Raw genomic sequence first — 106,761 nt, 5'->3', positions numbered from 1 at the left:
AAGTACACGAGAGTATGAAAACCCCTTCAAGGGGTAAGCCAAAGAGACAATGACCCTTTAGCTTGAACAAAGAGAAAGCGGCGTCATTTAGGCGCGGTCGGTAACATGCCCTTATAGGGCTAGAGCAAACCACCCGCTATGCGGGTGGTTATGATTTAACGATTTGCTGCTTTCATACGTAATGCCTGTTTTTCTGCACCACTGATAAAAGCAGTTTCCAGCCCATTTATCTGAGCCTGACGAATTTGAGCAATAGATAAACCCGCGGCAGGGGCGGCAATTTCATATTCATGGCGGATGTCGATGCCTTCAACGGCTGGATCATCGGTATTAATGGAAGCAAGAATATCTTTTTCCAGGAATTGTTTGAGTGGATGGTCCAATAAAGAATTGACGGTGCTGGTTTGAAGGTTTGAGGTTAAACAGGTTTCAATACCAATACGGTTTTCAACCAAATAATCCATCAATACGGGATCAGTAATGGCTTTTACCCCATGACCAATACGCGTGGCTCCTAATTCCCTAATGGCTTGCCAAATACTTTCAGCGCTAGCGGCTTCGCCGGCATGGATAGTTATATGCCATCCAGCATCACGGGCTTTGGTAAAATGAGATTGGAAAAGATGGCCGGGAAAACCTAACTCGTCACCCGCGAGATCCAATGCAGTAATATGTTGCTGGTGAGCTAGCAGGCTAGTTAATTCCTGAGTACAGGCTTGTTCACCAAAAGTTCTGCTTAAAATTCCAATAAGACGGATGTCGATATCGTTATTTTGACGGGCAGAACGGATACCATCAATAATTGCCTCAACGACCCCTTCAACCGGCAATTTGTGGTTCATCGCCATGTAATAAGGGGAAAAACGTAATTCAGCATAGTCGAGCCCAGTATTGATGGCATCTTCAACATTTTCAATAGCAATACGACGACAAGCGTCCAAATCAGCTAGTACTGCCACTCCCCAATCAAGTTTTTGTAAAAAACTGACTAAGCTCGGTTCATTTTCAATAATTTGTACGTGGGGGAGTAGTGATTCCAGATCATTTGCTGGAAGCTGAATATTATGCTGGTTGGCAAGATCTAAGATAGTCTCCGGCCGGATATTTCCATCGAGATGGCGGTGTAAATCTGTCAGTGGGAGTTTTATGTCAATCACGTTCAGGTCCTTTTTTATATAAAAATGCCAGTCACATGCGTTGACTGGCAATTTAACAAAACGTTTATCGGCGCGTTTTATTGCGCAGGTTGCACAGTACCTTCTGCTTTCACTTTTCCACTGTCGTGGGTGTCGCCTTCTGGCACTATTTGTTCTGGTGCTTCATCATCAGAAGGGTCGGATAAATTGTATTCAGACATGAATTGATGTAAGGGCATTTTCTTACCATTCATTTCTACATTACCGTCTGCATAGTTAAACTTAATGCTGATAGCATCTTTATCAACCGTGGCAATTTTAAACAGTTGTCCTAGTTGTTCAAACTGTTTTATCTGTTGCTCAGCATTCTGTTCAGCCTTTGCTTTATCCATGCCATTCATTATCATTGACTGAGTGGAAAACTCAATCATCATAGGTCTTGGTAATGTGACATTCAGAGACATGTTCTGAATTAAGGTGCGAATAGCTTCCTCTGTTTTCATTGAAGACAAGCTACTTTTATCTTTTGGTAAGTCCTTCAAACTCACTTGGTAATTAATGGTGCTTTCACCTTTGGTATTCTTCCAGGTCAATGGATCAATACCAAATTGTGGATTGTTTTTCAGCAAAATAGGCAGGTTAGACAATACCGCGTCAATAATAGCTGTATCTACCGCATCGGAAGAGATATCATCAGAAGAGAGTGATTTGGCTGTGGCATCATTGTAAGCTTGAGTAAACTTACGCATGGCTTCACCATCCAGACGATCGGCAGTAATTGCAAACTGACCAGAACCAAAATCAATATTTTTCAGTTTAAGTCCATCCAAACTATAAGTGATTTTTCCTTTCAGATTAGTTTCATCTTCACCGATATTTGAATCTATTTTAACGCCGGAAAGCATCATATCTTCATTGCCGATGCCTTTTAGGCTGATTTGCTGAATTTTGATGCTTTGATCGCCAATATAGATATCAAATTTGCCTTTTTTATTGTCTAGGTTTAAATCAATACCTTTGACAAGGAAATTTTCGTCATTTTTATTGATGGTTAACTGGTCGCTCTTGATTGCCAGTGATATCTTTTTCAGATCACGGCTGAGATCGGAAGTCAGTTTGGCACCGGAAAAATTGAATTTAGCCCCATTTTTTTCAAAATCGACAGGAATGATATCAACATCAGAAATAACAGAACCACTATAACTGACACGAGAATCAGAAGTGAACAGCGATTTTCCTTTAGTGATTTCAAACAGGGGTTTTAAAGATTCATTATTTTCCAGTTCGGAATGAACGGAAGCCATACTCGGAATTAAGGTTAATTTTTTCACTTGTGCAAGTGGGAAAGGGCCGTGATCAATCACAGATTTAATTGAAATTTCTTCACCGGGTTTGATTTCTGCGTTTTTAACGCCGTCTTTAACTGTCAGAACAAGACGGACATCAGAACTGAACACGCCACGGCGGAAATCTTTACTCTGTAGCATCAGACCTGTTTCAGGGAAGGCTTTTTTCATCTCAGCATTGGCGTGGGAAATAGATTGATCTATACGTTGTTCAATCTGTTTACCTGTATACCATGAAGCTCCAGTCCAGGCTGCTCCCAAGGCAACAATAATGCCTACTGCCACTAACGATTTTTTCATAATGCAAATCCGTCCTTTTAATGCATATTTTGCAGGTAATATGCATTCTCTCGATATAAAAATGGCCGTTAACACAGCTTGGAGTGTAAGTAGTGCTTAACAGCGCCTGTGAATAAGTTTTAGGCCCAGGTTGGTATTATTAATTAAAAACCCGGGCGGTAAAACCATCACCGTGAATTATCACAGCCTTTTCGGCAGCAGATATGAATACTGACTCACCTGGGAAAATTCTCAATTGGTGTTCGCCAGATTGTATAACTGTTTGACCTTCAACACAAAAAACAATCGATGCTGAATTGTTATCAAGCGTAATTGACTGTTCCGATAGAGAATAAATAGAAAATGCAAAATCATCCACTGGAATAGGGAAATTTTTAGCTGTTTTTTCCTGTCTTGGTAGCATAAATAAGGTGTTTATTGGTTTTGAAATAAAGTCAAGGTTTGCCATTAGCTCAGGAATATCAATATATTTGTTGGTTAAGCCCGCTCGTAGGACATTATCTGAGTTTGCCATCACTTCAAGAGCAACGCCTTCCAGATAAGCGTGAGGCGTGCGGGCGCATAGAAACATGGCTTGACCGGGTTCAAGTTCGATGACATTAAGTAAAAGTGGAATAAATAGGCCATTATCGTCAGGGTAAAATGCCGTCATTTTTTTGATGGAATCCCAAGGTTCTCCGAGCCGACTATTCAATGCTGATTTCAATACGCCAAGAGCTAACTGCTTTTGTTTGCCACTCATATTCAGTAATTGGGAAAATAAGCAGGCAAGATTCTGTTCATTTGGTGTCTGAATAAAGAACGGAATTTTGGGATGGGCCGCAGTAATAAATTTCAGTAATTGCGCGATTTCGGTTAATGGACGGAACCCATTCATTGCCCGGAAAGGGGTAAGGGCATAAACCAATTCGGGTTTATGGTTATCATCTTTGTAATTTCTTTCCGGGGAATCCAACGGAATAGCGGCGATATTCTCTTTGGCAAACCCCTCTTCTGCGGATTTTTTATCAGGATGAACCTGAATTGAGAGAGGTTGAGCCGCGCATAATACCTTAAATAGGAAAGGCAAACGGTGAAATCTATCTGAAACTTTTTTCCCCAAATATTTTTCCGGATCACTGGCTATTAATTCATTTAAGGCAATGGGTTTTCCCGTTTCTGGATTGACGACAAGTGAACTGCTTTTAGGATGGGCGCCCATCCATAATTCAGCCATTGGCAGATTATCTGGATTTTCAACACCATAAATATCCATCAGGGCGGTTTTGCTTCCCCATGAATAGCGCTGGATCTGATTTATCATCTTCAACATGGCCGTTACTCTCTTTTTAAAAAAATCAATCTATTTCCTTTCTACCACAATACGATAAATACGACTTGGTTGGCATAATCAGGAACTAATATGTGGCATGATAACAGAATGCTAATTAGTTTATCTGCAAAGACTGATTATACCCTATGGATTTTAAGATGCTTCGCGACGGCAAGGGAGCGAATCCCCGGGAGCATAGGTAACTATGTGACGGGGGTGAGCGAGTGCAGCCAACAAAGAGGCAACTTGAAAGATGACGGGTATATGCATATTCGATTATTCTGTGTGTTAAGGAGAGATAGTAATGGCAGCCACTCGCATTGAAAAAGACTCAATGGGGCCCATCGAAGTACCTGCTGACCAATTGTGGGGAGCGCAAACTCAACGTTCACTTGAGCATTTTCGCATTTCGCAGGAGAAAATGCCGGTTGCATTAATTCATGCTCTGGCATTGACCAAACAGGCTGCGGCCAGTGTCAATATGGATTTGGGTCTTCTGCCGCAAGAACGTGGTGAAGCAATTATTGCTGCTGCGAAAGAGGTGCTGGAAGGTAAACATCCGACAGAATTTCCTCTTGCTATCTGGCAGACCGGTTCTGGAACACAAAGTAACATGAACATGAACGAAGTGTTGGCGAACCGTGGTAGTGAGATCCTTGGCGGGGTGAGGGGGAGTGAACGCCTTATCCATCCTAACGATGATGTAAATAAAAGTCAGAGTTCTAACGACGTTTTCCCAACAGCAATGCATGTTGCTGCGGTTATCGCGCTGCGTGAGCACCTTATTCCTGAGCTGAAAATATTACAAAAAACATTGGCTGATAAAGCTGAAGCTTATAAGGATATCGTTAAAATTGGTCGTACACACTTGCAGGATGCGACGCCATTGACCCTTGGTCAGGAAATTTCTGGTTGGGCGGCAATGTTAACGCATAACCTGAAACACATTGAAGACAGTATCCCCCATGTTTGTGAACTAGCGCTAGGGGGAACTGCGGTTGGCACCGGTTTAAATACTCATCCTGAATATGCTGTTCGTGTTGCTAAGAAATTGGCTGAACTGACCAACCATCCGTTTGTTACTGCACCAAATAAATTTGAAGCCTTGGCGACTTGTGATGCTCTGGTTCATTCTCATGGGGCATTAAAAGGTCTGGCAGCATCCATGATGAAAATTGCAAACGATGTTCGTTGGTTGGCTTCCGGCCCTCGCTGTGGTATCGGTGAAATTTCAATTCCTGAAAATGAACCGGGTAGTTCAATCATGCCAGGTAAAGTTAACCCAACTCAGTGTGAAGCGGTGACAATGCTTTGTGCTCAGGTGATGGGTAATGATGTTGCTATTAATATTGGTGGTGCATCTGGCAACTTTGAGCTGAATGTGTTCCGTCCAATGGTGATTAATAACTTCCTGCAATCTGTTCGCTTGCTGGCGGATGGTATGCGTAGTTTCAATGAACATTGTGCAGTTGGTATCGAACCTAACCGTGATCGCATTACTCAGTTGCTGAATGAATCTTTGATGCTGGTAACAGCGCTGAATACACATATCGGTTATGACAAAGCCGCAGAAATTGCTAAGAAAGCCCATAAAGAAGGGCTGACATTGAAACAATCGGCGATGAAACTGGGTTATCTGACAGACGCAGAGTTTGATGAGTGGGTTCGTCCGGAAGATATGGTTGGCAGCTTGAAGTAATTGTTGTTTAGCCATGAAAAACTGACCGGAGACGAGAGCTCCGGTTAGTAGAATGTACGGAATCTTCTGTATAGCTATTAGTTACACAACTGCTATAATGACTGCCTACCAATTTGCTACACAGGTGATTTATGAGAACACAACCTAAAGAAACCCCGATCAACATCCGGGCGAAAGCCTTTCAGCGGGAGCTTATTGACCATGCAGCAAACCTGCACTCAAAGACCCGAACTGATTTCATCTTGGATGCTGCCTGCCGCGCAGCCGAAGAGGCCATACTCGATCAGCGCCACTTTTTCGTTAACGACGAAAAATATCATGCGTTCATGCAGATGCTGGAGCAACCGCTTTCTGATAAATGAGAACGCCCGAACGTTCTATACGCGTCTTGGCTTTGCCCAGTCATCGTTGGAGCCATACACGCTGATGCTTCCATTAGGTAAACAGGATTAATTGCACTAAATCTCACGATATAAATGTAGCCTTGGAATAATCAACTCCAGTGGTTTGGCTTTGGGTTTATAACGATGGACTATGGCATTGGCATCATAGTTAGCAAGTCTACCTATCTTTGGTTGGTTATCGCCATAATTAACACAAAATGCAATTATTGGCAGGGGACAAGCATACTGCACCTGTTTTTGTTGTTCCGCATACCAGACTCGTGCAATGGGCTGCACTTTCACCGGACGTTTGATTTTTAAAGCCACATCATTAGGTAATTTTTTTATGTCGATAATTTCTTTGGCGACTAATGTTGCCCACTGTTCACGAGAATAGGGGGAAACTGCTCGTCCAGCGTTATAGCTTTTCTCTAAACGTTGTAGAATTTGATCTTTTGTGACTTTATTGATGATATTTTTATTTGCCCAACCAAAGCGAACTGAATCGGGATTGATAAGGGGAGTGATGGTTCTGTAAGCGTTTAAAGTTATCAAACCATGTAACTGACTGTGAACAAACTCAAACCGTTGTTCTTTATCCACTCCTGATTGCACAGTTACGATATGTTCAAGTTCTGCTTTCAACTTATTAATTTCCTCAATCAAAAGTAAAGCAGAGCGATATTGTTGTTGGTTCACAGAAAAACATAATACACCGGGAAGACGAACGGCAGCTTTACTGCTGATATTTTGGTTGTTGTGATATATAAATAGCTTCTGGTAATGATTTAACCCTATGTTTAGTGCGTCATTACCCGTCTTTTCATTAACAATTATTTTCGTTACTGGCTCATGTTCACTGCCTTTTTCTACATCAGGCAGAATAAACACATGAGCGGCTAACAAAGAATAGCTATTTAATTGTTCATCCAGTTGTTTCAACTTACTCTCTTGTCTTTGAAAACAACTATTCAAATCTTCAATTGATAAATATTTACTCATTTGAATAACACGATTAGTTACAACATACTTTTTATTATAAAACAAAAGGAGCAAACATCAAACTCAAATATGTCGTATGTATATTCATACCACCTATAAAGCTTGAAGCCAACAATGTGGTCAGGAATGTCACTGAATGATACCACTGAGAAAAAATACAAAATATCAATGCATTGAACGTTACAGCGAACAAGACTGTTTGGTGGAAATGTCCATTTCAGCAGCACAAAAACAATGCCCGGGGATGGGGTGAAGACGGATTTTACTGTCACCTTTGTGCTTGCTATACGCCACACAAAGCCATTGAATATTAAAATTCAAATAAACAATAAAAGTTATAATATCCTTGTGTCGAAATTCATGGTTGGATTGTAGATGTCATTTATTATGATATTTTATAAGGAACATATTATGAATTTTTTAGATATTTATATATCAGGATACTGATGTTTATTATTGAGCTTCATTAAAAAGACACAATATCTACCTAAATGAATGTGAATACCACATAAACTAACGAAGAATGATTATGGGAATACTCACAGGCAACGATACTCCGATCCCAGGAAAATCCTATATTATTCATCCATATCCAGCAGGTAATTACGCGACTGCTGTAACGGTGGCTAGTAAGTTTCATGCAGCGCCGGGGAGTGTGTCATTGGCAATATGGGAGAGCACTACACCACACCAAAAATTTGAGTGCGTCTGGGAAGGAAAGAGGGGAGGCTACCTTGGCTTTATTTGCCGGGCATCCCCTGTAACTGAAGATACTCAGAGACTTTACCACGACATGGGGCTTCACCGAGTGGTTCTGACCTCTAAATTCAGCACTTAACTGCTGGATTTGTGACCCGAACATACTTGTTCGGGTTATCTCATCGGTGCCCACGAATATTAGGGAGGTTTAAGCATAATCTGTTTTTGTTCTGATTGTGTTAATTATATGTGAATTAATTTAATCTATAAGGAAGGATGATGAGACGAAAAACGGGGTTTTTCTTTGATGAACATTGTTTTTGGCATAGTACTGGCATGCATATAACGACTTTACCTGTCGGTGGTTGGGTTCAACCTACTTCTGGAACTGCACATGCTGAATCGCCGGAAACAAAAAGGCGGCTAAAAAATTTGATGGATGTATCAGGCTTGAGCCACTCTTTGCACCTTTCTTCGGCATCTCTTATTGATGAGCATATACTACGTAAAATTCATCCGGAAGAGTACCTGAAGCGGTTTAAGCAAGTCAGTGATAATGGTGGAGGAATGCTTGGTATAGAAGCCTCTTTGGGACCGGGAAGCTATGAAATTGCTAAACTTTCAGCCAGCCTTGCTTGTGCGGCAGTGGAAGCAGTGCTTAGCGGTGAGCTTGATAATGCTTACAGCCTTTCTCGACCACCAGGTCATCACTGTTTACCTGATAAGCCCATGGGATTTTGTTTTCTAGCAAATATCCCATTGGCAATTGAACAGGCAAAAGCACGTTTTGATTTAAAACGAGTTGCGGTCATTGATTGGGATGTTCATCACGGTAATGGTACTCAGCATATTTATTGGGAGCGTTCTGATGTTTTGACCATCTCAATACATCAGGATGGTTGCTTCCCTCCAGGATACAGCGGTGAAGATGATATTGGGGAAGGTGAAGGAATAGGTTATAACCTGAATATCCCATTACTTGCTGGAGCCGGACATAATAGCTATATCTATGCAATGACACAGATAATACTTCCTGCGCTTGAACGTTTTAAACCGGAACTGATTATTGTTGCCTGTGGCTATGATGCGAATGCGGTGGATCCTTTGGCAAGGATGCAGCTCCATAGTGAAAGTTTTCGGGAGATGACCCAGCTAGTGCAACAGGCAGCAGATAGTTTATGCGACGGAAAACTAGTCGTTATTCATGAAGGCGGGTATGCGGAGTCTTATGTACCATTCTGTGGATTGGCTGTACTTGAACAAATGAGCGGCATTCGTACGGAAGTCAAAGATCCAATGTTAGATTCTATACGCTTGCAGCAGCCAAAAGCTAAGTTTGAGTTATTTCAACAACAACAGCTTGATAAACTTAAAGAAAAATTCGGTCTTTGAGCTTTGTTGCGTAGGTTTGTTCCACATAGTTTGGGAGCAAACCTATATTAATTGAGTTCAATAGATGGAACAAGAAGTTCGATAAACAGGAACAGCATCATGCTGTTCCCGATAATAGTTATTTTATAATCAAGCAGGGCTAATTGTTGTGTCAATTACTTGGTAAAATGCATTTAGGGTATCTGAGATTGTCCAAACACCCAGTATAACATGATAGCCTTGATAACCCTCTGGTAAGGTACATTTATTAATAACTCTGCTGCCCGGCATTTTTTCCTGATAATCCTCAAAGCAGAAAGGTGTATTATTAAATTGCTCTCTGGTTAAAGGTTTATTGGGGTCCCAATTAGGTTTAGTAATAAAATATTCCCAACTTGAGGTTTTGTGTTGAATCATAATTTCCCACTGAAACTCAATATCACCGGCAGTAATAGGAATTTTTTTCCAACGATCTTCGGTTTGAACATCCAATGAGCCAAAATGACCAATGCCAGCGCTAGCAATATGGCCATCTTCCGGACCAGTTTGCGGAAAGCCTTTCTTAGCTTCAAGAGATTGAGGCTCATACTTAACTAACCCACAATCCGTATTTTGTTCATTTCCCTGTGCAGAACAAAGGAATGCACGACTTCCTGGACTATCAATATAACCATGAGCCCATGCGCTATTAAATAAAGCTGTAATTATCGTAGCGGCTAAAGTCATCACTTTCACTTTATGTTTATACATAATAGTGTCCTCCATTTTACAGGATAATTTATACCCGTTATCTTTCAAGTTGCCTCTTTGTTGGCTGCACTCACTCACCCCGGTCTCATCGTTATCTATGCTCCCGGGGATTCGCTCCCTTGCCGTCGCGATACATCTTGAAATCCATTGGGTATACCTACGACAAATAAAGCCCCAGGACTTAGCTATCAATTCTAGATAAATATAATATGATTATCCATTTCATAAATTAATTAATAATCTAATTATATTAAGTTATTGAAGTTTTGTTTAAAATATGCCTGTCACTGTTTTTTGTAATATAAAACGATATGATTTTCCTAATTTATTCGATATGGTTCATATAATAGGCAGTTGATGTGTCTTAGGGAACACCCGCTATCTTAAAAATACTTATTTATAGTTATGGCGATATATTTACATAATAATATTCCTATTCAGATTTTTTAAATAAAAAATTATCGATATAAAGTAATGAAAACAATTGATGAAAATATTAAATCATCTCATATTACGGTTTAAAACAACCAACCTGTCCAAAACCGTAATATCTACTTAAATACTACAATAATATTCTACTAATGTTTAATAACATAAAGATCTTTTGTCGACACAAAACCCAATGGGCTCATATAATACCCACCAATATAAGGCTTAACTAATCTGACGCCGATATAGTAATAAACAGGAATTGCTGGTACATCTTTTGCCAAAATATCTTCTGCTTGCTGAAAATATTTTCGATCATTCGTTGCTTTAGCTTTATTTATCAAATCATCATAAGTATGATTGCTATATAAGAATGTATTATTAGAACTATCAGTAACAAAATTATTTAAAAACGAGGCAGGATTATCGTAATCAGCGATCCGTGCATATCTCACCATCTCAAAATTACCTTGATGAATAACATCCAACATAGCTTTTCGTTCTTGGTTCTGCAAAATAATATCTACATCCAGACTTTTTTTCCACATTGAAGTCGCCGCAATAGCAATCCGTTTATGCTCTTCTGATGTATTATAAAGAAGTTTAAATTTCAATGGATTATCTTTATTATAACCCGCTTCATTTAATAATTTTCTAGCTTTCTCAATTCTTGCTTGTTGTGTCCATGATGCATAATCAGGTTGCCCTAAATTCATTCCTCCAGTATTTGGTGGGGTATGATTATAAGCAGGTTCTTGGCCTTGCCCCAAAACTTTATTCGCTATAATTTCTTTATCTAAAGCCAAATTTAATGCCTGTCTGACTCTGAAATCATTAAAAGGTGCTTTTTTATTATTAAAATCATAATAATAAACACCTAATGCTGGTGTGATACGAACTTGATTACCTAATTTTGCCTTTAAGGATTTAAATAAAATCGACGGGATATTCTTGGTGATATCAATTTCTCCGGCTAAATAACGATTGATATCTGCCGTTTCTGATGCTATTGGAAGGTAAGTAACTTTATTAATAACAGTATGAGCACTATCCCAATATTGTGAATTCCTGATGCCCACAACTTTCTCATTAACAACCCATTCGGATAACTTAAATGGCCCACTACTGACAAATACATCGGAATGAGTCCATTTTTCGCCATACTTTTCAACCGCTTTTTGGCTTATAGGTACCATAACAGGGTAGGCCAACATCTGTAAAAAATAGGATACGGGTTGTTCTAACGTCACTTCCAAAGTTAAATTATCCAGTGCTTTTACACCTAATTCATCGGTTTTTTTCTTGCCTGTAACAATATCTTTGGCATTGACTACATGCATGTTTCCAAGATAACTGCCATACGGAGAGGCAATTTTGGGATCAACTAAACGTCGCCAGCTAAAAACCACATCATGGGCAGTAATAGGGGAGCCATCAGACCACTTTATTCCTTTTCTTAGATGAAATAACCACACTTTATTATCTTTGGCTTCCCAACTGACCGCTAAATCAGGGTTGATTTTTCCATCACTGCCCGCTCTGATTAATCCACTAAAAAAATCATGAATAATATTAAATTCAACATCGTTTTCAACTTTATGAACATCAAGAGACACAGGTTCTGAACCATTATTGCGAACGATATCTTGATTAACTGACAATAATGTACCTGCTGGAATAATTGCGGCATGAGATAATGCCAGATTGCCAAATATAATACCTGTGAATAAGGATATATTCCTTAATGTTTTATTCATCGTTTGTTCTCCAAGAGGATCTCATTTTGGGAGTATCTATTTCAGGGAAGTCAATTTTTTGATAATTAAGGTTTTTATATAATTTTGCAAACCAAACCTCAGAATGTTTATGACTATTTAAGATATTAAGTTAAAATTACGTGATTCTATTGAATACCCTATTTTGAATGTAAGAGGTATAACTATAATTAAGTATTAGCATAAAATACTTAGCGCTACTTCATCAATATCATGAAATTTAAGCAATATACCCAATGGATTTCAATATGGATCGCGACGGCAAGGGAGCGAATCCCCGGGAGCATAGATAACGATGTGACCGGGGTGAGTGAGTGTAGCCAACAAAGAGGTAACTTGAAAGATGACGGGTATAAATCTAAATAACATTCAACGGATGAGATGCAATGTGGAAGCTAATATGAAACATAAAAAAATAAGTGATAAAGCCGATGAACAGAATAATGACCTGAGGGCCAGCCGTCGTCGTTTTATTCAAGCGAGTGCGGCGCTTATATCTATTCCCTTTGTTACTACCCGCCAAACAACCGCCGGCGAGAAAACAGACCACAGCTCACTACCGATTAATGTTATTGATACAAGTGAAACGAAAGTCATACCCACCTGTAGTACATTTGATTGTGGAGGAAGATGCGATATCCGAGCTCATGTCCGAGAAGGCGTTATCACCCGCATAACCACCAGACCTGATCATGAACTTGATGAAGCAATGCCGATCATGCAAGCTTGCGTCCGCGGTAAGGGCTATCGCAAATTTGTTTATCATCCTGATCGTTTAAAATATCCGATGAAACGCGTTGGTAAGCGGGGAGAAGGAAAATTTGAACGAATCTCCTGGGATGAGGCGACAACCATTATTGCGGATAAGCTAAAAAGCATGACTGAGAAATATGGCCCAGCTTGCCGCTATGTTAGCGTTAATACCGCGATAATTGGCGGTGTATCATCAGGCGATAAAATGTTACGTCGTTTACTCAATATTACCGGCGGACATTTACAATATTACCATTCCGTGAGTATGGGCAATACCGCGGCAGCTACGCCCTATACCTACGGTGTGGCAACTTCGGGTAGCACACTGGATACCTTAGAAGATACCCCGTTGGTGATCCTTTGGGGCCATAATCCGGCTGAAACTATTTTTGGTCACACCAATCACTATTTCCAGAAGATGAAAAAAAACGGCACCAAATTTATTGTTGTCGATCCCCGTTATTCTGATTCTGCTTCCTCGTTGGCTGACCAATGGATTCCTTTGCTGCCAACAACTGATAACGCATTAATGGATGCAATGATGTATGTGATTGTCAGTGAAAATTTGCACGATAAAGGGTTTATTGATCGCTATACGATTGGTTTTGATGAAAACAATATGCCGGATGGCGTTCCTGCCAATGAATCTTTGGTTGCTTATCTGACAGGCGCTAAAGATGGCATTGCAAAAACACCGGCATGGGCTGAAAAAATCACTAAAGTGCCGGCAAATATCATTCGTCAATTTGCCCGCGAATATGCCAGCACGAAACCCGCGGCTCTGATTCAGGGATGGGGGCCACAACGTCATATCTGTGGTGAACGTGTTGCACGTGGTTCAACAATTTTAGCCACAATAACCGGTAATGTGGGTAAAAAAGGGGGATGGGCTGCCGGTTTCGGTAGTGTTGCGGGTAATAAATATCTCTACGGACTTGATCTTGGTAAAAACCCGGTAAAAGAAAAAATCTCTGTAATGAACTGGGTCCAAGCAGCCGATGATGCCAGTAAAGTTACTCCGGCAGATGGTTTAGTTGGTGCAGATAAGCTGAATACCAATATCCGTATGCTATTCTCACTGGCCGGTAATTACCTTGCAAATCAAAACCCGGATGTTAATCAGGCAGTAAAAATATTAGCAGATGAATCTAAAATTGAATTTATTGTCTCCAGTGATCTTTATCTAACACCAAGCGCCCGATACGCAGATATTTTATTGCCGGAAACCAGTTTTATGGAACGCTGGAATATCGCCTATCCTTGGGGCACCGGCAGCTATTTCATTTTGTCATCAAAATTGATTGAACCTGAATTCGAACGGCGTTCTGATTATGAATGGATACGTGAAGTGGCCGCAAAACTGGGAGTTGAACAGGAATTCAGCCAAGGTCGTGACGAAAAAGCGTGGATAGCTCATATTATGGAATCTAATCGTCAAGCTATGCCAAAAGAAAATTTACCTACTTTTGAGGAATTACAACGGACAAACAAACATCTTTTCAAAATACCGCCTTATGTCGCTTTTGAAAAAAATATTCGTGACCTAGAAAATCATCCATTTCCAACACCCTCAGGAAAAATAGAGATATTTTCTAAGCGTCTATACGACATGCAACATCCTGAGATCCCTGCATTGTCACATTATGTACCTGCATTCGAAGGGCCGGAGGATAAATTAACTGAAAAATATCCGTTGCAATTAATTACCTGGAAAGGGAAAAACCGCTCTAATTCAACCCAATATTCAAATCCTTGGTTAAAGGAAGTACAAACCCAGAAGTTATGGATTAATCCATTGGATGCGCAAAAACGCAAAATTAAACAAGGGGATTTAGTTCGGGTATTTAATGATCGCGGTGTTTCTATGATCCCGGCGGAGGTAACTCAACGTATTATCCCCGGCGTGGTGGCAATGCCGACCGGCGCATGGTGGCAACCGGATAAAAATGGTGTTGATTGGGGAGGTTGTGTCAATGTGCTGACATCATCTCGTAAAACCCCGCTTGCACACGGAAACTCTCATCAAACATTATTGGTTGAGGTCAATAAAGCATGAGTGAATGTATATTCATGTTTTTTGTATCAAATGTTGAGCACCTGGCGCTCCGCGAAATGTTTTACGCCATTCGCCGGGACTGACTCCCAGTCTCTGCCTGAATATTTGGCGGAAAGTCGTCGCGGACTGAAAGCCAGACAAACAAGCTATCTGTTCAATGGAGCTTTCTGTACTTTCAAGTAATTCCAGACTGCGTTTTAAGCGTTCACCAGTGATCCAGTTTACGATAGTCATGCCCGTGGCTGCATGAAAGTTTCGCGTCAGCGTTCGTCGACTCATAGAAGCAAAACGACTTAATGTGTCGATATCATGCGGCTTATCCAGATTTTGCGACAGGTAATCAAGCAGCATATTTATTCGATTATCAGACGTTCTTCGGGGGAGTCGTTGTTCCCTGTACTGCGCCTGCCCTCCATCACGGTGAGGAGGAACAATCATCCGTCGGGCAATCTTATTAGCCGTGTGGTAGCCAAGACGCTGACGGATAACATACAGACAACAGTCAAGCGCAGCGGCTGTACCGGCTGAGGTTATTATTCTTTCATCCTCAATATAAAGAACATTAGTATCCAGATTGACTGATGGAAAAAGTATCTGAAAGTCTTTTTCTGCCTCCCAGTGTGTAGCTGCCTTTCGTCCTTCCAATAGTCCGGCATAAGCCAGCACAGCAGTTCCAAGGCAAAGCCCAATGAGCTGTGCTCCATTATTCCAGGCCTGAAGCAGTGCTTGTAACAATGGTTCTGGAGGACGTTCATGGATATTCTTCCAGAACGGAACAATAACAATATCAGCCTGCGTCAGAGCATCAAGACCGTATTCCGCCTTCACGGCAGTTCCTTCTGATGACCAGATAACTCCCGGTTTTTCAGCACAAATCTTGCGTGTAAACAGAGGGTCCCCCTCCAGTATATTGCCGAACAGAATCAGTGGGATGGAAACATGAAATGTGCTAAACCTCTCGGTGATCAGAATGGCAACTGTGATAGAGGACATATTTTGCTTCCCAGGCTGATGGGCAAATTAAAAAGTGACTGATTCACCATCTTCAGGAGCTGAAATAAATTTCTGAACCTGATTATCATGGGCGTACGCCAGCAGTTCCTGTCGGGTCAGCAAACAGTGGTTAACCGCTTCCATATGTGTTGCCACAATGTGTGCTTCAGGCAATATTCGATGTACTTTCAGGATATCTTCTTTACCGAATATAATAGGGCCGAATCCGAGAACGTGCGCCCAGCCAGTGTTCATGATAACAACGGCAGGATTAAATTTGCGCATATTATCCGCCACAGTGCCAATCCAGATGGAGTCGCCTATGAGATACAGCGTCTTTTCGTCCGGATGCTGAAAGACCACACCACAGACATCTCCAAGGAGTGCCGCCATCTGAGGGTTAGCGTAAGCCTCATCAGTTCCATGCTGACAAATGGTTTTAATAAGAGAAATGTCACCCAACTTACTGCTGTCAGACAAAACAGCGAGGTTCGTGAACCCCTGAGAACGAAGAATATTTTCGTCATTTTCATTCTGAACATAAATCAGCTTATCTTTGGGGATTAAGGCCACTGCTGCTGCATCCCAGTGGTCGAGATGCGTATGGGTGACAATAATAGCGTCCACATCCAGTAACGTATCCATATCTAAGGGCAGTTCCACTATTGGGATACGAAGCTCTGAGCAGGCTGTACCTGCAAAACCTGGATACGCATCTTTTTTAGCCAGCATTGGGTCGATAAGGAATTTTTTACCCGCAAAAGTAATAAGTTGTGTAGCATTACGTACCTGAGTAATTTTCATCTAAATAGCTCCAGTGTTCTGTTAATAGCAGGAAGAGGCAGTCCACCTGACCTGATAAGGTCACTATAGTTGAAACAGGCCAGCAAAACCGTCAGATTAAGGTCAAATTGCATTGATATCGGGCCAATCAATCATTTTCGAGCTGTTTTTTCATTTCAACTTACCCAGGACCCCGAATAGCCGCGAATCTTTTCTTTCAGTCAAAAAAATTCTCGATCATGCTCACAGATCGGCATATTTTCCTGAACAGGAGTGTCGAAAGTTACATCTATATATCTAATTACTCTTTATTTTTGTTTTTTAGTTGAAAAATTAACATCCACATAACAATTGAACATATTAAGTTATAGGTTATATTTTATGTTATCTAATCCATCAGGAGGTAACCATGGCGATACCAACGCTCAGGCATTTCATTAATAGTCGGTATGTTGAATCTAAAGGTTCCGAATATTTTGACCTAGTAAGCCCGATCACAGGTGAAATCTATGCGCGTTCTCCTAACGCGACTGTAGCGGATGTTGATGAAGCTTATGCATCGGCTAAAGAGGCATTCAAGATCTGGGGGCGCAGCACACCGTCAGCACGTCAGCAGGCGTTGCTGGCATTAGCCGATGCGGTGGAAAAAAACTCTGAACGTCTGATCGAAGCGCAAAGCCGCAATACAGGGCAGCTCAAGCATCTGATTGCCTCTGAGGAAGTTGCGACGTCAGTGGATCATATCCGTTTCTTCGCTGGCGCCGCCCGTTTTCTGGAAGGTAAAGCGACTGCTGAATATCTTCCTGATATGACGACCAGCATCCGGCGCGAACCCCTGGGTGTGGTGGGGCAAGTTACACCGTGGAATTACCCGCTGATGATGGCAGTATGGAAGATAGCGCCTGCGCTGGCAGCGGGTAATACCGTGGTACTCAAACCGAGCGATACTACGCCGGAAAGTACTCTGTTGCTGGCTGAACTGGCCGCTCCGTTCTTCCCTACAGGTGCATTCAACGTGGTGTTGGGTAATGCCAGCGCGGGTGCTCTGGTCGTTTCACACAAAACGCCAGCCATGGTTTCCATCACGGGTTCCGTGCGCGCAGGTTTGCAGGTTGCCTCTTCGGCGGCGGCTAATCTCACCAGAGCACATTTGGAGCTAGGTGGCAAAGCGCCAGTGGTTGTTTTCGCCGATGCAGATATGGACAAAGCGGTGCAGACCATTGCTACCGCGGGGTATTTCAATGCGGGTCAGGATTGTACGGCAGCCTCGCGTGTGCTGGTGCATGAATCTGTTTACGATACCTTCGTCGCCAAACTGGTGACGGCAGCTAAAGCTATCCGCTTTGGCTATCCGGAAGATGAAGAGGCGCTGTATGGGCCGCTCAATAATGTTCGTCAGCTGGAACAGGTCAAAGGGTTCATTGCACGTTTACCCGCGCATGCCTGTATCGAAACCGGAGGCCGTCAGGCCGAACGTTCGGGTTATTACTTTGAACCTACGGTAATTACCGGTCTGGAACAGCACGACGAAGCAATCCAGACCGAGATTTTCGGCCCGGTTATCACGGTGCAGAAGTTCCACGATGAACAGGATGCCATAGAGAAAGCTAACGACGTGAAATACGGACTAGCCTCCAGTGTCTGGACCCGCGACCATGGCCGAGCATTGCGCCTGTCACGTGAACTCGATTTCGGTACCGTCTGGATTAACACCCATATTCCTCTTACGGCAGAAGCGCCGCACGGCGGCTTCAAGAATTCCGGATATGGTAAAGATCTGTCGGCTTATGGCTTCGACGAATATACGCGTATCAAACACGTGATGAGTTCCAACGACTGACACAGGACATCCGTAATGATTCAGAATAGATCTCCACGCGACTTGGTGTCGCGTGCGCACCACGAGCTGTTTACTAACCGTGATGTAGGGGCACTTGAGCGTTATTTTGCGCCACATTTCATCGAACATTCCCCGTTGGTCAAAGATGGTCTTGCCGGATTACGTGAGCTGGTTTGGACACATCCTGAACTGCACCACGAAACGTATCGTGTATTGCAAGATGGTGATCTGGTCGCCATCCACGGTCGTTTTACGGGATTAGACGACTGGCCGTTGGTTGGTTTCGATCTGTACCGGGTTGCCAGCGGCTTAATCGTAGAGCACTGGGACGGCTTGGTGCCGCAGGCTGCACCCAACGTCAGTGGCCGGACTCAGTTAGACGGCCCGACTGAAGCAGGCGATGACCATGACCGAGAGAAGAATCGCGAGCTGGTGGTCAACTTTTTTACACGTACCCTGATCGAGGGTCACTACGAAGAGTTTGGAAACTATACTAATGGTGAATTGTTTCGCCAGCACAGCCCCGATATTCCCGATGGTACGGCGGCACTCATCTCGTTTCTTAAGCAACTCAGGAATGAAGGGCAGGGGCTGCATTACACTAAAATTCACCGTACGGTAGCCGATGGGCAGTTTGTTCTGACCCATTCGGAGGGAAGTATCGTCGGAGCGCGTCACAGCTACTTCGAGCTATGGCGCATTGAAAACGGCAAAGTGGCTGAACTTTGGGATGCTATCACCCCGGTACCGGAGGATGCGAAAGCGCTGCATCGCCACGGTATTTTTTAGCGTTGATCGATACCCGGCGCGAAGCTTGTGGTCGCGCCGCAACCGGATGCCCATACACAGGAAGATATGCTGGTTTCGACGCTGGATCGGTTACTTCTACCAGCTCTGGGAGCTATTCACATCGGGTGTTTGTCTGTTGAAGCTCGCTTATTTCAGATTGCTGTTCGGCCCGCTGGTTAGCGACGTTTACCGTGTTCCCGCTGACCATGATACTCACAAGAGGGGATAACAATGCACTGGTATTTAAATGTATTAAAGAACTATGCATGTTTCAAAGGGCGAGCCAGGCGTAAGGAATTCTGGTATTTCTTTTTGTTCCAGATATTGGCTGTATTTATTATCTCTTTCCTTGAAAGCTACTTTGCCGTTGCCAATCCTGAAATTTATATGGGCTGGTTCAGCGCTGTCTATCTGCTGCTCACGTTTTTGCCCGCGCTAGCAGTGAATGCCCGCCGCCTGCACGACATCAACTGTAGCGCTTGGTGGTTACTGTTGCATTTCATACCGTTTATCGGCACTGTTATTCTGCTGATTCTAGCCGGTCTGAAAGGGAACTCTGGCAGCAATAAATACAGCTCAGATAGCCGGACTCACTCATAGGGAAACTCTCCAGACCAAGCCAGCAGGTGATTTCAAGATCATGACAGGAGTGTTGAAATGACAATGAATAGAAGAGACTTTATTTCTACCGTCGCGACGCTCGCGGGGGCAGGAGTGCTTTCATCCGTACTTCCCAACTTATCCCTGCTCGCCCAGACCTTAACCGCAGCCGATGCTCCGGCCGTCAATGTTGATAAGCTCCGGCCTACACTATTGGAGGATGCACAGCATAGAGCCAGCCGGTTGGGGCTGGATCCGCGCATCTGGAGCTGGCATAAAGACGCTGCTGCTGGCGCCATGCCAGCCAATTATTATGAAGCTTCTTTGGCTGATTGGCCAACTTTTGGAAGCCTGCCTGAAGACCAGAATTGCGAAGTTGTGGTTATCGGCGGTGGGTTGCTGGGTGCTTCCACGGCATTACATCTTGCTGAAGCGGGAGTGGACGTGATTCTGGTTGAAAAGGATAACATTGGTTCAGGCGCTTCTGGCCGCAACGGGGGACAGATAACCCCTGGGCTCGCACGCTGGGAAGCTAAAACCATACTGGAAAAACTTTCATTCGATGAGGCTAAACGCTTATGGCGTTTTGCCTCTGTTGAAGCGATGAATCTCGTGGATGAACTCCGTGAGCGTTATAGTTTCGAATGTGACCGCAAATATGGTCATATCACTGTTGCGGTGCGCGCAGGTCACATGGGGCCGCTGGTGGCTAATGCCGATGCCCGGCGTCAACTGGGAGACACGGCGATGAAGGTTATCGGACCGCACGAATTGCAGGAAAGGTATGTGCGCTCGAACATCTACCATGGAGCAAATATCGACAGTATCGGTGGGCAGGTTCATCCTCTGGCACTGTTGCGTGGCCTGGTTTATGGTTTCGCCAGACTGGGTGGGCGAATCTATGACAGCACGAAAGTGAAGGGCATCAGGCAGGATGCTGGTGGTACAGTCGTAGAAACTGAGCGGGGGGTTATCAGGGCAAGTAAAGCTGTGGTGTTGGGTGTGCATGTCTCCACGGGTGAGTTTATCTCCGGCCCTTCCACCACAGTGCCTTTTTTCTCCTACGTGGCGGTAACGCCGCCGTTGCCAGTGGATGTCAAAGATCTGATCCCGTCGAATCTGCCGGTCTACGATACACAGTTACAGGTTGACTACTATCGTGCAGTGCGCAACAACCGCCTGCTGTTCGGTGGGCAGGGTACTGGCAATTCTTGGTCACCGCGTGATGTGAACAACTATCTGCTTGAGCGTATCAGAACCGTGTTCCCGCAGTTGGAAAAAGCCGAACTAGAATATTCTTGGGGCGGGATTAGCGATCTGACCCTAAACGGTGCCACCGATGCCCGTAAGAGCGGCGACAGAGTACCCGTGTATATGGTACATGGCTGGAGTGGTCATGGAGTGGCGCAGACGGTGCGCATTGGCAAAGCTATCAGCGACGATCTTACCGGACGCAACGACGACTTTACCATGCTTACCTCCATTAACCACACGAGTATCCCGCTGGGTTCCTATCTCTCTCCGGTAGCCATTCCGTTGGCTAAAGGTATTCTGGGAGTGATAAGCACGCTTAATCCGGCAGACATAGTTTCGTTCTGAGCAACGGGGCGTAGGGTTTCGGGAGCCAAATGAGGAACATCAAATGGACCGTATGCTAGAAGGTAAGGTTGTTATTGTCACTGGCGGCGCAAGTGGCATCGGAGCAGGCATTGCTTTAGCTGCGGCGCGTCATGGCGCAGCAACCGTAATTATTGGCGATATCACTGATCAACCTAGAGAGGGCGGAACACCAGTGCTCCAGCGTCTTAATTCGCTTGGTACAAAAGCCATATTCCACCGATGTGATGTTACCTCACGGAGCAATATGGACGCATTGGTCGATGTCGCTACACCGTTCGGCGGTGTTGATTTGATGGCTTGCAATGCAGGAATTGCATTAGCTACCGATGGCCCACAGATTAGTGCAGATGATTTTCACAAGCTGCTTACGGTCAACTTGGATGGCGTTCTATTTGGCGCACAGGCTGCTGCTGAACAGATGATAAAACTAGGTAAACGCGGAAGTATTGTGGCAACGTCAAGTATGGGGTCCATTAGAACAGGACAACTTACAACCGCCTATTCCACTAGCAAAGCTGGCGTGAATATGATGGTGGCTGCACTGGCCGATGCCTTCGGGCCGTCAGGTATTCGTGTTAATGCAGTCTGCCCAGGTCTGATCAATACAGCACTTCCTCTTTCCTCGCCGGAAGTGGCGAAAATGTTTGATGGGTTACGGGAAAGGATGCCTCTCCGAAGATTGGGAGAGCCGGAAGAGGTAGGAAATGCGGTCGTATGGTTAGGATCGGATCTCGCATCGTTTATAACCGGCGTATCACTGCTAGTCGATGGCGGACAAACGGTAGTACTGTGAGAACACGCATTTTTGAGCAGTTGATATATTCCAAAGGAGGGTAGGGTAAAATGGCTGTTTTTTAATTATATGCTGGAATTTTTTATATAGAATCAACAGAACCGAACATTTTCGCCAATTTTATCAATTGAGCAATTTCATCATTGGAGGCGCCATTTCTGAGGATATCCAGTACCATCGTGGATTCAGCCAGATCGATACCAAGATTAAATGTCTTGATTTTACGCAAGAAAAAGCCGCACTTTTTTACACCACTGACTGGACCTAAATTAGCCAGTATTTCTGGGACACCTTTTAAATATCCTTTATTGCTAGTTTTTTTATTTACTGAAAACTGAAATACAGGATATAAATTCTCTATTCCCCAATTTAATACAATGAGTTTATGATTTTCACCATACTTATTTACTGTCGGGCGGGTCACTCCTAATATATCAGCAACCTTACTGGACTTATAAACACCACCATATTCCCCAAGATAGGCAAGAAAAGCGTTTCTAGTTTCGATAAATTCTTCGTGTTCCTTCTTTTCCGGTGTGATATTTGCCACTATTTCAATGTAGTTAGCTCGTGCTTTGACTTCTGTCCAAAATTCATCATCAGAGAGGGTTAATAACTGGGAAATACTTTCTGAATCTTTATTTTTAAGGACATTAATAAAATGATCAGCAAGATTGATGATGCGTGCTTTGACCAGTTCAGACTGATCAAATCCGCTTTTCAGTTTTGCTGTCCGGTCATTGGGTTGTTTTGCTGATGTTTCCATTAGCACCTCAATGGTATTTTACAATTTTGAAAATTAGCTTATAGGAAATTGTAAGATAGGAAAGCTTTTTCACCAATCTCTTTTTAAACCGTCATATTAGTTGGTGATGTGGTTCAATTCTTCTAACTCAGTACGGTTTTCCTTTTACCACTTTGATATTTCTATACGAAAACATACTCTATGGGAAAAAGCATAATAATTTAATCAATTCCAGACTGAAAACAACTCGCAGGTAAATTATAGTTGACTTGGGCAAGGTTACAACTGATCCTTAAAATGCCAAGTTATCTGGCAAAATGGAAAAACCGGTTTAAATCTCACTTATCATATTAAACATAACCCAATAAAAAGGATCGTCAAAAGAAATAAGAGGTATATATGCATAGCCAAATTAATTCATTGCCCCAATATATGTTAGCGATCAGCATTATCAAGCCCGGAGGCCCGGAGAAATTGCATCTGGTTCAGGTTCCGCTGCCGCGGCCAGGAAAAGGCTACTTGTTGGTAAAAGTAGCTGCGGCAGGTGTTAATCGGCCTGATATATTTCAGAGAATGGGTTCTTATCCACCACCCCCTGATGCATCACCATTACCGGGTTTGGAGATTGCAGGAGAGGTGGTTGCCAAAGGTGAAGGTTGTGAACGCTGGAACCTTGGTGATAAAGTTTGTGCCCTTGTTGCCGGAGGCGGTTATGCCGAGTATTGTCTGGTACATGACTCCATTGCCTTACCCATCTATAGCTTGGATTTTGTTCAGGCAGCCGCATTGCCAGAAAACTTTTTTACCGTCTGGGCTAATGTTTTTCAGACTGGCAAACTGAAACAAGGAGAAAATTTGCTGATTCATGGTGGTACTTCTGGGATAGGCAGTGTCACAATTATGTTAGCAAAAGCCTTTGGCGCCAAAGTTATTACTACCGTCGGCTCTGATGAGAAAGCTAAAGTTGCACACAGTTTAGGTGCTGACTTTGTTATTAATTACCATAAAGAAGATTTTGTTGATCGAGTATTGAAAATCACAGCTAATCATGGGGTTGATATGGTTGTTGATTTAATCGGTGGTGATTATGTCAATAAAAACTATAAGGTTGCTGCTAAATTCGGGAGAATTATTCAGATTGGTATGATGAAAGGAGACCCTGAAAATCTTAATCTGATGCCCTTAATGCGAAAACGTCTGACTCACACAGGTTCTACATTACGTTCTCGCAGTGTAGAGGAAAAAGCGGAGATAGCCAGGGAATTGGAAAAACAGGTCTGGCCATTATTGAAATCAGGAAAAGTCAGTCCACTAATTTGTAAAGTATTTGATCTGAAAGATGCTGCTGATGCGCATCGAATGATGGAAGCCGGTGATGTTATCGGCAAGGTTATGCTGGTAAATGTATCATCTTAATAGTACTTCTGCTTAAATCAGGGCTATTTTAACTTGTAGCCCTGCATTCTATCTATCAACCTCTTCATGTTAGAATAAACACTTATATTTAATAAGGTTAATGACCAATAAATCTCTATTTTTTGATTGGTTTTTATTCGTTCTTTGTCCTTGCGCACAAAATTAGAATTTATATTTAACGTCATTGTTAATATTTTAACAAATATAGTCTATATCTATTAACAAATGATCGTTTATAGATATGTTAATGATTAATCTATTACACCTGATGGATTTTTCTGAATATCTAGAATAATGAGGTATGACCAACTATTGATAAGTTAGGTGGCATACAATTTTCTGTCTGCCTATCAGAGGATGATAGTGATTTCATTAACAAATAAAGAATTTCAGAATCTCTCTGTTGCTGACAGCCGTTTTTGTTAGTTGGAAAAGGGTATGTGATTATGACCAAACAGTTTACTTCGCACTTAAACATTGATGCGTTGTTTTTAGGCCCTAAATCAGAAAATGCAGTTTTTTTTAGAGAAATGATGGAATATGCCGTAAGTGAGCACATGCACTGGCGTTCTGATTTTCACCCAGAAGATCCCGCCTTAGTAACCTCAGTTGATCGTTACGCACCTGATTATAGAGAAACCCTTTATCGGACAGAGGGTATTCTGAACCAGCTATCTGCCAAACTGAAAAACACCTCTGTTCCCTGGTTTTCTCCTCGTTATATGGGGCATATGAATGCCGATACCTTGATGGTTTCCAATCTCGCTTATGTTATGGCTATGATGTACAACCCGAACAATTGTGCCCACGAGTCATCACCGACAACAACGGAGCTAGAAATTGAAGCAGGGCTAGATTTATGTCAGATGTTTGGTTATGACCCTCGCCGAGCTTGGGGACATATCACATCGGGAGGAACTGTCGCCAATTATGAAGGGCTATGGGTTGCGCGTAATTTAAAAACCATTCCTCTTGCCATTGCACAGCACCCGCAATCCAGGGATTTGGTTGCAAATAAATCAGAACAACAACTGTTGAATATATCGCCATCAGACATTCTGGATTTAACGGATGAATTAAAAAAGCGGGGCATTTTCGAAGAAGTTCGTGAACTTTCTTGCCGTGGTGTTGGGATAAAACAGGGAATGTTTGGCAAAGTCTTGGTGCCACAGTCGAAACATTATTCATGGATGAAAGCAATGGATGTTCTAGGGATTGGTCAACAGCATATTGTGCCATTGCCGGTCGATGCAAATTATCGTACCGATGTTGAAAAAATGCGTGAAATTACGTTCAGTCTGATAGAGCAGGGAGAACCTATTCTCGCTATGGTAACCGTAGTTGGAACTACGGAAGTGGGTGCCATTGATCGAGTTGATGAAGTTATTGCGTTGCGTAAAGAGTGTGAAGAGCGTTATGGCGTCTCATTTTATGTGCATATTGATGCTGCTTATGCAGGTTATGCCAGCGCAATGTTCCTTAACGAGCGGGGAGAGTTTATGGAATATGATGAACTTATCCGCCGTTATCGTGAATTGGCAATCATTCCGGAAGATATTATTTGGCCTAAACCTGAAATTTATCAAAGTTTCCGGGCCATGTGTCAGGCTGATTCAATCACCGTAGATCCTCACAAAGTTGGATTTATTCAATATGCAGCCGGTGCAATATGTATGAAAGATAGGCGTATTATTGACCTAATTTCCTACCGTGCAGCTTATGTTTTTGAAGATGTTGATACTCAACAGGATCAAGCCGTTAACCGGCGTGTCGTGCTCGGTGCATCTATTATGGAGGGATCTAAAGCCGGAGCTATCGCCGCCGCAATTTGGGCTGCGCATCGATTGGTTCCACTTAATATCAGTGGCTACGGAAAAGTCATTGCTGCCGGTATTGTGACGGCCAATTGGATGGTTAAAAAACTTTTAACCACAGAACCTTTGGTTGTTGATAAACGCCGGTTTGAAATTCATGCCATGCCGAATCCTGATTTCCATATGGTCAATTTTACTTTTAAAGAGCAAGGAAATGATGACTTAATGCATCATAACCGTCTTAATAAACGGATGTACGAACTTTGTTCATATGCCTCTGGACGCACTTACACCAATGATTTTTTGACTTCTTCCACCTCTCTTAATTATGAAGAGTATGGTGATACTCCCTGGCATTATGTTGAACGTTGCGGTTTTGCCCAAGAAGAATGGCAGAAAGTCCACAGTTTATATGTCTTACGTGCTGCTGTGATGACTCACTGTTTACATAATGCTGACGATTTTGACGAGTATTGGGAAAGGCTCCAGAAAATTTTTATTCAAAAACTGACTCAAATTGTTGATGAAGAAGAAAAAAAGAAAGTAGCCTGATTTTCTATTATTAAATATTTGCTGTTAATTCGAAGGGAAAAAACGTGAAGAACCGTACTTTTGGCAGTACTTTTATCATAGCAGGAACAACCATCGGCGCTGGTATGTTGGCCATGCCATTAGCAACCGCCGGTGTAGGATTTGGCGTAAGTTTGATCATGTTGGTTGGCTTGTGGGTTTTGATGAGTTACACCGCGTTATTGCTGGTTGAAACTTACCAATATGAATCCCCTGATACGGGATTAGGGACACTTGCTCAACGTTATCTTGGCAACAGTGGCAAAATGTTAGCCGGTCTCAGCATGATGTTTCTAATGTATGCATTAACATCAGCCTATATTAGTGGCGCCGGGGAATTACTGACAGTCAGCCTCAACAAATGGCTGAATCTATCTCTTCCTGCCTCAATAGGTGTTATCCTGTTTACAGTGATTGGCGGAGGAATTGTTTGTATTGGCACCAGTTCAGTAGATATGGTTAATCGGGTTATTTTCAGTGCAAAAATTATTTTCTTAGTATTGATGTTGGGGATGATGATGCCATATGTTCAGCATATTAACTTACTGACCATGCCATTAGAACAAGGATTAATACTATCTTCAATTCCTGTGATATTCACATCGTTTGGTTTTCACGGTAGTGTTCCCAGTATTGTGAAATATATGGATGGCGATATTCGTCGACTCCGCTGGGTGTTTATCATCGGCAGCGCAATTCCGCTATTTGCTTATATTCTCTGGCAATTGGCGACACTCGGAAGTATTAATTCCAGCACATTCGTCGATATCTTAGCTGAAAACGCAGGGTTGAATGGCTTATTACACAGCATTCGCGAAGTTGTTGCTTCACCGAAAACTGAGCTTGCAGTACAAATGTTTGCCAACCTGGCGCTCGCAACCTCATTCCTCGGTGTCACACTTGGCTTGTTTGATTTTCTGGGTGATCTGTTTAAACGCAAAAATAGCGTAGCCGGGCGTATGCAAACTGGTTTGTTAACTTTCGTTCCGCCGTTGATTTTCGCGCTATTTTACCCAAAAGGATTTGTGATGGCGTTGGGATATGCCGCGATCGCGCTATCAATTTTGGCGTTAGTATTGCCTAGTCTCCTGGCCTATAAATCCCGTCAACAAAATGAACGTCGATATCGGGTACCTGGCGGTAAACCTGTACTCTTGCTGGTATTTACCTGCGGTATTGCAGTAATAGCAATCCAGATTGGCATAGTGAGTGGAATGTTGCCGGAAGTAGGGTAAACATTCACAGCAAAAAAACTCAGGTCCCGGTCATGTTACAGATAAGCATTTTAAAAACAGAATAAAGAAAAATTAAAAGTTATGATAACTCTCTCTGTTAACCCTGTAAAAAACTAATATTGATTATAAGGAGTTAAATCATGGCGAAAGAATTATTTACTGCCACAGTAAAATCTGTAGCTGGATTGAAAGTTGAATGTACATCAAGAGATTTCTCCTTTTATTTAGATGAACCTCGTCATTTAGGTGGTACTGATCAGGGGATGAATCCAGTTGAAGCTTTACTCTGTTCTCTTGGGGCCTGTAAATGTATCGTAGCAAAGGCTTTTGCTAAACTGCACAAAATTAACTTAATTGATATTCACGTTGATCTGGAAGGTGAGCTTGATACTGATGGTTTCACTGGTAGAAATAAACAAGCGAAATTAGGTTTCTCCAAAATAGTGACAAAATTTCATATTAAAGCTGATAATAGTGAAGAAGAAATTCATGCCTTTGTCGACTTTATTAATAGAACCTGCCCGGTTCATGATACTATCGAAAATGCACCAAGTTTTGTCACTGAAATATATTGTGAATAATCGGCATGTGTTGAAATAATTCAACAAAGTAAAAGTTATTTAAGTTAATTTAAAAATCCCTCTACTTTCCAGTAGAGGGATTCGTCATAAAGTTAGGTAAATCAATGTTTATCTATCTCTTTATCCCATTGATAACAGCATAAGAAATAATTACTATTGTTTAGTGACGTAAACTGTAGTTATATTACAACTTACATTTTCTATACCAACTTTAATATTTAAACCCTGTGCATAAGCCTGGCTTAATAGCTTGTTAATGTTTTCAGCGCTTGATCCTGACCAAATATAACCTGGTTTTCCACAGTTACCAGCTAAGCTTCCGTTGAATGTATAAAAATAATGTGCAGGATTGTTCCAATCAGCTTTAATTTCTGCGACTCTGACAATGCCACTATTCGTTTCCGCAGAGAATGCAGGGGCGCTAATCATACCAACGAGAATAAATAACATAGATATCAATTTTTTCATAAATAACTCCTGATTAATAATAAAGAAACTTTAGTGTGTTTGGAGTGTAAATTATGAAAACAATATTTGCATTGGTTTTGTGTCACTATAAAAGGTGTTCTGTCTGATAAATAATATCTGGATATTTCCTCATTAAAATTAATGCTATATTTCTTATGAGAAATATCTTTTTATAAAGAATAAGATAACAATAATGATATAAACGGGATTGCTTGAATTAATAAAAAACCCTCTACAATCGTGAACTATATGTAATTAATCATTACCATTTATGAGCAAATAATTTTTCGAAGTCGCATTTATGGATTACTTGAAGAGAACACCGTCCGATTTTTTCGATCTGAAAATTTATTATATAATCTCAATCACCAATATCTCCATGCCGAGACACTCAATATAATATTTTGTTTTTATTGGTTTATTCTCCTTTGCCGAATAAAATATAATTCTTGCAATAATGTAGATATGAAACCATAACATGCAATCATTATTGTTAGTTTATATGGCATCGACTTTAATAAATGAAGTTTTTGACAGTCACTTCGGTTAATAACTTTTTTAAATTAAAAGTATATGTTTCAGGAGCATCCCATTACACTATTAGATAGTTAATATACATATTGTTATTCTATTAAAGGGTTTCATCGATATTATGAATAAATCATCGTTCAATTCAGAGTCAAAATTAAAATCTTGTTTAGCCATAGGAGATACAGGAGTATCTGATAACCTTTTAGCAATACTTAAAAGCAATTGTGGCAATTACCCGTCATCAGTAAAAAAATTCATAGAACTTCTTAAATATATTCAAAATAATAATATTCATACGAAATCATTTAATGAATTAGTTGCGCTTCATGAACTTGTAGCTCCACATGATTGCGCTGTAGTTTCTATGCTATCAATTCATTTTAATTTAGCCATCGGAACTATCACTAACTTAGGAGTGCAAACTCCATATGTGGAAGATCTTTACCAAAAACTTTGTTCAGGTCGTGCCATTGGAGTATATCTGGCGACTGAGCTAGCTCACGGGAATGATCTAATCGCAATCGAAACACAGGCTAATTATCTGCCGGAAAAAGGCGTATTCATGTTGAATTCACCTGGCCCAAATGCATATAAATTTATGCCTAATACCATGCCTTGTGAATTACCTAAAGTGGCTGTAATTTTAGCTCAGTTAAATGTATCAGGAAAGAAATATGGTATTTTCCCATTTATTCTTCCTCTATCTGCAAATGGAAAATTAACTCCTGGAGTTAAAATTGCATTATACTTAAAAGAATTAACAAGAAAAGTTTCAGCTATATTATCAGAATCAGTTAAAAACTTTAAGTTTTCAGATGAACTACTTATTGAAATCATTACTAGCAAGTCCCTGTGCACATGGCGTACACAAGAAATATTAATTAATTGTCGTGAGCGTTGCGGCGCACAAGGATTATTTTCTGTTAACAAGATATCCCCTTATTTAATATCTAATTTTGGTACGATTACTTCGGAAGGTGATAACCTTGTATTATCACTAAAAGCCGGAGGGATGATCATTCTCAATAAGATGAAAGAAATAGACAAAACATTTTTCCAACATAACCTATTTCCCATTTTAAATAATTATATGAACTTTTTATATAAAAAACTAAATGGATTAATAGTGAGTAACAATAAAAAAATAAATTTAGATATGCTTAATAAACATAGTAGGGATTTTCTAGAACTAAGCCAAACATATGCCGTTTTATCCGTGGTGACGACAACTATTGATACATATCATGATAATAATAATGATGATCTTGGTATGATCATCGAAGGTTATCTTCTCGACTGGATTCATCGTAGCATGAGCAATCTCCTGAGAAGTGAAGTGATCAATTTACAAGAATCTAAAAAAATAGACGAGAGACGCATTGAGTATATACGTCAGCATGCAGATAGAATAAATAATTATATTTCCAGTTTTGGCGTGGATAAAATTGGAATCGAGACACCAATATCAAGTAATGATTATATTTCCTGGTATGCAGATAATCACCATCAGTTAAAAAACAATTAACCATAGGCATGGGAAAACAAGCAGAAATGCGGGGTGAGCGAGTGCAGCCAACAAAGAGGCAACTTAAAAGATAACGGGTATAAAATATGTTGTACATTGATTGCGGATATTATAACTTTGGCAATGAATGGCGATGACTAACTGATAAGATAGAGAAACAGATTGTGGCAAAGAAAGAAAAACGGCCTCACCATGACGCGTTATTCAAGCATTTTTTAACGCAGCCCGAAACGGCCAGGGAATTCTTATCCCTTTATCTGCCCGAAGAAATCCAGTTGTTGTGTGATTTAGCCACATTGAAACTGGAGCCGGGCAGTTTTGTGGATGAGCATTTACGTCAACTGCACAGTGATGTGCTGTATTCGGTTGAAACGGCCCGGGGGCAAGGTTATATCTATTGCCTGATTGAACATCAATCCACCCCTGACCCATTGATGGCCTGGCGGCTGATGTATTATGCCATGTTAGCCATGGCGGCTCACCTGAAAAAAGGCCATACTGAACTCCCTTTGGTGGCGCCTCTGCTGTTTTATCATGGTGAGGTTCGGCCGTATCCTTACTCAAACCGGTGGCTGGATTGTTTTACGCTCCCTGAACAGGCTGCTCGCTTATACCGCCAGGCGTTTCCGTTGGTGGACGTCAGTGTGCTCAGCGATGAAGAGATCCTGACACATAAAGGGGTTGCCCTGATGGAGCTGGTGCAAAAACACATCCGCTGCCGGGATATGCAGGAATGGCTCCTCCAATTGGTGGAACTGTTGAATGCAGGGTATAATACAACCGAGCAGCGCAATGTGGTGTTACGCTATATTTTACTGAATGGACATACGCTGGATCTCTCACACTTTGTCCATCAACTGATTGAACAATCTCCGGAGCATGAAACGATGTTGATGACTATTGCAGAACAGCTTGAACAAAAAGGGCGCGAGCAAGGTATCAAGCAAGGTATTGAGCAAGGTATTGAGCAAGGTATTGAGCAAGGTATTGAGCGAGGTATTGAGCAAGGCCGAGAGGAAGGCCGAGAGGAAGGTAAACTGGAAACGGCTCGTGCTTTATTACGGCATGGCGTGAGTTTGGACATTATTGCCACCAGTACCGGACTGAGCCGGGATAAAATTGGTGCATTAAAGCATTAAATTAATCTTCTGTTTCATAGCAAAATGCCGATATTCAAGATCGGCATTTTTGTTATTAAACTCAGGTGGTCAGTAACTCAATATTATGTTTCAGATCCATTTTTCTCCTCAGCTAATTTATCAGGCACTTCTTTAGCAAACTAATTATCACTATCAGCACTTTTTAGTACCTGATCAATAATTTGTTTATGATCACCAATCCATATTTCTGTCATGAGTGTATACGATTAAAGGGGCATAAAAGGGGTTGATATCGTACTATTTATATGAGACAACTTCATTCGAGATCCAACCGCAGTGACGAAATTCATTTTCACTGTCCGGTCAGCGATCTTCATACGGACATGATTTGCATGGAATCAGGATGATGACTCATCATATAGACCAAACTGCCAATAAAAGTAAAAGACTCTCTGCCTTAACGGATGCGAAGCAATTCGCCCTGTATGCGCTTCCTGATTTTGATGAATGCCTACAGTTGGAATTTCTGTCGCTGTCAGCAAGAGAACTGGAGCCCACTACAAACCGGTCGGGTTTGTATTCCCAAATTTACTGTGTCCTGCAAAGCGGTTATTTCAAAGTTAAACACGCTTTTTTCTGTTTCGCCAAATGTCCGGACACTACGCTATCGAAATGCCTGCGTCCGTTCCAGCTGACATTCGATACTGATAAAAAACCAGTCGGTCTACATGTTATTTTTAGAAGGATAAAAGTAAATGTCTTATATTCAATCGCATTTGAAGGGAGGGTGTTGGTTTACCCTCGGTGACAGTATAACTGAAAGAGGGTGGTATCAACCAATAGTGACTAAACATTTAGATCTAAAAGAATGGAAAAACTACGGAATAGGAGGAACATGCATAGCCCAAAAAGATAAAAATGACAATTCAGCCATGTGCTTAAGATATGAAAAAATGGCAAGCAATCCAGATATTATTACAATATGGGGAGGGGTAAATGATTTTGGATTTGATTTTGGCTCCAATGGAGGAGTGGAAATAGGTGATTATAAAGACAAAACCCCTTTAACATTTATTGGCGGCATGAAATTATTAATGACTGGAATTACAAAAAAATACCCATCAACGAGAATAGGGTTTATTATAACAACGCCAATATCAGTACAAAGAGGCATGAACAGTAAAAACGCCAAAGGGTATTACTTGTCTGACTATTGCAGCGTTTGTCGGGAAATTTGCGAAAAATACTCCTTCCCATATCTGGATTTGTTAAAACAATCTGGATTCAATGAAGGAAATATCGATATTATGACCAGCAATAGCTTGGGCACAGTGTCCGATGGTTTGCATCCATCAAAACTAGGTATGACCAGGCTTGCCCCAAAAATTTCAAACTTCATTTTATCTATTTAAGAGACAAAAAATGAGAATATTAACCATAGATTTATTAAAGATCGTTTCTATATTTTTCGTTGTAATTTCTCACGTTACTTTATTTTTCTTGTTGCGCAATGATAATGACGTGGTTTTGTATTTTCTTAGGCAGGCCGGTCAGTTGGGGGTCTCGTTGTTTTTTATGTGCAGTGGCTATTTCTTACTAAACAACAAGCATGAAAAGCAGGTGGATTACATCATTAATAAATCAAAAGGGATATTAACTGTATTGTTGTTTTGGCTTATATTTTATTATCTGTATGACACATATTTTATCAGTAAATTTACAACAGTGCCTGATATTGATTTTTTAAATTATGTTAATGTTAGTATAACCACATCAGATGCTACCCATTTATGGTTTATATTTGCAATTGTCTCTCTCTATATATTAACACCACTAATGCGTAACACATTTAATGAAACAAATGCAAAGGGGATTAAGAAAATACTCGTTATAATGCTTATAATTTCTAATCTTACATTGCTGAATGCACTAACAGATTACAAATTCTCTTTTTCCCTAATCCCATTCAATATTTTGTTTCCGTTCCAATCTGAGGGTTTGATTAGTTTCTTGATAGGTGGATATATAGGGCTAACGAAACCTAAAATAAAGGCTTTTTCCTGTAAACATATAATACTTCTGGTGTTTTTTATTATATCATTGATATCTTTATCAATCATTTCATCCAAGACGGGGATGACTTTCTTTTATGGGAAGTTTTATAATGTATTCCTTCAAGCTTCTTCGGTGTGCCTGTTTTTATTCTTGGTTAATTTGAATGTCAGAGAAATACCATTCTTAATAGATGACATTAGCAAGAATATACTAGGAATATATCTTGTTCACAATATTTTTGTTATTGAAATCCATAACGAATTTATCCATAATTTCTTATTAAAAAAATTTAATTATATAAATGTATATGTTTACATAATAGCCTATTCTTTGCTGGCTTTTATCCTGTCATATATATTATGCGTTTTGTTACGGAAATCAAAAATAACCTCAAAAATTATAACCATCTAACATTATTGTCAGGGAGAGCCGGTTTCTCCTAGCTATATTTTCTTGTTAGTAAAGTGTATTAGCTAAATGGAAGGCGTTTTACAATTATCACAGACCACAACAGTGGTTTGAAAGGTAAAACGCCTTATGAAACTCCCGTTGAAAAAATGAGAGCTTAAAAATGTTCTGTCAATCAAAGCCAGAGATCACACATCATATATTTTTATAATGAGTTCCAACACTATGAATCGTCATTGTACTGTCAGTATTATTTAGATTGAAGGTTACCCTGTCTTTTTGGCTTAGCCTCACACTATATAAATTATTCGGCAGTTTTTCCAAGTTACTGCCGCTTGCTGTACCAATACTTTTTGCTGCTGTCAGTGGATCGTTCCCCTTTTGCACCTCTTTTATAAATGAGCTATACTTTTGTTTTGCAGCACCTTCCATATTAGTAAATCCATTCCTGGATTTGTTATTTTTAAGTTCTTGCAAACTAACTCTCCATTTAGGCGGTTCTGTTGGGCTGGCCAAGTAACCTATTCTGCCATCAGGTAATTTCTGCGGTGGTCGAAAGAAAGGTTTAGAAAGCTTTTTTCTCTCAATATAATTCTCTAATGATTTAGACTCTAACCCATTGTAAAAGTTTTTTGAAAAAATCCTCCTTCCTAGTGAAGTTACAGCAGATAAGATAAATAATAAATCAATTAATTTAAAAAATCTTGCGGTATTTGATTGTTGATTTTCCTCCAGTGGAATTTCCTGTGCAGCAAAAAAATATAGTGCTAATAATTTATCGTCATCTGAATAAGCACTCAATGGTTTATTTTCAAGATCAGGAATATTCCAAATGTTTTGAGGATATTCACCTTCAAAATCCAGTTCATTCTTGTAAAAACCATCTGCCATATCTTTAGAAATTTGATCACCATTTTCACCTAATAGTGCAGATGAAAGATTAGACATATATTCTTGATAAATTCTTTCAGCAGTCTCTTTATTCTTATAATAGTCACCAGGAAGATGAGATACATCATGAATACCACTTACAGCTAAAGCGTACGCTAATATTATTTTCTTAGCTCGATATTCAATTCCATGTGATGCAGTATAACCCTCATCTGTTTGCTTAAAGTTTAGTACACGTATTATATCTCCTGCTATTTGCGTTTCAACGGGTGGATATCCACTTCTATCATCAGGTGTTAATTGTATTAGACTAGAAGCTGTTGCAGATTTTATATCCATTATATTTCTCCATCATGTTAGTGTTTATTGAACTATGAATCTTCTGGCAGAGAGCGCCTAAATTTATCGCTACCAATATAAATTTAAGCTTTAAATATAGGGTTTTCTCTGTCTTTTTAATCATTAATTTCAATATAAAATTACTTTACATGAGAATTATTAGCAAGCTTTTATTTTCACATCTTATGTTGATATTTTTCTATTTAAATCATTATGTTAAGATTAGTTAAATAAATAATGGAATAAGTGAAAGAAAAAAGATAACGCACTAAAGCCAAACGAACTTGGAGAATAGGATAACTTTATGTTAACAAAACGTTTTTAAATGGTCACGGCAGGTTGTATAAGTGTAAAATAAACATTAAACATGACAGGGAATAAGGCGCTTATTCTTTTAACCCTTGGCTGACCTAATTACCGATAAAAAGGTGGTTTTCGATTACCGAAAAAGGGAAACAAAAGTAATAAGAGAAAGTTAATCATATGAAAAAATGATTAACCTGTAAAACGATTATCATTTACAAGATTTTATATTCTTTTAATTAAACTAACATATACCCTATGGATTTCAAGATGCATCGCGACGGCAAGGGAGCGAATCCCCGGGAGCATAGATAACGATGAGACCGGGGTGAGTAAGTGCAGCCAACAAAGAGGCAACTTGAAAGATGACGGGTAATAGGTTTTCAATACACCACAAAGTGTAATATCTCAAGCCCTACGGCGCGATATAACTAGCTTATCCTTAGGACGGTCCACCCAATCGGAGGGATTATTGTTGAAGTTATCCGCAAGCAGATAAGACGGCGTTTTAGCTAACCAATCAGAAAGTGAAATATCTTGGTAGATACCGTTATCTAATACAACCAGTACTTTAAGGTCATCGTTGCCAATATTTTCGATATAGTGACCAAATCCCTGAAGAACGTAACCGACGTCGGTCGGCCCATATTTTGCAGTTTGTGCGTGTCCATGAGAACTAAACACGGTCATACGTCCTTTACCTGAAATGTAGTATTGCCACTCGTTGGCATTAGGATGCCAATGTAGCTCACGTACTGCGCCAGGTTTGATGATCTCGATGAGACCAGTGATAGTTGTAGAAATGGGAAATTCCTTCGATGATGCCCGATAAATACTCCCAGAGTCGTTCTCGAAGAAAGGTTTATTTTTCAAGAGCTCATAACGGTGGGTGAGTGGAGCATCGTTCAATCCGCCATCGTCAGCAGGTAGGGGAAGTTTTGGCGGGATAGCTCCACCGACAATGTAAGCTTCACCCTGTTTGATTTTAGAAAAAACGGATGCTGGCATGTTGACACTTTTCTCAAGCACCTCTTTCGGCATATGTGTTATCCAATCAGTGATGCTGAAAGTGCCAAATTCCGAGAAGTGTCCGTCATCAAAAGTCAGAATAAAATGCGCACCATCTTCAAGCGCCTGAATGGAATGACCATGACCTTTGGGAAAATACCATACATCGCCGGGACCAAAATCAGCTACTTCACTTTTGCCCTCCGGATCGATAATGGTAATACGTGCGTGCCCTTCAAGCATATATGCCCATTCAGCGGCAACAGCATGCCAATGGAGTTCACGCACGCCACCCGGTTCAAGCATCATATCAACACCCGCAATCCCTTCAGATATCGGGAATTGTTCTATCGTAGCTTCCCGTGCCCATCCATTTTCCAATACCCGTTTTTTACTATCTGTGAATTTATATTTATACAAACTTTTAGTATTTATTGGCTGTTTATTCTTGCCAGTAGTGACTGTATTGTGCTGTTCATCAGCAACAGCGGATTTAATCATACTGCCCATACTAGCCGCCGCCGCGCCAATTGCGGATGCCTTCAAGATATCACGACGAGAAAACATATTTATTGCCTCCAAGTAAAATGGGTACCAGCAAGATATAGTTGCAAGCTGATATCTATTTGTTTGGTTTTTTTAAGTTAATGGTTGTCACGGAAGGAAAAATTAGAGGTGACTAATTAAGCATAGTAGAAAATTAGTCGTCTAGGGAAAATCAGAGACAACTCTGGTTTTCCCTGAAATGTTATTACTTCATTTACTCTTTTTTGCCAGAGCAAGGGCGAACGTATTTCATAATGCAGTCAAGTTTTTCACAAGTTTCCTGCCATTCTCTTTCTGGTTTTGAATCTCTGACCAATCCTGCACCAGCCTGGAGCCAACAGCGCCCTTGATGCTGATAGAGAGAACGTAATACCAGCGCTGCATCCAGTTTGCCTGAGCTATCCAATAACATGACACAACCACTATAAAGCCGGCGTGGTTCATCTTCATAACGTGAAATTGCCTGTAAAGAAGGTTTTTTCGGTATTCCCGAAGCGGTTACGGCCGGGAATAGGGCGATGAACGCATCCCAACGATTTTTGTCTGTTTGTAGTAATCCTTTTACTCGTGATGCCAAATGTTGTACTGAACCTCGTTCACGAATCGCCATAAACTCTGATACACAAAGTGTGTCAGCCTGACAAATCGGTGCCAGTTCCTCTAATGCTAATTTAGCCGAAACAGCATGTTCAGAGATCTCCTTCGGGTCAGAAAGCAAATCTGCTCTCAATCGTTGATCCTGATCTTTATCATGTGTCAATGCTCTGGTACCAGCCAATGGTTGCGTGCTAATCCAGCCTGAACCATCCGCTTCAACTACGGTTTCCGGGCTAAAACCATAAACAGAGAAATCTTCATCACGTAAGAAGAAGGAGCGAGCAGGTGTGTTAGCTTGGCGGCCTAACCAGTAACTGTGTGGCATATCAATATCCGAGCCAAGTTCAACCCGACGTGACAGGATCACTTTTTGATAGTGGCCAGAAGCAATGTCCTTAACCGCATTAGCGACATTATCCTGATAACGTTTCGCGGCGTCTGATGTACTGATAATTTCCATATCTTTTATCCACGGGAAAACAGGTGTACTTAATTGATCAACCCGGCTAATTTTTTCCTTCAATATGGTGAGTTGACTCTCTTCAAGAGTTCGTATCAGAACCTGTCCTGGAGTTATACGAAATTCATGCTGTGGAATAGTGATTTTTATTAATGCTTCGTTTTGCTGTGCTAATGGCAACCCATATGTCATATGGGAGAATTCAAATAAAGTTCTGCCATAAGCCCGCCAATCCTGAATAGGAAGAGCATTGAGCGCCTGTTCAAGTTTTTGACTTAATGTGCTGATATCGTATGGATGACGATTACCTTGTGGATCAATTAATTGTCCCGATGCATCTGCACTAATGGTTGCTGCACAGCCTATCCCCAATGACCACTCACCTTTTGTTTCATAGAGCATATAAGGTTGTGCATCGTCGTCTGAAAGCAAATGTGTGATCAAATCTAACGGAGTGCTGGTAATAACAACAGTTTGTTCATGATATTGCTGCATTGGGCGGCTATGTTCTGCTTGTGCCATCTGTACCAAGCGGCGTTTATCAATTTTTCCCACGGTGGTAAGTGGCCAATATGGGACAAACAACCATTGGTCAGGAATTTTATGACGCTGAACCCCTTTCTGTTGTAGAAATTCCGCTATCTGCATCGGTTCCGGTTGATTGCCGTTGTTAGGTAAACAGGCGCAGGTTCGTTCACCCAACAGTTCATCAGGCACAGAAATGACAACGGCATCATCAATGTCAGGGTGTTGCAGCAGCAAGGTCTCAACTTCTTGGGTCGAAATTTTCTCACCACTGCGGTTAATCTGCTCTTTAATTCTGCCCTCAACGATCAGGTTGCCATCTGAGGTCATACGAACCAGATCGCCGGTGCGATAGAACCCATCGGCGGTGAAAGCCACGGTATTATGCAGCTCTGCACGGTAATATCCCGTAATGGTGTAGGGACCACGTGTAATCAGTTCTCCTACCTCACCGGGTACTACAGGTTGTAAATTGGCATCAACAATTTTGATCTCATCTTCTTCTGATAACGGACGCCCTTGGGTATTAATGATGACCTCGTGGGGATCATCCAATCGGGTATAACAGAGTAATCCTTCCGCTGTACCAAACACCTGCTGCAAAGGCCCAAGGCGTGCTATTACTTGTTCCGCTAGTTCTGGTGTTAACCTGCCACCACCCACTTGCAAACAGCGTAAGGATGAAAGATCGCTTTGTTCCCAGTCGCGAGCCTGTTCCCAGAGCCGAGCCAGAGCCGGTACTAATGCCAGATGGGTCACTTTGTATTGCTCGATTAGCGGCATGGCCTCGTCAAAACTGGCGGTATCACTCAGAAGGACACTTCCGCCTTGGGAAAGGGTACCCAAAATACCTGGGCTTCCTAGTGTGAAGTTATGTGCCACAGGCAGTACGGCTAGATAAACACTTTCTGTATTTACCGTACATAGACGGGCTGACAGCACAAAATCATAGGTATAAGCATCGTGAGTACGGGGAATGAGTTTCGGTGTACCGGTTGTTCCGCCCGAAAGCAGCAATACAGCAATATCACCATAACTTGGGCCGGGAATATTTACCGGTTCATCATCAATGGATGCCAATGCGGTAAATTCTTCCGCTTCTCCATCAACAATAATGTGTTTTAGATCGGGGCAAGATGCCACAATTTCTCGTGCCATTTTTCGGTAGTCAAAATCATGGAAGCAATCGGAGATAATGTAAGCAACCGGGCGTGCAATCTGGCAAAGGGCATGAACATCATGAGTCCGCTGTGTCGGCATTAATAACACCGGATGAGCGCCTAGCCTAAACAGGGCAAAACAGGTAACGACAAAGGAGATACGGTTAGGCAGTTGTACCATAACGTTATCCCCACGACGGATCCCACGACGAAACAATCCGCTGGCCAATCTCTCTGCGGATTGGTGCAATTCACGGTAAGTTAGTTGTTGTTCTTGATAGATCAGCGCTGTTTTATCGCCCCAAATACCAGCCCACCCGGCAAGTTGTTGGTCCAGCGTTTTGCCATTCCAAAGGTAGTCTGGCGTCATAGTAATTGTTTTCCCTAGAATAGAAAAAGGTGCCATTATGCGGACTCCTGTAAACAAACATATTGTATAAATTGTGTAACGTGACGAATAAAATTCTCAGGTTCTTGAGTAATATAAAAATGGTCGCCTACAATCTCCTTGTAGCGATATGAAAGGTGTTGCTCTCCGTCTGCAAGCCATTGTTGCCACTGCTGAACTTCTATCGCAGAAGCCTCTTTATCTTCACTGCCATAAAGCAGTAATGTTGGTGTTTGCAGTTTTACCGCGTCAGTCTGAACGAGCCGGTGATAATGTTCCGTAGCAAGAAAATCAGCCCGTAGCATTGGTAAGAACAGCGCAAGCAAGCCGGGGTCTTCTCGCAAAATCGGGCTACAACCGCCGATATCAATCAATTGTTCAATAAACTCATGATCAGGTAATCCGCTAAGTTGGCGGCGGGATTGAAGATGAGGTGCATGGCACCCCGAAAGCACCAGTGCCTTGGGTGAACAATTTTGTTGTTCAAGACGTTGGCAAGTTTCAAAAGCAACTTGGGCCCCCATACTATGACCGACAAGTATCAGATTCTCTCTCTGTACGGGGGTGAATGACACCATCAGGTCAGAAAGTGATTGCGCCAATGGCGCAATATTGGTAGCTGCCTTTTCCGCCATACGGCTGTCTCGTCCGGGGTAAATCACTAGTGAAACCGCTATATCTGAATTTTCTAGCGTGGCCCAGTGGCGGAATGCACTGGTACTGCCCCCGGCAAAGGGGCAGATTAACAGCGTGTATTTGGGTTTACCGTGAGTCGTCAGGCAAGGACGAATCATCGGGTGTGCAGGGAGTGCCCACGTCATCAACATTCTTCCTTAGTTAACATCAATTTTGCTGGCTCAATCCAAACAGGGGCCGATAAATCCTGAGTAACAGGTTCTCCCATGATACGCAAAATTTGTTGCCATAAACCTGCTAACCGCAGTTGGTAATCGTAAGCAAAAGCAGGTGGGCAGAGGGCACCGTTTAATACAGAACCTAAGGTATTGAGCAGAAATGCCACACCTTTAGCACCATCACATTCAAATGCTGTCATCCAGTTTTTGGTTGCCGGACAAAGAATTTGTGATGTTGCTTGGTGCAGATAGTTATCATCCGGCTGACTGGCATTCAGGTAGAGGCTTTGCTCGTTGTTCAGATGATCAGGTGCATGAAGGACGGGTGTCCAGATGACCGGCCCGTAACTGGCTTCCTGCGTAAGATAACCGACAGGCCAGATCAGCGTCATTTTATGCATGACCAGATTGTGCATATCGGGATCTCTCGGGTCCAGATAGGATTGTACATTTAATGTTACTGTTGTCCCTGCGAAGCTAAGTTCAAAGCAATGAAATGCACAGCTTCGCTGACCGACATAGACTATCTCCATCTGTTCCGGACAGTGACATGCCTGTAACAACAGATCGAGCGCGGAAAATAGCAATTGGCGACTGGTTGTCAGATAACCACTTACCGGACGTTGCTGTGATAAGTGAGTGATTTGCCGCGCTGCATGTAACCAACTTCTTCCAGCATGACATTGGCTATAAAAGCTATTTACCCAAAACATTGCATCATGTTTGTTTGCGGTTAATTGATGTCTTTTAATGGCTTCGGCATCAAGGGGGTGTTCCTGAATGACAGAAATTCCACGCGCCAAAAGTGCCTGAGTGAGCTGATCGCCTTTGCCGCCAATAACCTCCGCCCGTATTACCACGCAGGCAATATCAATATCATCTGGTAGTTCATCCAGTGAGCGGAATAGGGGCACATTAAAATCACAGGCAAGTTGCTGCGAGCGAGCACTGCCCTGTGCCAAAATACCGGCTAATTCCAAACCAGACTGAGGTTGTAAGAACGCATTAAGATATAATTCGCCAAATTTCGAACCGACAATCAGAACCCGCCGTGGCTTTATCATATGTTCTCCTTAACAAGATTAGTGGTTGGTACTGAATTCAAGATATCTTTCAGACAAGTCACCAATGAGCCAACATGTTCATGTTGGAACAAGGTGTAATGATCGCCCGCAAGTTGTGTCACATTGACTGGCCCAAAAGCCTGCCAGCCAAGATCGATTGAGGCGATAGTGGTTGGATCGAGATAATCCATAAAATCAGGTAGTTCCTGTGCTGCCCGTATAAGCCAGAAAGGCTGTGAAGTCTGCGGCGGACAATAGTCAAGCAACGCGTTCAGGTTATGGCGCCACACGTCATAAAGTGCGGTCAGCGAGCTATCAATCTGGGCAGATTGCGGTAAGGCATCGTGCAACGCATTAAGGAAAGTCTTAGTATCAGCAGTGATAACATGATTATTCAGCGTCAAACCAGGGAATTGCCCCTGCAAATCGAGCAAGAAATGACGATGACAAAATGTTTCATTCAGCGTCAAATCGGTGCGCACATTTGGCGCAAAGCTGTCAATCAGGATACATTGAGAAACTCTTTCACCCACCGCACGTAATTGATGAGCCATTTCATAAGCCACCAATCCACCGAACGACCATCCTGCCAAGGCATAAGGTCCTTGTGGCTGGAACGCTCGGATTTGACTGATATAGTCAGCCGCCAACGCTGCCACAGAAGGAGTATCTGTATTTAAATTATCTGGCGAAAATGCCAACCCAATCATGCGTTGGTCACCAAAATTGGCTGCTAAATGACGATACCCCAACAGATGTCCACCAATAGGATGGACGATAAACAGGGCAGGTTGTTCAACGCTTCCCTCATTCAATATCACCCCTTGGCAAGGGTTTTCTGGCTGATGTTCAATGAATTCAGCCAAAGAGTGTACGGTATCGTAAGTTTGTAACAGGCTGAGTGGATATTGACGGTCAAAAGTCTGATTGATTTTCACCATTAACCGTACCGCTGCTAGAGAGTCTCCACCTAACGTAAAGAAACTCTCATGCACACTGATAGCTTGTTGTTCCAATACTGATTGCCAAAGGTTCAACACAGCTTGTTCTATCACACTGCAAGCAACTGATATTGGATTGATATCCTGTGTCGCTTCCTCAACCAAAGCTGCCAACGCGCGTCGGTCAATTTTGCCGTTGTCGGATACAGGGATCGCATCAAGAATGATAAATCGCTGTGGACACATCCAGACGGGCAAGGTCTGTTGCAACCAATGAGGCAGAACCGGTAAAAGTTCTGTAGATAGCGGGGCTTCGTCAGATAAACGCAAACCTGCGACAAGTTGCAATGCACCGGTTGACGTAGTATGTGCAAATGCTAATGCTTGTTGTATATCCGGATGCTCGCATAAGCGATGTTCGATCTCGCCTAACTCAATCCGATAGCCACGAATCTTAATCTGATGATCATTGCGTCCCAGAAACTCAATATTACCGTCTGGCCGCCAACGCCCTAAATCACCAGTGCGGTATAACCGTTCACCGGTTTGAGGATGGGTAATAAAGGCTTGTGCAGTTTTTTCTAAATCAGCCCAGTAGCCTAGCGCTAACCCTTGTCCACCAATATAGAGTTCCCCCGTTACCCAAACCGGGCAGGGGGAAAGCGTTGCATTAAGCACATAGAAAGTCTGATTAGCCAGTGGTTTTCCATATGGAATGCTGCGCCAGTTTGGATCAACTTGAACGATAGGATAGGCAATAGACCAGATTGACGCTTCAGTTGCACCGCCCAAACTAAGAATATTCAGGGCAGGGTGAAGGGCAGATAATCTTTCTGGCAAACTGGTTGGTATCCAATCACCACTCATCAATATCCAGCGCAGATTCTCTAAGGAGTGCGGATAATCTCTGGCGTACTCCTCAAGCAGTTGTACAAATGCCGGAACAGAGTTCCAAACTGTGACTGATTCTTGTTGTAACCACGTTAATAACTTGTCAGGTTGTCGTCTGTCACCAGAAAAAGGAATAACTAGTTTTGCCCCACAACTTAAAGTACCGAACAGATCATAAACTGAAAGATCGAATGTTAATTCTGATATTGCCAGTACGCTATCGTGTTCATTGAGAGCAATGCGTTGGTTAATATCAAGAATGGTATTAACCGCACCTTGATGATCTATCATCACCCCTTTCGGTTTGCCGGTAGAACCTGATGTGAAGATCACATAAGCCAAATCCTCAGGATGGGCAGACAAACGCTGTCCACCGGTATTTTTCGGCAAGCGGTTAAGTAATATTTCATCCAGAGAGATAACCTGTACACCATCAGGCCAACTCAGCTGTTGAGCAAACTTAGGTTGAGTTAATACAATATCAACTTCCCCTGATGCCAATAGCTGATGGATGCGTTGTTGCGGGTAGCTGGCATCAATAGGTAGATAAGCCCGTCCCGCCAATAAAATCGCTATAACCGCGATAATCTGTTCCCAACCTTTTTCCATCACCACGCCAATCAGAGGCGAATGCTGATTTTCTTGTGCTTGTAGATGGGCAGCCAGCGTCAGGCTTTGTGACCACAAAGTGCGGTAATCGATTTGACGATAAACATCGACTACAGCGGTACGTTGTGGGTAGCGATTTACCGCCTGCTCAATTAACGAACAGAGCGTATGGGGCGGAAACACATTCTTTGTCGCATTACTATCTTGGCACAAAATCTGATCACTTACCGGGAGCCACTCTGGAAGTAAGGCGCTCCATTGGTAATCGGGTTCAAGCAGGGAGACGACACTAGCCTGATAATGCGCAAACATGTTTTCTGCAACTTGTGGCTGGAACAGTTGCGGCAAAATTGCCCATTGAATGATAACGCCACCATCTGAACCGGAAATCAGCATACAGTCGAGATAAACATGCGGTGTTTGCGCACCAAAGAGATTCAGCGTTCCCAATCCTGCCGGCCCTTGACCCGCTGTACCGGTTGTATCGTTGAACACAATCGGCATACCGGCGTTTAGATTGTGACGGTGCTGATTTTTCTCTCGGAGTACCAGTTGTCCGTCAAATAGAGCATGTTGCAGATCAGCTAACCACTGTTTCTGTATCCGACTTAGCGCATCACTGAATCCTGTGCTATTGCGTAAATCCACTTCCAACAATGATGTAGTGGACAGATTTCCGACCAGCGTATCGCAATGTTGCGGCATTAACAGTCGGTTGCCATGCAGAACATTGATGGTGAAATGCTCGCTGTTGCTCCATACCGCTAGAATATGGGTGAATAACGTCAGCATAACCTGTGATGGTGAAGCTCGGTATTCTGCTGCACGTTGTTGCAAACGCTGCCATTGTTGCGGACTGATATATCCCGTCAGACATTGTTGATTAAGTTCTTGTGACTGATGATCTTTTAACGGTAACACCGGAGCATCAGGCAGATAAGGTAAGCGATTAAGCCAATATTGCCGGCTTTGTTGCCAGGCTTCCCCCGTTTTCTCATCCTCCAGTGCTTGAATATAGTCACTAATAGTCGCTGCCGGTGGTTCTGGCTGCCAGTTAGGTTCCTGATATCCGCGTTGAAAATCGCGTAGGATTAACGTCAGACTTTTGCCATCAGCAACCAGTAGGTCGATAGTCAAATGCAATAAACATACCCGGTCATCAGTACGATATAGCGTCAAATCAAACAGCGGCCAGTTATCGCTAGGAACACCTTTAGTGCGCAAGATATCGCGGGCATCAGCGAGTTTTGTCTCGCGTTGAGCCGGCGTCATGTTACGACAGTCAATTACCGTCGGGGTATAGCAGGGCACTTCCGGCAGAATATGATATTGCCCATCCTTCACATAACCACGTAATTGCGCATGATGACTCACCACACGGTTCCAAGCTGTGGTAAAACGTGGCAGATCAAGATCGTTGATAGCCAGTTCAGCGTAGAAATGCGCAATACCGTTACCAAATTGGAATAGCTGGCTTTCGCCTAACCAATAGGCATATTGCAACGCAGTAAGTGGAAGCGTCTGCTCCGATGCTGGCTTAGTCTCAAGTGGAACAGCCTGTGTAGCGGGTGTTGTTTCAACTGTTTCAACTATTCGCAAGGTGCGACAAAACTCACTCAACTTAGGATGTTCAAAAAGCTGTTGTAGATTTGCCTGTTCGTAACCTTGTCGACGCAATTGCACCACCATTCGGGTAGCAATTAAGCTGTCACCGCCACTTTGGAAAAAGTCACTGTGGCGCTGTATTGGCTGAGGAAGCAGTGAACACCAGAGCGCGATTACCTGCTGCTCTATATCATGGAGCTGGTTATCCTCTGTTTCCGGTTGTACTGCTTCCGGAATTGATCGCTGTGCTACGCTCTCTTTAGCGGTCATGATCAATGGTAATTGTTCTTGCTGTTGAACATGCAATGAATAAGGCAAAGTGGAAAATTGTGCCGCTATTTCACTGATATTGAGCCGTGCTTGCCGTTCAGCCCGCGCCAGAATCAGTTGTTGATGCAGTTCTGGCCCATCTTGCCCCGGCCATTCCAATGAAACCCGATAGCCGGATTTCTCCAAGCACTTACGCCAGTCCGCAAGCGCCATCAATGCACTATCGCCGCGATCATCACTCCAGGCATTAATGCCTTCAATAAAACCAACACTGGCGAGTTGCATCGCACTTTCGCGTTTCGTCGATTCAATAATCAGCAACCCTCCACCGGTTTTTAGTAACCGTGACAGGCGTTGCAAGGTGTTTCGCAGATGAGTTGCATCATGTAACACGTTAACCGCCATAATCAGGTCATAACCGGATTCAGGATGCTGGCTAAAATCAATACGCTGATTAATATCGAACAGCGCAAATTTTACAGTTTCGCCATAGTGATTAAGCAACTGGCGTGCATCATCCAGAAATAGCGGCGAAACATCGGTAAAGTGATAGCGTTCAATCGATTGTGCATTATGCTCAAGTACCTTCGCTGAGGTTGCTCCAGTTCCTGCACCGACTTCCAGTACAGTGAAATGATCAGATACTTGACTCAATTGCCGGACAATTTCAGCGGCAGTTTGGTTCAGGCATCGTAACGCTGGATTCTCACTATAGAGGCTGGCAGTGGTCTGTTTATCGGCAAACAGCAGTTCCAACGCATTACCTCGCCCGGCAAGCAGGACATCATGTTGCTCGATACATGTTGCAACATAACGGCTAATCGTTTGACACCATACGGCATCGTCCAGTTTTGCTGTAGGAGCAAGAACACGATTAAGCGGTTGCAGACAACGGTATCCATCAGCGGTTTTCTCAATCAATCCTTGGTTGTTTAATAACGCCAACCATTGAGTAAGAAGACGCTGATACTGTGGCGCCAGTTGTACACGTTGTTCAATTTCTGCACGAGTGTGACATTGCTGAGGATAAGTGAACAGATTATGACGCAGTAATGTCTGGCTCAGGCCAAATAACGCTTGCTGCTCAATATGTTGCCAAGAGCGCTCAAATGCCTGTTGTTCAGTTAACTCAGGCAGCGGTAACTGATCGGTGTTTATTGCCAATGGTTCTGGTAGCGATAATGGCAAATTGTCCTCTGCCACCAGCCATAAGTTATAACCTTGCGTGTCGTCCTGACGTGGCTGAATTTCTGCCAACCGTATTTCAGGTTTATCACGCAAATATTGTTCAGCTTGATGCAATTCAGGTTGTTGCGGCCAGAAGTTATAACGGATATGACCGGAAGGGGGAATATGAAGATCATAATGTTCTATGCAGTCAGGCTGATGACAAATTTGCACTAACAGCGCATTATAAGCAGCAAATAGTGCTTCAATAACCCCCGGTGCCAATACATCATCCATGCAGTACCAGTTAAACAGTAAATCACCATCCACTTCCATGACCTGATGATCCAGCCAGACTTGCGGGGTTTGACTCAGAACAAAGACGGGATCACCCAGTAACTGAGTGATGGATTGTTTGATGGCGACGCCTTCTTGTGCCATTCCCAACATGCTGGTGAAAACTACCGGCGTCAGCGGTTGCCTGCTTTGTGATTCACCATTTTGTTGGCGGCCAAGTTCTCGCAACACCTCAACACCATTGACATAGTTGTGGCTCAGTCGTTGCCACAGCAAAGCTTGTGTTTTCTCCATGCTGGCACGCAAGGAGGTTATTTTACGTAAATCAAAATCCATCAACATGACTGAGGTAAAATCACCAATCAGATCTTGAACCTCTGGATGGAAAGGTTGACGGTTAAAGAATGTCAGGTTGAGAGTAAACAACGGATGACGGCTATACCATTCCAGAGTATGAGCAAACAGCGTCAGCAGACCGGCAGAAGGAGTCACGCCCCATTGTTGCCAGCGTTGTTTAAGCATTTGCCAATCAGATTGTGCTAATCGACCTTCATAAGTTGTGAATTGTGGTTGACTACGCTGAGGCAGTTGTGGATTCAGCGGTAATCTTGGCGCCGGAGGCAACGAAGGTAATTGTTCCTGCCAATATGCCCATGATGCCTGCCACTCTTTACTTGCCCGTTGAGCTTGTTCCGCCATCACATAGTCACGGAAAGTAAACACCTGCGGGATCAGTAGTTGCTGGTGGTAAGCGCGTTGCAAATCGTCCATCATGATCCGGAAACTCTGTACGTCAAACTGCAACAGATCCAGATTCATATGTAAGCGACAGCGTGCATTCGGTAGCAGAGAAACAGAAACTTCAAACAACGGCCACTGTTCTGCTGGCGGGACCTGGTAAGAAAGCGTATGACGACGCTGAACCAGCGCCTGTTGGTAAGCGGTTTCATCCAGCATACGCAAATCATCTTGTGATAACACATACCAAGGCGTTTCAGGCAAAATTCTTTGTTGCCCGTCTTCATCCACTACCATGCGCAACATGCCATGACGCTGAATTAAAGCATTCCATGCCTGTTCAAAACGCGGAATATCAAAACCATCCAGTGTCAAATCCCATTCAAATAGGACGTGACACGCGACACCGCCGAAATCAATGGCCTGAGTACGACCAATCCAGTAAGCGTGCTGAATGGGTGTTAACGGGAATGGAGCATGACGTTGGGCGCTGTCAATAATGATCTCAGGCTGAGAACAGGTTACTGGTTGTTCAGGTAATGCGTCGCCAATAAGCCGATTAAGCCCCACTAAAGTCATATTCTGATAAGCCAACTCGGCAGTTAATCTGAAACCAAATTGCTGGTGGATCACCGCATTTAGCTCCAGGAACAATAGGGAATCCAAACCAAGTTGCAGTAAATCCTGTTGCGGTGCCAAACATTCAGGCTGTTCTAATCGTAGCAATGCAGCAATACGTTGACGCAACCAATTAAGCCGTTCTTCACTGTCCTGATACAGCCTGTTATCGACAGAGTGTGAAGGAGCTGGGGTTGCCACTGGATGGATATGAGCAATGTCAGCCTGTAAACGTCGCGAAATATCAGGATGATGCTCATCTAACCGTATTGCCAGATAGCAAGGAGATGCGGTACGCAGAGATTGATTAAAATGCCAAATACCTTCATTGACGCTGAACGGTAACATGCCATCTTGTGCCAATTTTTCCACTAATCGCCGCTCGCGGGCCATACCAACGCCACCCCAAACACCCCAAACCAGTGTTTTTACCATCAACGGACTCGGTGCTGTCAGCGCCAAAGATTCCAGGTAAGCATTGGCAACGGCATAAGCACCTTGCCCTTGGGCACCTAACATTGATGCGGCAGAAGAATGAAGCAACAGATAGTGTGCATTATGTTGCTTAAGAGCAATTTGCAATGCCGATGCACTTAGGGCTTTTATCGATAACATTTGTGACAGACGTTGAGGTTCAAGTTCTGCCAACCGGGTGTGATCAGCGATACCCGCCGCATGAATTGCCCCGGCGATACCATCCTCTTGTGCCAGCGTCTGCACTGCATTTAACAAAGCTGGCGTATCAGTAACATCAACGTTAATCCAGCGGATCTCACATTCAATATTCAGTGATAACTCTTGAACAAAAGCGTCCCAATCCGCATGCTGACGACGAGCAAATACCGCGATTCTACGTGCGCCTTGGGCCAACAACCAACGGATGGAAATCTGACCAATTCCACCCATTCCCCCAGTCACGATATGCCAACCCTGATGAGGAATCGACATCGGCTGTTGAGAAAGCAGTAAGGATTGACGTTGTAAAACGGGTACCGAGAGTTGGTTGCCACGTATTCTCAGCCAACGGTTATGTTCACTTAAATATCCAAGCGCTAATGACAAAGCGTTAGCATCGTTGATATCAGCAATATCAATCGCTTGAATACGACGATGGGGATATTCTTCAACTGCGACACGTAACAATGCCCAGACAGCATATTGAGCTGGATTGATATTCTCTGGTGATAAGGTGGTTTCCGGTTGAGCACCACAGGTGACAACGGTTAATGGTATTTCTTCATCACGTTTTAGTTCGGTAATAACTTGATTGCATAATTCAAGTACATCACTGCCAGTAAGCAGCAATAAGATATTTCCGCTTTCTGGCTGTAAATGAATACCCGCCTGACACCAATGATTAACTATCTCGTCATTCGCAGTTGAAGAACGAAGAATATATGCCGTTGAAGATCTTGGGTTATCTGTGATGTTTATTGTACGCCAGTGTAGGGCATAGTGGGTGTCGGGACACGGTTGTGGTGCGGGAAGCCATGAGTTGGTCGCAGCTTGTGTTGATACAAACTGACGCGGCAGATCGCAACGATCGCTTAACAGGGCAAATAGACGCTCACCCGCATAAATCAAAGCGGGGAAAGCAGTGAGTAAACGTGTCTCTAATAATCTGCGTTTGGCATATGGCAGGGGACGATCAGGACGATACATTTTACTTGTTGTTGGCCCAGAAACTTCCCGGTAATAACCTTGCTGGACGCAATAGGTTAGCAATTGTTCCAACAAAGGGCGCCAACGAGGTTGCAGACGGCCAGCTCGAATAGTGTCGATAGCACTGAAACCTTGTTCAATATCACGCCCATGACATTGATATACCAATGCATCGGTATACAACTCACGTAGTGTTGCAGCATCGGGGTTTTGCTCAATGGCAGGATCGAGCAGAGCATTTACATCAAGTCCAGCATTGATATTGGTTGTGGGCTGCACAGATTTAGTTGCAGGGAAGCGATAATGCTGCTCATCAAATGGATAGAGCGGAGCATGACATTTTCCCCCAGTAAGCGAGAAAAGATGCGGCCAGTCAAGATGCACACCAGCACAGTAAAGTTGCATAAGAGCCGTTTGCTGAGCTGTCTCTGGAGAGCTTTGACGCTGCGCACCAGCAACCCAGATTTCCTGTGGCAGACTGACACGCCGCCCGATGCCTGTTAGTTGTGCATCAGCCCCCATCTCCATAAATAATGCCACCCCTTGCTGGCGGGCAAATTCAACCGCCGGGTAATAGCGTACGGTCTGACGCATATGGTTACGCCAGTAGTCCGGTGAACCTAATTGTTCAGCCGTTGCAATATTGGCTGTCAGGGTAGAAATCAGCGGAATTTCCCCCAATGTAGGTTGCAACTGGCTACAACGCAGAGAAAATGCCTCCAGTACACCATCAAGCATGGCTGAATGTGCTGCACAGGCAACGTTTAGACGTTGGCAACGAATCTGCTGTTGTTCCAGGCGTTGTGCCAAGGTAGCAATTTCCGTCTCTGTACCGGCCCAAACCCAGTGTTGTGGGCCATTGCAAACCGCCAAATCTAATGCCAGCGAATGAACGAACGGAAGTACTTCTTCTTCATTGGCAAAAACCGCCAGCATTGCGCCCCCTTGGGAGCAGCTTTGCATTAGTTTGCCTCGTACCGCAACGAGCGGCATCACCTGTTCAGGTGTGAGAATCCCGGCAACAACGGCAGCGGCAAATTCACCAACCGAGTGCCCCAATACATAATCAGGCTTCAATCCAAGCGCCCGCCAATGTGCCGCCAGTGCAATCTGATGCGCCACAATTGCCGGTTGTGCGTATTCGGTGGTGGCTAATGCGGCATCATGCTCTCCGAACATCACGGCTTTTAATGGCAATGCCAGCTCTGATGCACAGGCTGCACAGCAACGATCCAACATAGCGGAAAAAACAGGAGAGCTGGCATACATTGCTTTTCCCATGCCAGACCATTGGCAACCTTGGCCGCTAAATTGCCAAAGTTGCTTACTTTCGCTATTGATTTGCCCACTGAAAACATTTTGTGTTGGTTTCTTGTTGGCAAAAGCGGATAAATTTGCAGCACTCTGTGACGTTAGCGTCAACGCTAAACGCCAAGGTAATGAAAAATCACGCCCCTGTAATGCGGTCCATGCCAAATCTGCATGATGCTCTGGTGCACCATTGAGTGCAGCCGCATAACGTTGGGCCAATTGACGTAATGAAAATTCAGAAGCAGCGGAAAGCAATAAAGGCGAAGTCTGCGCATGATGGACACGGTGACGACGTAATTCCTCTGGCAATGATTGCACGACGACATGACAGTTAGTACCACCAATACCAAACGAAGAGACGCCTGCGGTACGTAATGCTTGTGTCCAGCGTTGCCCTTGTGTTGCCAGCTTGAATGGACTTTGTTCCAACCGTAAAGCTGGGTTGGGTTGCTGAACATTGATCGTCGGTGGAATATGTCCATGCCAAACAGACAGAACCGCTTTAATCAAGCTAGCAATGCCGGCAGCCGTATCAAGATGGCCCATATTGCTTTTCACTGAGCCAAGATAACAAGGCGGTACCGTCACACTACGGCCAGAAAATATGTTGCGTAACGCGTCAACTTCTATCGGATCGCCAAGAGGCGTTCCTGTGCCATGTGCCTCGATCATACCAACATCATCAACACTGACATCCGCCAGTTGAAGTGCTTCGATAATAACGTTGCGCTGACCGTTAACCGAAGGGGCAGTAAAGCCAACTTTCTCATTGCCATCATTATTAATTGCACTGCCACGTAGCACAGCCATGATGGGATCGCCATCGCGTAGAGCATCACTCAGGCGTTTTAGCGTGACAATACCAACGCCATTGCCACCATAGGTGCCATTTGCTTGGCTATCAAAAGGGCGGCAATGCCCATCAGGGGAGAAGATCATTCCCGGCTGATACAAGTAACCACTTTCTTGCGGGAAAGAAACTGCCACACCACCAGCCAACGCCATGTCACACTCACCGGCACGCAGGTTTTCACAAGCTATATGTACGGCAACCAGTGAACTTGAACACGCTGTTTGTACCGTCAGTGCCGGGCCTTTTAGGTTTAATTTATAAGCGGTACGTGTCGCAAGATAATCTTTATCGTTACTGATTAACGCTTGAAGCCCTTTAACTTTGCCAACATCAGTCATGGAAAATTGTGACCATGAAGGCCAAGTACTGACTCGGCTACTACCAAAAACACCGGTTTTCAACGGGACATGGCGTGGCGCATAACCGGCATGCTCAAGGGCATGCCAGGCAGTCTGGAGAAAAAGACGCTGTTGAGGATCGAGCATCTCCGCTTCCTGACGTGAATAACCAAACAGCGAGGCGTCAAATTGTTCCGCCTTCTCTAATATTGCTGCCCGATTGACAAAATTTTCACTCTCAATAACTTCAGGAGGAATACCTGCATCTAATAATGTTTGACGGGAGAGTGGAACAGTACACTCAACTCCGTGTTGCAGGTTATGCCAGAAAGTATCGCTATCTGGCGCCTGCGGAAAGCGGCAGGCAAGGCCAATCACTGCAATAGGATCGCAATTATCATAGTGAGGTGTTAAATCAGTCATTATGCAGCTCCTTTATGACGTTTTTCCCGTTGTTGCAAACGCTTTTGTTGTTGACGCTGACGAGGGGTAATCGACTGGCGATTTCCGTCGTGGGGAGCCTTCCGGCAGCGCAAACTGAGCGTCTCTGCTGTTGGATAAGCAAATAAATCAGTCACGGCAAGATGATGAAAACCCGCATGTTGTAATTTGCTATGCAATTGAATTAGCTGTAGCGAGCTGGCTCCTGCCTCAAAAAAGTTTTGTTGTGTGTTAATAGGATGATTTGTTATGGACAAGAACAGGCGTTGAATTTCGCTGCATATTTGTGGGTCATATCCCGCTGAACGCAGTGATGGCGCAATGGCAACAGCAGTATTTTCAACCATCACGGATTGCTGCCGCGGCATCAATTGCTCCAGTGCTGCATGCCAACTTTCTGGTTGTGCCGCAAGGGTACGCAACAGCGTCATGTAGCTATTGAACATGTTTTGCAACTGACGCGGTTCAAACAATTCTTCGACAGCATCCCAATTTAGACAAAGTTCATTATCAGATTCATAAACCTGATGATCCAACCAGATTTGTGGCGTTTGGGAAATACCCCAAACGGGTTTCATCCATGATGAATGCGAAAGAAATTGCCCTTGGTGTGTTCCCAATGCACTGGTGAAAACGACCGGCATAATGGCCGCATCGGGGCTACGGCTCTGTGCCAATTCACGCATCACTCTAATTGCTGAAATGTGACGGTGATCCAGATCCTGCCAGAGCTGTTGTTGCAATCTACGGGCACTCGATAACCAATTTTTCTCCGGACGCCAAGCCAGTAATGACAGAGAAGTGAAATCACCCAGAATGTGATTAATATCTTCATGCCAGTGCGGACGATCGAAAAGGGTAAGGTTGAGCGTTAGCTCCGGTTTAGTACTGAATGCAGAAAGAACCGCTGCATAAGCCGCAATTAATAGCGCGGAAGGCGTTATCTGATAAGGCGCTGCATGTTGTTTTAACTGGCTCCATTCATATGCAGATAACCGATCGCTATAGCGCACAAAACGTGGGGATTGAACCTTTTCCGGGGCAATACGCAGTGGCAATTGTGGTGCCAGTGGTAATGTTTTCACTTGCTCCTGCCAATATTGCAGCGAATGCTGGTGCGTCGGCATTTGCTGCTGGCGTAACACACAATCCCGGAATGTCACTTTCAATGGTGGCAATTCATGTTGCTCGTCGAGATAGAGCTGTTCTAATTCGGCCAGCAATATCTGCATGCTCAACCCGTCTAATAGCAGATTATCCAGACTGACAAATAGCCGGGAGATAATTCCATCATCTTGCGCAAGCTGGAAATCGAATACCGGCCAGTTGCCGGCATCTAATACCTGATGTGAAAGCTGTTCACGTAATGTGTCGGCCTGCGTAATATTGGTGAATTGATGTTGTTTGACGGAGAACTGCGGGACATTTTCTAATACCTGTTGCTGCCCATTAACAACCACGGTTCTGAGCATTGGATGACGCTGGATAAGACGATTTAACACCCGATTTAAACGTTGAACATTTAATTGCTCTATCCGGTATTCAATAAAGAAATGCGCACCAACACCACTTAAAGCGAAACCCGGATGGCGCCCGACCAAATAAGCCTGCTGAACTTCCGTGAGTGGGAAAGGGTGGTATTCATTTTGCTCTTTCGGCAGAGCACACGCTGCTGATGAGGTTTCAGCCAGAGGAACCAGCGTAGCCGCAAATGCAGCTAATTGTGGGTTACGGAAAAGATGGCCCAGTTCACCTTTGAAGCCTTGTTGTGTCAGTTCACCAACTAAGCGTGTAGCCAGAAGACTGTCTCCACCAAGTTGGAAAAAGTCACTGTCACGGCCCAGTTGCTCTGTATTGAGCAAGCGTTGCCAAATGTCAACCACGGTTTGTTCAACTGCATTTAACAAAACCACTTCATTCCGGCGTGATGATGTCTCTGTTTTTGTCGCAGACTGTAGTTCTTGCGACAACGCCTTACGATCAATTTTGCCGTTAGGTGTCAGTGGCAGGCGAGGAATGATATGCAAGCGCTGTGGAATCATATATCCCGGCAAATGTTGTGCCAGCACCGATTTAATCTTTTCCCGATCGGGGATGGTGACACTGTCACCTGATTGCATCAATAATACATTAAGGTTACCGATGGTAATTGGCGTTTCAGCCTGTAATGGCAATCGTTGTGGTAATAGCGATAACCACTGTGACGCAGAGCGTAATTGAATACCTTGAGGTGAAAGCAATTCAGTCGTAATCAGGGAAAGAGACGATGCCTGTTGTAACTCCATTGCCAATATCAACGCGCCAGGTTGAGCAAGTGGTACCAATTCCTTGACACAACATGCGGGATCTTCTTCCCGGTGTAATACGTTATTCAGCAGAATAATATCAGCCTGATGTTGCAGCGATTCAGGAACTTGTTCAGGCCAACGTTGTTCAGACCAATATTGTACTGATGCATGAGCATAACCGCTCAGCCGTGTTCGCGCCTGATTGACCAGTGCTTGAGAACGTTCAAAGCCGAGATAACAGAGGTGCTGATCAGTAATATGCTCTGCCAACCACTGCGCACAACGACCGCTGCGAGCATCAAACTCCATCAAAGTCACGGGGCGTTGTAATCGCTGAGAAAGGGCAGTGATGACCTGTTGCAACCCTGCCAACCACTGCTGGGTTTCTGGCAACACAAACAATTGTTGTTCCGGTGCGAATTGCGGATCGTCAAGTAATGCGATCGCCGTCTGTTGCCCGGTAAGAACATCATGTAGCACCGCATGCCAACGTTCCGGGATACCTATCGCCTCATTATCGGATGTAACAGGTAACCATCCGGCCTGATATATATGCTGTGTAGATTCAACCAGTACCTTACATTGGCAAAGATATGCCAACATACGGGCAAACCAGTCATGGTATTCCGGTTGGGGCTGATAACGTTTCAAGCAATCTGTCAATGATTGCGGTGAAGTAAAGGTAATACCGTGACGAGATAGATGTTCCAGCAGGAACATTGCAACTTGAGGTCCACTGTTATCCGTGGTTATTGCGTGCATTGCAGGGAACAGCTCACGATAGCCAGTGGGTAACTGAGGCGCACGATTTACCCGTTGGCATAAAGAATCACCTTCCAATTCAAGGAACGCCACTAGCGACTTCTCTTTTTCGCCACTGGCGAGTGCCACCCCTTTACTGATTCCGATTACCTGATTAAGGGCCGCATCAATTTCTCCCAACTCAATTCGATAACCACCAATTTTTACCTGACTATCACGACGTCCCAGAAATTCAAGCCAGCCCTCAGGATGGTAACAACCCAGATCACCAGTGCGGTACCAGCGTTCCCCTTGATCGACAACAAATTGAGCGGAAGTGCGTTCTTCATCATTAAAGTAGCCTAATGCGACCCCGGCACCACCAATCCAAAGCTCACCGACAACCCAGTCAGGACAATCACGGCCATCTTCACCTACGACACGGTAACGCTGGTTAGCTAAAGGATAGCCATACGGAATGGAGCGCCACTGTGCTTCAACTTCTTTGATAATATATTCGTTTGACCAAATAGCCGCTTCTGTTGCACCACCCATTGCACTCAAAACACCATCAGGATTGAAGGCGCGGTAACGTTCAGGCAGTGACAAGCCAATCCAGTCCCCGGACAACATCACAGTACGAAGTGCTTTCGGCGCATCGACCTCCATGCCTTCGCAATAGGTCAGTAACATATCGAACAGTGCGGGCACACTATTCCACAACGTCACATGATGACGCACGATCAACATTTCCCAGGTTGATGGGTCACGACGCTGTGCTTCATTAATTAATACCAGCGCACCTCCCGCGGTGAGAATACCGAAAATGTCATAAACGGAGAGGTCGAAATGTAGAGCAGAGAGTGCCAATAACCGGTCGCTACTTTGGACCTGATGACGGCGATTGATATCCAAACAGGTATTGAGTGCGCTCTGGTGGCTGATAACGACTCCTTTTGGCATACCGGTTGAACCAGAGGTATAGATGATATAAGCCGGATCAGTAACCGCACGCTTAACCATGTTTGCCAAAGGCGGCCATTGCTCATCCTGATGCCAGGAAACACAGTGTACATCTTGTGACCAGTCATCACTTTGTTTTTCAAAATCAATGTGTTTTTCAAGGTCAATGTGTTGTTCAGGATCAATGATAACGACACGAATTCCAGCACTTTCACAGATAGCACGACGTCGGTTTACTGGCTGATCAACAGGAACCGGTACATAAACGCCGCCGATATAAAGTATCGCCAATACCGCAACAATTTGTCCGACGCCTTTTTCCATGCTAATGGCAACCCGATCTCCCGGTATAACCGACATTTTTTGCAACACGGTTGCTAACCGGCGAGCGGCCAAACTTAATTCACCATAACTGATTTCCTTATTATTAGTCACCAAAGCAACAATATTTGGTGTACGTTCTGCTTGCAAAAACACACCTTCATGCAGAAGGGCATCCGGCAAAGGTTCAGTTGTGTCATTGATCTGATACCGAAGCTGGTATTGCGATTTAGGCATCAGATCCGGTAATTCTTTACTCCACTGTGTGGCGTTTTCCGTTAGATTTCCAATGAACCCCTGATAAGCGGTAAATAAGGTATCCATTAACCCATCAGGGAAGAGTTCATCGTTACTATCCCACTGAATATTCAGCGTGTTTTCATGTTCAAATGCGACGAAATCCAGCCATACCTGAGGTGTTTGTGATATTCCCCAACTTGATTTTCCCAGAACATCACGGGTATTTTCACCATATAAAGGTCGGCCTAAATTGCTGGTAAACACAATTGGCGCACCATATGGATGACTACCGCGTTTTTTAAGTTCACGTAAAACTTCTACACCAGACCAATAGCGGTGTTCGTAAGCTTCGGCAAATGTTGCCTGCGCATCTTTAGCGAGTTGGCAGAACGGCAAATTATCAGCGGGAATATCTAATAGCAGAATATTAGTAAAGTCGGCCAGCAGGTTATCAACTGCGGTGTGCAACGGCGCTCTATCAAACAATGTCAGGTTAAACAACAGGCGGGGGGCATGATTCCAGCGAGATAATAAACCGGCAAATGCGGTCGCCAATGCCATCGTTGGCGTAACACCGTTTTGTTGAGCAAGTTGTTTAAAACGTTGCCAATGTTCAGGAGCCAAGCGGAAACATCTGCGCTGAATGCGGACGTTTTTTATTAGGGAAGGTTCCTTAGTCAGAGGGAGTTGTGGGACAGGGGGAAGGGTATCTAACCGGTTACGCCAGAATATCTCAGCTTCTTGTCGAGCCTGAGCAAATTGCGCCTGATATTGCGCCAAATAGCTGCAAAAATCATAGTCAGAAGGGATAACAGGCAGGTTACGTTTAACAATTAATGCCGCCAGTTCGGTAAAGAACAGGCTAAAACTGGCGGCATCCATGATCAGCAAATCAATATTAGCGTGCAACCGGTGCTGATTCTCACCAAGCAGACTTAGCTGAATATCGAATGTCTCCCCTTGTTCAACCTGTAATACCCGATGGCTTAATTGTTCACGTATACTACTCAGCGCTTGTTGCTGTTCGTCTGCTGTAAAGCTGCGCAGGTCATGAACCGTTAATTTTTTCCAATAAGCATTAGCCATCCCTTGCTGGCGACCATCGGGCAAAAACCGCACTCGTAACATCGGATGTCGCTGAATCAACCTATGAATTGCCGTTTCCAGTTGTTCAGGTTCCAACCCGATACCGTCAAATTCTTGATATAAATGGCAACCCACTCCTCCCAACGTCTGCTCTGGCGAACGCCCAACAAAATAAGCATGTTGTACCGCGGTCAGCGGGAACGGACGAGCATCTGTAATCAGTGGCTGCGCCACATCAGGCTTAAGTGCTGTGTGAGTAACAGGCGCATGACGTTGCAGAAGCTGGCTCCAAGCATACAGTGTGGGTTTTTGATAAAGTTCACGAAGGGTGACGCGATATCCTTGACGCCTCAACTGGTTTAACAATGCCATCATTTGCATTGAGTCCAGCCCTTTGCGAATTAAATCATCATTATCATCCACCAGTGTATTTTTTTGAGTAAACAGGCCAGATATGATCTGACGCAGTGAATCTGGAGAGACAAGATCCGTGTGCATGAAGATATCCTATAAATAATGACGGTTATAAAACGGGGGGTTACACCTTATTTGGCTTATTTGGGTATAGATGCCAGTGCTCCTCTGAGCCGAGATGGTTTTCCCAAAGGGATTGATAAAGTGAACAACGTCCTAACAATTCGTTGTGAGTTCCACTATCACAAAGGGTTCCATGATCCATCACCAATATCTGGTCAGCGCGGGTTATCGTGCTCAGCCGATGAGCGATAACAAAAACCGTTTTATTCTGGGTAAGAGAATCAAACGCCTGTTGTATCAACTGTTCGTTTTCGGGATCGAGAGAAGCCGTCGCTTCGTCGAGGAATAAAACCGGAGATTGCTTTAAGATGGCACGGGCAATGGCAAGGCGCTGACGCTCGCCACCAGACAGCGTACCGCCATCCACCCCTAGCGGTGTATCGTACCCTTGCGGTAATGCCATAATCGTATCGTGAATATTGGCAAGGCGAGCAGCCTGCTCCAGTTCTAACTGGGTTGCACCGGGATCACCCAACCGGAGATTGTTAGCGACGGTATCCTGAAATAGTGCGGTTTCCTGAAATACCATAGTAACGGTGTCATACAGTGCCTGGGTTTGGTAATGATGAATATTATTCCCCCCCAGACGGATTTCTCCCTTATCCAGTTGATAGAAAGAGAGCAGCAGATAAGCCAGTGTGGATTTCCCACTGCCACTGAGCCCGACAATAGCGGTCATACTGCCTTGCGGCGCATAAAATGACACATTTTGGATAGCGGGTTGATTCGTACCTGGATAGCTAAATGAGATGTTATTAACTTCAACATCATATTTGTCTGGCGCGGCTAGTGGCCCGGAAGCTTGCGTTGCAACGGCTTCTATCTCTGCAATATGGGTTTCACCTACTTGCGTTAAGGCCGTAATATTGAGTAAGGGGATGATCCCACGTAGAGGGGTAATCGTGGCAAACAACAACAGAATCGTGATAAGTATTTCTGAGAGTGTTAATGCTTCTGGTGAATTAAAGCGCAGAGCGCCAGCCAGAATGCCAACGACCACGCTGGTATCAATGATGATGTAAAACAGGCTCAGTAGCGGAATACTTCTGAATACCCCGCGGCGGAATGCGACACGTAATTGGTCGATTTCGCGGTCAAAACGCTGTTCTACCGTCGTGGTCGCTGCCGCAGCACGAATAAAGGACATACCTTGGGCGTACTCGACGATAGCTTCGGATACATCAGCCATCATAGTGGCACGCAAGCGCAATATTTCATCCAGTTTTTTACGGATAGCCCCCAAGATGAACATCCCAACCATCAGCACTAATAATGCACTACCGGCAACCACCCAATCGAACCAGAATAAAGCCAGGTAGATGAGAGTCAGCATCATCACCTGACAAGCGATTTGCGGTGTGGTATAGGCTGACTGATTTTCCTGCCATTGCACATCTTCAGATAACGTCAACGCTATTTTTCCAGCACTCAATCCCCGAATAGTGGCGACAGACATACTGACAAGGCGTTGTAGCAGAGAGCGACGAATTTCTATGCCTAAACCATAGGCGGCAATGGTGAGTTTACATAATGCGCGAGCCATAAAAGTAAATCGCAGCAACAGTAAAATAACCAGTAATCCCAAAGTGATAAGCGGCAACATAGGATTGTCACTTTCCCCTAGATGGGTAATAGCCCAAGCAGCAATAGCAAGTTGAGCCATAATCGCAACGGTATCAAACTGTTTATATAACAACCCCTTAAACCAAACTCTTTGCTGTTTTGGTGATAGATGTTGCTGGAGACGATTAAATAGCCCCATGATAATTTGCTCCTGTCCCGGTTTTTTCTCCCCGCCAAGCAGCCCACTGTCTGGCGTATGCACCTTGCTGCGCGACCAGTTCTTCATGGGTTCCTTGTTCGATAATCTGTCCTTTATCTAAAACCATTATTTGATCAAGATGACGGATAGTCGGTAGACGATGGGCAATGACAATCACTGTCTTATTACGGCATAGAGCATTGAGCGCTTGTTGCATCTCTTTTTCACATTCTGGATCGGCATAGGCTGTAGCTTCGTCCAATACAAGGATTGGGACATTTTTCAGAATAGCGGCGGCAACGGCAATACGCTGTTTTTCACCTACCGATAAACTCACGCCACCGTTCAGTACGGTGTCGTAGCCTTGCGGTAATTGCTGAATAAATTGATGTGCTTGCGCTGCGATAGCAGCCGTTTCAACTTCGGCCTGTGAGGCATTAGGACGGGCTAATCGTATGTTATTAGCCACCGTATCGTTGAACAGAAACACACGCTGGAAAACAAAAGAGACGTTATTGCGTAGCGTCGGTTCATCCATATTACGGATATCAACACCGCCAATAGTAACCTGACCATGCTGAGGGTCCCAAAGACGTGCGATAAGACTCGCTACAGTAGATTTACCCGAACCACTGGCACCGACTAAAGCTAATGAACTGCCCGCCGGTATAGAAAATGAAATGTGATTTAATGCATTCTCCTGATTATCCTGGTAGGAGAAACTGACATTGTGCAGAGCGACGCTGTGATCGGCTGGTGTTTGGCTTTGGGTACAAGGCGCCAGTTCAGGTTGATTCATTAACCAACGATAGCGTGTGATCAACGCCTCTTGCTGTTGCAAACGTGTCATCACAGCGAACATAGATGAGGCAATATTGCCGAATGCCATTGCCGCCAAAATAAAGAAAGTGAATTCGAATAAAGTGATCTCTTGTCGGTTCCATAACCAGACCGCCAAAGGGAGGACAAACAGCAGGTTAGCACTGGATAACACGAAAAACCGGCTAGATTTGACCTGCACTTTCTCAACCCAAACATCAATAATCCGAGTCAGGGCAGTAAACGCTTTCTCAGCGCGTTGCAACGCAACCTTGCCGCCTGAATAGGTTTTGACCACAGGAATCGCATTAATAACTTCACCCATTGTTGAAGCAATACGGTTTTGGGCGGCATAAAAACGCTGAGTTGTCGCTTGAACTTTTATCTGAATATAGACGAATAACAGGCAGGCACCCAAAGTTGGCGCGAAGGCTGCGAAGGCTAACCGCCAATCAATGGCTAACATGACACTCAATGCAATCAATGGACCGAATAAGGTAGCAGACATCTCTGGAATGATATGGGCAATGCCATCTTCAAGCTGTTCGACGTCATCTAGCATCATCTTTTTTATTTCAGTGCTGTCGGTCAGCATGAAAAAGCCCAAAGGGACAGACTTCAACTTACTGCTGATATTGCGGCGAACATCAGCTTGCACATCGGCAGCGATCAAATGAGCAAAAAACGTTGAACCACTAAAGGCCAACATAGCGGCAAATGTAAATCCCAATAACATAGCGCCATAATTCAATAGCGTATCATATTGCCCGTCATAGATAGATTGGGTGATGAGCCCGGCAACCGCCGCTGGCAACATTTGCAGGCCGGCGGAAAGAATGGCAAGTGCAATAGCAACGTAACTCAACGTGCGGTATGGGCGCATCAAATACCATAACTCTTTAATAACGCCGGCATCAGCCGCACGCTGCTCTGGCGAACTCTGAACAGAAGTATCATGATTACGCATTCACGCTCTCCTTGTGGAAATTATGGAATTTACGCAATGTCCAGAACAAGGCAATGAAGGTGAAGAGAAGTGCGAGAACGAAAAGGGCAGAATAGCCTGCTTTAGTAACAATCAATCCACCCAACACTGAACAGATAATTGCAATACCCATATCTGCGGATTGCATCAACGCAAAATCCACACCGGACTGAGCACCCGCAGCGAGCGACATCATCTGGGTATACAGCGCAACAAATTTGGCGGCGGTGATTAAGGTGATGAAGACATATGCGGCTGAAAGCAGGGATAACGGCGCTTCTGGTTGCCGGGCAAGCCAGAAGATACAGGCTAATACGATAGATTCAAGCAGCATGACAGACAGTAAAGTCTGGATAGCACCGAATTTACGTACAATGATGCCACCAAGCAGAACACCAGATAATCCAGCTAATGCACCACCACTGGCGGCAATGATACCAAGTTGAGTTAAATCCACACCGCGATCGATCAAAAACGGCGAAAGCATACCAAGTGAAAGGCGCGTACCGATCATACACAGCAATATCAAAACCAGTGCTTGTCTAACCGGTGCCCGACGGAGTGCATTTTTGAGAGAAGGGGCAACCGGGGCTTTTAAAACCGTTGGTGCTTTTTCTACCTGTGTTTCCCGTAAAAATAGGGCAGGCAGTGACATCAATAGAATCACTATGGCTAACACCCCGGCGCCAATGTGCCAACCATACAGCGAAACAAGGTATAGAAACAGACCGCTGCCGATGATAGAACCCAAATAACCGCCGCCAACTTGCATAACATTGCACCAAGGGCGATGTTTTGGTGATAACCGGTCAATAGCGTGGCCATCGGTGGTGGTATCCACCACGGTCAAACAAATGGTGATCAGAAACAGACCGACGATAATCAGCGGCATATGTTCGGCAGGTTTTGCCAGTGACATTGAACAAAAAAGCAAGGTAATTAACAGATTACCGCAAATCATGATACGACGGGGGTTTGTATCCCCCGAACCAGATTTACGATAGCGCTCTATAATAGGCGCCCAAAGGAATTTGAATGCCCAAGGCAGCATCAACAAGTAGAGCAAGCCGATTTTATCCGGGGTTACGCCGTGGCTACGCAAAAACGCTGGCATACTTTGTAACGTTAACATGCCGATAGTACTTTGGAGGGTGTAAACCCCCGCCAAAGTCAACAATAGTAACGATATATGGCGGGGATGGGAGATATTATGCGTCATAGTGAGACACTCACATCCAGCCCAACATTCAAGCCCTTATTGATCATACTGAGCGTATTTGGCCCCACGGTGAAACTGGAGACACGATACTTTTTATCACCCAGATTTTCGCCATAGAGTTTTACATTAACCCCATGTGCCATTTCTAAACTTAATGAAGCGTCATAGAGGGTGTATCCTCCCTGTTCAAGGGTATTCGCTTCATTAAAGTAGCTTTTTGAATAGTAGCGGGCACCGGCATTTAAATAGAGGTTACCGGGTAACAACGTTTGATCAATCAAGTAGTCAAAACTTGCATTGAGCATGACATCTGGCGCATAAGGCAGGCGTTTATCGTTATAACTTATGCCATTCTCTATATCGGTTGCATCAGTGAAGTTTGATTTGCCTACACTTCCCCCGAGAGAAAATTTCAGCCCTTTCATTGGCTTAATTTGGCTACTCAACTCAATGCCTTTGCTCTCTGCTTTACCCACATTGCGTATAAACTGTGCACCGATCGGACCAACATAAATTTGTTTATCTTTCGAACGAATGTAGTAAACAGCGCTGTCTAATGTCACTACGTTATCAAAGAACGAGGTATGCCAGCCAAATTCATAATTATCTGAGGTTTCGGTATCGTAGGGTTTTCTATCATTGGTGGAGTAAACAATGTTATTGAATCCACCGGGTTTGTATCCTTTCGTAGCAGAGAGATAGAAACGGGTATCTGGCGTCAATTGCCAACCCAATGCGGCTTTAGGCGTAAACTCATTGCTGGAAACTTGGTTATCAAAAGCTTCAATTGCTGCCATGCCAGAACGACCCGCATAGTCTATCTGCGATTTTTCATGGGACAAACGGCCACCCAGGGTCAGATCCCACTGAGAAGCAAAGGGCAATTTCACTTCACCAAACAGTGCCAGCGATTTTCCTTTTATTGTGTTAGCCGCATTACCATAATAACCGGGGTAACCACTGGTATGATGTTTATTCTTTTCATCTGAAAACCAACCGCCGAGAACGCTGGTAATTCCATTTGAGAAATTGGAGTTCAAACGCAGCTCTTGCGTGGTGGCATGGTGTTTCTCTTTCCATTTACCACCAATGAAATCACGGTAAATATCGCGATCCTGATAAGAAGTCACACTGGTTAATACACTGTCGCCAAAATCATATTCAGCCTTGAATGCATAACTGTTAACCCGACGGGTTAAATCAGGGATAGGGCCATCATATTCTTTCCGACGAAATTGTTCGTCGTTTAGATAGACTTCTTCATGGGAATCGAGATCTTCATGAGCAAAGCTAAGTTCAGCACTGAACGAAGAATCTTCTGGTGCAAATGTCAGTTGCCCTCGACCAAGCCAGGTTTTGCTGGAATCAATATTTTTATCGCCACGATTTGGTGCATCAATTTGCCCAGGCTCTTTTACCCAACGCAGGCTGGTACTACCATAAAGGAGATCTTCAATAAGCGGTATTGATCCGCTGAAAGAACCACCTTGTTTCAGCTTGGAGTAATTACCGGAAAGGTTAAGCCAAGGGCCTTCTTGCGGTGAACGAGTGATGATATTAATAACACCCGCTTGTGCATTTCCGCCATATAAAGTCCCTTGCGGACCGCGTAATAGTTCTACACGTTCCACGTTGATTAATTCTTGTGTTAGGAATTGGTGATCTTGAGGAACGCCATCGACATAAATTCGAACAGAAGGCGAATAGAAATCCGGTGAACTAATACCGCGAATGGTGGTTGCTGAATAGGTTCTATTACCTCGTGAGCGGATTTGTAAACCAGGGAAAGCGCGCTCAAGATCTTGTACTTGAGTGATACCGGCCTGTACAAGTTCTTCGCCTGTTTTAACTAGAACGCTGCCATCCACTTTATTTAACGCCTCTTCCCGTTTATTGGCCGTCACAATCAAAGCATCTTCTGTCGCGCCAGACGAATGTTCCGCCCATACTACAGGCGAAATTAAACAACATAAAACAGACGCCTTAGCGTATTTTTTTCTCATATAAATAACTCGTTATGCACTGTTTAAATCATGTTTTACAAAAATTAGGTATGGTAAAACAAAAAACATAACGGGAGACTATCGATAGTATTCCATCAGGGCTAACGGAATAGGGACAAAAGTAGCGCATTACGTACTATTGATAATGATTCTTATTAATGATAAATTGCGTGATATTCACAATCCAATATATATATATACAGTAAAAATATAATGGCTATGATATGTAAGTAAAAACTACTATTTTAAGTACGGAAATAATTTTTAACTGGTGTCTGATGCTAATTTTACAGGGGATCTCATGAAGACAATCTATAGCAAAAAATTAGAAGTTTTCACGGCTGACCATTGCAATTGCGTACATTCACATGCAGATAAAAAGAATACAAATACTCCCTTATTGATTGAGGAATTATCTGACGGAATTCACATAAATCGGCTATGCTTTGAACTCAACAAAGATGTCACAGAATATTGTGAAGGACCGCCAACGGTGTCAATCGCGTTTATTTTAAACGGGAGAGGAAAAATGGCGATTGAAAATGGTGATGACTTAGATATTCATCCGGGAATGATGATATTTTTCTATTCACCGAAAATGACGCGAGGCATGAACTTCTTTAGCTGCGGATCATGGCATATACTCGACATTCGTTTTTCATTGAACGAAATTGCAGCTCAGGAATTGCCACCTTTTACTCAATTAGCAGCAGGTTTTGAAAAGAACGCCAGCTACAGTGATGTATTGATGATGGCATGTCCTATCTACCCACCATTTATGCAAATAGTGAACCAAATAGAAGAGTGCCAATTAAGTGGCAATGTAAGAAAGGTTTATTTAAAGGCAAAAGCGTTAGAAATACTCGCTTGTGTGGCGTCTCAAGTTTATGATTGTCAATATAATATGGTCAGCGGGTTACAACGCCGCGCCGTTTATAATGCAATAAAAATAATTAACAGTGATTATCATTACCCTTGGACAATAAAATCATTATCAAGAGCGGTTGGTTTAAATGAACGGAAATTAAAAGAGGGATTTCGTGCGGTTGTTTTTCGCACTTTCCATCAATATCTGGAAAATGTCCGCATGACGACCGCAGAAGATTTATTGAAAAAAGGCATGAGTGTCATTGATGTTTCTACCGCTGTGGGTTACTCCAGTCCAAGCCATTTTTCTAAACGCTTCCGGCAACATTATTTGATCAACCCTAAAGCATGGCAGGCGAAATATGCCGTTGGTCACACTTTATTAACAGAAAATATCGTGGTCGGAAAATAAATGAAAATCTCTGTTTTGCAATGCTGACTATTCAGTTAATTCTAAAAAATATGGCCATTTTGACATAGCCCCTTCATGAATAGGGGTATCGCATGATTTATACCCGTCATCTTTCAAGTTGCCTCTTTGTTGGCTGCACTCGCTCACCCCGGTCACATAGTTCACTATGCTCCCGGGGATTCACTCCCTTGCCGCCGCGATCCATCTTGAAATCCATTGGGTATATATGTTATGCCAGTATTATGTTATCTACCGATAAGCTATCCATGCTGACGCCAACCAGAGTGACTGAGTTTTGCCCGAAGGTAAACACCAGATCATTGTCCACCATAGAAGCATGATCCAGATAATGACTTTTATCACTACTGCCTTCGGTACCCAAAAACACCAGTTTATCCGTCTTGTTGTAACCATAGATGATGTCTTGTCCAAAATCACCGCTGAACAGGAAAGTATTGTTATTACCCTGACTTTTCAGAACATCATTACCTTCACCACCGACGAAGACATTATTGTTGCCGAAACCGATCAACGTATCATCGCCATCCAGACCGAACAACCAGCTACCGGAGGTTTTAGACGTCAGAGTATCATTCCCATCGTTGCCTGTGACTGAATTGGCGTATTTCGTCAATCCATTGCTAGAATACAAACCATCGGCCCTGACTTGAGAATCCACCTGTTTAGTCAGAAACAGCCAGGTACTTTCCTTACTTCTTATAGCCGAGATATCCGTAGCAATGGTGATGCCGCCTTGTGCATCACGCATATACAATGTACCTGCCTGGTCATAAGCTATTTCTGCATTTTTTAGTGACTTCTGTAAATCAAAGGTATTATGGCCTTTCCCGCCGGCAACAATGTTAAATCCGCCATCATCACGGAAGATATCATTGCCGTCGCGTCCTTCCAGATAATCGTTTCCTTTACCACCTTTAATTAGGTCGTTGCCGTCGGTACCGATAATAAAAGTACTACCAGTGTGTTTCTCAGCATTCCGGTTCAAATCCTGCACCCAAGTATTTTCACGGGTGACGTTGGAAAGATTACTGACAACAATAGTAGAGTCTTTATGAGTCAGATCGTAGAACGTTGACTCCATAATACGTTGCATGCCGCTCTGGTAAAATGGCGTCACATGCGAAACCCAGGTTGACGCATTAGCAATGGAGAAGGGCAACACATTCCACCAGTTTGATGCATAGTGATCGTTAAAATTAACAATATTATTTGTCGCAGAATCCCTTGGTGTATCGTGAACTCCCGCAGATGATGAATCAATACTAGTGCCGTTTAATACGCGGAATACGGGATCATTCTCGTATCCCACGTTCAGCACTTTATTACCTTTCTCATACTGTGATGGCGAAGCGAAAGAGATATAGTTCGACTGGGAGTAGAATCCCCCCCATTTCGTATCGCTAGACTCCGCCATACTATTCACAGCTAACCCACCCAAACTATGGCCGCTGACCACAACGTCACTGCCCGTCAAACCGTGAGCTTTGGCATAATTAGCTACATGGTCCAACAGCCGACCGAAAGCGTTTGGCGTGTAGTCATTCGAATAGTCTTTCTTACCTAAAGCGACCAACATATTATTCATAATGTCGCCAAATGTATCGGTAATAATTGACTCTCGGGGACCACTCGTACCGCGAAACGCAATGCCGATAGAAATCAAATTACCATCAGCATCATATTTTCCCATTACCTCTGCCTGAGCAGTGGAATGACTTGATTTTTCGCCGAAAAAAGTACCGCGGGCATCAGTTTTTCCCTGATAACCTAACTCATCAGCACTGATAGTAAACCATCCTGCGTCATTGAGTTTATCTTGTGCCTGTTTTTCTGCGTCCGGATTCCAAGGCAATTTAGGTGTGATGCCCTGCGATGTTGTGCTACCGAGAATTGCAGTCAACAACGTTAATGGCATCCCTAAACCAAAACCATAGTTGTAATACCCCTCGGCAAATCCGCTGCCCAGATTATGATAAGCATACCCGGCGATAGTTTTTGCGTCGGAAAATAACTCTTTGGAAGTAGTGTCATCAAAGTCTTTGTACTGAAAAACACCCATGATGCATATCCTTATTAAGTTAATATAAAGTTAAAAAAGTGTTCTAAAAATATTAACCAGCTAGGTAAGTATAGATTGATGGAGATAATTTAAAGAGTAATTATCTAAAAATTTATAAATTAGTGAGCCATCATGAAAATTTAATATTTTTACAAATTTCAAATTGAAAAAATTAAGTTTATATGCTAAAGGATCGCGCAGGTGAGAATAAACACACTGACATATTTATTATCATCGTTGATAGTTTCATAAAGTGACTAAATTGATGAAGAGCTATAGTCCACAACATTATAAAGAGAGATTGGTTAATTCCATTTCATACATACAAAATAAGTATGGGTATGTAAATTAAGAGAAAAAACTTTCATCACTGATTCACTTAATTGGTTAGAAAAAGAAAATTAAAACCCGTTATTCTCTATAAATACCTTATTGATTAGAATAGATGTTTAATATAATTCCTTTAATAAGAAACTCACAAATACAATATATTGACTTTTTATTTAACAACGAACTTTATAATTACCATCGCATTAAATTAAAGATTATTTAACATTATATCGCAGATTAAACACAGTACTTATAATGATAAAAATCGCCATAATAAAATTTTATTAAAAATAGTGCGACATTAATTTTTTCTCTCTATAATGCGTTTTTTTATTATCTATATTACGAGTTACGAGAACCAAATATGAAACATTCCCTGTTGCGGCGTTCGTTGTTATTAGCCGGTATCACCATTCCATTGGTCAACTTTGCTTTTCCGGCATGGGCTGGCAGCGGCCAGAGCAAGAGGACGTGAAGGCGGACGTTCTTTTAAACTCACAAAATCTCAGGTTCGCTTGGCACAAGCTTCCATGAAGAGTAGAGATTGTAGCGTATCTGAATTATGTGAAGAGCTTGGGATTAGCAGACAGACTCTTTATAAGTATGTAGGGCCAGATGGGGAACTCAGGGAACAATAGACGACCAAATCGATATTCTCACTCTGAAAGCGACTGGCGATTTGCGATAAGTAATCCACTGAACGCGCGAGTCTGTCTAACTTTGTCACGATTAACGTATCTGATGTGGCACACAATAAAGGGGCAGAAAATGCCCCTTTATTGTGTCAGATATATTTGACGATAAGGAAATATGGCGTATACTTTAATTATCGAAGTATAAGGGGCAAAGGAATGATAACTGTATTAAGTACAGAAACATTTGATAACTGGATTGATGCCCTGAAAGACATCAGGGTAAAAACAAAGATTCAGGCACGAATTCGCAGACTGAAAAACGGTAATTCTGGCGATATAGAGCCAGTAGGGGAAGGGTTTTCAGAAATGCGGATTCATGAAGGTAAAGGCTACAGGGTTTATCTAAAAAATCACGGAAAAGTAATCGTTGTTTTGTTGTGTGGGGGAGATAAAAGTACACAGCAAAAAGATATAGCCAGAGCAAAAGCCATTTACAAAGAGATTGAGGGGGAGCTATGAAACTGAAAGAATATGATATTGCAGAACACTTAAACAGTGAAGAAGAAATGCAAATGTATCTTAATGAAATTATGGAAGATGGTGATCCGGCATTGGTACTGTCTGCGCTGGGTGATATTGCCAGAGCCAGAAACATGAGCCAGCTTTCAAGAGAGGTCGGTATGTCCAGAGAAGGGCTATATCATGCTCTTTCAGGAAAAGGTAATCCAACATTCAGCGCTATGATGAAAATAACAAAAGCGTTAGGGCTGAAACTTCACTTCACAGGGGCTTAATTGATCTGCCCCCCAAAAGTTGGACGCTATACTTCAACTTTTGGGGCTCTTTAGCCAACGGGTAAGTTCCCCGGTCTTAAACCCTTTCACAACGCTGAAACGCATGAACATAGGGTGGCCCTTTTCATTCATTGAAACCGCCGCAACGAAAGGGCATTTCCCTTTTGCCCCTCGCCCCAGTATGGCTGTGGCTCAGCGGTGTGCCCGGTTGCATGTTCCAGCTCCATGCTCAGAGCGTGATGCACTTATTGAAAATAAAATCAAAACAAAATAATATTTATTCTAATCATTGTCATCTATTTTTATCCTGTTTTTACTTCCATTATTTTATTAGGATAGAAAAATTTTCATATTTTAACTTTATTATTTTATAGGTTTTATTTTCAGAGAAATAGACAGGTAATAACTCACGAAAATTAATCCGCTTACTCCCCATTTATATAAAAATAATTAACCATGTAAGTTATAAAAACAGTCCATTATTATTTTTTTGAACTAGACTATGATTGGCGCAAATGGATAGAGTTATCTATACGATAATTTAATACATTGATTACATAAGAAAACAATTTAATTAAAGAGGGGAATATGAGCCAAAAAAATGATTTTAAAGCTTTTTCCATTAGTAATAATGCTAATGTAGTGAGTCAAGAAAAATATGAAGAAAATCAGAGTTTACAGGTGGGGTTTCCGCCAGATAATATTTCTACTCACGTATTAAATAAGGCGTTACGCCAATCATCAACAATAGCTACTGTTATCGCTAACTTTATTGCAACACAATCTGGCGATGATGTTTTGGATGATGGTGATATCGCTAAACTCACCTCAAAATTAAATCAAGCGTTAAAACAAAAAGTCACAGCAGAAATTCCTGATGCCTCATTGACACAAAAAGGCGTTGTCCAACTGACCAATGAAATTGGCAACAATGACACACTGGCAGTGACACAAAAGCTGGTGCAGGAAATCATCAATTCATTGCGTGGAAATATTGATGGTAAAGTCTCCAATAGCCGGAAAATAAATGGTAAGGCGTTGATTGAGGATATTAATCTGAATGCGAGTGATGTAGGGGCATATACTCAAACAGAAGTTTACACCCGAGCAGAAGTGGACAGATTGATTAAGACAACCAGTGAAATTCCTGTTGGTGCTCCTATTCCTTGGCCGTTAGCGCATCCACCTATAGGCTATTTCACTTGTAATGGTTCAACTTTTAATAAATTACAGTACCCAAAGTTAGCAGAAGCTTATCCTAATGGTAGATTGCCCGATTTAAGAGGCGAGTTTATTCGTGGCTGGGATGATGGTAGAGGGGTAGATCCCGGTAGAATACTTCTAACAAACCAGAGTGATGCACTACAAGATTTAAAAGGCTCATTTAAAGGAGATGGTGAAATAGCAGTCACCACTGAAGGTGTTTTTGCTAATGGCGGCGCTGTAAGTGGTAAATATGGAGCCCAGAACGATAACGTTAGTTATAAAACCCTATTTGATGCGTCACGAGTAGCCAGAACGAGCCATGAAACCCGCCCTCGAAATATTGCATTCAACTACATCGTAAAGGCTGAATAATGATGACCTAAAAATAATCTTAGATATTGAAATTGCCATAGCCATAATTTGTTATGAAGAATATCAGCGTTTATCATGACATTTGGCTCTGGCAAAATCATTTTCACGGATAATAAAAGCTCATCAGATAAGATGAGCTTACTTGTGTTATTGATGAGCAAGTTCATCATCAGAACGAGGCGCTTCTCCACCTGTCCGGAATAGGATATCCCGGAATGCTTTCATATCAGCAGCTTTGTAAAGCGCTGTTTTTTAGTCAGCGCTTTTATCTAATAAAAATTCTTAAATTATTTCACATCCCTTCTAAAATTAACCACAGATTAAATCAAACTCTAACTCCACCTATATTTCAATTTTTCTGACTCGTCAGATTCTGATTATTAAAAACGGCGATATAAAAAATAAGACAAGTATGAAAATGCATTTTGACCATAATGCGCTTTATCGATTTTTCACCATAAATACAATTAGTTATAAAATAATATAAATTTCCTGATATTATATTTCATTCTAAGGCTATTGCATTAAGTTAATATCCATGAGAATTTATTCCCCGCCGAAATACGGTGGGTTTTGAATATCATTAAATGTGTCACAACATATTAACTTGCTATCAATAGCGTTAATTGATCTCTTCATCTATTTCTCATCTTATTCGGTTATTTACTGTCTATCTCATAATGCTTACTGAAATAGACCATTAATCAGGTTTGGTGCGGTTTAACGTAAGTTTGCACTTCCTGTCATATATAAAAGGTAAAAGGTGCCATGAATACTCAACGTAAGCTTGATAAAGTCAGACCGCCCCGAGTTCAGATTACTTATGATGTTGAATTAGGTGGCGCGGTCGAGAAAAAAGAATTGCCTTTGGTTATTGGCGTTATTGGGCAATTTGCTGAGCAATCTATTCCCATGCGTGAACGTCGTTTCATGCATGTTGATAAAGATAATTTTAATGCAGTGATGGAAGGTTTATCACCTTCATTGGAATTACAGGTTGAAAGCGCACTGCCGGGTCAGAGCGGATTTATTAATGTCGATTTGCAATTTAAATCAATGGCTGACTTTAACCCTGAGAATTTAGCGAAACAAATAGAACCGCTTCATCATTTGTTAGAGGTACGCAGCAAACTCAGTGATCTGAAAGGCCGTGCATTGAGCAATGAAAAATTGCGAGACCGTCTGACGGAAATTCTGGCTGAACATGTGGATAAATTACCGCCGGTAAATGAAGAAGCGGAAACCGCCGCCACAGAAAATACAGCAGATGACGTCACCCCGGAAAATAGCAATATCCCGGAAAATAACAATGCACAGTGAGGACAGTATGGAACAGAGCGTTGTTGAACAACAAGAATTGAAAACGACAGAAACCAGTGGTGATTTTCTTGATCAGATTATTGATAACACGCAGGCCATTCGTCGGGAAGCCGATCGTGATCGGGTAAAAAGCCAGCTCGACCAATTTCTGGCCGAAGTCACCTCCGGTTCACTGGTTATTTCTGGCGATTTGGTAAACAGCATTGAGGAACGCATCGCAGCGATTGATGCGCTGATGTCCGCTCAACTGAGTCTGGTCTTACATCACCCGGAATTTCAGCGTCTGGAATCTTCTTGGGTAGGGCTTAAAGGATTACTTGACCAAAGCGAAACGGATAATACTCAGATCCGCATGTTGAACGCGACGAAAACCGATTTGATTAAAGACTTTAAATCGGCATCGGATTTCGATCAGTCAATGCTGTTTAAAAATGTGTATGAATATGAATACGGTACCTTCGGTGGTGAACCTTATTCAGCGTTTGTCGGTGATTTTGACTTTGATAACAGCCCGGAAGATCTTTACTTACTGGAACAGATTTCTCATGTGGCAGCAGCAGCCCATGCGCCGTTTATCAGTTCAGTCAATGCGGGCATGTTAGGGTTGAATGATTTTGGTGAACTACCACGTCCACGTGATTTATCCAAACTGCTTGAAACATCTGACTATCTGCGCTGGAAACGCTTCCGGGAATCTGATGATTCTCGCTATGTCGGCCTGACGTTGCCGCGAGTGATTGGCCGTTTGCCTTACGGGGCAAAAACCATCCCGGTCGAACAATTCTGCTTCGAAGAGCAGGTAAAGGAAGGAAACAGCAACAGTTATCTGTGGATTAACGCCGCTTATGCACTGGCAGGACGTATGGTAGCTGCATTTGAACAGTATGGTTGGTGTGCGGCGATCCGCGGTGTGGAAGGTGGAGGATTGGTTGAGGCATTGCCAGCGTATCATTATACCTCTGTATCCGGGGAAAATGTGCTGCAATGCCCGACTGAGGTGGCTATTTCTGATCGCCGTGAAAAAGAGTTAGCAGAATTAGGGTTCATTCCTCTGGTTTATTATAAAGGAACTGACTATGCCGCATTTTTCTCGGTGCAGTCACCGAATAAGCCGAGAAAATATAATTCTGACCTAGCGAACGCTAACGCGAAATTATCGACCCAATTGCAATATATTATGACAACTTCTCGTTTTGCCCATTATCTGAAAATGATTGTACGTGACAAAGTGGGTAGTTTTATGTCTCGCGGAGAATGTCAATCTTATCTGCAAAACTGGATCAACCAATATATTGTTGGCTCTGATACCGTCGGCGCAGAAATTAAAGCGAGTCACCCATTACGGGAAGCAAGAGTTGATGTCGTTGAAGTCCCCGGCTCACCGGGAACATATCGGGCTGTGGCTTATTTAAGGCCGCATTTCCAATTAGAAGGATTAAGTATGTCTTTACGGTTGGTGGCTGATTTACCACCGTCATCGGCTGCCTGATTTTTCTATTTATTAATATTTATCCTATTTATTACAACTAACTGGAGTAGTTAATTATGAGTTCTTCAATTTTTTTACAAATTGATAGTATTAAAGGTGAGAGTACCGACAGCAAACATAAAGAGTGGATTGAACTGGAACATGTCAATTTTGGCGCATTCAACCATGCACGTATTGCAGACAGCGGTAAACGTAAAATTACCGTTGGCGCAGCGGATTTCCGCACCATTGATTGTGTGAAGGTGATGGATTCCAGCTCGATTAAATTACTGTCTGCCGTGGTGCAAGGTACCGCGATTAAGAAAGTGAAATTGGAAATCTGTACGATTTTCAAAGGCGAAATGCACCCTTACGCGGAAGTGGAAATGGATGAGTGTGTCATCTCCGATGTTCATGAAACGTGTTCACGTGGTGGTGAATTCCCACAAGAACAGATTTCTATCACCTATTCCAAAATTAAATGGACATTTACGCCACTCAAAGAAGATGGCACGAAAGGAGATAAGGTTGGGCCGGAAGGTTGGGATCTTATCGAGAATAAAAAACAGTAACAATTACCCTTTACTGCCGGTTGAAGGCCGGCAGTTTTTACCGGAAATATATGATGATTCAGCCTTCATTTCTCCATCGTCTGAAAGATGATTATCCACAAGATGAAAATCGGGGCGTCACACTGGTTTGGTCACGTCAGGAAGTTATACAAAGCCTAATCGCCGATTTGAGTATGTTATTTTCATCAAGACCGATTTCTGAAGTTTTCCCTTTATTTGGTGAGTTATCGAAATCCGTTTTAAATTATGGCGTTTCTGATGTCATTAATGTGGATATTTCGGATGATGAGCGTATTGATGCACTGAGCAATAATATTTATCAAGCTATTTCCCGATTCGAGCCTCGTTTGCAAGATGTCGTTATTACATTACAGAAAAATACGCCGGAGAATATTACCTTCTGGGTGAAGGGAATTTTCTTCAACGAACAAGTGGTGTTTTCTATCTCATGGAACAGTACCGCATATACCTATTCAATTTCATGGGATAAATAACAAGATGATGTTATTACCACAAAAAATACTGACTTATTATAACCGGGAATTGGGTTATTTAAGGCAATATGGCGCTGCTTTCTCTCAGCGTTTTCCTAAAATTGCTAAACGTCTTGGGTTCGCAGAAGGTGTTTCAGAAGATCCGCATGTAGAACGCCTGGTGGAATCTTTTGCATTCCTGACGGCAAAAATCCATCAGCGGATTGATGAAGATATGCCGGAACTCAGTAATGCCATGTTAGAGGTATTAGCGCCCCAGTTTCTACGTCAAGTACCGTCGGTATCGTTGGTGCAGTTTCAACAGGACCCATTAGCATCCGGTGTGACCGGAATGATGACGGTGGCGCGGCATACGCCATTGTTTTCTCAGCCGGTGGGCGATGTGACCTGTCATTTCCGCACGGTATATCCGCTGGAGATGTTGCCATTGGATTTAACGCACGCGGAACTGACGCCAGACCCTTATGATCGGGATTTTATCTTAACGCTGAATTTCACTTTGTGGCCGGGTGCCAGCTTTCAGGCGCAACATATCCGGTTGTATTTACATGGCGCACCAGTGCTGACCCATAGTTTGTATGAATTGTTGTCAGCGCAAGTTAAGCAACTGGAATGTCGGTTAGGCGAGCGTACATTCAACCTGAATAGCCGGGGTGTTCAGGTAGTGGGTTTTGATCCGCAAGATAGCTTATGTGCCGATGATTCATTAATAAACCCGATTCATCACTTATTTCGTGATTATTTCAGTTTCCCAGAAAAGTTTTTATTTCTGGATATTCCGTTACCGGATGCCGGTTTGATCACCCGTTCATCAGGCAAGCTGCAATACCGTTTCCAACTTAAGGATTGTGTTGCATTGCGCCGCATTGAACGTATGAGTGATAAAGTCAGCAACGAAACCTTCCGGCTAAATTGCGTGCCGATAATTAATCTGTTTTCTCATCAGGCGGAACCCATTATTCCACTGGAAACAGAGCATGAATATCTGGTTCAACCGGATGCTCGTCGCCCACAAAGTATGGAAGTCTATACCATCGATCAGGTCGAGATTGTCAGCCGTCAACAGGAACAATTAAGTTCCAAACCGGTGCCGTCGTTATTTGGTATTGAACATACACAGTCTGACGAACAGCTCCCATTATTTTGGCAGGCAACGTCACGTCCCTCACTCAGACATAACGATCTGGGAATGAATATGTTCATCGGTTTTTCTGATAGCAGTGGTGAACATCTGAAACCCGAAACCGATGTGGTGAGCCTGAGTTTGACCTGTACTAACCGCGATATCCCGCGACAGTTGAGTAACGGTCATCCTGATGGCGATTTCGAATCAGAAAGCGCACTGCCGGGGGTAAAAATTCTGGGATTGATCCGTCCCCGATTGCCGGTGCGTCCACAACCCAATAGTGCATTGAACTGGCGATTGGTATCGCAACTCAATTTAAACCAAATGTTACTGAGTGGTCCGCAGGGTGTTCAGCACTTAAAAGAGGCGCTAGAACTCTACAACTTGCTTGGCGATCCCGCCATATCGCGGTTGATTGCACAACTACAGCAGATTGCTATTGTGCCGGTGAGCGCACGCCTGAATCCCGCCGATCCCCATTCTCTGGCGCGTGGGCTGGAGGTGACATTGACATTTCAGGCGCAAGCAGGCGAGTTTATTGATTTTTATCTGTTTTGCAGCCTGCTAGAACGTTTTATTGCCATGTATGCGCCGATTAACAGCTTCACGCAGACCGTAACACAGTTAGAGACGCTTAATAACAGCACTCACCGTTGGCCGCGTCGCAGTGGGAGAGTGACATGGCTTTAGAAAATAAGATGCGTTTAGCTGGCGGCCGTTTTTATCAAAATGTACGTCGTTTGCTTAAACATTGTCGCCAACGTGAAGACGCGATAATCATCCCTGATGATGTGGTGCAATTCAGCTCTGCACTGACATTAGATGCGCCGACAAGGGAAATCGAGTCGCTATTACCACCGCAAGAGGGGGATGAGCAGTATCGCATGGCGGTACATCACTTTGGTCTGTTAGGAACCCTTGGCGCATTACCGTTGCGTTATACCGAGTGGCTGATTGACAGACGTTACCGCTATGGCGACGAATCGGCTCAGGCATTTATTGATATTTTTACTCACCGTCTACTTAGCCTGCGTTTTCAGGCATGGCAGAAATATCGGTTATATATCAATGCCGAATTGCAAAACCATGCAGAGTTACAAACCCATCGGGCTTTACCGGCAGTCATTCCGGCAGTTGTCGGCCAATTGATGGATAACAAAATAGAGCGCTCTCATCCCGCTTGTGTCGGATTGCTGGCAACACCGGTCCGTTCAATGGTGAATTTGCAACACCTGTTGCAGCGGGAATTTGGTATGGCGGTCAACATCCAGCCCTTTAAAGGGCGCTGGCAATATGTTGAACAGGCGCACTGTTGCTATTTAGGTCGCAGTTTGCTAAGCGATAACCCGATGTTGGGTCGCGCTTATTGGGATATTCAATCAGGATTTCATATTCAGTTAGGGCCGTTTGCCGCTCGGCAACGAGCCGCCTTTATGCCGGGAAATGAACAATATCGCAAACTGACACAATGGGTATGGCAATTTGCCGGGCCGTTGCTCTCCTTTTCACTGGAATTGTTGGTACAGCATAGTGGGCAAGACAATATATTAAATGGCAGCCGTCAATTGGGGTGGGATGGTTGTTTGGGTGATACCGGCAAGAACAATATTCAGCATATCTATCTGGCTGAATGTACAGGTCCCTACGCGGATTAAACAAAAATACAGGTAATAAAAAAATGCTGTTAGGGCAAAAGAATCGTTTTTTACAGGTTATCGGTAGCCTGTCTGACATTGTGGCACTGAGCAAAATAGAGGGTGAAGAGCACCTGTCACGGCCTTATTCATTTTCTGCTCAGCTCTATTCCAACGCGGATTGGGATAAGCTGGAGTCTCATATCGGTAAGCCTTTGGCATTTCGTCTCGGTGAAGCACCGAATCACCGCATTGTGCATGGCATATTGACTGAATTGCAGCAACAAGGTTTCAGCGACGGCCAGTTTTGTTATCAGGCACGTATTGAACCCTGGCTGAAAATGCTGACATTAACCCATAATCTGCGCGTCTATCAGCGCATCAGCGTGCCGGATATGGTATGTGATATCTTCCGTAAACGTGGGTTTAACGACGTTGAACTGGCGCTAAAAAGCCGTTATCCGAAGCTTGAATATTGTATGCAATACAAGGAATCAGATTTTGACTTTGTGACACGCCAACTGGAACAAGCAGGAATTTTCTATTTCTTTCGCCATGAAGAGGGGCGTCATGTGCTGGTATTGGCAGATCATCCTTCTACGTTTATTAACGCGCCTTTAGCGGTATTGCCATATCAATCGAACGTGGGTGATCAGCAGGGCTATGGGCTACGCGCTTGGCATATTCATCGCACACTGATTCCAGGTACGGCGGAAATGAATGGTTATAACGTTAAAAGTGCCGCGGCAATCAGTGCCAGTGCTAAAGCGAACAGCGGCTATTCTACCAATCCCAAGCTTTCTATCTATGATGATCGACGTCAGGAGGAGCGTAATCAACTGGAAGTACAGGCAACGCTGTGCATGGAACAATGGGAATCACAGTCTTATTACGCACGTGCCGTTAACAGTTATCCCGGTTTGCAAGTAGGGCATCAGTTTACCCTGAAAGGGCACGCCAGTGCCGATGGCCGTTATGCCGTGGGCCACCAGCGATTAAAAGCGGAAAACAACCTGGAGGAAGGCGAATTACTGTTTTCGTCTCAAGTGACCTTATTCCCGGCGAATAAAGCATTTCGCCCGCGTCCTTCTGTTACGCGGCCCTACATTTCCGGCGTATTGTCCGCGCTAGTAGTAGGGCCGACGTCAGAGGAGATCCATACTGATGCACAGGGACGCATCAAAATCCAGTTTCACTGGGATAAAGAACATAAAAAAAATGATGACAGCTCTTGCTGGATACGTGTCAGTCAGTTTTGGAATGGCGCAAAGTTTGGTGCGCAATTTGTGCCACGTGTGGGCAGTGAAGTGTTGGTGAGTTTTATTGATGGCGACCCGGATAGCCCGCTGGTGACCGGAACGGTTTATAACGGGGTGAAGATGCCCCCATTCGCGCTACCGGGGCAGAAAACCCAAAGCGGGATTACGACGCGCAGTAGTGCAAAAGGCACAGTGGAACAAGGACATCAGTTCTGTTTTGAAGATAAGAAAGGTGAAGAATTCATTTTGCTTCACTCACAAAAAGATATGCGCCTGAAAGTGAAAAATGATTTTTCGGCGCAGATCGATCGCAACGTGTTATGGGAAATCCAAGAAAAGCGCGATACCCAAATTAAAAAGGGCAATGACACGTTAATTTTGAGCGAGGGCAACGCCTTAACTGAGGTGAAAAAAGGTGACAAAAAACAAACGCTGGATCGTGGCAATTTTACCACCACCGTCAGTGCAGGCAGTTATGAGCTGGAGGTATCCAGAGGTAACGCCAAAATCAATGTAGGTCAACAATGCACAATTACGGCAAATCAGGGCATTGAACTGAAAGTCGGTGCCAGCACATTATCGATTACCCCGGCCGGGATCACCATCAAAGCGCCATCTGTTACCGTAGAAGGATCAGGAAAACTGGCGTTGAAGAGCGGTGGCATGGCGGAACTAGCCGCAACCACGGTAAAAGTAGAAGGCAGTGCAATGGCACAATTAAAAGGCGGCATTGTTCAGGTGGATGCGACCGGCATTGCTATGGTGAAAGGCACTCTGACCAAGATTGGTTAATAGCAGGATCAACGAATAATAAGAGTTTGCAATCATGGTTAAATTACGACACTACCCACTTTCGCCACAGGCGGAATTGGCACTACAACAACACGCAGCACATGAACAGAATCTATCGGCGCTTAATAAGGAAATGTTGTGGCAAGACGCAGTGTGCTACACCATTTTTATGTTGCCTTACACTCAGGCTCTGGAACTGGTACTGACATTTATCTCCTGCGTTTACGAACGCGATCTGATGCAAGGACAACGGTCGTTATTGCAACAAGTGCGACGCTGGCGGGTTGATGGCGGTGATCCGTTGCGTCATGAACTGTTCGAACAGGCGCAAACAGTCGGGTTCGATAACCCGATTTCATGTCTGGCGCTTTCCGTTTTTTGGAGTGAAGGCAGCATGACCACCCCGGATTTGGAAGCGGTCTATCCACAACCGTGGCAATCACTGGCGGCATTAGCCGATACGTTGTGCCTGATATTGCATATTTATGGCGAACAACCGGAACGACAAATGCAGTACGTTGAGCAATTTTTTCAACTGGCACATGGTCAACTGAGGCAATTGTCACCGTCACAAGATCAGGGACGCAAAAACTATCTGTACTATGAAGCCACATTATCAGGAGAGCAATGATGCCAATGCCAGCCGCCCGTGTGGGTGATATGCATATTTGTCCAATGGTCTCGCCTGCGGTACCGCCGGTGCCACATGTAGGCGGACCGATTATGCCGCCAGGTGTACCGACAGTGCTGATTGGTGGATTACCGGCGGCGACAATGGGTTCAATGCTGGTGTGCGTCGGGCCGCCGGATACCGTTGTCATGGGCAGCCCAACGGTATTGATTGGCGGACGGCCTGCGGCCAGACTCGGCGATTTATGTGCACATGGCGGCACAATTACTACTGGTTACCCATTAGTGATTATTGCTTGAAATGGAGGCCACTGTGAACTTAGCCCAAATGAACTTAGCCAAAATAGATATCGCGCGTTTTTTACAGCCCATTACTGCTGACAAACCCGCAGGGTGCGATATCGAATACGAACCTATTTTCGAGCAGATAAACGCAGCGCGCGAAACCGACGACGATTTTCTCCAGGACGACGCATGGGGTTATGAAACCCGTCAGGCTGATTGGCTGCGAGTTTCAACGTTGTGCCAAGAAGTGCTGGAAAAACAGAGTAAAGACTTGCAGATAGCTTGCTGGTTAACCCAAGCGCAAGGGGAACTGTATGGCCTGGCAGGGATTAACGGTGGTATCACATTACTTGCCCGTTTACTGGAAACTTTTTGGCCGGTGCTTTATCCACCACTGGATGATACAGAGATAAACAGTGCGGATGCCCGTCTTGGTCGGTTGAACTGGTTGGATAAGCAATTGGTGAAACAATTGGACAATCTGACATTGACCGATGATGGCAAATTAAGCCTGAGCGTCTGGCAACGGGTGCAATATTTTGAACAACGCGTTGCCGTTAATAATGAATTACGCAGTGCCTTGATCAGTGATGGCTATTTCGGTATCGCTGAGTGCGACAGCAGTATTCGCACTACGCCAACCGAACAATTTAACCAACTGCTGATGCAAGCTGAGCAGGTCAGTAAGGCGTTGGCAGAACTGCAACACATCATGGCGAGTCTGTTGCCGGATACTGGTAATAGCATGAGTGCCAGTACGCAGCGCTTGCAAGATCTGCTGGCCTTAATTGAACGGTTTCGTGAAACGGTGACACCGGAATTCATTCAGGAATATCGCAATGAAGAAATAACGGCAGGAGAAAATGCACCAAATGATATAAATACGGCTTTTTTAACAGAGGGTCGGACGCACCATGAAATGCGCGCTAGCGCTATTAAACAATTGATCAATATAGCCAATTACTTTCGTCAAAATGAACCTACCAGTCCAGTGCCCTATTTAATTGAACGTGCAGCGCGTTGGGCAAATATGGGCATGGCCGAATGGCTGGAAGAAATGATGTCAGAAAATACCTCCGCGCTACAGGAAATTATGCGCGTGATAAAAGGACCAGAAATAAATAGAGAATAAGATGAATAACATGAATCTTTATAGCGTCATTAAACGCCGTTTTTTAATATTGACGGTAATTCTTGTAATAAGTGGTTGCAGTCACTCTATTTCCAACGATGAAAAACGCTTGCAGGCAATTGAACAAGCCAAACCAGTTTATGCCAGCAATGCCATTCGTTTAAGAATAACTGCGGTTCCGCAACTGAATGTTTTTAATAATATGTCAAATAGTTGCACAATATTAATTGCTCAAGCGGAGAAACGTGAACAATTAGATAAATTACTGGCTAATCCGGTGTTATTACGCAATTTATTTGCCGGCACCGGTGCAACAGAGCAAATATTACAGTTGGATAATTACGTGATGATGCCGGGGCAATCGGTATCTTTACACATCGATAGAGCGGAACAGGCGCGTTATATCGCATTAATTGCCGGTTACTACCCGGCGCCAGATAGTACTCATACGCGAGTATTATCACTGCCGCTGCGCCTTGAGCAACACGGTTGGTGGAATAGCGCCTGGAGCGCTGAATTTGTTCCCATGCGCATTAATCTGACGCTAGGACGTTACGCCATTACCCGCAGTGATTTCTCCGCAGGTAACACTGGCGATGAGGTGGTTTTTCCTGGACAAATAGTTTTTCCCGGACAAACGGCAGAATCCGGCAGTGACGAAAGTGTGTTAAGGAAGTAACCCATGTTTGAACATAAACCGATATATTGGTATTCAGGATTATATTTACAACCACAGCACTTTCAAACCCATGAATTGCAAAATGAATACTGGCAAGGACGTTATCAGTTACTGACACAGCCTTATGCTTTTGGTGTGGTGAAACTCGCATTCAATCTGGCCGCGTTAAGTGATGAAATACTGAGTGTTCATCACGCCGCGTTTATTTTTCCCGATGGTTGTTACGTGGATTGTGATGTCAATGGCGTACTCAGTGCCCGATCATTGCGGGATTGCTGGCCGGTACGTGATAAACCGCAGCGCATCTATGTTGGCCTGCGTATGTTCAGCCACAATCAGAGTAACGTCACCGGTATCACGGATGCCAACGGTGTCGGTAATATCACCAGCCGTTGGGTAACATGGCCGCAAGAACAGCGTATGCGGGATGCTTTTGGCGAGGGACCGGAAGCAGAAGTGCAACAACTGACCTATAATTTGCGTTTTTTCTTACACGATGAGATTGATCAGGCAACGGATTATGCATTATTACCGGTGGGTCAACTGCATTGCACCAGTGACGGTATTGCACTGGATAACCGCTATCTACCGCCATGTTTGACGCTCTATGCTGTGCCACAACTGGGCCAGCGCATTGATCAACTGTGTCAGGAGTTAACCGGGCGCGTCCATCAATTGGAAGAGTTGAAACGCCCGCAAACACTGGAAGGGGAAATTTATACCCAAGAAAAAAGCACATTATTGCTGACACTACGGACTCTGGCGCGTTATGTCGTACAGTTGCACCATTTTCAGGAAGCGCGAGATGTTCATCCCTTACAGATTTTTGGGCTATTGCGTCAACTCATCAGCGAGCTTTCCTGTTTTACCGATCGTTGCTCCTTTTTAGGCGAGTGGAATGGGCAAGAAGAGGTACTGGAGAAATATCAGCATCGGGATCTGGCGCTAACTCTTGATAGTTGTGAACGGACAATTGCCGATTTGCTTAATGCACTGGTGCTGGAACCCAACACCGTGATCCCTCTGCAACAGGAAAGCCGTGGTTATTATCATGCAACCTTCAATACAACAGGGAACAATGAACAGCAACGGCTCTATTTGGTGCTGCGTTCTGACAGCTTTACCCATCGCGAGCGTGAAATTCCTGATGATCGCTTAATTAAACTGGCGGCGGCAGAACAGATCGACAATATTATTAACCGCGCTTTGCCCGGTGTACGTCTGTACTACCAGGAAATTGCGCCACATGGTTTACCTAACCGAGCAAATACCTGCTATTTCCGGGTAGAAAACCGCGGTGCATTGTGGCGGCAAGTAGAAGAGAGCAAACGTGTGGCAGTGCACTGGGCAGATGCGCCAGACGATTTACAAACAGAAATCGTTATAGTGAGAGCATCATGATGCAGTTATTGGATTGTTATATTCCAGTATTCACTTGCGTATTGCGCATGATCCAGCAGCAGGTGAATCAAGCGGAAATAGTGCGGCAAACCGTGTTAGCTGAGTTGACACAAGCGCAGAATAGGGCGCGTTTGCAGGGTTATGGGGCACAAGATATCGAAGAGGCAAATTTCGCCGTGGTCGTTTGGGCAGACGAAGCCATTTTGTGTGCAGGCCAAAAAGAACTGAGTATTTGGCGCCAATCATCGTTGCAGGCTGAGCTTTATGATGCCGAACTGGGTGGAAATACGTTTTTTGATCGCCTTGCCGCGTTAGTACCGGATAATTATCCGGTTCGATTGGTCTATGTTTTTTGTCTGCTTGCTGGATTTTATGGCCGTTATGGCAAACATGATAATTTAGAATTACACAATATTATCCAGCAAGAATTAAATAATCTTCCTGATACTTTACGTGGTTATCTCTCTTTAGAAAATAACCAATTAATGAACGGCTGCGATAATAATCCAAAAAATAAGCACTCCAATCATAAATGGCGTAGAAAATTAATATTATTCATGTCATCTATTACATTAATTTATATTTTTATTACCGTCTATTTATTAAATATTGGTCGGTAAACTCGGAAATTAAACATGAAAAAATTATTTTATGCCATTGGCTGGCTTAGCGTGATGGTTATCCTTTTATTACTCAGTTTAACTATTGCGGTGGCATTTGCATGGCCGACAATAGGTGGCCTGTTACTATTTATTTGCCTATTGCTGTTGTTATTATTGCTGCGTGGGGCAATGGTATTCATGCCGGAAATAATGAATAAACTACGCTGGATAAATAAATTCTGGCGGAAAGGAAATAACCGGCTGGAATATTTACTCTATCAACACTGGTGGCAAGGAGGATATTTACAAAGCTGGCGTCGATTCCGTTCATTGTTACACCGTAACGGCCACGTTCCACCGTGGTTTCTGGTGGTAGGCGAACGCGGCAATGGTAAACAGAAGCTGTTAACGCACTGCAATGTGGCGCCCATGACGGGGAAAAATCTACCGTCGCTGACAGAAAACACCTTTACTTGCCGCTGGTGGTTTTTCCGCCGAGCAATGTACATGGTCGTTTCCGGTCGTTATACCGAAGGTCAATCCTTGTACCGGCAAGCCTGGTTGCGTCTAATAAGCTGGATCGCCCAGGTCCGAAAACCTGCTGGTGTACTCGTTTGCTTATCGGTGGAACAGTTGCTAAACAGCGACAATCGAGCGCTCTATATCGCCGCACGTCAGGTACGTGCTCAGTTGGAACCATTGCAGATACGTCTGGAACGCCGCTTACCCATCTGGTTGATCCTTACCCACAGCGAAACATTACCGGGGTTTGACCATTGGTGCACCCAACTGTCAATAGAACAACATACTGAATTGCTAGGCGATTTTATCGAGCACCACACGGTGGGTAATGTCACCGACGTGCTGGACAAGAGCATGAACACCATTGTCAACACGTTGAAAATGATGCGCCTTAAGTTACTCAATCAACAACGGCAGCAACCCAATGCGGAAATCTTAGCGTTACCAGAAACGGTAGCTCAACTGCAACCTGCACTGGGTTGTTACTTGAATGCACTGTTCGACCAAGACCATTATCTGGAGCATGGTCTGTTGCGTGGCCTGTTTTTTACCGCCGAGCATCAAACTGCTGGCATTTTCAGCCACCGTTTGTTGGGAGAATATCTGCCTGACCAAGTTCAACATAGCCAAGATCAACGTAGTAATAGCGTATTGCTGACCGGCTGGCGGACATTGACCAAACGCGTATTCGTTAGCCTACTGGGTTTGATGCTGGTGTACAGTGCCGGCAGTGCATTGATGACGACCTGGCGTGGCGTTATGCAGCTTGAGAATATCCATAAGGTAAACCTCCTTGAGCGGAGTTACTTGCGCTATCGACAAGTTGAGTATTGGTCACAGGAAACCTTGCCATCTCTGCTTTTCTATCCGGTCATCCATACAATGGAACAAAGGATGGCGCAGCAATACCAGCAACAAGCTCCTGTTAATGCATTCGACCCGGCATCGTTAGCAACACATTTGCTAACACGTTTCCGTAACGCGGAAGCACCACAAAAACAGCTGTTGGCTTTACACTGGGCACGTTTTATTAACATTGAACAGGCAATGGCGCATGGCGCTACGCTAGAAACTTTACAGCGTATGCCTGCTTATTCAGCTTCACTATTAAGTGGTGAAAACGATCCTTTATCAGCGGAACAACGCGTCGCACTTCGTCTGGCGCAATATCGCCAAGGCAATGCACAGCAAGAATTTGAACAATGGCGAAATGTATTGCAGACATTACTGGAAGATAGCAATAACTGGCAGTGGCTATTAGCTGACGAACAACCGGCTGGAACGCATTCCCTGACACTGGCTGATTTCTGGCCGCTAACCAGAGAAGATGCCGCCACCATTAACGCTCGTATCCGTGGTGTCTATACTCAAGCCGGTGAACAAGATATTCAGGCAACCTTGGGCGAATTGGCACAAGCCCTTAACAGACCGGAATTTTTTACTCCTTTACAGCGTTCATTTTATCAACAGTATCAAAGTCAGCGCCAATCAGAGTGGTTAGCATTCGCCCAGATCATGCCGCAAGGAGAAACGTTAGTACGAGGCAAGAAAAACTGGCAGGCGTTGATATTAGCAACGAGTCAATATGACAGCCCCTATATCACCTTTATGACACAGTTAGAACGTGATTTAGCCACGATAGAGCCGGCGGAGCAGCAGCCTTGGTTACAGACACAACATCGTTTATGGCAACTGCATGGTTATGCACAAAAAAGTAGCGTGATGCAACGGGTCTCGCTAGGGAACCTCTCTTTACGCCAGCGCATCATGTCATGGTTTGGTATTTCACCGCAGATCTCTGTACGGCTAGATGACAACGTACTGACACGCTATCGCGTCTACCGACAAGCGGTGCAGTTAAATAGCCAACGCGAATTGCTCAGTGATATAGAAACCGAAGTGTTGGTTAAGAATGCGTTAAACAACGAGAAAGGGGAACTGGACGATAGCGGTCTGCGCGCATTGTTCAACCGTTTCACCCTGTGGCGCCACGAGGCCGAAAGCAAACAGAATACCGAGGTAACCGGGTTGAATGAATCCCTATGGCGACTCTATCAGGGTGATGCGCATCTGGTACTACGTTACGCCTTCTTAAGTGCCGCCAGCCGCTTGCAAACCCAGTGGGAAAGCAAAGTGATTTGGCCGATGGAAAAATTGAGCAGACAGGAACTGTTTGATGGTCGGGAATTAAACGCACGTCTGTATGAATACAGTAACGCATTTGTACGGGATACCGCAGAATATGCGTTGGATATTCGTCCTGAAGGGATTAAACGCCAGGAAATGGAAGATGTGCTCTTTCCGTTTAGCGATGATTTTATTTTCTATATTAATAACCTCATCCAGCCAAATGACTTACTTTCAGCGACATCGGATATTCGCCGTCGCCTGCAAGAGAAACTCGCCTTACTGGAAAGCGGGCAACAACTGGCGACAGCACAACAGGAACCGGAACAAGAACAGAAACCATCGGCGGAAGTGACGATTGTCAGCCAACCGGCGACCGCTAACCAAGGGGCAAAGGTATTGCCAATTGGAAGTTCAGTGACGTTGAGTTGTGATGATGGCGTACAGCAGCTTAAAAGTATGAATTTCAATGACAGCATGACGCTGCATTGGAGCCCAGGAACATGCGGTAAAGTCCAAATTGATGTCTATTTTCCTCGCTTTACATTAAGCAAAAGTTACGTTGGTCCCGATGGTTTGCTGCAATTTATGCACGCTTTTTCCCGCGGTGAACTGACTCTGGCAGCACAAACGTTCCCACAGCGGCGCGATGAATTAAGTGCTCTGGGCATCAATAACATCACTGTGCGTTATCAAGTCAGCGGAAGCAAAGCTGTTTCAACACTGTATCAGCAATGGCAGCAACATCAGCAGCAGCAAACGGCGTTGTTGGAACAACGCAACCGACTGGATAGCCAATTATTAAATTTAAGTGAACCAACAGTGGCAAAAGGGACCCTTTCTACTTTGCCATCACAGATCACCACCCATTGGAACGAATTAAGGAAACCTAAAAGTGAGTAATTATCTTAAACAGATCGTAAGTAAATTAACGATAGAAGCGCGTCAGTGCCTTGATGAGGCCGCTAATCTGGCAGTACGGCGCACCCATCATGAAGTGGAAATTGAACACCTGCTATTGGCTTTGTTTGAAAAACAGCTTCCGACGATGGAACAGGTGTGTCGCCACGGCGGGATTGATGCCATGACGTTGCTGAATGCCTGCCAGAGATCACTGACACTATTACGCAGTGGTAATCACCGTCCGCCGGTACTGGCGACCAGCCTAACTGAATGGATGGAACAGACTTGGATGTACGCCAGTACCCATTGGGGCGCATCACAGATTACCGCTCAGGCGCTGATTGTGGCACTGATCATGAATCCGTCACTGCACCATTCGCTGACCTCAGAACTACAACAAGCGTTACAGGGTAACACTGATGGGATAGAACAGTGGTTGCGTACACAAGCACATCCGAAACCGCAACAAACTATATCACCTCCTGTCGGAGATAATACCCAATCTGCGCTGGCACAATACACGCATCACCTGACACAGGCAGCACGTGATAACAAACTCGATCCGGTTTTAGGGCGTGAACGGGAAATTCGTCAGTTGATTGACGTGCTGTTACGCCGTCGCCAAAACAACCCGTTGTTAACCGGTGAAGCGGGTGTCGGCAAAACCGCACTGATCGAGGGGCTTGCTCAGCGGATTGTTGATGGCCGTGTACCGAAAGTTTTGGCACAGGCTGAACTATTTACGCTGGATATGGGGCTGTTACAAGCGGGCGCCAGCGTGAAAGGTGAATTTGAAAGCCGTCTGCAAAAATTATTGGATGAGGTGAAAGGGTATCCTACACCAGTAATTCTGTTTATCGATGAAGCGCATACGCTGATTGGCGCAGGCGGCCAAGCTGGGCAAAATGATGCAGCCAATCTGTTGAAGCCCGCGCTGGCACGGGGTGAGTTACGGGCGATTGCGGCAACCACCTGGTCTGAATATAAGAAGTACTTTGAAAAAGATGCAGCGTTAGCACGTCGTTTCCAGTTGATCAAAGTCGAAGAACCTTCGCTAGAACTGGCAATCGCCATGTTACGCGCCATGACACCCGCGATGGAAAAACATCATGGTGTCAAAGTATTCGCAGAAGCGGTAACGGAAGCGGTTACGTTAGCCAGCCGTTATATCACCGGACGTCAGTTGCCGGATAAATCGGTTAGCCTGTTGGACAGCGCCTGTGCCCGCGTTGCCGTTTCACAGACTGACGAACCAGCGCCGATTGAAGATCTGCGTGCCATGCTGACAAACATCGCTAGCGAACAGGAAGCATTGTTACGTGAAGGCGGCCATGAAACTCAGCTACAGAAATTGGCGCAACGTCAGACTGAATTGCAAGCATCACTGGAAGCAATTTTGCCGGAATATCATGCTCAACGTCAGTTGGTCAATGACATCCTCGCCTGTGAAGAACACGATGAACGGCTACCTGTGTTACGTGCAGAACTGCATCAGCGCCATCATCAGCACGCTTATGTCTTTGATTGTGTTGATGCTACCTGTGTGGCGGATATTATTGCCGGTTGGACAGGAATACCCCTTGGCCGGATGGTAGAAAATGAGCGTGATGTGTTGCGTCAGCTAGAAACCCGCCTCGGCCAACGGGTCATGGGGCAAGATCATGCGCTCAGCCAGATAGCGCGTCAAATTCGGATTGCTAAGGCACAACTGGCCGATCCGGTCAAACCCACCGGAGTCTTTATGCTTACAGGGCCTTCGGGTGTAGGGAAAACCGAGACCGCCTTAGCGCTAGCTCATGAGTTGTATGGCGGTGAACATCATCTGATCACGATTAACATGTCGGAATATCAGGAAGCTCATTCGGTTTCTGGCCTGAAAGGTTCTCCTCCCGGCTACGTCGGTTATGGACAAGGTGGTGTATTGACCGAAGCGGTTCGGCGTCAACCTTACAGCGTGGTGCTACTTGATGAAGTGGAGAAAGCTCACCCCGATGTGCTGGAGTTGTTCTTTCAAGTGTTCGATAAAGGCATGATGGAAGATGCTGAGGGACAACAGATTAACTTTCGTAATACGTTGATTATCCTGACCACGAATGCGGCATCAGATTTGGTAATGCGTGCAGCAATGCACGGAGTAAAAGAGCAGGGGGAAAATCGCCCGGCAACTCTGGAAGATATTCAGGAGATTATCCGGCCAGAGCTGCAACGTATATTTACGCCAGCATTTTTAGGCCGTTTGCAGGTTATTCCTTATCTGCCGGTACATGGCGAAGTTCTGCATGCCATTGTCCGCCATAAATTGAACAAAGTTGTCGTGCGCTATCGTCAATCAACCCAATGTGAATTGCACTATAGCGATACGCTGGTGGATTTTATCGCTGAAGGGTGTCGAATCGCGGAAAGTGGGGCACGTGAAATTGACAACCTGTTAACACAGTTTGTCCTGCCGTTGTTATCAGATCAATTGCTATTAGGTGATGTGCCAGTCAATCAGGATGTCTGGATAGATGTTATAGACGGTCAAATACAGTTACGATCAGACCAAAAGAAATTATAACTATATAATATTATCAACTAAGGGTAGTAAGAGCTTATCTCTGCTATTATTATCTTACAATGTAACATCAGTGTTACGAAATGAGATCCCGATGAAAATGAAAAAGATAGTGATCTTCTGGTTTATCTTTACATTGGTCAATTTCGCGCTGGCACTGTTAAACCTACAGGTACGGGATGTGTGGAGTCTGTCATCACTAGTGTGGTTTCCGGCAGGCTTGTTACAAGGCATTTTTTGCTCCAGGGCACCACGGTACTGGCCTGTCTGGTTAATCACGGGTGCCTTGATTTCGCTGACTGCCAGTCAGTGGTATGGAAGGCCAGTCAATGTATCGCTGACCTTTTCCAGCATCAATATGATCATGCTAGTAGCAACAGCGCTGATCTGGCAGTTTTTTTACGGTGTCATGTGGGCGCCGAAACGGACAAGGGACATCATTAACCTGACCGTACTCTGTTCGTTAAGTGGCATCATTGAGCGATTTATCACGAAATGGATACTTCATCTATTTGGTTATCCTACCGACATATCAGTTTCATTACCGATTGTCGTAGGCTCAGTGTTGAGTTATCTACCACTGACATTGTTTGTTATCTATTACATCACCCACGAGAAAAATGGGGTTGGGAACTGGAAAATCCATGGCTTATGGCTGGTGGCCCTATTTGCCATGACAGTATTGTTCATCAGTCCACCACCGGAAGCCGGGAAAATACACTGGCAAGGAATCGCACTGCTGTTTTCCTTCAGTTTGCCGATGCTGCTGGCACTCAGCGGTAATCTGCTGGTATTAAGCAGCTTTTTATCCCTATGTACGGTGGGGATCGTGAGTGCCACCATTTTTGGTCTTGGTCCATTCTCATCCCCGTTAACCAATCTTCAACAAAATGTGCAGATAGCCGCTTGGTACAGTACAGCGTTCACTTTACCCGCGTTGTTATGCTGTAGCTATTTATCTAACATAATCAACGCATTACATCGGCGTAAAGCGCATTTTCTGTTAATGAGAGCGATGCTGGATCAAGAACAGGTTAATTGCTTTCGGTTAAGCGCCGACGGACATTTGTACTGGCATCATAATGGTGCTGCCTGGATGCGGTGCGGAAAAGCACCCGTCTCCTGGTCGCAATTGATGTCTTGGGTACATCAGGAAGATCGGCATAAAATCGAACAGCTTAAAAATTCAGTCTCGCCAATACCACAGACATTAAAAGTTCGGATTGCGGATGGTAAAGGCGAATTTAACCCCATCATTATCGCCTTAATCATCCATGTGGGAGAAGATGCCGGTTTTATTGAAGGAACGATACGTGAAATAAATAGTAAATAAAAAATAGTCAATAATCTGGAGAAATAACCTATGCCCAGACGAGTCATTATTGCCGACGATCATCCGGTATTTTTATTAGGACTACGTACGATACTGGCAACATTGCCGGAGAATTACCAGATTGTGGGGGAAGCCCATGATGTTACTTCACTTTTTTCTCTGCTGGAGGAAAAAGAAGCGGATATGCTGATCACGGATTTCATTATGCCGGGTAATAACCAGATCGACGGTCTGAGGATGATTAGCCGAATACGGGAACAGTATCCGAATTTGCCGATTGTGGTGATTACAATGATCAGCGACCGAAAAATAATAGCTTCATTGATTGACTACAAAGTGAAAGCGATTTTGAACAAAAACAGCTTATCCCATGAACTGGTAAAAGGGCTGTACAGTACAACCGGACGTTATGAACCCTATCTAAGTGAGCAATTTCTCGAATCACCGGACGAAGAAGTTGTAAAAACGCTAACCAGCAAAGAGTTGGAAGTGATTAAACTGTTGGGACAAGGATTGAGTGTGAATGATATTGCTGCGCGTTTATACCGTACTAAGCAGACGATCAGCGCCCAAAAAATTAGCGCAATGAAAAAGCTCGGGTTAGATAACGAAGCAGCGCTTTATAATTATTTGCATCAGATTGGATTGGGGCTGTAAGCAATGAAGTGCCGGTGCAAAGCATGGCGATGGTTTGCCATATTGGTATTGCTGTTACCGCTATCTGGCTGGAGCCTCAACCTGTTTGAATACCGCAATGCGCAAAAGCTACCTGCAAATGGGCTACCGGTGGAGTTTTATTCAAACATCACTCAAGAATCACAAGAATTTCTGCCTTTTCCCGTTAAAGAATACGGGAGGGTGCTTCCCCCGCGTTTTCCAGCATTAAAAGTTGGCATTCTCTGCTGTATCGGCGCGCCATTGGTGATCCATCGTTGGGACGGCAAGTTGGAAGGGATTTATGCTGATTATCTGCGCTTGATCGAAACTGTGTTGAAAAGACCGGTGGAGGTACGGCTGTTTGGCAACTGGGAATCAGCTTATAAAGCGCTGCAACGTGGAGATATCCAACTGTTATCAAATTCCGCCTCATCACAATCAGGAAATGAAGCAAATGACACTTACCCGATTCTGGTACAACCCCTCGCCCTCATTATGCGCAAAGAACAAGTGAATATGCCATTTGCCAAAATGAATATTATGGCGGCACCAAGCAGTGATCCGAATGTCATTAAGCAATTACGTAAACATTACCATAGCATTTTGGTGGCGAAGGATCAGCAGGAGGGGATACAGGCAGTCGTGGATGGCGAAATGGATGCCTATCTGGACGGGCAAAGTCAGATTGCCTATTTGCTGGCTTTTCGTCCATTTACCGGGTTGACCTACCGCCGGGATATCTCGTTGGGGGAACGGTATGACTTTCTCGGTCACAACGGTGATGGCATGGTTGAAGCAGTAAATCTGATTCTGACATCCATTCCTCATGCTATCAGAAATAAAGTTTACGAACGTTGGATTTCTGGGCTGGCATTGGGCAGTAATAATGACGCTACCATCTTTTCAGCTCAGGAAAAAGCTTGGATTAAAAAAAATCCTGTCGTCAATGTGGCACTGACTCGTACTGCGCCACCTTATTCCTTTCTGGATAAAAACGGTCAAATCACTGGGCTGGATGTGGACATTTTGCGTCTACTGGGAGAAAAAAGTGGCATCACCTTTAATTTTATGCCAACAGATGGCGCAATCGGCATTAAAAAGTTGTTAGAAAATGGCGAAGCGCAAATGACCTCTATGATCAACACACCCGAACGTAGCCGTTGGCTCTCTTTCAGCCATCCCTATGGTACCGTGGAATGGGTGATGATCACCCGCAATGAGCGCAATGTCCCCAATGAGTTTGAACAACTTAAACACCATCGGGTGGCGATTCAGCGTGGTCATGCACTTTCGTCGCTATTGAAGCAGTATCCAGAGATTTTCGTCGTGGAAGTTGACAGCGTGACACAAGGTATCGATATGGTGCTGGCCGGGGCGGCAGATGCCACTTTTGATAGCCTGATCAGTGCGGATTATCTACAAGCAAGCCGTTATGGTGCCAATATTTCTATTCAGTCCTTTAAAGGCTCATTGCAACCGGAACAATACGCCATCATACCGGCCTATCCTCAACTGGTGGACATATTAAATAAAAGCATTGATGCACTGCCACCAAATGAACTGCGGGTATTACGGTTGAAATGGTTATCTATGGGGAATGTCGCTTCCTATGACAATAATAACATTTCGCCTTGGGTAAAGTTGTGGGGAGGGGCGTTATTTGTGATTGCGCTAAGTTCAATTTTTTGGGGCAGTTATCTTGCTCATCAGATCAGACGACGTAAGACCGCAGAAAGCAACTTACAAAATTTGCTAGCGTACTGGGAAACACTCTTTAATAACATGCCTACGCCCATGTTTGTCTGCGATCCGACCATGTGCATCACGGCGGCTAACCTCTATTTCCGGCATGAAATGGGCTCTGTTGGATCTGAGGTGATTGGCCGTAGTCTTTTTTCCCTATGCTTTTTAAAACCGGTCGATGAGCAAGAGATCAGTCTAATTTTTCTACGCTGTTTGGAAGGTGCTCCTGTACATTTTTCTGATCGCAACATTGTTATTCAAGGACAGGATAAAGACGTTTATTTGTGGCTCGAAAGTTATAGCAATACCGAAGGCGTTGTTCAGGGAATCATTGGTGGCTGGTTTGATGTGACCGAACGTAAATTGTTGGCGCAAGAACTACGCCAGGAACGTGATAAGGCGGAACTCGCCAGCCTTGAGAAATCAGATTTTCTAGCCCACATGAGCCATGAGATCCGCACTCCGCTACAAGCCATTATCGGTATTCTTGATCTGGAGGTAAAAAAGCAAACTCAGCCATCCACGCCATTACATATCGCCTGGCAGGCTGCCATATCCTTGCAAGGAATCATCGGTGATGTGCTGGATTTCTCCAAAATAGAATCAGGGCGGATGGTGCTGAATCTCAAGCCGGAATCATTGCAGACGATTCTGGAAAATTGCGTGGCAACTTTTAGCCATCGGGCAAAGGAAAAAGAATTATTTTTCACCTATCAGTTTGATTTACCGTCTGAATATTACCACCTCCTCGACGCAACACGCGTAACCCAAGTCATCAATAACCTGTTGGGCAATGCTATTAAATTTACCGAACAGGGTGGTGTACAGATCAGCGCCTGCTATCAGTCTATTCCAGAGAGCCACCAAGATGAAATTACGCTGGTGGTTGCTGATACTGGTTGCGGTATTCCAGAAACCATGTATGAGGCGGTTTTACTGCCCTATGTACAGGTGACACAAAATAATGGTGGTAAAACCGGTACGGGGTTGGGATTACCTATCTCTGTACAGTTAGTTGAATTAATGGGCGGCAGCTTGAAAATCATGGGTGCGCCCAGTGGTGGCGCACAGGTTACCGTGATATTACCGCTTACGCGTAGTGTTATTGAAAAGGAGGCGATAAGTGAAAAAACCGAAAATATTGAGATGGAACTTCATGAATCTTTGAATATTTTAGTGGTTGATGATCTACCTGCCAATTTACAGGTACTGTCATTACAGTTAGCGTCATCGGGCCATCGTATTGCGCTCGCTGAAAGCGGTGAACAGGCCATGAATCTGGTAGAAGAGGGCTATTTCGATATCGTGCTGACAGATTGCCAAATGCCGGTGATGAACGGTTACGTACTGGCTCAATTGCTGAGAAAACATGAACGATTACGGCAATTACCGCCATTTATTATTCTGGGATGCACTGCGAACGCATTTTCTACCGAACAGGCTCGTTGTTTGGAAGCGGGAATGAATGGTGTATTAATTAAGCCGTTGGTGCAAAGCAAATTGCTGGCAGAAATTACCCGTTATTACCGGCAAGTTAATGACAAATCAACGTTAACATTCGATGAGATTCAAGCGTTGGCTCAACAAGATATGGCTGTAGAACGCCAATTACTCAGCGCAATACAGCAAGGGATGTCGGAAGATATTGCAGAATTGCAACAACAAGAAAACCAGAAATGTCATGAAAAAGTTGTACGTCACGCCCATCGTATGAAAGGCGCTTTTGCGCTGATGCAATATCAGCAAGGAATACGTGTCTGTCTGCGTATTGAAAAAAGCGAGCTGTGTGATGTGAAAACAATAACCGTTTTATTAACTCGTGCGGAATATTTTCAACAACAGATTGAACAGAAATTGGGAGAGTTGCAGGGTTAGAAACTAAGTGAAACTATCCAAAAGAAACCTTGAAAAGGTGAGTGCAATTTATATCATCGCAGAATTAGCGATGTACTCTCCACCCGAGACCAGTCGAGGAATTGCATCGAATTGATTTCGCAACACTTGCGTACTTATATTTGTACAGGTACAGTAGTAGGTACAATGAAGCGAGGAGGATTAACGATGGACACAATAAGCTATTCAGCATTTAGGACTCACTTGGCCAGCACTTTAGATAAAGTGAACGACGATCACAAGCCAATTTTAATTACTCGTCAGAATGGAAAACCAGCAGTCGTCCTAAGTTTGGAAGATTTTCAAGCCTACGAAGAAACAGTCTATTTAATGGCTAGCCCGAAAAATGCTGCACGTTTAAGTCAGGCAATTGCTGAAGTGGAAGCAGGAAGAATGATTGAAAAAGGGCTATTGGAAGAATGATTTTATCTTGGGCAGAAATGGCATGGGAGGACTATCTTTATTGGCAACAAACCGATAAAAAAGTCCTAAAGCGTGTTAATACACTCATCAAAGACATTAAAAGGCAATCCTTCAATGGGTTAGGGGACCCAGAACCTTTAAAACATAATTGGTCGGGTTATTGGTCTAGACGTATTAATCGAGAGCATCGTTTAGTTTACAAGGTAACAGATGATGCAATCATTATTGTACAGTGCCGCTACCACTATTAAATGACTACCTTTCAGAGGACTTCACAAACGAAGTCCTCTAGTCGTTATTTTAAGAAATCATGATAGCGACCTCCCTAATCCAAAGGACATACCCGAATAATATGACCATCGGGATCTTCAATCAGGAAAGTACGACCAAAGACCTCAGTGTGAGGTTCCTTCACAATCTTAATATCGGGTTTCTTTCGCCATTCCTCAAATAAACGATCTACATCTTCGCCAGATGGCAACATAATACCGATCTCAGAAAACCGTGGAATAGAAGTATCTGGCGTTGTTCCGCCTGACCAAATAGCGAATAGTGCTTCACCATCGGCGGCAAATGCCACATAACGAGGACTCGAAAACACGGGCTTAATATTGAAAAGTGTTTCGTAGAAGGCTGTCGAACGCTCGATATCAGATACGTAGACAAGTTGAAGATTGGGCTTGCAAGATACTGTCATCATGTCATTCTCATCTAAGTTAAATTCAATAAAATCGTTATATAACTCAACAAGTAACATTTGTTACTGGATTACGCTTATCATTATAAGGTAATGTTAATTATATGTATATACATACATACATATGTAAAGTGATGTGAAAATTCTGGACGGTGAAGATGAGCCTAATTACCAAAAAGCGCTTCCATCCTACGTTTGGTATGTTCAATCAATCCTTCAATTTCTGGGGGAGGTGTTGAACCACAATGAATATCACAGAACAATATCGGATCAGAGCCTCTTGACAAATAAAAACCTTGAGGATCTCTTAATTTTGATTCCCGGGCTGCACATAAAGCTCGTAAAATTCTTTTTAACCTTTCTTTATCACTCTCTATATTAATAAAGTTCCTAAGATTCGCCTCCCCACCATGAGAAATTTGAAAGAAACGATTATTACTCATATCAATCCGTTTCATCTTAATAAAAGTGGTTTCCTCACTACGAGTCATACCATTGGCAGTTTGAAATGAAAATGTAGCATCAAAAACATCTAAGTATACGTTTGGCAATCCATAATTAACATCAGCATTTCTAAAACAATGTTCAACAGAACTGCCTAGATTCATTGGCTTATAAACTATATTATTAATCATATACAAATATCCGCCCTTCGCCTCACGAGAACGTACTCTCTCTGCTTCATTAAGAGAAATAATTTTACCATTTTTTAATTTTATTTCAGCCATCTTATAATACCTATTTAATTGTTGAGAAATACATATTCACATATCAACAATAAAACAGATTATTATTTATATAAAGATAAAATATTAATTTTATGACAAATCAGAAAATAATTAGGATTTATTTAATGGCCTATATCTTTTTCCTAAGTTATTCTTTTATTATAAACTACCAACCACTTTTGCTACCATAAAAAGGAAATTTTATGTCTCTCGTACCATTTAAGCAGGTTGATGTATTCACTCACCGGCCTTTTAAAGGAAATCCCGTTGCCATTGTCATGGATGCCAAAGGACTCACACCAATACAGATGCAGGCTATTGCTAACTGGACCAATCTTTCCGAGACCACTTTTGTTCTTCCCGTAGAAAACCCTCTAGCAGATTACCGTGTACGGATTTTCACACCCGGTAGTGAACTTCCTTTTGCCGGTCATCCCACGATCGGTACCGCACATGCTCTGCTTGAAGCCGGATTAATTCAGGCGAGAGAAGGGCGTATTGTGCAAGAATGTGGAGCAGGGCTGATTACATTGAACATTACTGAAATGGAAAGTGGTCAGCAATCAATCACCTTCGAACTGCCGGAACCCGCCATCACATTGCTTAGTGCCGAACAGATAGATCGCCTCGAAAGCATTCTGAGTTGCCCATTAGATCGCGCGTTAACACCGGCACTTATTGACGTGGGAGCTCGCTGGATTGTCGCTCATACTACGGGAGCAGAAGCCGTGCTGGCAGCGGAACCTGATTATGCCAAATTGTGCGAGCATGACACGCAAATAAACGTCACCGGAGTTTGTCTCTATGGTGCCTATTGTGAGGAGGTAGAAGCTGATATTGAAGTACGCTCTTTCGCCCCATCATGCGGTGTCAATGAAGACCCTGTTTGCGGTAGTGGAAATGGTAGCGTTGCCGCATTTATGCGCCACCACAAAGTAGCAATGATTGACGATAAAATCGTTCATTCATCACAAGGAAAAAAACTTGGCCGTCAGGGAAGCGTATGGCTCAGCCATTCTGACGGTAAGATTTTTGTCGGCGGTGGTGCTGTGACTTGTATCAATGGCACCATTACGATATAAATTCCGAAAGAGCACTTGCAATGTCGGAAAACATCTGTTTTCCGACAGTATCAAATCATGAACTTATATCCTTCTAATGCCTTAACTGTCATAGGTAAACCCAGTTTCAGCAACATTGCCAAAAATTCATCACTTGTCATCGGTGGGTTCTTTAAGACTGTTCGTTGTGTTTGAACGGCAGCCAACGCTTTTGCATGATTAAGATCAAAAAGGTCAGAAATAAATTCATCAGGATGTATTGCTTCAATGTTTAAATTTGGCTTGATATAGACCGGCTATCCCCAAATGCATTAATAAGTCACGCAACCTAGCGGGATACAACACACATGCATCAAGCAAAACAGGGTACGGTGAATGGGTCATTAGTAGATCCCTAATTCTTGAGCCTGATTAGCTAATGCCTTCATAGCCTCCATACTCTCAGCATTACGCTGCTTTTTATATTCCATCAGATCAGCAAAACGAATACGCCGATGTCGGCCTGTTTTATGGAAAGGAAGACAACCATCTTCCAGAAGTTTAACCATATGAGGCCGCGATACATTCAATATGTTTGCGGCTTCTTGAGTGGTTAGCTCGGCATGAACAGGAACAATTTGCACTGCATTACCTGAAGCGAGTTCACTCAAGATTTGCACTAGCATAGTAAGCGCAGATGTAGGCACTTCAATTTGATGAGATTTATGATCATCACTCATAATTGAAATCTGCTGAGTTTCAAGTTTTGTTGAAAGGAACGCTGAAAGTTCACGCAGCCCCTTTCCAGCTATTTCACTTTCGCGTTTAGCCGGAAGATTTACATCAGAGAAAGTGGAAGTAATCATGTTGCACCTGTTAGTCATTCATTTTGACTTAGCACATTAAACGAAATAAACGAAAATCGCAATAAACGTAACACAATTGTTTTAAGCAGAATCTGATACGTTTTCGCAATAACAATTTCCAAGGTAACTTAGAAGAAACTATTAGTTATTTATCGTTGGCGAAAATAGGAGGGTTGAACTAAACTCAAATTTTACTTTTGTGAGAGGAAGTTAGCTATGTCTGAAACTCGTTTTTCTGAATCGTTAAACCTGCAATCTCACTGGATGCCATTCAGTGCCAACCGAAATTTCCAACGCGATCCCCGCTTTATTGTTGCTGCCGAAGGGCAATGGCTAAAGGACGATAAAGGGCGCCAAATTTATGACAGTCTGTCCGGTCTTTGGACCTGTGGAGCAGGCCATAGCCGGATAGAAATTCAGCAAGCTGTCACTACTCAATTGAGCACACTCGATTACTCACCAGGCTTTCAGTTCGGTCATCCCTTGTCGTTTCAACTGGCAGAAAAGATTGCCAATTTAACACCCGGTGATCTCAACCACGTCTTTTTCACCAGCTCAGGTTCTGAATCTGTAGATACCGCGGTCAAAATGGCACGAGCTTACTGGCGAGTAAAAGGCCAACCCGAGAAAACTAAACTGATTGGCCGTGCACGTGGTTATCACGGTGTCAATATTGCGGGTACCAGTTTGGGGGGGATTGGTAACAACCGCAAAATGTTCGGACAGTTAATGGATGTAGATCACTTACCCCATACATTGCAGAGCGGTATGGCGTTTACTCCGGGTATGGCGGAAACCGGTGGCGTGGAATTGGCCAACGAGATGCTCAAGTTGATCGAACTGCATGATGCCTCCAATATTGCGGCAGTTATTGTCGAGCCTGTGTCCGGTTCCGCCGGTGCGATTATTCCGCCCAAAGGGTATCTACAGCGTCTGCGTGAAATTTGTGATCAACATAATATTTTGTTGATTTTTGATGAAGTTATTACTGGTTTTGGTCGCATGGGACGCTGGACTGGCGCTGAATATTTTGGTGTGACACCAGATCTGCTTAACTTTGCCAAACAAATTACCAATGGCGCCATTCCTCTGGGAGGCGTAGTGGCAAGCAGTGAAATTTATGGGGCCTTTATGTCCCAGCCTCTACCGGAACACTCCGTGGAGTTTAGTCATGGTTATACCTATTCGGCACATCCCGTAGCCTGTGCTGCCGGGTTAGCAACTTTAGATCTGTTGGATAAAGAGCATCTTATCCAACGCTCTGCTGAACTTGCCCCTCATTTCGAAACGGCCCTTCATGCTCTCAGAAACTGTCCAAATGTGACTGACATCCGCAACTGTGGCTTGATAGGGGCAATCGAGTTGGCTGCCCGTGACGGTGATGCCGCTATACGTCCTTTTGATGCCAGCATGGCGCTTTGGAAAGCAGGTTTTTACGTACGCTTTAGCGGTGATACGCTACAATTCGGGCCTATATTCAATGCTGAACGAGTCGATTTGGATCGTCTTTTTGACGCCGTTGGGGAAGCATTGCATCACATTGGCTAAGGTGAGGGACGAATAGAAGGGTGACAATGTGCCGTTATAGAAATTTATAATTGACGCAAAATTTAACGCTCACTTGATAGGTGAGCGTTTATACCCGTCATCTTGAAATCCATAGGGTATAGAGATAATGCGAGAAATAATAATTCCGAACAGCGAAAACGGCGTTCTTGAAGAGCTCCACAAGCGATGGTGCTTATCCAAGACGAGAAACTCAACTGCGTGAAGCATCCAATCATGAACTTACTCCCTGCTAAATATCAGCGGAATATCACAATAAATTGTGAACCTGAATAATATAATTATGTAGTAGTGCAAAAGGGTATATCGATTGGTCAAAAAAGAATCCCTTTCGTATTGGATCTTCGTGTTCTGAATCTTAAACCTTCGAGTTAATTTGGTATAACAAGGAGTAGTTATGAAAATATTAAATATTATAATTTTATCTCTATCGTCAGTGATAGCTTCTAATTCTTTAGCCGATGAGATTAGAGCAAGGGATTTAGGCATTCCTTTCTCTGGAGTAACCGGGAAACATAATGCGATTACAGATGTTAATGGTGTAGAAGTTGGCTATTCAACCATAATAGAAGGCGATGGAAAGCTAGAGGTTGGAAAAGGCCCAATAAGAACAGGCGTAACAGCTATATTGCCAAGAGGAAAGAAATTTAGCCCGGTATTTTCTAGTACATTCTCTTTAAATGGAAATGGAGATATGACAGGCAATCAATGGGTCAAAGAAAGTGGTTTCTTAGAAACGCCAATCTTAATAACCAACACCCATAGTGTTGGTGTTGTTAGAGACTCAACAATTAGCTGGATGTTTGATAATAATCTAACATCACCACTAAAAGATGATTTATTTTGGTTATTACCTGTGGTTGCAGAAACGTGGGATGGAATATTAAATGATATAAACGGTATGCATGTAAAGAAAGAACACGTATATCATGCGTTGAATAGTGCAAAATCAGGAGCGATAGAAGAGGGTAATGTCGGCGGCGGAACGGGAATGAACCTTTTCAAATTTAAGGGAGGCACAGGTACTTCATCAAGAATTCTAGATAAAAAAGATGGCGGATATACTGTTGGCGTTCTTGTTCAAGGCAACTTTGGTGATAGGGATGATTTGATTATTGCTGGGATTCCAGTTGGTAAAGAAATACAGGATCTCAAGCCGATATATCATGGAAACAAGAAAAAAATAAAGGATGCCGGTTCCATAATAGCGGTGGTAGCCACAGATGCACCATTAGCTCCTCACCAATTAGAAAAAATAGCTAAACGAGTATCTCTTGGACTAGCAAAGGTAGGTGGGGTAGCCAGAAATACGAGCGGTGAGATATTTATTGCATTTTCAACCGCAAATAGTGATGCATTCTCTAGAAAGGATGTAAAAACAATAAAAATACTGTCAAATGACAAACTAGATCCTTTGTATGAGGCCACAATAAGTGCAACAGAAGAAGCAATAATTAATGCTATGATCGCCGCCAAAAAAATGGTTGGGAGAAATGGTAATACTTCGTTTTCTATTCCTAAAGATAGAGTTAAAGAGATATTGAAAAAATATAATGTCTTAGCTCAGTCTGACACTTCAATTTAAAAGAAACGAGTTACCGACTTTGATTAAAGGTTCTAAATCTGAAATCGAAGTCGGTAACTACCATCCTTCAACAACATGCTTCAACAATACGATGTAGTATTGGAAATCTCTAAATTCATCTGCGGTAATTGTTCAGAAGAACGGCCAATGGTAAAATTTCCTATCGCAGACTTTAACATTTATTTCAGGATTTTTCGCAATGCCGTGGACATTTTCACATCCAGCAGCCGTTTTTCCTTTGAAAAATCTTCCGGGGGGAAGGTTATTGAATTTACCTGCGCTAATTATGGGTAGTTTGTCTCCTGATTTCTTTTACT

76 protein-coding genes and 2 pseudogenes are annotated in these 106,761 nt (G+C 43.7%); 50 read left to right on the top strand and 28 right to left on the bottom strand.

Annotation, left to right across the window (positions count from 1 at the left end; translation table 11 throughout):
* Nucleotides 1-155: 155 nt before the first annotated feature.
* The 3 genes from add to manA form a co-directional block, all read right to left on the bottom strand.
* Nucleotides 156-1,157: an adenosine deaminase gene (add, locus tag LGZ98_RS06200; protein ID WP_262977836.1), complete on the bottom strand. Its 1,002-nt coding sequence runs from the start codon at nucleotides 1,155-1,157 to the stop codon at nucleotides 156-158.
* A gap of 77 nt (nucleotides 1,158-1,234) precedes the next feature.
* Nucleotides 1,235-2,782 carry a YdgA family protein gene (locus LGZ98_RS06195; RefSeq protein WP_113043409.1) on the bottom strand — a complete coding sequence of 516 codons (1,548 nt, stop codon included), beginning with the start codon at nucleotides 2,780-2,782 and terminating at the stop codon, nucleotides 1,235-1,237.
* 139 nt (nucleotides 2,783-2,921) lie between these two features.
* On the bottom strand, nucleotides 2,922-4,094 hold the full coding sequence (gene manA, locus LGZ98_RS06190) for a mannose-6-phosphate isomerase (protein WP_113043408.1): 1,173 nt from the start codon (nucleotides 4,092-4,094) through the stop codon (nucleotides 2,922-2,924).
* Nucleotides 4,095-4,184: 90 nt separating this feature from the next.
* Between manA and LGZ98_RS06185 the strand changes: the two genes are divergently transcribed.
* The 3 genes from LGZ98_RS06185 (at nucleotide 4,185) to LGZ98_RS06175 (ending at nucleotide 6,155) form a co-directional block, all read left to right on the top strand.
* Nucleotides 4,185-4,418: a hypothetical protein gene (locus LGZ98_RS06185; protein WP_146748114.1), complete on the top strand. Its 234-nt coding sequence runs from the start codon at nucleotides 4,185-4,187 to the stop codon at nucleotides 4,416-4,418.
* Nucleotides 4,399-5,793, top strand: coding sequence for a class II fumarate hydratase (gene fumC, locus LGZ98_RS06180; RefSeq protein ID WP_113043407.1), 1,395 nt, complete (start codon nucleotides 4,399-4,401; stop codon nucleotides 5,791-5,793). Before LGZ98_RS06185 ends, fumC begins: the two co-directional genes overlap by 20 nt.
* A 131-nt stretch (nucleotides 5,794-5,924) precedes the next feature.
* The gene (locus LGZ98_RS06175; protein ID WP_262977835.1) at nucleotides 5,925-6,155 is read left to right on the top strand and encodes a type II toxin-antitoxin system TacA family antitoxin; all 231 of its coding nucleotides are present in this window, start codon (nucleotides 5,925-5,927) and stop codon (nucleotides 6,153-6,155) included.
* Nucleotides 6,156-6,251: 96 nt separating this feature from the next.
* On the opposite strand, the gene tus is transcribed toward LGZ98_RS06175, so the two are convergent.
* Entirely contained in the window at nucleotides 6,252-7,178 is a 927-nt protein-coding gene (gene tus / locus LGZ98_RS06170) for a DNA replication terminus site-binding protein (RefSeq protein WP_262977838.1), read from the bottom strand.
* A 529-nt stretch (nucleotides 7,179-7,707) separates the two neighbouring features.
* Between tus and LGZ98_RS06165 the strand changes: the two genes are divergently transcribed.
* Nucleotides 7,708-8,016 (top strand): hypothetical protein, encoded by a 309-nt coding sequence (locus LGZ98_RS06165; protein ID WP_262977834.1) that lies wholly within the window; start codon nucleotides 7,708-7,710, stop codon nucleotides 8,014-8,016.
* A 140-nt stretch (nucleotides 8,017-8,156) separates the two neighbouring features.
* Nucleotides 8,157-9,269, top strand: coding sequence for a histone deacetylase-like amidohydrolase (locus LGZ98_RS06160; protein ID WP_113043404.1), 1,113 nt, complete (start codon nucleotides 8,157-8,159; stop codon nucleotides 9,267-9,269).
* A gap of 129 nt (nucleotides 9,270-9,398) precedes the next feature.
* On the opposite strand, the gene LGZ98_RS06155 is transcribed toward LGZ98_RS06160, so the two are convergent.
* Together LGZ98_RS06155 and LGZ98_RS06150 are read right to left on the bottom strand one after the other, a co-directional pair.
* A complete protein-coding gene (locus tag LGZ98_RS06155; RefSeq protein ID WP_262977833.1) occupies nucleotides 9,399-10,190 on the bottom strand; it encodes a lytic polysaccharide monooxygenase in 792 nt (263 codons plus the stop codon).
* Nucleotides 10,191-10,576: 386 nt separating this feature from the next.
* On the bottom strand, nucleotides 10,577-12,184 hold the full coding sequence (locus tag LGZ98_RS06150; RefSeq protein WP_262977832.1) for an ABC transporter substrate-binding protein: 1,608 nt from the start codon (nucleotides 12,182-12,184) through the stop codon (nucleotides 10,577-10,579).
* A gap of 231 nt (nucleotides 12,185-12,415) precedes the next feature.
* Here LGZ98_RS06150 and LGZ98_RS06145 point away from each other — a divergent pair, with 231 nt between their 5' ends.
* Both LGZ98_RS06145 and LGZ98_RS06140 read left to right on the top strand, forming a co-directional pair.
* Nucleotides 12,416-12,568 (top strand): hypothetical protein, encoded by a 153-nt coding sequence (locus tag LGZ98_RS06145; protein WP_262977831.1) that lies wholly within the window; start codon nucleotides 12,416-12,418, stop codon nucleotides 12,566-12,568.
* Entirely contained in the window at nucleotides 12,546-15,011 is a 2,466-nt protein-coding gene (locus LGZ98_RS06140) for a DMSO/selenate family reductase complex A subunit (protein ID WP_390904650.1), read from the top strand. Before LGZ98_RS06145 ends, LGZ98_RS06140 begins: the two co-directional genes overlap by 23 nt.
* A gap of 12 nt (nucleotides 15,012-15,023) precedes the next feature.
* Here LGZ98_RS06140 and LGZ98_RS06135 read toward each other — a convergent pair whose 3' ends face one another.
* Together LGZ98_RS06135 and LGZ98_RS06130 are read right to left on the bottom strand one after the other, a co-directional pair.
* Nucleotides 15,024-16,004, bottom strand: a complete 981-nt coding sequence (locus tag LGZ98_RS06135; RefSeq protein WP_113043400.1) for a GlxA family transcriptional regulator — start codon at nucleotides 16,002-16,004, stop codon at nucleotides 15,024-15,026.
* Between the two features lie 27 nt (nucleotides 16,005-16,031).
* On the bottom strand, nucleotides 16,032-16,808 hold the full coding sequence (locus LGZ98_RS06130; RefSeq protein WP_113043399.1) for an MBL fold metallo-hydrolase: 777 nt from the start codon (nucleotides 16,806-16,808) through the stop codon (nucleotides 16,032-16,034).
* 388 nt (nucleotides 16,809-17,196) lie between these two features.
* Here LGZ98_RS06130 and LGZ98_RS06125 point away from each other — a divergent pair, with 388 nt between their 5' ends.
* The 6 genes from LGZ98_RS06125 to LGZ98_RS06100 are packed head-to-tail and all read left to right on the top strand — an operon-like array spanning nucleotide 17,197 to nucleotide 22,429.
* Nucleotides 17,197-18,627, top strand: coding sequence for a gamma-aminobutyraldehyde dehydrogenase (locus LGZ98_RS06125; RefSeq protein ID WP_262977829.1), 1,431 nt, complete (start codon nucleotides 17,197-17,199; stop codon nucleotides 18,625-18,627).
* Between the two features lie 15 nt (nucleotides 18,628-18,642).
* Entirely contained in the window at nucleotides 18,643-19,416 is a 774-nt protein-coding gene (locus LGZ98_RS06120; RefSeq protein ID WP_262977828.1) for a nuclear transport factor 2 family protein, read from the top strand.
* A 27-nt stretch (nucleotides 19,417-19,443) separates the two neighbouring features.
* Nucleotides 19,444-19,596: a hypothetical protein gene (locus tag LGZ98_RS06115; RefSeq protein WP_158536585.1), complete on the top strand. Its 153-nt coding sequence runs from the start codon at nucleotides 19,444-19,446 to the stop codon at nucleotides 19,594-19,596.
* A 51-nt stretch (nucleotides 19,597-19,647) separates the two neighbouring features.
* On the top strand, nucleotides 19,648-20,016 hold the full coding sequence (locus LGZ98_RS06110; protein ID WP_113043396.1) for a DUF805 domain-containing protein: 369 nt from the start codon (nucleotides 19,648-19,650) through the stop codon (nucleotides 20,014-20,016).
* A 57-nt stretch (nucleotides 20,017-20,073) separates the two neighbouring features.
* Complete coding sequence (locus tag LGZ98_RS06105; RefSeq protein WP_113043395.1) at nucleotides 20,074-21,615, top strand: NAD(P)/FAD-dependent oxidoreductase; 1,542 nt, start codon at nucleotides 20,074-20,076, stop codon at nucleotides 21,613-21,615.
* 43 nt (nucleotides 21,616-21,658) lie between these two features.
* Nucleotides 21,659-22,429, top strand: coding sequence for a glucose 1-dehydrogenase (locus LGZ98_RS06100; protein ID WP_113043394.1), 771 nt, complete (start codon nucleotides 21,659-21,661; stop codon nucleotides 22,427-22,429).
* An 82-nt stretch (nucleotides 22,430-22,511) separates the two neighbouring features.
* Here LGZ98_RS06100 and LGZ98_RS06095 read toward each other — a convergent pair whose 3' ends face one another.
* Nucleotides 22,512-23,195: a hypothetical protein gene (locus LGZ98_RS06095; protein ID WP_262977827.1), complete on the bottom strand. Its 684-nt coding sequence runs from the start codon at nucleotides 23,193-23,195 to the stop codon at nucleotides 22,512-22,514.
* Between the two features lie 378 nt (nucleotides 23,196-23,573).
* Between LGZ98_RS06095 and LGZ98_RS06090 the strand changes: the two genes are divergently transcribed.
* From LGZ98_RS06090 to LGZ98_RS06075, 4 genes are all read left to right on the top strand, one after another.
* Entirely contained in the window at nucleotides 23,574-24,590 is a 1,017-nt protein-coding gene (locus LGZ98_RS06090) for an NAD(P)H-quinone oxidoreductase (RefSeq protein ID WP_228902514.1), read from the top strand.
* Between the two features lie 446 nt (nucleotides 24,591-25,036).
* Nucleotides 25,037-26,956 carry a pyridoxal phosphate-dependent decarboxylase family protein gene (locus LGZ98_RS06085; RefSeq protein WP_113043391.1) on the top strand — a complete coding sequence of 640 codons (1,920 nt, stop codon included), beginning with the start codon at nucleotides 25,037-25,039 and terminating at the stop codon, nucleotides 26,954-26,956.
* 44 nt (nucleotides 26,957-27,000) lie between these two features.
* Complete coding sequence (gene tyrP / locus LGZ98_RS06080; protein ID WP_113043390.1) at nucleotides 27,001-28,209, top strand: tyrosine transporter TyrP; 1,209 nt, start codon at nucleotides 27,001-27,003, stop codon at nucleotides 28,207-28,209.
* A 140-nt stretch (nucleotides 28,210-28,349) separates the two neighbouring features.
* Nucleotides 28,350-28,790, top strand: coding sequence for an OsmC family protein (locus tag LGZ98_RS06075; protein ID WP_113043389.1), 441 nt, complete (start codon nucleotides 28,350-28,352; stop codon nucleotides 28,788-28,790).
* A 153-nt stretch (nucleotides 28,791-28,943) separates the two neighbouring features.
* Here the strand turns inward: LGZ98_RS06075 and LGZ98_RS06070 are convergent, their stop codons facing one another.
* Entirely contained in the window at nucleotides 28,944-29,258 is a 315-nt protein-coding gene (locus LGZ98_RS06070) for a hypothetical protein (protein ID WP_113043388.1), read from the bottom strand.
* Nucleotides 29,259-29,910: 652 nt separating this feature from the next.
* Between LGZ98_RS06070 and LGZ98_RS06065 the strand changes: the two genes are divergently transcribed.
* The 4 genes from LGZ98_RS06065 to LGZ98_RS06050 all read left to right on the top strand — a co-directional run bounded on the left by LGZ98_RS06065 (nucleotide 29,911) and on the right by LGZ98_RS06050 (nucleotide 34,880).
* Nucleotides 29,911-31,314 carry an acyl-CoA dehydrogenase family protein gene (locus LGZ98_RS06065; protein ID WP_262977826.1) on the top strand — a complete coding sequence of 468 codons (1,404 nt, stop codon included), beginning with the start codon at nucleotides 29,911-29,913 and terminating at the stop codon, nucleotides 31,312-31,314.
* A 164-nt stretch (nucleotides 31,315-31,478) separates the two neighbouring features.
* Nucleotides 31,479-32,453, top strand: coding sequence for an Rpn family recombination-promoting nuclease/putative transposase (locus LGZ98_RS06060; protein ID WP_113043386.1), 975 nt, complete (start codon nucleotides 31,479-31,481; stop codon nucleotides 32,451-32,453).
* A gap of 716 nt (nucleotides 32,454-33,169) precedes the next feature.
* On the top strand, nucleotides 33,170-33,826 hold the full coding sequence (locus tag LGZ98_RS06055; protein ID WP_262977825.1) for an SGNH/GDSL hydrolase family protein: 657 nt from the start codon (nucleotides 33,170-33,172) through the stop codon (nucleotides 33,824-33,826).
* 10 nt (nucleotides 33,827-33,836) lie between these two features.
* Nucleotides 33,837-34,880, top strand: coding sequence for an acyltransferase (locus LGZ98_RS06050; RefSeq protein WP_113043383.1), 1,044 nt, complete (start codon nucleotides 33,837-33,839; stop codon nucleotides 34,878-34,880).
* 192 nt (nucleotides 34,881-35,072) lie between these two features.
* Here the strand turns inward: LGZ98_RS06050 and LGZ98_RS06045 are convergent, their stop codons facing one another.
* From LGZ98_RS06045 to LGZ98_RS05995, 11 genes are all read right to left on the bottom strand, one after another.
* Nucleotides 35,073-36,107 carry a Txp40, insecticidal toxin (previously name A24tox) gene (locus LGZ98_RS06045; protein ID WP_113043382.1) on the bottom strand — a complete coding sequence of 345 codons (1,035 nt, stop codon included), beginning with the start codon at nucleotides 36,105-36,107 and terminating at the stop codon, nucleotides 35,073-35,075.
* 711 nt (nucleotides 36,108-36,818) lie between these two features.
* Nucleotides 36,819-37,985 (bottom strand): cupin domain-containing protein, encoded by a 1,167-nt coding sequence (locus tag LGZ98_RS06040; protein WP_113043381.1) that lies wholly within the window; start codon nucleotides 37,983-37,985, stop codon nucleotides 36,819-36,821.
* A 193-nt stretch (nucleotides 37,986-38,178) separates the two neighbouring features.
* Nucleotides 38,179-41,076: a salicylate synthase gene (locus LGZ98_RS06035; RefSeq protein ID WP_390904651.1), complete on the bottom strand. Its 2,898-nt coding sequence runs from the start codon at nucleotides 41,074-41,076 to the stop codon at nucleotides 38,179-38,181.
* Between the two features lie 35 nt (nucleotides 41,077-41,111).
* Nucleotides 41,112-41,915, bottom strand: a complete 804-nt coding sequence (locus LGZ98_RS06030) for a thioesterase II family protein (protein ID WP_229015630.1) — start codon at nucleotides 41,913-41,915, stop codon at nucleotides 41,112-41,114.
* Nucleotides 41,915-43,012 carry a Gfo/Idh/MocA family oxidoreductase gene (locus LGZ98_RS06025; RefSeq protein ID WP_113043379.1) on the bottom strand — a complete coding sequence of 366 codons (1,098 nt, stop codon included), beginning with the start codon at nucleotides 43,010-43,012 and terminating at the stop codon, nucleotides 41,915-41,917. Before LGZ98_RS06025 ends, LGZ98_RS06030 begins: the two co-directional genes overlap by 1 nt.
* Complete coding sequence (locus tag LGZ98_RS06020) at nucleotides 43,009-54,735, bottom strand: non-ribosomal peptide synthetase/type I polyketide synthase (protein ID WP_262977823.1); 11,727 nt, start codon at nucleotides 54,733-54,735, stop codon at nucleotides 43,009-43,011. The genes LGZ98_RS06025 and LGZ98_RS06020 overlap by 4 nt, the downstream gene beginning before the upstream one ends.
* On the bottom strand, nucleotides 54,735-60,890 hold the full coding sequence (locus tag LGZ98_RS06015; protein ID WP_262977822.1) for a non-ribosomal peptide synthetase: 6,156 nt from the start codon (nucleotides 60,888-60,890) through the stop codon (nucleotides 54,735-54,737). Before LGZ98_RS06015 ends, LGZ98_RS06020 begins: the two co-directional genes overlap by 1 nt.
* Before the next feature lie 40 nt (nucleotides 60,891-60,930).
* The gene (locus LGZ98_RS06010; RefSeq protein ID WP_229015629.1) at nucleotides 60,931-62,778 is read right to left on the bottom strand and encodes an ABC transporter ATP-binding protein; all 1,848 of its coding nucleotides are present in this window, start codon (nucleotides 62,776-62,778) and stop codon (nucleotides 60,931-60,933) included.
* Nucleotides 62,678-64,477, bottom strand: a complete 1,800-nt coding sequence (locus LGZ98_RS06005) for an ABC transporter ATP-binding protein (protein WP_229015628.1) — start codon at nucleotides 64,475-64,477, stop codon at nucleotides 62,678-62,680. Before LGZ98_RS06005 ends, LGZ98_RS06010 begins: the two co-directional genes overlap by 101 nt.
* Nucleotides 64,470-65,714 (bottom strand): MFS transporter, encoded by a 1,245-nt coding sequence (locus tag LGZ98_RS06000; protein ID WP_113043375.1) that lies wholly within the window; start codon nucleotides 65,712-65,714, stop codon nucleotides 64,470-64,472. The genes LGZ98_RS06005 and LGZ98_RS06000 overlap by 8 nt, the downstream gene beginning before the upstream one ends.
* Nucleotides 65,711-67,717, bottom strand: coding sequence for a TonB-dependent receptor (locus LGZ98_RS05995; RefSeq protein WP_113043374.1), 2,007 nt, complete (start codon nucleotides 67,715-67,717; stop codon nucleotides 65,711-65,713). The genes LGZ98_RS06000 and LGZ98_RS05995 overlap by 4 nt, the downstream gene beginning before the upstream one ends.
* A 271-nt stretch (nucleotides 67,718-67,988) precedes the next feature.
* Here LGZ98_RS05995 and LGZ98_RS05990 point away from each other — a divergent pair, with 271 nt between their 5' ends.
* On the top strand, nucleotides 67,989-68,996 hold the full coding sequence (locus LGZ98_RS05990; RefSeq protein WP_262977821.1) for a helix-turn-helix transcriptional regulator: 1,008 nt from the start codon (nucleotides 67,989-67,991) through the stop codon (nucleotides 68,994-68,996).
* A 27-nt stretch (nucleotides 68,997-69,023) separates the two neighbouring features.
* On the opposite strand, the gene LGZ98_RS05985 is transcribed toward LGZ98_RS05990, so the two are convergent.
* Both LGZ98_RS05985 and LGZ98_RS05980 read right to left on the bottom strand, forming a co-directional pair.
* Nucleotides 69,024-69,152 (bottom strand): hypothetical protein, encoded by a 129-nt coding sequence (locus LGZ98_RS05985; protein ID WP_262405175.1) that lies wholly within the window; start codon nucleotides 69,150-69,152, stop codon nucleotides 69,024-69,026.
* Between the two features lie 73 nt (nucleotides 69,153-69,225).
* Complete coding sequence (locus LGZ98_RS05980) at nucleotides 69,226-71,076, bottom strand: polyurethane esterase (protein WP_113043372.1); 1,851 nt, start codon at nucleotides 71,074-71,076, stop codon at nucleotides 69,226-69,228.
* A 694-nt stretch (nucleotides 71,077-71,770) separates the two neighbouring features.
* Here LGZ98_RS05980 and LGZ98_RS05975 point away from each other — a divergent pair.
* A pseudogene (locus tag LGZ98_RS05975) lies at nucleotides 71,771-71,860 on the top strand (class A beta-lactamase); the annotation flags it as partial.
* Between the two features lie 141 nt (nucleotides 71,861-72,001).
* Here the strand turns inward: LGZ98_RS05975 and LGZ98_RS05965 are convergent.
* Nucleotides 72,002-72,103 (bottom strand): hypothetical protein, encoded by a 102-nt coding sequence (locus LGZ98_RS05965; RefSeq protein ID WP_229015819.1) that lies wholly within the window; start codon nucleotides 72,101-72,103, stop codon nucleotides 72,002-72,004.
* A gap of 154 nt (nucleotides 72,104-72,257) precedes the next feature.
* On the opposite strand from LGZ98_RS05965, the gene LGZ98_RS05960 reads away from it, so the two are divergent.
* On the top strand, nucleotides 72,258-72,560 hold the full coding sequence (locus LGZ98_RS05960; protein ID WP_011146555.1) for a type II toxin-antitoxin system RelE/ParE family toxin: 303 nt from the start codon (nucleotides 72,258-72,260) through the stop codon (nucleotides 72,558-72,560).
* Nucleotides 72,557-72,835 carry an addiction module antidote protein gene (locus LGZ98_RS05955; RefSeq protein WP_011146554.1) on the top strand — a complete coding sequence of 93 codons (279 nt, stop codon included), beginning with the start codon at nucleotides 72,557-72,559 and terminating at the stop codon, nucleotides 72,833-72,835. Before LGZ98_RS05960 ends, LGZ98_RS05955 begins: the two co-directional genes overlap by 4 nt.
* Nucleotides 72,836-72,871: 36 nt before the next feature.
* Here LGZ98_RS05955 and LGZ98_RS05950 read toward each other — a convergent pair.
* A pseudogene (locus LGZ98_RS05950) lies at nucleotides 72,872-73,012 on the bottom strand (IS1595 family transposase); the annotation flags it as partial.
* A 411-nt stretch (nucleotides 73,013-73,423) separates the two neighbouring features.
* On the opposite strand from LGZ98_RS05950, the gene LGZ98_RS05945 reads away from it, so the two are divergent.
* The 21 genes from LGZ98_RS05945 (at nucleotide 73,424) to LGZ98_RS05845 (ending at nucleotide 100,213) form a co-directional block, all read left to right on the top strand.
* Complete coding sequence (locus LGZ98_RS05945; protein WP_262977820.1) at nucleotides 73,424-74,413, top strand: tail fiber protein; 990 nt, start codon at nucleotides 73,424-73,426, stop codon at nucleotides 74,411-74,413.
* Nucleotides 74,414-75,181: 768 nt separating this feature from the next.
* Entirely contained in the window at nucleotides 75,182-75,733 is a 552-nt protein-coding gene (gene tssB, locus LGZ98_RS05940; protein WP_113040532.1) for a type VI secretion system contractile sheath small subunit, read from the top strand.
* 7 nt (nucleotides 75,734-75,740) lie between these two features.
* Entirely contained in the window at nucleotides 75,741-77,222 is a 1,482-nt protein-coding gene (gene tssC / locus LGZ98_RS05935; protein ID WP_113040776.1) for a type VI secretion system contractile sheath large subunit, read from the top strand.
* 56 nt (nucleotides 77,223-77,278) lie between these two features.
* Nucleotides 77,279-77,773 carry an Hcp family type VI secretion system effector gene (locus LGZ98_RS05930; RefSeq protein WP_113040533.1) on the top strand — a complete coding sequence of 165 codons (495 nt, stop codon included), beginning with the start codon at nucleotides 77,279-77,281 and terminating at the stop codon, nucleotides 77,771-77,773.
* A gap of 53 nt (nucleotides 77,774-77,826) precedes the next feature.
* Nucleotides 77,827-78,267 (top strand): type VI secretion system baseplate subunit TssE, encoded by a 441-nt coding sequence (gene tssE, locus LGZ98_RS05925; RefSeq protein ID WP_262977819.1) that lies wholly within the window; start codon nucleotides 77,827-77,829, stop codon nucleotides 78,265-78,267.
* A gap of 4 nt (nucleotides 78,268-78,271) precedes the next feature.
* Nucleotides 78,272-80,083: a type VI secretion system baseplate subunit TssF gene (gene tssF, locus LGZ98_RS05920; protein ID WP_262977818.1), complete on the top strand. Its 1,812-nt coding sequence runs from the start codon at nucleotides 78,272-78,274 to the stop codon at nucleotides 80,081-80,083.
* A complete protein-coding gene (gene tssG, locus LGZ98_RS05915) occupies nucleotides 80,074-81,048 on the top strand; it encodes a type VI secretion system baseplate subunit TssG (protein ID WP_113040536.1) in 975 nt (324 codons plus the stop codon). The genes tssF and tssG overlap by 10 nt, the downstream gene beginning before the upstream one ends.
* Nucleotides 81,049-81,071: 23 nt before the next feature.
* The gene (locus tag LGZ98_RS05910; RefSeq protein ID WP_113040537.1) at nucleotides 81,072-83,078 is read left to right on the top strand and encodes a type VI secretion system Vgr family protein; all 2,007 of its coding nucleotides are present in this window, start codon (nucleotides 81,072-81,074) and stop codon (nucleotides 83,076-83,078) included.
* A gap of 34 nt (nucleotides 83,079-83,112) precedes the next feature.
* Nucleotides 83,113-83,709: a DUF6931 family protein gene (locus LGZ98_RS05905; RefSeq protein WP_113040538.1), complete on the top strand. Its 597-nt coding sequence runs from the start codon at nucleotides 83,113-83,115 to the stop codon at nucleotides 83,707-83,709.
* On the top strand, nucleotides 83,709-84,008 hold the full coding sequence (locus tag LGZ98_RS05900; protein ID WP_173362525.1) for a PAAR domain-containing protein: 300 nt from the start codon (nucleotides 83,709-83,711) through the stop codon (nucleotides 84,006-84,008). Before LGZ98_RS05905 ends, LGZ98_RS05900 begins: the two co-directional genes overlap by 1 nt.
* Before the next feature lie 13 nt (nucleotides 84,009-84,021).
* Entirely contained in the window at nucleotides 84,022-85,125 is a 1,104-nt protein-coding gene (gene tssA / locus LGZ98_RS05895) for a type VI secretion system protein TssA (protein ID WP_262977817.1), read from the top strand.
* A gap of 1 nt (nucleotide 85,126) precedes the next feature.
* Nucleotides 85,127-85,804 (top strand): type VI secretion lipoprotein TssJ, encoded by a 678-nt coding sequence (locus LGZ98_RS05890; protein ID WP_113040540.1) that lies wholly within the window; start codon nucleotides 85,127-85,129, stop codon nucleotides 85,802-85,804.
* A 3-nt stretch (nucleotides 85,805-85,807) separates the two neighbouring features.
* Nucleotides 85,808-87,205: a type VI secretion system baseplate subunit TssK gene (tssK, locus tag LGZ98_RS05885; RefSeq protein WP_262977816.1), complete on the top strand. Its 1,398-nt coding sequence runs from the start codon at nucleotides 85,808-85,810 to the stop codon at nucleotides 87,203-87,205.
* Entirely contained in the window at nucleotides 87,202-87,825 is a 624-nt protein-coding gene (locus LGZ98_RS05880) for a DotU family type IV/VI secretion system protein (RefSeq protein WP_262977815.1), read from the top strand. Before tssK ends, LGZ98_RS05880 begins: the two co-directional genes overlap by 4 nt.
* Before the next feature lie 15 nt (nucleotides 87,826-87,840).
* A complete protein-coding gene (locus LGZ98_RS05875; protein WP_262977814.1) occupies nucleotides 87,841-91,359 on the top strand; it encodes a type VI secretion protein IcmF/TssM N-terminal domain-containing protein in 3,519 nt (1,172 codons plus the stop codon).
* Nucleotides 91,352-93,916, top strand: coding sequence for a type VI secretion system ATPase TssH (tssH, locus tag LGZ98_RS05870; protein WP_262977813.1), 2,565 nt, complete (start codon nucleotides 91,352-91,354; stop codon nucleotides 93,914-93,916). The genes LGZ98_RS05875 and tssH overlap by 8 nt, the downstream gene beginning before the upstream one ends.
* A gap of 91 nt (nucleotides 93,917-94,007) precedes the next feature.
* Entirely contained in the window at nucleotides 94,008-95,246 is a 1,239-nt protein-coding gene (locus LGZ98_RS05865) for a diguanylate cyclase family protein (RefSeq protein WP_223121347.1), read from the top strand.
* A gap of 30 nt (nucleotides 95,247-95,276) precedes the next feature.
* Nucleotides 95,277-95,903: a response regulator gene (locus tag LGZ98_RS05860; RefSeq protein WP_113040545.1), complete on the top strand. Its 627-nt coding sequence runs from the start codon at nucleotides 95,277-95,279 to the stop codon at nucleotides 95,901-95,903.
* Nucleotides 95,904-95,906: 3 nt separating this feature from the next.
* Nucleotides 95,907-99,521 (top strand): transporter substrate-binding domain-containing protein, encoded by a 3,615-nt coding sequence (locus LGZ98_RS05855; protein WP_113040546.1) that lies wholly within the window; start codon nucleotides 95,907-95,909, stop codon nucleotides 99,519-99,521.
* Between the two features lie 186 nt (nucleotides 99,522-99,707).
* Complete coding sequence (locus LGZ98_RS05850; protein WP_113040547.1) at nucleotides 99,708-99,962, top strand: type II toxin-antitoxin system Phd/YefM family antitoxin; 255 nt, start codon at nucleotides 99,708-99,710, stop codon at nucleotides 99,960-99,962.
* Nucleotides 99,959-100,213 carry a Txe/YoeB family addiction module toxin gene (locus LGZ98_RS05845; protein WP_113040548.1) on the top strand — a complete coding sequence of 85 codons (255 nt, stop codon included), beginning with the start codon at nucleotides 99,959-99,961 and terminating at the stop codon, nucleotides 100,211-100,213. The genes LGZ98_RS05850 and LGZ98_RS05845 overlap by 4 nt, the downstream gene beginning before the upstream one ends.
* A gap of 74 nt (nucleotides 100,214-100,287) precedes the next feature.
* Here LGZ98_RS05845 and LGZ98_RS05840 read toward each other — a convergent pair whose 3' ends face one another.
* Nucleotides 100,288-100,662: a VOC family protein gene (locus LGZ98_RS05840; protein WP_113040778.1), complete on the bottom strand. Its 375-nt coding sequence runs from the start codon at nucleotides 100,660-100,662 to the stop codon at nucleotides 100,288-100,290.
* Between the two features lie 161 nt (nucleotides 100,663-100,823).
* On the bottom strand, nucleotides 100,824-101,387 hold the full coding sequence (locus LGZ98_RS05835; RefSeq protein WP_113040549.1) for a hypothetical protein: 564 nt from the start codon (nucleotides 101,385-101,387) through the stop codon (nucleotides 100,824-100,826).
* Between the two features lie 203 nt (nucleotides 101,388-101,590).
* On the opposite strand from LGZ98_RS05835, the gene LGZ98_RS05830 reads away from it, so the two are divergent.
* The gene (locus LGZ98_RS05830; RefSeq protein ID WP_113040550.1) at nucleotides 101,591-102,469 is read left to right on the top strand and encodes a PhzF family phenazine biosynthesis protein; all 879 of its coding nucleotides are present in this window, start codon (nucleotides 101,591-101,593) and stop codon (nucleotides 102,467-102,469) included.
* Between the two features lie 362 nt (nucleotides 102,470-102,831).
* On the opposite strand, the gene LGZ98_RS05825 is transcribed toward LGZ98_RS05830, so the two are convergent.
* Nucleotides 102,832-103,293, bottom strand: a complete 462-nt coding sequence (locus LGZ98_RS05825; protein WP_113040551.1) for a helix-turn-helix domain-containing protein — start codon at nucleotides 103,291-103,293, stop codon at nucleotides 102,832-102,834.
* Between the two features lie 216 nt (nucleotides 103,294-103,509).
* On the opposite strand from LGZ98_RS05825, the gene LGZ98_RS05820 reads away from it, so the two are divergent.
* The 3 genes from LGZ98_RS05820 to LGZ98_RS05810 all read left to right on the top strand — a co-directional run.
* Nucleotides 103,510-104,841: an omega-aminotransferase AptA gene (locus tag LGZ98_RS05820; protein ID WP_113040552.1), complete on the top strand. Its 1,332-nt coding sequence runs from the start codon at nucleotides 103,510-103,512 to the stop codon at nucleotides 104,839-104,841.
* Between the two features lie 415 nt (nucleotides 104,842-105,256).
* On the top strand, nucleotides 105,257-106,444 hold the full coding sequence (locus LGZ98_RS05815) for a DmpA family aminopeptidase (protein ID WP_113040553.1): 1,188 nt from the start codon (nucleotides 105,257-105,259) through the stop codon (nucleotides 106,442-106,444).
* A 199-nt stretch (nucleotides 106,445-106,643) separates the two neighbouring features.
* A partial coding sequence (locus LGZ98_RS05810; protein WP_262977837.1) for a DUF4184 family protein occupies nucleotides 106,644-106,761 on the top strand: 118 nt, incomplete at its 3' end.

This window comes from Photorhabdus kayaii, assembly GCF_025384895.1.
Lineage (GTDB): Bacteria > Pseudomonadota > Gammaproteobacteria > Enterobacterales > Enterobacteriaceae > Photorhabdus > Photorhabdus kayaii.
Note: the sequence above shows the minus strand (reverse complement) of the source record. Positions and strands in the feature narration are given on the sequence as shown.

Coding starts and splice junctions, on each gene's coding strand:
- LGZ98_RS06120 (WP_262977828.1), top strand. CDS start 18,643: ATGATTCAGAATAGATCTCCACGCGACTTGGTGTCGCGTGCGCACCAC.
- LGZ98_RS06035 (WP_390904651.1), bottom strand. CDS start 41,076: ATGACGCCAGACTACCTTTGGAATGGCAAAACGCTGGACCAACAACTT.
- LGZ98_RS05945 (WP_262977820.1), top strand. CDS start 73,424: ATGAGCCAAAAAAATGATTTTAAAGCTTTTTCCATTAGTAATAATGCT.
- LGZ98_RS06070 (WP_113043388.1), bottom strand. CDS start 29,258: ATGAAAAAATTGATATCTATGTTATTTATTCTCGTTGGTATGATTAGC.
- LGZ98_RS05955 (WP_011146554.1), top strand. CDS start 72,557: ATGAAACTGAAAGAATATGATATTGCAGAACACTTAAACAGTGAAGAA.
- LGZ98_RS06000 (WP_113043375.1), bottom strand. CDS start 65,714: ATGACGCATAATATCTCCCATCCCCGCCATATATCGTTACTATTGTTG.
- LGZ98_RS06040 (WP_113043381.1), bottom strand. CDS start 37,985: ATGTTTTCTCGTCGTGATATCTTGAAGGCATCCGCAATTGGCGCGGCG.
- LGZ98_RS05830 (WP_113040550.1), top strand. CDS start 101,591: ATGTCTCTCGTACCATTTAAGCAGGTTGATGTATTCACTCACCGGCCT.
- LGZ98_RS06085 (WP_113043391.1), top strand. CDS start 25,037: ATGACCAAACAGTTTACTTCGCACTTAAACATTGATGCGTTGTTTTTA.
- LGZ98_RS06015 (WP_262977822.1), bottom strand. CDS start 60,890: ATGCACACGGATCTTGTCTCTCCAGATTCACTGCGTCAGATCATATCT.
- LGZ98_RS06185 (WP_146748114.1), top strand. CDS start 4,185: ATGTGGCATGATAACAGAATGCTAATTAGTTTATCTGCAAAGACTGAT.
- LGZ98_RS06145 (WP_262977831.1), top strand. CDS start 12,416: ATGAAATTTAAGCAATATACCCAATGGATTTCAATATGGATCGCGACG.
- LGZ98_RS06050 (WP_113043383.1), top strand. CDS start 33,837: ATGAGAATATTAACCATAGATTTATTAAAGATCGTTTCTATATTTTTC.
- LGZ98_RS05865 (WP_223121347.1), top strand. CDS start 94,008: ATGAAAATGAAAAAGATAGTGATCTTCTGGTTTATCTTTACATTGGTC.
- LGZ98_RS06075 (WP_113043389.1), top strand. CDS start 28,350: ATGGCGAAAGAATTATTTACTGCCACAGTAAAATCTGTAGCTGGATTG.
- tssG (WP_113040536.1), top strand. CDS start 80,074: ATGGCTTTAGAAAATAAGATGCGTTTAGCTGGCGGCCGTTTTTATCAA.
- LGZ98_RS06130 (WP_113043399.1), bottom strand. CDS start 16,808: ATGAAAATTACTCAGGTACGTAATGCTACACAACTTATTACTTTTGCG.
- LGZ98_RS06030 (WP_229015630.1), bottom strand. CDS start 41,915: ATGACGTGGGCACTCCCTGCACACCCGATGATTCGTCCTTGCCTGACG.
- LGZ98_RS05845 (WP_113040548.1), top strand. CDS start 99,959: ATGATTTTATCTTGGGCAGAAATGGCATGGGAGGACTATCTTTATTGG.
- LGZ98_RS06090 (WP_228902514.1), top strand. CDS start 23,574: ATGCATAGCCAAATTAATTCATTGCCCCAATATATGTTAGCGATCAGC.
- LGZ98_RS06065 (WP_262977826.1), top strand. CDS start 29,911: ATGAATAAATCATCGTTCAATTCAGAGTCAAAATTAAAATCTTGTTTA.
- LGZ98_RS06160 (WP_113043404.1), top strand. CDS start 8,157: ATGAGACGAAAAACGGGGTTTTTCTTTGATGAACATTGTTTTTGGCAT.
- tssC (WP_113040776.1), top strand. CDS start 75,741: ATGGAACAGAGCGTTGTTGAACAACAAGAATTGAAAACGACAGAAACC.
- tssB (WP_113040532.1), top strand. CDS start 75,182: ATGAATACTCAACGTAAGCTTGATAAAGTCAGACCGCCCCGAGTTCAG.
- LGZ98_RS06010 (WP_229015629.1), bottom strand. CDS start 62,778: ATGAAGAACTGGTCGCGCAGCAAGGTGCATACGCCAGACAGTGGGCTG.
- tssF (WP_262977818.1), top strand. CDS start 78,272: ATGATGTTATTACCACAAAAAATACTGACTTATTATAACCGGGAATTG.
- LGZ98_RS05875 (WP_262977814.1), top strand. CDS start 87,841: ATGAAAAAATTATTTTATGCCATTGGCTGGCTTAGCGTGATGGTTATC.
- LGZ98_RS05910 (WP_113040537.1), top strand. CDS start 81,072: ATGCTGTTAGGGCAAAAGAATCGTTTTTTACAGGTTATCGGTAGCCTG.
- LGZ98_RS06165 (WP_262977834.1), top strand. CDS start 7,708: ATGGGAATACTCACAGGCAACGATACTCCGATCCCAGGAAAATCCTAT.
- LGZ98_RS05905 (WP_113040538.1), top strand. CDS start 83,113: ATGGTTAAATTACGACACTACCCACTTTCGCCACAGGCGGAATTGGCA.
- LGZ98_RS05860 (WP_113040545.1), top strand. CDS start 95,277: ATGCCCAGACGAGTCATTATTGCCGACGATCATCCGGTATTTTTATTA.
- LGZ98_RS06140 (WP_390904650.1), top strand. CDS start 12,546: ATGACGGGTATAAATCTAAATAACATTCAACGGATGAGATGCAATGTG.
- LGZ98_RS05960 (WP_011146555.1), top strand. CDS start 72,258: ATGATAACTGTATTAAGTACAGAAACATTTGATAACTGGATTGATGCC.
- LGZ98_RS06105 (WP_113043395.1), top strand. CDS start 20,074: ATGACAATGAATAGAAGAGACTTTATTTCTACCGTCGCGACGCTCGCG.
- LGZ98_RS06110 (WP_113043396.1), top strand. CDS start 19,648: ATGCACTGGTATTTAAATGTATTAAAGAACTATGCATGTTTCAAAGGG.
- LGZ98_RS05890 (WP_113040540.1), top strand. CDS start 85,127: ATGAATAACATGAATCTTTATAGCGTCATTAAACGCCGTTTTTTAATA.
- LGZ98_RS06100 (WP_113043394.1), top strand. CDS start 21,659: ATGGACCGTATGCTAGAAGGTAAGGTTGTTATTGTCACTGGCGGCGCA.
- LGZ98_RS05840 (WP_113040778.1), bottom strand. CDS start 100,662: ATGATGACAGTATCTTGCAAGCCCAATCTTCAACTTGTCTACGTATCT.
- LGZ98_RS06020 (WP_262977823.1), bottom strand. CDS start 54,735: ATGACTGATTTAACACCTCACTATGATAATTGCGATCCTATTGCAGTG.
- LGZ98_RS05980 (WP_113043372.1), bottom strand. CDS start 71,076: ATGGGTGTTTTTCAGTACAAAGACTTTGATGACACTACTTCCAAAGAG.
- LGZ98_RS05820 (WP_113040552.1), top strand. CDS start 103,510: ATGTCTGAAACTCGTTTTTCTGAATCGTTAAACCTGCAATCTCACTGG.
- LGZ98_RS06150 (WP_262977832.1), bottom strand. CDS start 12,184: ATGAATAAAACATTAAGGAATATATCCTTATTCACAGGTATTATATTT.
- tus (WP_262977838.1), bottom strand. CDS start 7,178: ATGAGTAAATATTTATCAATTGAAGATTTGAATAGTTGTTTTCAAAGA.
- fumC (WP_113043407.1), top strand. CDS start 4,399: ATGGCAGCCACTCGCATTGAAAAAGACTCAATGGGGCCCATCGAAGTA.
- LGZ98_RS06095 (WP_262977827.1), bottom strand. CDS start 23,195: ATGGAAACATCAGCAAAACAACCCAATGACCGGACAGCAAAACTGAAA.
- LGZ98_RS06135 (WP_113043400.1), bottom strand. CDS start 16,004: ATGTCCTCTATCACAGTTGCCATTCTGATCACCGAGAGGTTTAGCACA.
- LGZ98_RS06195 (WP_113043409.1), bottom strand. CDS start 2,782: ATGAAAAAATCGTTAGTGGCAGTAGGCATTATTGTTGCCTTGGGAGCA.
- LGZ98_RS05880 (WP_262977815.1), top strand. CDS start 87,202: ATGATGCAGTTATTGGATTGTTATATTCCAGTATTCACTTGCGTATTG.
- LGZ98_RS06045 (WP_113043382.1), bottom strand. CDS start 36,107: ATGGATATAAAATCTGCAACAGCTTCTAGTCTAATACAATTAACACCT.
- LGZ98_RS05815 (WP_113040553.1), top strand. CDS start 105,257: ATGAAAATATTAAATATTATAATTTTATCTCTATCGTCAGTGATAGCT.
- LGZ98_RS05930 (WP_113040533.1), top strand. CDS start 77,279: ATGAGTTCTTCAATTTTTTTACAAATTGATAGTATTAAAGGTGAGAGT.
- LGZ98_RS06055 (WP_262977825.1), top strand. CDS start 33,170: ATGTCTTATATTCAATCGCATTTGAAGGGAGGGTGTTGGTTTACCCTC.
- LGZ98_RS05900 (WP_173362525.1), top strand. CDS start 83,709: ATGCCAATGCCAGCCGCCCGTGTGGGTGATATGCATATTTGTCCAATG.
- tssE (WP_262977819.1), top strand. CDS start 77,827: ATGATTCAGCCTTCATTTCTCCATCGTCTGAAAGATGATTATCCACAA.
- LGZ98_RS06005 (WP_229015628.1), bottom strand. CDS start 64,477: ATGCGTAATCATGATACTTCTGTTCAGAGTTCGCCAGAGCAGCGTGCG.
- LGZ98_RS05850 (WP_113040547.1), top strand. CDS start 99,708: ATGGACACAATAAGCTATTCAGCATTTAGGACTCACTTGGCCAGCACT.
- LGZ98_RS06175 (WP_262977835.1), top strand. CDS start 5,925: ATGAGAACACAACCTAAAGAAACCCCGATCAACATCCGGGCGAAAGCC.
- LGZ98_RS05835 (WP_113040549.1), bottom strand. CDS start 101,387: ATGGCTGAAATAAAATTAAAAAATGGTAAAATTATTTCTCTTAATGAA.
- LGZ98_RS06125 (WP_262977829.1), top strand. CDS start 17,197: ATGGCGATACCAACGCTCAGGCATTTCATTAATAGTCGGTATGTTGAA.
- LGZ98_RS05855 (WP_113040546.1), top strand. CDS start 95,907: ATGAAGTGCCGGTGCAAAGCATGGCGATGGTTTGCCATATTGGTATTG.
- LGZ98_RS05995 (WP_113043374.1), bottom strand. CDS start 67,717: ATGAGAAAAAAATACGCTAAGGCGTCTGTTTTATGTTGTTTAATTTCG.
- tssK (WP_262977816.1), top strand. CDS start 85,808: ATGTTTGAACATAAACCGATATATTGGTATTCAGGATTATATTTACAA.
- manA (WP_113043408.1), bottom strand. CDS start 4,094: ATGTTGAAGATGATAAATCAGATCCAGCGCTATTCATGGGGAAGCAAA.
- LGZ98_RS06025 (WP_113043379.1), bottom strand. CDS start 43,012: ATGATAAAGCCACGGCGGGTTCTGATTGTCGGTTCGAAATTTGGCGAA.
- LGZ98_RS05825 (WP_113040551.1), bottom strand. CDS start 103,293: ATGATTACTTCCACTTTCTCTGATGTAAATCTTCCGGCTAAACGCGAA.